Below are 115,047 nucleotides of genomic sequence, written 5' to 3' on the forward strand. Positions count from 1 at the left end.
ACGAGCCTCGTCTTCGTCATGTTGGTTGTGATGGAGCTTCTCAATACACCGGCTCCCGATATCGTCTACAAGGCCTTCTGAACGCAGCAGCCTCCAATCGTTCCAGCGAATCGATCATGTTACATACTGACGAGGGACGCGATCGCGTCGAATGATATTCTTAGGTTGTGCCTTGCTTCCATCACAGCCCCGCACAGCTCCTTTCAAACATGTCTCGATGGACGAGGTTCCCTGCGTTGCTTGCGAATAGTGTCGACACAGGTAGAGGTGGCATTGAGTACTGAACAACTAGCGCTAAAGCAAACCTTTTTCGCACGGATCCTTGCCAGGATCGGCGGAGGCCGAACCCCTGCCGCACTCTTCGATCAGGGACTCGTCAGCGGCGCCAACTTCATCACGAATGTCGTCCTGGCACGCGGCTTCGGTATCAGGGACTATGGCGTCTTCGCGCTTGCATGGGTTGCCGTGCTCTTCGCCAACAGCCTTCAATACGCTCTCATCATTACCCCCATGGTAAGTGTCGGGCCAAAGCAGGAGCCCGAGGAACGGCCCGGGTACTATGGCGCAGTCTTACTTCAGGAGTTCATCTTTGCGTTCTCTGCCGCATTGATCATGTTCATCTGCGTGAAGCTGTCGGTCCGCTTCTTCCCTCAGTGGGGAGTAGGTAATCTCGCTCTTCCCATCAGCGGAGCAACCCTCGCCTACCTGCTTCAGGAGTTCGTTCGCCGCTACTTCTTCTGTACCCGCCAGAGCAAGCTAGCGCTCATCACCGATGTGGTCAGCTATCTAACCCAGCTTCCTATCATCTATTGGATTGTGCACAGCCACTATGCGAGCCTCTCCAATGTGCTGTGGATCATCGCCGCCACATCCTTCACGGGCTTCATCACCTGCCTCAGATGGTTCGAGCCAGTCACCTTCGATCGGCTCACTTCCAAAAAAGTATTTCTCCGGCATTGGCGCATGTCTCGCTGGCTTGCACCCACCGCCTTCATGCAGTGGGGAGCGGGGAATCTCTTCCTCATGGCCGCCCCGGTCTACTACGGAGCCGCCGCCTCCGCAATCATCAGAGCTGCAAACAACATCGTAGGAGTGGCCCACGTCTGGTTCTTAGGTCTGGACAACGTCGTGCCGGCAGAGGCCTCGCGACAGATGCGCCTGGGTGGCGTCGATGCAATGCTCCGCTACATCAAACGAGTAGTCGTCCTCTGGGGGGGCGTCACCCTGACCTTTGTCACCATCGTCGCCTGTTTCCCCACCCTATGGCTCAAATTGGCATACGGCCAAAAATACTCCTCCGACGGTTCAGTGCTTCGTCTCTACGCGCTCCTTTATATCTTCATCTTTATCGCGGGTCCGCTGCGAGCTGCACTACAGGCGCTTGAATACACTGCACCCATCTTCTGGGCCTATCCCGCCTTGATCGCCTTCTCGGTCGCATTGGCCGGCCCCTTCGCTCGCAACCTCGGTCTCAACGGCGTCATGCTCGGCATGTGTGCCACTCAGTTTGTCTTTCAAACCTTCATCGGCGTTGCGCTCTGGTTTCGAGTCCGTAAGGTCCGACATGACATATCGTTGCAGAATATCGGTCCCTAAAGCCCAGAGAGTCCTCACCAAAAAACCTGTCGAAAACGGAGCATCTCTCTCACCGCTTTGTTTGTCCTAACTTAAAGCAGATCGTGTTCTCCGGCTTTCAATCATGCGGAGGCAACTCGTCGCTAACTCAAGAGGGGTTGATCATGAGAAGACTTTGTCAGTTCGTACTGCTGCTATCGTCTCTTCCAGCGGGGGCCGCAACCTACACCGTCACCTCACCCCATCTCACCATGCACGCGGGGGACCCGCTGCCTCCCCTGATCTTCAACATCTCGGCCTACTCCGGAAGCTATGCAAGCCACTTCAAAGGATCGCCAGAGCTAAGCACCGCCGCGACCTCACACTCTCGCCCCGGTAGCTACCCCATCGTCATCAAGCAGGGCTCCATGGCCTCCGTCGACGGCAACGAACTGAAATTTGTAGACGGTGTGCTCGACGTCATCCCGGCAGATGACATCGGCGCCAGGCTCACCAACGGAATCTCTTATCCTCCAGGATTCTTCAGCGGCCCGGGTGACTACGCGCTGCTCAACGTCACCAACAATCCAACAGCAAATCTAGTAGGCGACTGCGTGACCGACAACGCCGCCAACTTCGCCAAGCTGCTAAGTCAAAACGGCAAGCGCATCCCCACCACCAGAAACGGAGGAGGCGTCCCACTCAATCTGTACTTCCCGCCCGGCTGCTACGCCACCAGCCAGCCGCTCACAATCTACGGCAGCTTCTGGCATCTCTGGGGAGCAGGCCCGCAACAATCCATCATCAAGCTTCTCCCCAACTCGCCGGCCTTCAACACAGGCTCGCCCACGCAGTTCTTCAGCCCGCAGAGCGCAGGTGGAAATGAAAACTTCTCCGAGTACCTCTTTAATCTAGGCTTCGAGATAGGCGCTGGGAATCCGAACGCAGTCCCCGTCACCACGGTACAAAACAACTCAGGAGTCTTTCGCAACGTACAGATCTGGGCCGACGACTCCAACTGTCCCTATGCGATGAACTTTCGTCGCGGCTTTCCCGGTCCTGCCTTCTTCAAGAACATCGCTATCTACGGATGCCAGAATGCCATCTCCAGCAATCAATCCGAATACAACGCCACCTTCGAAGGACTCACCACAGAAGGTCAGACTTCGACAGCCATAAATCTTCAAGCCTTCAAAATGAGCATCCGTCACTGGCTCAACGACAACCCTTCCACCGCTCTTGCCGCCGCTGGATCCACCACCGCAAACGTCTCCGTTCTCGATTCAAAGTTCGTAAACGGCTCCTCGTCGACGCCGGGAATCACTGTGGCGTCAGGCAGCTCTGTCTACATCAAAAACCTCGCCTCCGCTGGCTACAATCCCACTGAAAGCGATTCAGGCTCAGGCTCGCCAGTCGCCCGCAACGGCAACATATCTCAGGCATGGACCGGCAATCCGCAAAGCGTCTTCAACTCGACGCAATCCCCGGATTCTCTCCATATTCCAGTCAACGAAACTCCAACGCCCTCCGACCCACCCGTCAACACCTGGACAAAACTCGGAGACGATGTCACAGCGTGGCCCGCGCAAATCGCAGGCTCCAGATCAACGACTGTTTACAGCGCTCCCGGTGTCTACACCACCTCTGGAACGACAAACATCACAGTGCCTGACACAGTCAACCACCTTCAATTCTTTCAATCGAAGTTCCAGAACGGAAAGCCGCAGATAATCCTCACCATCGCAGGAAAATCCACCACTCCTTTGATCCTCGATGGCTGCCCTTATGAGTCCTGCCAGGTCGTCCACACCAGCGCCAGGCCCGTCGTCATTCTCGATTCCACTCTCACCAGCTACACCTCCAGCATTGGCGCCGGCGATCTCTACATCGAGGACGACGAACTCAACTACCTCAACACCGGCTTCCCAACCTTCTACCCGTCACAGCACCTATGGGCCAGACAACTCGACCTCGAGCAATCCCAGAACCAGAAGTTCCTCTGCCAAGGCTGCACTCTATGGATGCTCGGCTACAAAACAGAACAAGCATCGCCATCCATCGTCCTCACGAACAAGGCGCAGGCTGAGGTCTTCGGCTTTTTCTTCTATCAAAACAGGGGACCGCTCCAACCCATCAGCGCAAACATCTACCTCACAGACTCCAGCCTCTTCGCAACCGGATGGACCAAGGTAGACGTTCCGGGTCGCGGCCAGCCAAACTGGGTCATCGAAAATCAGAGTGGAAGATCCTCAACCTTCGCCACGCACGACACCATAACCTCTCAGCAACTCAACGTCTTCTACTCTTATGGAGGAGACACTCCCACCCGAGCGAAGCTTCGTGCCGTCGGCCCACCCGCACGAAATCCAAACCAGAAATAGAGCGTTCACTATCGTCGCCTGCACTCAAATGCACAAGCCCCACGCGATCCCTGGCAACATCGCAATGCAACAAACCTAAGTCAAGCCAGCCAGATGTTCGCCCAGACGAAGTGCCAGCGCCACGATCGTCAACGTCGGATTCGCATGACCTCCGGTAGGGAACACCGAACTCCCGGCAACATACAAATTCTCGACTCCGTGGACCTTGCAACTCTCATCGACCACGCCATGCTCCCGAGAGGTTGCCATTCGAGTGGTCCCGATATGATGCGCCGCAGAGTTGAACTGCTCAAATCGACGTCTCACGTAATCTGCTAACTCCCCTTCGTCGAAGATAAGCTCTCCCGCTCCCGCAGCGCGGTATCGCTCCACGAAGATTCGGTGCGCCTCCACCACAGTCCGTATGTCTTGCGCTGTAAACGCAAGGTCGACCACCGCCCGCGGCACGCCATGTTCATCGAACTGATCAGGAGATAAAGTAATCCGGCTATCGCGATTCGGTACCTGCTCCCCCTGATAGTAAAGTCCTAGATACTTCGACTTCACCGACGGCAGTACCGACGGCAGCCTCCGGTCCTTTGCTGCCCGCGCACGCCCCAGCTTCACCAGCCGGGGAAGCGACGCCAGTCCATCTGACGCAACAATCGCAAGATGCTGGCGAACATCAGGCGCCAGTGCTTTCAACTTGGATCGTCTCTTCGAAAATCCATGCGCGCGCATCACCGCGAGCGCAGCCTTCGCCACAAACACTGCGGAAAAAATTGCATCGCGATGACCGTGGGCAGCGTTCGTCCTGTCGAGAAAGAAGACAATATTGTTGATCCGCAGTCGCGCCTGCGCCTCTTCCGAGATTGTCCATCGTCGCCGGCAATAGACGCCATCGCTATCACGCTCGTAGTCATATTTGATCGCCTGCCGGTTCACGGGAGCAAGCGAGGTATACGTCCCATGAGGATGAGCCTGATAGAAACGCCCAACCAGGTCGCGTTCATTCCCAACTCCTGCAGGATGAAACCCGCTCCTGGATGAGAGAAGAATTCGAGCATTTTCAATCCCGCCCGTCGCAAGCACGAACGTCTTCGCACGAACTTCGAATCTCTTTCCCTGGGAGATTGCCCGCACGAGATCGATCCTGTCCTTGCGATCTGTCGAAACAAACTCCAGCGCGTGCGTATTCAGAACGACGCGGACGTTCGCCGCATCGGACAGAACCGCCTGAAACTCCTTTGCGAAATCTATCGGCGGGCTCCATCGCTCCAGGTGCCAGTCCTCCAGGTCTTCGTTCTTCATTCCGGGAATAATCTCCCCACTCTCAGCCGGGAAGACCTCGCGGCTGTCGAAGTCATACCGCCCAGCGCGACAAAGCGTTAGAGCTCTACGATAAAAAGGTTCCATCTCTTCATAAGAGAAAGGCCAGCCACTCTCAGTGATCCAATCCCGCGCCTTGAAATCAAGCGGATCGAAGGGGATGCACCGACCTCCCCATGCAGAAGATGCCCCGCCAAACACGCGCCGCCGATTCTCTTCAAGACTCTCGTGCGAGCCTGGCCTAGCGATAACGCCGCGGTTCAAATCCTGATCTGAGGCGGACTCCCGGTTCGCCCCGCCGCCCACCAGTAGCAGGATACTCACCTTCTTCTTGAGTAACTCCAGCGCAACGCTAATCGCCGCCGGGCCGCCGCCGACAATACATACATCCGATTCGAGCATCTCCCCGGAAGGGTTGCCGGTGAGAATCATGCAAACGCCTCCTTCATCTCCGCGAACATCCCTCGCATCTCCTCTCCATACTCCAGGGCCTTCAAGTTCTCAACCAAATGACCAGCCGAAAGGGTTCCCACAAGAACAGTGCTCACACCCCTCTGGGCTGCGGCATAAGCAATCAGCAACTGCGGCGTAGCAATCGTCCCAACTCCATGTCGTTCGCGCATCGAGTTCCATTCACCCGCACGCTCCTTCAACAGCGTCTGCGGCTTCAACACCTCATTGGCAACAAGCCGTACCTGTCCCTCCGCGCACAACTCTCCGATCGTCCCCGCATTCGACGAACACAACGACACGGGCGTCTCCACAATCATCACCTGTCCCGAAGCGAGGCCCTGCCGTATCACCTCGGGGTCGCTGGTGGATACTCCGGTCAAGCGACTCATCCCCTTCGTTCGTATCGCCTCCAGCGCGGCCCAACTCTCATCCGTAGGCTCGCCAGCGACAGCCGCGTGCAACAAAAAAGCGTCGACGTGATCTGTCCCCAACCTCTTCAAACTCCGTTCGACACAGCGCACCAAATAAGCCTTCGAAAAATCCCTCCCCGGCGACACCTTCTGCTTCAACTTTTTTCCAATCTGGTTCAGCGGAGAGAGCGCCGCAGGTAAAGCAACATGCGCAAATCCGGCCTTCGTGATGAGAAAGCAATCGTCGCGCCGCCGCTCCTTAAGGGCCGTCCCAATTACGCGCTCACTGTCTCCGGAGCCATACGTATCAGCCGTATCGATGACCCTGATGTCATGATCGATCGCCGCATGGATCAACGCAACCGCCTGACGACGGGTGAGCGACGAGCCCAGTGATGCCAACCGGCCCGTACCGAGACCCATCCGCGAGATAGGAGTCGCAACTTTCATCGGTCTCTCCGCTTCATAAATCTCACTCTTCCAAACAATGGATGCCTATTCTGATGCTCTCGACCATATCGATAAAGCAACAAATGCATGTTGTTCAAGCAACAAGGAATTAATTCGAACCCACCTGTGCGGCCGCCTCCAGAGCAGCAATATCGCTGGCGGTATACGTATGGCGAATCTGTTCGTCATTACGTGCCAGCAGCACATTGGAGTGGTAAAGCCCGCTGCCCTGCGTCCCTGGAACGAAAGGAAACCGAAGCGGACGGTCCCAAACCTGCCGGGTCCGCATTCCCGCTCGCAACGCATTCACATGCAGCCACACATCATCCGCCTTCGGACAGAGCCGCACAAACTCAGATCCCGCAAGCTTCAATCTCCGTAGCAGCGACGGAGGATAGATGCAGCCTGAGACTCCCGTCGCAAAATGGAGAAAGCTTGGCTCGGTCGTTCTGCATCTTCCCCAGGTCACGTAGGGAGCGATCGCCCCCTTCTCAAGCCTCACCCGATGAGCTCGATAGCAGTTCACCGACCCAGGGTCTTCGCGATTCGCTCGCACCAGGCCCTTTAGCCACCACTCGTTGTAGAGTAGGTCATCATCCGCCGTCACAAGCGCCGATTCAAACGTATCGGTCGACAACAGATACGGATAATACTTGGTGTGTGGCCCGAAGTTTTCACTCCGGCAGATCTCGAGACCCCGATCAACCAACCTCTGCAAACCAGCCGTTCGATTCGCAAACGCCTCTTCACTATCCACCCACAAGATCATCCTCGACGGAAGCACAGATCCCGCAGCGATCGACTCCAAAACCAGATGAACCGTACGCAGGCGATCCCCGTAAGTGGTCACCGAAACCACCGGTCCCCCCGGCGCCGTCACCGAAGCCTTCGAGCGTTCGTTGCGAAGACGCAGCCGCGTCAGGTGAAACTTCGTAAGCTTGGTCTCATGCCTCAGGAAAAAAAGCCACGTCTCAACAGACCTTGTAGACAAGCCAGCCCTCGCGGTGCGGAGTGCCAATGAGAATCTCCCAGTACATCGTGAAGTAGAACTTGGCGATTGGTTCGCGCGTCTCGAGAGCTCTCGCTGTGTTCGGCCAAAAGGAGAAGATCTCGATCGCGTCTACGTTGAGTCTCTATGGCAAGCCGCCCTGTGTCAACGTTTCCCGACGGGCAACCATTATGGTGCTACTTCGCATCTCCTGCCGAAATTTCTTTGTAGAGAAGCTCGGCAGCCGCGGCCCGCATGGGCCAGGTACTCGTGCGTGCAAACTCCCAACCCGCACGTGACATTGCATTCTTCTGCTCGACACTCATCGAAGCAAATCGGTCGATCGCCAATGCCAGCGCACACACCACCTGCGCAGGAGTGGTAACAGGAACCTTGATGCCGGCATCGTCAGGGACAACATCTCGCGCCCCATGCAGGTCCAGAGTAATCACAGGTAGTCCGAGCGCCATCGCCTCCAGCAGTTGCACACCCGAGGTCTCGCGCAGACTCGTAAACAGCAGCGCATCATGTTCCTGATAAGCTGCGCGCACCTCATCCCAACTCAGACGCCTTCCTGCCCAGGAGACACGGCCCGTCAACCCCCGCTCAGCAATCATCTGTCTCACCTCGGCCTCGGCCATACCGTTCCCGACGATCGTCAGCATCCAGTCGTGCGTCACCTTCGTCAGCGCATCGAGCGCCATCGGAAGCGCCTTGCGCGGCAGCATCCTCCCCACCCAGATCAAGCGAACAGCAGAGCTGCCCTGGAAACTTCGCGGCCCCGGCGCCAGGTAGTCGACCCCGACTCCATTGTCGAACTGTAGTTGCACGTCCGGCCTGCCCATCTCTCGTATCAGTTTCAGCGTGTCATCGTTTGCAGCCAGCACCCTGCTCATCTTCGCAAGCCAGCGTCTGTGAAACGGAGAGTAGGGAAGCGCTCTCGTCAAAAGCGTCCGGCGCTCCTCCGACCGTCTGCTGGGTCCGAAGTATTCGAGCATGCCCGGCGGAGCCGTCTGTCCTCCGCCCACAGGCCCAAACACAGTAGGCACGCCCAAACGCCACAACTGCGTCGGCACATGGATACTCGTGTAGGTCACGTGATGCACCACATCGAACCGTTGCTGTCGATTGAGCTCCTTCGCCACTCCCACCGCGAGCATCTGCCAAAGGGCATAGTGAATCCCGCTCCCCGGTTTGAATAGCTTGATCGGTACCGTCACATAGCCAAAGCTCACGTTCGACTTGGGATGATCGCGCTGGTACGCCTCGATCTCCTCCCGTCCCTCACCGCGCGTCAGCACCGTAACCTTGATCCCACGCTCCGCGAGGTGCATCGCCCAATTCCATCCGTTTCCAGGCTCCGAACCAGAGTCCGGCAAGCACGCATAAGCCGAAAGCAAAACATTCATCCGGGAGCTCACCATCTCACCTTATAAATTCTTTTTCACATTCTTCGCAGCAATCACTACTTCCATGGCAACAAACGATCGTTCAAGTCCCGCAAAGATAGTCTACAGACATAAGAAATTAGAGGCACTTAGCTACCTTAGCGATCGTGGCATGCGTTCCGTCACTGGCCACGCGCCTGTCACGTTTTGCCGATGCTATACTTTCGTACTATTGTGACCTGCAACTAAATATGCAAGTATTTGCATATGAGAATATGCCCTCCCCCTCCCCGTAACGCTGGGATTTCTCTGCTCAGCGAAGTTTTCCGGTGCCGCGCCCTCCTGCGCACATCCATCAGCGTCCTCAGCCTGCTCTGTATTCTCATCATGGTGGGTTGCTCCGGCCAAACCATCCCTATCACCGAGGGCGGCACAGCCGCGCCGCAACCCCTCTCCCTGTCCGGCGCTACTCTCAGTGGGACACTCACATTTCCCACTGGCTTCATGACCTCCGTCAAATCCTACGGAGCGGTCGGCGATGGAGTAACCGACGACACCGCAGCCATTCAGAGCGCTCTCTCCGACGGCCGATCCAATGCCGCCGGGGACTACAACGGCCTCCCCAAAGCGCTCTACTTCCCACCCGGCACCTATCTTGTCAGCAACACGCTGCAATGGAACGGATGCTGTGTCACGCTGCAAGGCTCCGGCTCTTCGAGCAGCATCATTCGTCTCGCCCCCAGCTCCAGCGGCTTCAACAACTCCTCCGCTCCCAAGCCCCTCATCCAAACCCCGAAAGGGAACCAGTCCTTCCGTCAGAGCATCTGGGACCTCGGCTTCTCCGTTGGCTCCGGCAACTCAGGCGCAACAGCGCTCAGTTATGTCTCCAACAATGTCGGTTCCATCCACGATGTTTTGATCAAGAGTGAAGACGGAACCGGTCACGCGGGCATTGATCTCACCAGGCAATGGGCCGGCCCCATGATGATCCGCAACACCGAGGTGCAAGGCTTCGACGTAGGCATCGACCTCAAGAATGCCGAGTACAGCATAACCATGGAAGGCATCACCCTCCAGAACCAAAACATCGCCGGCATTCGCAACAGCAATCAAGCCATCAGCGTTCGCGGCCTCACCAGCACCAACAAGGTTCCCGCTCTCACCAACGCCGGCGGCTTCGTAATCCTGCTCGACGGCAGCCTCTCTGGCGGAGTCGATACGGTCCCCGCCATTCAGACCAACAGCAACCTCTTCCTGAGAAATGTCTCCTCCTCCGGTTACGAGGCGACCCTGCAGGACTCAAGCACCTCCACTCCTACCCTCACCAAGGGAACCATCTCGCATCTCCTCGTAGGCACCCCAAGCACACTCACCGGAACCATCAACACCATCGGTCTGAATCTGTCCGTTCAGGAGACACCCTCCTTCACCAGCTCAAGCCTCACCGATTGGGCCGTCTTCACCCCCAAGTGGTACGGCGATACCTCAGGCCTCCAGGCCGTACTCAACAGCGGCAAGCACACCGTCTACTTTCCCTTCGGCCAGTACTTCTCCTCCAACGAGACCGACGTCACCGTTCCTGACACCGTCGACCGCATCGTAGGTTTTTCCTCCGTCGTCAACCTCGGTTCGGGAACCAACGGCGGCGGCATTCGATTCGTCGTCACCAGCAACGCCACCCAGCCGCTCATCATTGAGCAGTTCGGCTACGGTATCAAGATCGATCATCGTGGCAGCCGTCCCATCGTTCTCAAGGACGCCCACATCAACAACTACGCAGCCTACGCTGGTGCCGGCAAACTCTTCCTCGAAGACATCGGCATCTCCGGCCTGACCGTCCAGAAGGGCCAGCAGGTCTGGGCACGCCAGCTTGACAATGAACTGAACGGAACCAAAATCTCAAACCTCGGGGCCTCGCTCTGGATCTTCGGTCTCAAGACAGAAGCCGCCGGCACCGTCATCAACACCACCTCAGGCGGAAAGACAGAGCTCCTCGGCTCCCTCATCTATCCATCCACCTCTGTTCCAACCTCGCAGGCAGCCTTCATCTCCACCGACGCGCAGGTGTCGTACATGTACAAGGAGTCGGTCTACTGCTCAGGCTGTGGATACGCGATCCAGGTGCAGGAGACACGTTCCGGTGTGACAAAATCCATCACCTCACCCAACAGCAATCCATTTCGAATGCCGCTCTTCATCGGTTACAAATAGGAGAGTCCAAGGGAGTGCTGTCGAGCTGCACGTCAGGTCGACAGCCTCCAACGACTTTCGTATACTCGAGCCATCAACAGTGCCAACAACTCAGGGGAGTCCTTCAAAGCGCTCTATCCCATGGAGCATACGACTCTCAGCAACCCGCAACACCACGGACTTGAACGTCAATTTCTTCGTCAAGGAGCGATCATGATCTCTGCCGATCCGCCAAGAGTCAACATCCTTGGTGTCGGAATCAGTGCACTCTCCATGAAAAGCGCACTGGAACATAGCGAGTCCTTTTTGAACAGTGGCCAATCCGGGTACATCTGCGTCACAGGAGTCCACGGCATCATCGAAGCACAATCAGATGAAGCCTTCCGAACCATCCTCAACAAATCTTTTCTCTCAACCCCCGACGGCATGCCCACCGTCTGGCTCGGCCACCTCCACGGCTTCAAGCACATGACCCGCGTCTACGGTCCGGACTTCATGCTGAATCTGTGCGAGCTCTCCGTCCAGCGCGGCTACCGTCACTTCCTCTACGGAGGCAGAACCGGCATCGCCGAAGAGCTGGGCGCCGAACTCACCCGCCGCTATCCCGGCCTTCAGATCGTAGGCACCTACACGCCGCCCTTCCGTCCGCTCAATGCCGAAGAGGAGGAAGATCTGCGCGCTCAACTGACCGCGTCACAGGCTGACATCCTCTGGTGCGGCCTTAGCACACCCAAGCAGGAGCGCTTCATGGCCGCATACAACGGACGCCTGCCGGTAAAGCTGATGGTCGGTGTCGGCGCAGCGTTCGACCTCCTCAGTGGCAACCTCGCCGAAGCTCCCGACTGGATGAAGCAGTCCGGCCTCCAGTGGCTCTACCGGCTCATCAAAGAGCCGAAGCGTCTGTGGCGTCGATACCTCATCAACAATCCAAGATTCATCTGGCTAAGCTTTCTGCAACTATCCCGCCTCAAACGCTTCTCCGTATAGAGAAAAAGAGCAAACACTCGCCTCACGCCGAAAGTGTTACGTGCAATCAAGCCGTGTTGCGTGCAATCAAGCCCATCTACTCCGTACGGAGCGCTGTCATCGGCTCAATATTTGCAGCCCGCCGAGCAGGAATAAATCCTGCAACCGTAGCCGATCCCAGCAGCACGGCCACCGCAATCAACAGACTCACCGGATCATACGAGCGCACGCCATACAGTTGATCGGCCATCGCCCTCGCTCCAAAGATCGCAATGGGCACTCCAATCACCAGCCCCAGCCCAGCCTGCACAAACGCACTCCGCATCACCATTCGTACCACATCTCCGCGGTCTGCTCCCAGCGCCATGCGCAGCCCAATCTCGCTCGTTCTTCGCGCCACCTGGTACGACGTGATTCCATAGAGACCCACCGAAGCGAGCACCAGCGCAAGCCCACCGAACAACATCGTCAGCCTCGCAATCAGCCGCTCCTGCGTAAAGTTGTCGGCTATCTGGTAGTCCAGCGAGTGCAGGTCAAGCACCGTCAGATCAGGATTGATATTAGCCAGTGTTCGTCTCACCGTTGCATCAAGATTTTGTGGCGCGCTCTTAAAAAAGAGAGTCACCGAGTTGATATAGAGCCCGCGTCCCTCAGCCATCGTTTCATTCGGATCCGTCAGCCCCGTCATTGTCTGCGTCAGCGGACGAAAATACATCGTCCTCATCTCGTCGCGCGGATTCTGATACTTGGCATCGGCCACAATGCCCACAATCTCGAACGAAGTCGAGAATTTCTGTTCGAAGACTCCGAAGTGTCTCCCGATGGGATCTTCCTTCGGAAAAAACTTCTTCACAAACGCCTGGTTCACCACAGCGACCAGCTGCGACGTCGCCGTATCCTGATCCGTAAATCCGCGTCCACGCACCACCGGCTGTCCCACCGTCTCAAAAAAGTGGTTGCTCACCCGATCCCACGAAGAGTTGTTATGGTCATTCGGTCCAGGCGCCGGACGCCCATCAACAAACACACCCTCGCCCCAGTTATTCCCCTCAAGTGTGCTGTAAAGCGCCAGCCCAACGCTCTGCACTCCCGGCAGCGATCCAAGCTGCTGCTCCAGAGTCTGGTAAAAAGCCGCTAGCTTCTCCGGCGTATACCCCGCGCCCGCCGGGTCGAGATGCAGAACATATCGGTTTGCCGTCTGAATCCCAAAGCTCTGATGCTCCATATTCCGCAGGCTCTTCGTCAGCAGCCCCGCGCCCACCAGCAGCACCAGCGACAGCGCCGCCTGAAACACAATCAACGATCTCTGCGGCAGCGACGCCCGATCTCGCGTCGAGCGGTTCGCGCCCCGCAACGCCTCCGCCGGATCGGAGTGCGACGTAATCCACGCCGGCACCACTCCAAACACCACTCCCGTCAGCAGCGACAGCAAAAACGCAAACCCCAGCACCGCCAGCGAAGGGCTCGCCGCAATCGGCAGTTGCGGCGAGTCAGGAAACGCAAGCGCCAGAATCATTCGCGTCCCCGCATAAGCCACCGCCAGTCCAGCCAGCCCACCCGCGCACCCCAGTAGCAGACTCTCCGTCAACATCTGCCGTATCAATCTGCTTCGCGCCGCACCCAGCGCCATCCGCACCGATGTATCAGCCCTCCGCGTCGTTCCTCGCGCCAGCAGCAGGTTCGCCACATTCGCGCACGCCACCAGCAGCACCAGCCCCGAGATCGTCATCAGCAGATAAAGTCCCTTGCCCGTCTCCTTCTGCAGGTTCTGAATCCCCGCGCCACCCGGCACGATCACCAAATGCTGCTTCGGAATAATCGTCGACCCACCATTGCGAGAGTAGTTAGGCTGCGCTGCAAGAAACTGCCTCAAGCTCCCCGACATCTTGTCCTGCAACGCGGTGATGCTGACTCCCGGCTTCAGCCTCCCTACGGCATAGAGCCAGTTGCTATCCGGCACATGCAGAATCGAATTCTTTCCCTCGATCGCAGGCTCCATCGCCAGCGGAATCCACAACGCCGGTGGATTGCTCCTGATCCGATCCCCAAAGAATCCCGCCGGAGCGATCCCCACTAGCGTCGCCGGCTGACCCTGCAGATAAAACGTCGACCCCACCACCTTCGGATCGCTGCCATAGTCCGACTGCCACGCCTGATAACTCATCACCACCGCCGGAGCCGCACCCGGCGTATCGTCCGCATCCGTCAGCACACGTCCCGCAAACGGCCCAATCCCAAACGTTGTAAAAAAGTTTCCCGAAACATACTGCGCCCGTTCAGACTTTGCCGGCTCCGAGCCTCGCCGCGTCGTCTTCTGCTCTCCGCCAGACTGCATCGCCGCAAGTCGTTCAAACTCCGGCGTCGTCTCCTGAAGATGCTTATACAACTCGTAAGAGAAAAGATCGAAGTCCCCGTTGTCATTAATAAAGCCTCCATTGACGCAGCAATCATCCTGGTCGCCCACGCGAAACAGAGTCTTGGGATCCGCCACCGGCAACGACTTCATCAGGATCGCGTGCACCAGCGTAAAGATCGCCGTATTTGCCCCAATTCCCAACGCAATCGTAAGCACAACCGTGATGGCAAAGCCCGGCGACTTGTAGAACTGACGCAGCGCAACCCAGATATCCTGCATGAACCCTCCAGCTTGTGTCTGTCAGGCACTTACGCTTGCAGTGCGAACTTGGTTCCAAAAAAATAGACTTGCCCCCTCAACAACGTCACTCCGACCCGACCCTGAGCGAAGTCGAAGGGGAAGCGGAGGAACCCGCTTTTCCTCAACCCGGGCACAAACCACCGGCATCAGCGAACCAGCTCGCCCATCATCCCGTATCCTAGTTAAGACCATGAGTTCCGAGCACAATAACCCCCGCAATCCAATCCGCATCGGCAGCCGAGGCTCTCAACTCGCCCTCTGGCAAGCCAACCACATCCTCTACGCCCTCCGCGACGCCGGCTACCACGTCGAGCTCGAGATCATCCGCACCACCGGCGACCGCATGCAGCAACCCGGCTTCGTCCCCCCGCCGAACCTCGACGGCAAAGGCATCTTCATCAAAGAAATCGAAGAGGCGCTCGAAGAAGGCCGCATCGACCTCGCCGTCCACAGCCTGAAAGATCTCCCGACAAAACTAGCCCCTCAATTCACCCTCGCCGCAATCCCCAAACGTGCCGACGCCCGTGACGTCTGGGTCTGCGAGCCTTACTGGGCGCTTCACACCCTCCCCACCGGAGGCCGCATCGGCACCACCAGCCCCCGCCGCCGCGCACAAATCCTCGCCCTCCGCCCCGACGTCACCTTCGTCGAAGTCCGCGGCAACATCGACACCCGCCTCAAGAAGCTCGCCGATGGAAAGTGCGACGCCCTCGTCCTCGCCGCCGCCGGCCTCGACCGCCTCAAGCGAACCGAATCCGTCCACCAGCGCTTCTCCCCCTGCGAGCTCTGTCCCGCTCCCGGCCAAGGTGCGCTCGCCCTCGAAACCCGCAGCCCCGAACACGCCATCGACGAAGCCCGCGACGCCTACATCCGCAACGCCATCGCCTTCCTCGAGCATTCCTACACCCGCTTCGCCATCGACGCCGAGCGCACCACACTCGACGCCCTCGGCGGCGGCTGCTCCCTCCCCATCGGCGCTCACTGCTTCCACGAAGAAGGGAAGTGGAAGATGGTCGCCCAGGTCGTCTCCCCCGACGGCGAATCCATGGTCCAGGTCGAAACCGAAGCCGCTCCCGACACCAATCCCATCACCCTCGGCCTCCGCGTCGCCGACGACCTCAAATCCAAAGGCGCCCTCAACCTCCTCAACCCAGTACTCTCCGCCGACTGACGTTGTAAGATAATCCTGCCTCAAGGGTCCCGGGCCACACGTCTCCGCGTTTGTTCTTCATGGAAACGACGATGCCAGAGGAAACTGATAAGCCCGAAAAGCTAAGGCCGCGATTCTATCTTCTCGCCGCGCTCCTCCTGGCTTTTTTCGCCGGGCTGTGGTGGCTGCTGTTCAAGGTAGCCTTTCACCTCGTCCCCACCGAGATTCACTGGAACGATATCTACCTCAGCTGGGTCGAAAAGCGAGGCCCGCGCTTCGTCGTTTACCACGCCATCGTATTTTTTATCCTGCCGATAGCCGCGGTTCTCTTCCTCGTCTACAGAAGGACTCACGCATTCCAGAAGTCCCGCGAGCGATCCCTCTACTGGCTCTATCTCACCATCGCCGCATTGACCGGCCTCCTGGTCAGCCTGCTCTGCTGGTACTTGATCTTTCGTCATTCCTTCGCAGGCCACTTCGCCGCTCATCCCTTCTACTACAACGTCCTCGCGCGCTCGATCCTTTGCACCGGACTTCTCCTCGTAGGCTTCTTTCTCTACCTGTTCAAAAAATATCTAAAGATCTTTTACGGCCTGTCTCAAATCGTTATCGCAATTCTGTCGAGTCTCACCCTGCTTGAAGAATCCGACCTCAACCACATGCCCGCGCTCGATCTAAGCAAGGTCGGGCTCTTCGCATTCGTCGCATTTACCTTCCTGCTCAGCAAAGGTGTCAGCGATGTTGTAGAAGGAGTGAAGGAGTGGATCGACAAGACCCCCGCTTCGCCGCAACCCACCGAGCCTGTATCTGCAAGCCCCGCAGCAGTTGAATAGCAAGGGGAGACCGGTCCTCCGATCTCCCCTTGTTTCCCTCTGTCCTTCCGTTACTGCGCCGGTGCAATACCCGGCAGCACAGCCGTTCCTTCGTGCTGCACTGCGTTCAACAGATTGATATTCAGCCCGAGCAACTGCAGAATCGTCGGAGCCACCTGTGCCGTCGCAATCGGAACCGACACCGACACCTTCGCAAATCCAGGGTTCGATACCAGCAGCATCACGTTGGTATCGTCATGCCCAAAGCCGCCATGCTCCGCCAGCTTTTTTGCGCTTCCTGTATACGTCACTCCAATGTTCGGAGTTACGATGATGTCCGGAGCGCGCGGATCCAGACCCGCTCCAAGACCCGGCTTGTTGTAGTTCAGCGCCACCGACGGCCCATAGTAGATCTGCCCCAGCCCGATCGCGGCCTTGTTCTCCTCAAGCGTGCTCACCGCCGCCGTCACATCCGCGCCACTCTTCAGCCACAGCAGCGAGACGTCATCTTCCGTCGGCCCGATTCCACCGCCCAGCGGCGACTCAGAAGCCGGCAGCATCGCCGCCAGCAACGTCGCTGGGGTCGTGCCATTGCTCGTCTTGCCCGGCGTCGCTTTATAGAGATTCGGATCGATCGGAGACTGGCCATGCTTCGCCGTAACAATAATGACAGTGTCCTCCAGATTGCCCGTATCTTTCAGCGCAGTCACCATCTGCCCAATCGAGGCGTCCACATACTCGATCTCCTTCAGCAACTCCTGCGTGGGCACTCCCTCTCCATTCGTGTAGCCTCCGCTGGCAACATTCGCCTCGATCAGCTTCTGCCCGACACTCACCGCCTGGAAGTTCATGCCAAACAACGCAGGAACCTGGGCCGCGGCGCCGTTATGCGTCTTGCCGGCAATCTCGTTCAAGATCGCATTCACCTTCAACGTGTCATAGCACTGAATGTTGTCAAAGCTGTTGGTCCACGCCGTCAGATCGGCAGCCGTGTCACGGACCGTCGCACACGAAGCTCCCTCAGGCGTCTTCACTCCCGGCAACCCAATCACATTCGAATTAATCTCCGGTGCGTAGAAGTCGTCCAGGAAAGGTCCGCCCGGTCCACCCACCGACGAATAAGCAGGATGCTTATCCGACCATGCCGTATAACCTCCAGCTTGATGGATCACCCCAAAGACGGTATTGGTGCGAATAAAGTTCCACGGAAACACCGGCGCACAGCCCGCCGCAGGATTGCGAACCAGCTTCTGCGGATCGATCGAAGCAAGGCCGCCATCCGTCAGTCCCGCTCCCGGCGCGCCGCCGTTCACCTTCGTCTGGTCGATATCGATTCCTTCTTCATACTCGGTCGTCGTACCCGTCGGCGCTGCGCCCGCTGTGCACGGTCCGGCTAGATTCCCGTTGCCCGTAGTCTTCGCCGGAGCGTCCAGCGACCGGTCGTACGCCACATCGTAATAAACGCCCATCGTCCGCGGAGTAGCGCCCGTCACCAGCGTCATCATCCCCGGAAACGAATCGGATGGCCGCGTCGTCGAAGCTGCCGTGTAGGTGGTCCCCCGATGGCTGAGGTTGGCAAGATTCGGGCAGTAAGGTTCACCGCCGTTCACGCCGCTGATTCCGTTCGAGCAGTTGTAAAAGTCCACCGCATGCATCCCGTCGATGCTCAGCAGAAGCACATGCTTAATCGCATTCGGGTCCTGCCCGATCCCATTCGTTGAAAAACTTGCCAGGGCAACGGCAGTAGTGGCTGCCGCAATCGAAATCTTTTTCATAACGAACCTCCGCACTCTTGATAGCAGAGGCCAGCCAGCGATACGTTACCTCAAAATGAATTCACAAGGGCCACTCGATCACGTCAACAAACCTTGCAATAAGATCCATAACCTTAAGTTATTCTTAGTAAAACCCGTGTCAATCCTGAAGAAAACCTTAAAAACCTCTCCTCAGAAAACAAACTAAAATCGTCTCCTGTGCCTCCACTCACCCACAAACGAATCCTCATCACTCGAACCCGCCACCAGGCCTCCGAACTCGCAACGCAACTCGAATCCCTCGGCGCGATCACCATCCTGATCCCCACCATCGAGATCGTCCCGCCCACCTCCTTCGCCGCCCTCGACGCCGCCCTCACCTGCCTCCGCACCTACGACTGGCTCCTCTTCACCAGTGCCAACGCCGTCGAAGCCTTCCATCGCCGAGCTCAGTTCCTCCACCTCACCCAACTTCCCAAACACATCGCCGTCATCGGCCCCGCCACCCTTCGCGCCGCCAACGCCATCGGCCTCACCGTCGACCTGGTCCCTCCGCAATACATCGCCGAATCACTAGCCGAAGCTCTCCTCCCCGAAGCTCCCGGCAGATCCTTCCTCCTCCCCCGCGCCGCCGAAGCCCGCGACACACTCCCCGAGACCCTCACCGCCGCCGGAGCCACCGTCACCATCGCCGAAGCCTACCGCAACGAGACACCACCCGATTCCATCCCCGCGCTTCAACATCTCTTCAGCGCACCAGAGAACTATCCCGACGCCATCACCTTCACCAGCGCCTCCACCGCCACCAACCTCTTCGCTCTCCTCGAAGCCGCCAACCTAGCCCTCTCGCCCGGGATCACCCTCGCCTCCATCGGCCCAATCACCAGCCAAACCCTCCGCGCCCTCGGCCACGAGCCCACCGTAGAAGCCGCCGAACCCACCATCCGAGCACTCGTCCACGCTCTCGCCACCTACTGGAGCTAACTACATCAACGGCAGCAGCATCGTCAGCGCGGCTCCTGCCACCTGGTCCAAAGTGCCTGTCCCGTTGATGCCGCCGTAGTACACCCCATCGCCGCGAAAGATTCTGCCACTGTCGTCGATATAGCCCAGGTACACGCCATCGCTGCGCAGAATATTACGACCCTTGGCGTACCCGATCATCACGCCATCGCCACGAAAAGTAGACCCATTCGCAATGTAGCCCAGAGACACACCGTCCCCACGGCAGATTGAGCTGCCGTCCACATACCCCAGATAAACACCATCACTGCGATAAAGATGAAAGTCGGCCACAACTTTCTCCCGCGCGGCGGTGCTCAGTTCCTATCCGCGCCATCAACGCAAATAGCGTACTGCATCGCAGCCGAACCGTTGCTGGAATTCTTACGGTTAGTGTGAAGTCCACGTCTTATCGGAAGAGTTACAAAGCCTCTCCAGCGTACAGTCCACACACCGCGGCTTCCGCGCCACACAAACCTGCCGCCCATGATGAATCAGCTCATGCGAAAATGCGATCCACCGATCCTGCGGAAGTATCTTCATCAAATCCCGCTCAACCTTCTCAGGCGCGGTCTCTTTGGTCAACTCCAGCCGCCGCGACAGCCGCATAACATGCGTATCCACAACAACTCCCACCGCAATGTTGAACCACGACCCCAACACCACATTCCCAGTCTTCCGAGCCACCCCCGGGAGCATAAGAATCTCTTCCATCGTCTGTGGCACCTTTCCCCCAAACTCCTCCACCACCACCCGCGCCGCACCCTGAATCGACTTCGCCTTATTGCGAAAGAATCCAGTCGTCCGAATCAGCTCCTCAAGCTCCGGCAGGGAGGCAGCCGCCATCGCCTTCGGGGTAGGAAACGCCTTGAACAGCGCCGGAGTCACCAGATTCACCCGAACATCCGTACACTGCGCCGACAGAATCGTAGCCACCGTCAGCTCCCATGCATTCTTATGATTCAGAGCACACACTACGCCGGGATAGGTCTTCTGCAGAGCATCAAGAATCGCCGCAACCCGCTCCGGGGAAGTCGGATTGACCGTACTTCCAGCTTTCTTCTTAGCCGAAGCCGGTTCCGTCTTAGCGATCGCGCGTGCCTTCGCTCCAACCACGGCTTTACTCTTTGCTGCAGTCCGAACCACCGTAGTCTTCGCCATGCGTTTAGCCCAGACGATCCAGCATCTCCGCCGCAGGCACCCGCACGCAGCTGAAGATCGGTGTGTCCTCCAGCGTATACAAGCTGATCTCCGTCTCCCGAAGCTGCTGCACCAGGTCCAGAAAGTCCTCCGGGAAGTTCGTCTCGAACGCCACCACAAACTCCTGGTCGTCGATCCCAAATGAATACGTCGTATTCAGCTTCACCCGCGGATACATCAGCCCAATCCGAATATGCTCATCCATCAACCGCTTCCGCTCCGCAGCCGACAGCAGATACCACGGCCGCGTCTTCCAGAACGGATAGATAAAGATGTACTTCTGACCACCCGGACGAATCGCTCCACGCCCTTCGCCCTCGCTCTCATCCGGCCGGTCAATCTGATACTGCGACCGCTTCGTCATCGCCAGAAAGTTATGCGGCGAGTTCAGATACCCACCCAGCGGCGTCCGCATCAACTCGCTGCGCATCTGGTTCAGCTCATCCACGCCATACCCAATCGACCACACGCACATATCCACATCGCCGCGGGTCCCAATCGTCGAGTACGTCAGCGACACAAACTCCCCCGGCTTATTCCATCGCGACAGCACCTCGGCAAACGCAGCCTTATGCGCAGCCTTCTCTTCCGCCGGCAGTCTCCGCCACTCCGGCATCACCTTGTAGAAGCTGAAACAAACAATCTGCCGCTTCACCGCCGGCTTCGAGGGGTCATGCGGAGCCGCCTGTGGCTGAGAACCCGCCCCATAGCTGCTCGCCGGCCGTTCCGACTGCGCCGTGCCAGTTGGTGTCGATTGTGTAACTTCTGCGTTCGGAGCAATAACGACGTTTGACATAAACTTCTCCCTCTATAACCCTTTAGATTCGTCATCTCGACCGGAGCCGCGCGGTTTTATCGCGCGGCGTAGTGGAGAGACCCCCGTATTTCGCCTTTGTTTTTGCTTGTTCTCTTATCTCGGCGCCATCCTTCAATGCTAGCGCATCCGGAGCGTTCCCCTCCCGTATACTGCACCTGCATGTCAGAAAAAATCATCGCACTCCTCATCGGCGCCATCGCCGCCGGCGGCTACGCCAGCGTCATCCTCCTCATGGCGATCCAGTCCGCCTGCATCCCCATCCCATCTGAAGTCATCATGCCGCTCGCCGGGTACGCTCTCGCCCACACCCAGCTCCAGCTCATCATCCTCGCCACGGTCGCATCGCTGGCCTCGAACCTCGGCTCCATCCCCGCCTACTGGGTCGGTGCAAAGGGCGGTCGCCCCATGGTCGAACGCTACGGCAGCATGATGCTCCTAAGCCGCCGCGACCTCGACCTCGTCGATCACTTCTTCTCCAAATACGGCTCCATCACCGTACTCATTGGACGCATGCTTCCCATCGTCCGAACCTTCATCGCCTTCCCCGCCGGCGTCGCAAAGATGAACCAGCTCCGCTTCCACCTCTACACCTTCATCGGCTCCTGGCCCTGGTGCTACGCCCTCGCCTGGGTCGGCATGAAGCTAGGCGCAAGCTGGAACACCAACCCCCAGTTCAAAGCCATCTTCCACCGCTTCCACCTCGCCGTAGAAGTCGTCATCATCGTCGGCTTCATATGGTTCGTAGTCTCCCACTGGAAGAACCGCATCCGCACAGAAGCCGCCTAGCTCTTTCATTCGCTGACTCTCGCCCAAGCCAAACTCGCGAACGATCCCATCACAAAGATCGACACGATCACGCAAGTTCCTACAATGTCGCTGCTCCTCCATTGCCTCCCTGAGCCATCGCTCACCAGGTAGGATTCTCTTGGTATAGCCAGCACTACATTGCCAATCGCACAAACCCCATAAACGATAACCGGCATCCTCCAATACCTCCGGCTAAGCTCCCCTTGCACCTCCGCTGTCCCGCGCAGGTAAAGTGCGAAGAGCTGATAAACCACATACACCGTCAGGTACCATCCAAAATAATTGCTCACTGGCACTCCAAAGTAGGCGCCGCCATCCTTCCACACCCAGGCCCGATCGATATCTGCCCAAACCGGATCCATCGCAAAATCCCACGCCACCATAAGAAAGCTGGCGACCACCGGTAGAGCGATCCAGCGCCTGACTCCAAGCCGGTCATCCGCCGAATTCAGGATCAACAGCGCCATCATCCAAGAGACATAGCCCATCCCCACATAGGCCAACACCAGCAAAACCGGAAGCTGAAAGAACTTCGGCCCCATCACATCGGTGAAGTAGTAGTGGCCAAAAGGAAAACCCGTACGCAAGCTCAAGCTCTCGAAGACAAACCCTACTCCAAGCGACAACCCCACAAAGACGAGCATTCCCCGAAGCCGATACGCTTTGACTCCATGAATCAAAGCGAACGCCGCCAGTGGAACCACGTGCAGAAGCACAATCGTCAATGTGGGAACTCTGCCTGCCTCAAGCTGAAGCAGCCTGCCAACCGCATAGAACAACAAAAGAAGCCAGCAAACCACATGGCTGGATCTATCACTCAGCATGGCAAGATCATAGGCTAGGAGCAGAGCCTACTGCATCCGCACCGAAGCCGTAGCCAGTGCGTATCTGCAGTCCGCGATTGGCCAGCCGCTTCACGGAATGATGAATATCGCTAAACCTGCCACGACTCAGCGAACGACATGATCTACAGTTAAACGTGACCTCTCGGAGAGCTAACCATGAGCCGCGTCCTGGTCATCGGAAGTGATACCCAAGTCGCCCAAAGTATCGGCGATGCACTCTCACTCGCCAGTATCCCCAGCGATTATGCGTCTGGCCGCGCCGACGCTCTGCACCGCCTGCGCATGCGATCCTTCAGTGTCGTCATCACCCGCGCCGACAGCTCCGTCGAAGAAGACCTGGCTCTGCTCGACGAGATGCGCAACATCCGTCCAGGTGTAAAGTGCATCCTTCTCGCCCGCCAAAGCACGCCGGAAGACGTCATCGCCGCCCTGCGAGCACACGTGTTCGCCTGCTTTACGCCCCCCTTTGATGTACACGCGATCGCGAGCCTGGCTGGCGATACAACCTCCGACAGCCGGTGGCAGCAGGACATCCACGTTCTCTCCGCTCGTCCCGGCTGGGTCTCCGTTCGTGTCAGTTGCCGCCTCATCACCGCCGAGCGCCTCCTCACCTTCGCCAAAGAGTTCACCAACCTTCTACCCGACACTGCACACCTCGACCTGATGCAGGCGCTCAGAGAGATCCTGCTCAACGCCATGGAGCATGGCGCCGCCTTCAATCCCGAACAGGTCGTCGAGGTCACCGCCATTCGCACCGCACGGTCGATAGTCTTTTACGTACGCGACCCCGGCGCAGGCTTCCGTCACTCCTCTCTCAGCCACGCCGCCATCGCAAACCCTCCACAGGATCCCACCGCCCATATCCGTAAGCGCGAACAAGATGGAATGCGCCCCGGCGGCTACGGCCTCCTCCTCGCAAACGGCACAGTCGACGAGCTGATCTACAGCGAAATCGGCAACGAAGTCCTGCTCATCAAATACCTGGAAAAGCCTCCGGCATAGAAACCGTATTCCCACGGCTCTGGCTTCCGTCACAGTTGCGCAAACATAGTTGCAAGCAAACATCGCCCCGCCGATGATCGAACAGAGCCTCCCCCATTTGCGCCCCTCCTCCACCGTAAGCGATACTAAAGAGTCCGCATTACACGGAATATCGCACGACAGAAGGGTACCGCCAAGAATGTCTACACCCCCAGCCGCTAAGCCAGCATCCGCTGCGCAAGACGCGGCCAGCATCAAGCCTGCCACTGGAAAACTAGGCGTCATGATTCCCGGCATGGGAGCCGTCGCCACCACCCTCATCGCCGGCGTGGAAGCCATTCGCCGCGGCTTCGCTAAACCCATCGGCTCCACCTCGCAGATGGCTACCATCCGCCTCGGCAAACGCACCGACAATCGCAGCCCCCTCATCAAGAACTTCGTTCCCATCGCCGACCTCAACGACATCGTCTTCACCGGCTGGGACATCTTCGGCGGCAACCTCTACGACGCCGCCAAGACCGCACAGGTCCTCGACCGCGACCAGCTCGAACAGATGCGTCCCTTCCTCGAATCAATCGAGCCGATGCCTGCCGTCTTCGACCAGCACTATGTCAAGCGCCTCACCGGCCAGAAGATCAAGACCGGCAAAAACAAGTGCGACCTCGCCAACCAGATCCGCAACGACATCGCCGAGTTCAAAACCAGGACCGATCGCCAGGTCATGATCTGGTGCGGCTCCACCGAGATATACCTCGAGCAGACCGCCGTACACCAGACCCTCGAAGCCTTCGAGAAGGGCCTCGTCGATAACGACCCCGGCATCTCGCCCTCCATGCTCTACGCCTGGGCCGCGCTCAAGGAAGGCATCCCCTTCGCCAACGGCGCTCCAAACCTTACCGTCGACATCCCCGCACTGCAGGAGCTTTCCAAGAAGATGAACGCTCCCATCTGCGGCAAGGACTTCAAGACCGGCCAGACCTTCATCAAGACCGTTCTTGCTCCCGCCTTCAAGGTCCGCAACCTCGGCGTCGCCGGCTGGTACTCCACCAACATCCTCGGCAACCGCGACGGCGAAGTTCTCGATGACCCCGACTCCTTCAAGACCAAAGAAGTCTCGAAGCTCGGTGTCCTCGAGCACATCTTCCAGCCCGAGTTGCACCCCGATCTCTACAAGGACCTCTACCACAAGGTCCGCATCAACTACTACCCACCCCGCGGCGACAACAAAGAGGGCTGGGACAACATCGACATCTTCGGCTGGCTCGGCTATCCCATGCAGCTCAAGGTAGACTTCCTCTGCCGCGACTCCATCCTCGCCGCCCCACTCGCGCTCGACCTGATCCTCTTCATGGACCTCGCCGCTCGCACCCCATCCCTGCGTGGCCTCGGCATTCAGGAGTGGCTCAGCTTCTACTTCAAGGATCCCGACTCCGCACCCGGCGTCTACCCAGAGCACGATCTCTTCATCCAGCACATCAAGTTGAAGAACACCCTCCGTCACATCATGGGCGAAGACCTCATCACCCACCTCGGCCTCGACTACTACGGCGACTAGCCAAAGTCGATCACAAATCCTGGAACACCAAAAAAGCAGCCGAGACGGAGCAGATCGTCACGGCTGTTTTTTCGCTATCGTAAGCTCTACTGTCGCGAGTCTTTACCCTCGCATTTGCTTCTGGCGGTTTTTTCTTCCCAACGAGGAAATCAATCGTCATTTCGACCGAAGCAGCGCACAGTTTCATCGTGCGTTGCGCAGAGGAGAAACCCCCTCATTTGTCTTTGCGTTTGCCTTTGCCGTTATATTTGCTTGTCTGCATCAAATCTCCGCAACACCTCTACTCCGCCACCTCCATCATCTTGGCCCAAAGCACCTTCGTCCCCGCATCCGTCTTAGCGGAGACCGGCAAAATCTCCTCCACCTCATGCGCTTTTTTCAAAGCCGCAACTGACTTCGCCAACTGATTATTCGAGAGCTTATCTGCCTTCGTCCCCACCACCAGATACGGCCGCTGCGTCTGCTTGAAATATGTAATCAACTGAGTATCATTCTCCTGCGGCGGAATATTCGTATCCACCAGGCAGATGCATAGCGCCAGCGTCTCCCGCTCCGCAAGATAAGGCTCAATAAAACTCGGCCACTCCGCCGAGATCGACTTCGAGATCTTCGCATACCCATACCCCGGCAGGTCCGCGAAGATCAACGTCGGCCTCACCTTCATCTTCTCGCCCGCACCCTCATGCAGCGCAAAAAAATTGATCGCCCGCGTCCGTCCCGGCGTCGACGACACCTTCGCCTCCCGCGAACCAAGCAGGGAGTTGATCAACGAGGACTTGCCCACATTCGATCGCCCCAGAAACGCAACCTCAGGCGCGCCGAAGGTCTTCGCCTCAGAAGGGAAGTGCGCGACGTCAGTCGCAGACAATAAAAAAACAGGATTCAGTCGCATCTCTCAAGTCTACCGTCATGCCGTCGTGTGCCCGGCAAATCGTCACCGCATAAAAAAGCACCTGCCCCGAACAGGGAACAGGTGCTCGATCCATCATAGAATCCCGACTTTATTCCGTAGGAGCGGCATCCGCGGCAGCGGCCCTCGATCGAGCCGTGACCGTCACCGGAGCCGTCAGGTGAAAGGTCACCGTGGACTCAGACGGAATCACGACGTCCTTATTCCCCGTGAAGGCCGCGCCAGCCGTTCCAGCGCCAGCTCCCAGGAGTCCACCCAGCAGAGCGCCCTTGCCGCCGCCGGCCAGTCCTCCAATCAGTGCGCCGCCGCCAGCGCCGCCGCCAATAAAGCCAGCCGACCGCTTACCCTTCCCGGCCTGGTCCTTCTCATACGAGTTCGTGCTCACAGAGGTACCCGAGATCTGGGTCACCGCGATGCCCAGCGCACCTGATCCCTTGAATCGGCCGCGTCCCTTTGCCGCCACGACCGTGCCGACAACACGCGCCCCGCGTGGGAAGACCGTTCCCCCCCCCGCGGTCCTTACCGGAGCCGCCAGCACGCCGGTAAATCCATCGCCAACGCTGTTCTTGCTAGCGCTAAGCTGCTCGGTCACCGTCACCGTTACCGCAGTGCCTGCCGGAGCGGTCAACCTCACCGGAGCAGGTGGCGGCGGAGGTGGCAGTGGAGCCGCTGCTGCCACCGGAGTTGGCGGCGGTGGCGGAGGCACCGCAGGAACCGAAGTCGCAGGCGAGACCGCAGGCGTAGCCGGCGCCGCACTCGACGAAGTCGGAGTGGCAGGCGTCCCATCAGGATTCAGGGCTTGTGTGGGAGCAGGAGTAGCAGCAGGAGCCGGAGCAGGCGCTGAACTTTTGCATCCGCCCAGCAGTAAGGTGGTTGAAAGAGCTATGCTTGCTGCAAGATACATCGGTTTCACGCGCATGGTCGTCTCCAATAGCGAAAGATCTGATGGAAGCAGGCTACTCGAATAGATTAGCTTTCTTTCGCGAAAGTTGTCCGAAATTCCTCGAGCGAGAAAGAGTAGAACCGGCTTTTTTCTCAACACAAGTAGCCAAGACTTACGGTAGACATCGAGCCGCCAGGCCAATCATATTCGCACCCTCAAGAAACGCTCCGCATCCCGAAGACTGCAAATAGTTGCATATGCCGGGAGTTTGTTCTGGTCAATCTGTTAACGCATGACCTACAAATGACCCAAAAGTGTCACGAGTTATTTAGCACCAGAATGGCCAACCTCGGGTATGCTCCATCATGAGATGTTGAAAGATTTTCAGTCGTCCTGTAACTGTCCTCCCCCTCAGGGGCCCTCCGACCCGTAGAGGCTCCGTTATCGAAGGAAGTTCCAGATGTTATAGATCTTTTTGGTATTGACCTGGCAGTTTGCACTAATGCATTAATTCTGACAGTCCGATATTTTCCCCCAAGCCTGTCTCACTCTTGATTCTCACGCTTTTGATTTCATGTTGTCTCTGGTCAGCACAACCATTACCTTGAACAGCAAACCGCACCACCACCTTTCGGAGGGAACACCCATGATTGGCAACTCTTTCGCCCGGCTGACGGGCTCAAAGCGAAATCTGCTCGCGCTGATGGCATCGAGCGCGGTCTTCACCGCCGGCTGTTCGAATATGGCGACGACGGCGCCTTCCATCGTAAGCAACGCCAGCTCTCCAGCCGCACTCGGTGGAAAGATCCACGGTGGAAATCAGCCAGTCGTGGGCGCTACGGTCAAGCTGTATTACGCAGGCCAGAGATCGGGCTTTCCTTTCACCCTTGGCGCCACAACCACCACCGACGCCGCAGGGTCCTTCGCCTTCACCAAAGATCCAATCCCAGGCAATCCCGTGGATAATGGTTCCACCAGCACCTTCTCCTGCCCAACCAGCGTCGGAATCTCACCGCTGGTCTACGTCATCTCCACGGGCGGAAACACTCAGAACAACGGCGACACGACTCAAAGCAACGCTGCCGCAGAGTTCATCTCCGTCTTCGGTACCTGCAACTCGCTTAACGGATCCACCAACATCGACATGACCGAAGTGACGACCGTGGCCACAATGGCGGCCTATCAAGGATTCTTCGATCCAACCACGGAGAGCATCTCCGCTGACGGGACGACGCAGCAGACCGCAATCATCACGGCCATCCCCAATACGATCGCTCTTCTCGCCAATCTAGCTACAGGCGCCTCCGTCACCTCAACCACGTTGAGCGCATCCAGCACAGGGAACATCAATCCAGCGGTCACGATCACAGCTACTCCCGAGCCCGGCAAAGTCAACCTGCTCGCAAACATTCTCTCGGCCTGCATCAATACCGCAACGGCCTCTTCGACAGCCTGCACGTCGCTCTTTGCGGCTGCAACTCCACCGAACTCCGCCTATACGTCTAACTTCCAGCACGGGACTCTCCCCGCTCCAACCGATACTCTCCTGGCGATCTACTACCTCCTCACGAATCCTACGAGTACAAGTGGCGGCACCTCGAATATCGGTACTCTCTTCGGCCTCGCGGGCGGAGTCAGCGGTCCCTATCAACCCGCTCTCGCTACCCAGCCTACGGACTGGACCATTGCGGTCAGCTTCACCAGCACCAGTACCTGCGGCTCGACCTCGGGCGGCAGCGGTGGCTTCATCAGCTCGCCCATCGACATCAATATCGACGCGGCGGACAACGTATGGATCGCCAACTCCCAGGCAGGTTCGGGCAACCTCTCCGAGATCTCGAGCGGTGGCGTACCCACCACTTGCGTCCTTCTCGGCAGCGGCGGCTCGCAGGGCGGCGCTACGGTCGACTCGGCAGGTAATATCTGGTTCGGCTCCGGCACCAGTCTCTACCGATACAACAATGGCACCACCCTTGCCTTCCCAACCACGGTATCTCCCATCGGAGTTACGGCGGATGGAGTTGGAAATGTGTACTTCACCGCGGTCGCCGGATCCGTCGGCTCACTCTATCGGATCGCAGGCGCTGCCAGCGCCGGGGCGGCAGTCGCTCCAGTTCAGATCTCCAGCAACGTTGGCACCAACCCGGTTCGCCTCATGCCGGACTTCCAGGGAAAGGCTCTTCAGGGCAACATCTTCGTCTCCACCGGAACAACTTCGGTGGCCGAGGTCTCGCCCAGTGTTGCAACTGGTAACCTGAACGGATTTGTGACCACCCCCATCAATACCTCCGGCAACTCCTATGGTCTCGCCCTCGGACCTCAGAACAACCTCTTCGTCTCGGCGATCGACAGTGGCGTCATCACCGGGCTGAGCGCAACCAGCGGCTACACCGCGCCTATCAACGGGGGATACCCCTACGTGACGCCGGCAACCATTGGTGTCGCCACACCAACCGCAATCGCAGTCGATGGCCGTCTCAACGTATGGATTCCTAACAATGCCAACGGTACAGGCACCGGTAGCGTCAGCGAACTCGGAAGCGCAAACACGGCGACCGGGCTCTCACCCTCCACCGGCTTCCAGAAATCCTCGTCCTTCCTGACCTCCGGACGCGCCTCAGTGGTCGACCAGGCCGGCAACGTCTGGGTTGCAGGAGACGGAGCAAACTTCATCACCGAGATCGTCGGTGGAGGCGTTCCCATCTTCCAGCCCTACGCGCTCGGTTTGAAGAACGGCCGCTTCCAGGCCATCCCCTAACCCAATGCGGAACAAACCATCAGAAGACCCCGGATGCACTCGTCCGGGGTCTTCTGCATGGATAACCCACGGTAAATATGACTTAGATTGCAACCAACCCAGCTACAATATCCTCCTCGCAGAGTACGTTGACCAGCCTTCATGGGTAAGCAGAGCCTCCCTCACCCTCTCCGCACCAGAATCGTTCCCATCAGGATCGCACTCGCCCTCCTGCTCTGCGTCCTCTCCCCCTCGAGCCTTCCCGCCCAAACCACATCCGTCTCCGCGCTAACGGTCCCGCTCGTCCTCCCCTCCGCTATCGTCTTCGATTCAGCCGGCAACCTCTACTTCGCCGAAACTGGAAACCACGTCATCCGCAAGGTCGACACCAGCGGCAACCTCACGACCATCGCCGGCACCGGCACGCAGGGCTTCTCCGGCGACACAGGCCCCGCCATCTCCGCCACCCTTGACTCTCCGCAGGGCCTGGCTCTCGACCCGGCAAACAACCTCTACCTGGCCGACACCCACAACCACCGCATCCGCAGACTCAATCTCACCACCGGCCTCATCACCACCATCGCCGGCAGCACCCCTGGCTACTCCGGCGACGGCGCCCCCGCCCTCTCCGCCCAACTCAACCTCCCCACCGCGCTCGCCATCGACGCCTCCGGCAACCTCTACCTCGCCGACACCGCGAATCACCGCATCCGCCGCATCGATGCCACCACCGGCCTCATCACCACCATCGCCGGCACTGGCACTCAAGGCTACACCGGCGACGGCGCTCTTGCCCTCTCCGCCGCCATCGACTCGCCCACGGGCATCGCCATCGACGCCTCCAACAACCTCTACCTCGCCGACACCCACAACCACCGCATCCGCAAGATCACCTCCAGCACCGGCCTCATCACCACCATCGCCGGCACGGGCCTGCCCGGCTTCTCCGGCGACACCGCCCCGGCCTCCGCCGCAACCCTCGCACTCCCTCACGGCCTCACCGTCGACGCCGTCGGCAACCTCTACCTCTCCGACACCGCGAACCACCGCATCCGCCGCATCGACGCCACCACCGGCCTCATCACCACCGTCGTCGGCGACGGCACCCAGGCCTTCGCCGGCGACAACGGCCCTCCAACAGCCGCCTCCCTCGACAGCCCAACTGCAACATCCCTCTCTCCAGCCAGCAGCCTCACCCTCTCCGACACCGGCAATCAGCGCATCCGTCAGGTCGAGACCCAGCCCGCAGGCGGCACCATCACCACCATCGCGGGCCTAGGTTCAACCACACCCACAGCACTCACCCTCACCGCACCCTCCGCCATCGCCTACGGCACCGGACAGCTCACAGCCAACCTCGCCTCCAGCCAAGCAACAAACCCAGCCACAGGCAGCATCACTTTTCTAGCAACCACCACCGCTGCCACAAAGACCCTGGGCATCGCGCCGCTCCTCTCCAACACCGCAACCTTCTCAACTACCACCTTGCCCGCGGGCGCCTACAGCCTCACCGCAATCTACTCCGGCGATCAGACTCATCCCTCCACCCAGAGTCCCCCCCTGGCCCTCACCATCACCCCACAGCAACTCACCGCCACCATCGCTCCCATCTTCGTCCTCTACGGTCAGCCAATTCCGAACCTCCCCGGCACTCTAACCGGCGTCCTCCCTCAGGATGCCGCAAGCCTCACCGCCACCTTCACCACCACTGCCACAACAGGCTCGCCCGCTGGAACCTATCCCATCACGCCCCGGCTCACCGGCCCGGCAGCAGGGAACTACAGGGTCGCCGCACCCTCCACCTCCCTCACCATTACCCCGGCCGGTACCGTCATCACGCTCAGCAACCTCGTAGCTACCGGAACCACGGGGACCACCGGATCAACCCTCACCCTCACCGTCCACGTCGCCAGCACCACCACCGGCACGCCAACCGGCTCGGTCACCCTGCTCGATGGCAACAGCCCACTCTTCACCACTCCACTCTCCTCCTCGGGCGACGCAGTCTTCCTCACCAGCCTCCTCGCCCAGGGCTCTCACACCTTCACCGCCGTCTATGACGGCAGCATCAACTTCACTCCCAGCGTCTCCGCTCCGCGCCTGATCACCGTCGGGACCGGACCTCCCGTCACACCGGACTTCGCTCTCGCCGCCACCGGCAGCACCACGCAGACCATCCTCTCCGGCTCCAGTGCCAGCTTCACCTTCGCCGTTCAGACGCAGAACAATCTCTCCAGCCCCATTACCCTCGCCGCCAGCGGCCTGCCAAATCTCGCCACCGCCTCCTTCAACCCCGCCACCCTGCCACCCGGCGCGACACCCAACTCCTTCACCATGACGATCGCAACACCAACGACCGTCGCAGCGAGCAGCCCCTCAACCCACGGCCTCTACCAATCCTTCCTCGCAGGACTCTTTCTCCTCTGTCCCCTCGCAGGCGCGGCTCTACGCAGACGCAAGCACACGACAGCAACCAGACTCCTTCTCCTGGCCATCGCCAGCGTCACCCTCACCCTAGCCACCGGCTGCGGAGCCCGCATCAACGCCGACCCTCAGCTAACCTCACCCGCAAAGAGCTACACCATCACGGTCACCGGCACCGCCACCTCCCCAACCGGAAGCCCCCTGCAACACTCCGCCACCGTAACTCTCACGCTCAATCCCGCCAGCTAGATCCCGCCCGATTCCGACCAACGGGAGGACAAGCGAACCCACCCAGCCCGGAAAAGGTATACAAGTCACGAAGTGACCGCGCCACGCGTAGTGGGCCCGTCCGGCAGGACATAAAAGCTACCCAGGCCCCAGCAGCCGCAGAATAAAAAACACCACCACCCCAGCAAAGAACACCAGCGCCATCCGCAACCCCGGCTCCCGATTCACCTCCGGCACCAGATCCGTCGCCGCGACATAGATCGTCACCCCAGCCGACAGCGGCAGCCCCACCCGCACCCAGCTAGGCTCGAGGTTAATCACGAGCACCCCCAGCACCGTCATTGCCCCCAGAAACAAAGCCGAGTTCAATGCCGCAGCCGCCCCCCGGCCACCCGCCAGCATCACGCTCGCCATCGTAAAGCCTTCAGGAATCTTGTGCAGAAACACCGCGAAGAACAAAATCCATCCCAGCCAATGCGACAGCACAAACCCCGACCCAATCGCCACCCCGTCAAAAAAAGTATGCATCGCCAACCCCAGCAGAACCGAGTAGCTGGTCTTCGCCGAAAGAAACTCGTGGTGGTGCGTCTCCTCCCCAAAGTGAAAGTGAGGCACCAGCGAATGCTCCAGCAGATGTACCCCGCAGTACCCAGCCAGAATCAGCAGCGGAGCAAACCGAGCATTCACCCGCAGCCCCTCCGGAATCATCTCCAGCACCGCCGCCGCCAGCATAAAACCCGCACCCAGCGCGACGAAGTAGCGCAGAGCCCGCGCCGAAGGCGACTGCCGCACCAGCAAAAATCCACCCAGAAAATCAGCCAGTCCCGCCACCAGCCCCAGCGTCAGGCTCAACCACAGCGCCGACACCGCTAGCTCCTCCGGCCGATCTTCAGCGCATCGCCATCTATCCCAAATAAAGTCGCCGCATCCAATCGCAGCCGACCAACCACGCAGATCTTCATGTTCTTACGATTCTACCGTCTCCTATTGCGACTCACGAGACAGCACAAACACCACACCCAACCCGCAGAAAAAGACGAACCCCTCCAGCCGCTCCGACAAAACATGCAGCCGCTCAAAGTCCACTCGCCCCGCATTCCCCACCGGAGCCGTCTCCACGGCCCCACCCGCCAGCGCCCGGTCCACCTCCATCGCCGGCAGTATCTTGAACTGCGAATAAAACGTCCCCGCCATCATCAGCCCGGCAAGAATCATCTCAATCGCAAACTCCGTCCTCGCCGCCACCCCGGCCCGCAGCCACAACAGCCCGGTCGCAACATAAAAGACCGCGCCCCCCACCAACCCGATCCAGTGCAGCACCCGCAGCGTTCCGCCCACCACCATTCCCGCTTCGTGCGCGCTCGGCAGACTATGAAAGGCCACCGGCGCCACCACAAAGGCAAAAAATCCAAGCCCGCCAACCCACGCCACCATCGCAAACAACCGCAGAGCCCGCAACAAAATCTGCATCCTAGATTTGGTCCCCTCGAATCACTAGATGTGGTCCCTTCCAATCAACCGTTGAATCCGTTCCTTCATCGGAGGATGCGTCGAAAAAAGACTCCCAATTCCCCCGCTCCCCAGCAGAGGCGCAACAATAAACAGATGTGCGTTCGAAGGTGAAGCCTGCATCGGAATCCTCTTCGAATAATCCTCCAGCTTCTGCAGCGCCCGCGCCAGCGCATACGGATTGCCCGTCGCCGCCGCCCCCGTAGCATCGGCCTCAAACTCCCGCGTCCGCGAGATCCAGAGCTGAATCAGCGAAGCCGCAATCGGAGCAACGATAATCATCAGCAGACCCTGCAGGCCGCCGCCGCGTCTGTCGCCTCCACGACCGCCGCCGCCGCCAAACAGCGAAGCGTAGTAGCCCATCCGCGCCACCATCGTAATCGCCCCCGCCAGCGTTGCAGCAATCGAGCTCGTCAGAATATCCCGATTCCGCACATGCCCCAGCTCATGCGCCAGCACACCCTCCAACTCCTCATCATCCAGCAGCTGCAGAATCCCATGCGTCACCGCCACCGAAGCATGCTGCGGATTCCTCCCCGTAGCAAAAGCATTCGGAGACTCCGTCGGCAGCACATAGATCTTCGGCATCGGCAGGCCCTGCTTCGCCGTCAGCCTCTCCACCGCCGCATACGCCCGCGGCAGTTGCTCCCGCGTCACCGGCTGCGCGTTGTACATCCGCAACGCTATCCGGTCCGAGAAGAAGTACGTCCCAAAGTTGAACGCAACCGATAGGACGAACGCGAGCACCATGCCGTTTCGCCCACCAAAGCGATCCCCAATGAAGAGCAAAAACAGCGTCAGCAAAACCAACAACAACGTCGACTTGAACGTATTCATCGTCAGCACCTCAAACTACAGGCCCCGCCACATTAGACGTCTCTACACTCCGTTCATCTGCCTGCCCCCCGCGAGCCAGCGCCCGTCGCAGCACCACCTCAAGCGCAGCCTTCTGCTCAACATACTCGCTCTCGGTTAACTTCCCTTGCAATCTATCGGTCTCCAGCGAGAATAACTCTTCCTTCATCGCAGCAAGCAGGGAACCAGGCGCCGCCGCCAGCGAACCCGCCCCACCCACACCAGCCGTCGCACTCACCGCCGCAGCAGGCCCATTCTTCAACATCACCCCCGCACCCACCGCCAGCACCAGCCCAAGCCCACCCAGAATCCACCCCTTGTACTTAGCCCAAGGATCGTTCGTCCCCTCAGGATCAAGCGGAGTGCCCAGCCCTCCACCCGGTCGCGTATCGCTCGCCGCCGCACTCGTCGCACCACCCGCACCAGTCTGTCCCGAAGCACCCTCTGCCGCTCCACCCTCACCCGCCGCTGCAGCAGCCCCCGTATCCCGCGGCATCTGCCCCGTCCCCGAGATCGTAAAGTCCAGCGTCTGCGAAGGAGCCACACCCCGCGCCACATAAGTCTGCGCCGTAGTCTCCTCAGTCACCGCCGTATAAGGTGCAGAAGGCCCCGGCTTGAACGTCATGCTCTTCGGCATCATCACCGCGATCGTGTCCGTCGGCATCATCACCCGCGGCGAAAACTTCAGGCTCCCGCCATACGGCAGCTTGTACGTAATCTGAAACCGCGTCTCCCCCGGCCGAATCGGAAAGATAAACGCATAGTGATTCGGCTCGCCCAGCGGCACCGGCGACGCCTGCACCGGCATCCCACCCGGCGCGAGCGCAGCCGACCCCTCCACCACCGCACCCTCCGGCAGATAAAACTCAAACGGCCTGTCGCTAAACTGCGTCAATGGAGGACTCGACTCATTCTTCACAAAGAAATTCTCCACCACATGCAGCGACTTCCCGCTCTCATCGGTCTGCAGCCGCATCACATCGGCCTCGCTGCTCACACCCTTCACCTTCGCCGCAGCGTTATACACATCCACCTCAACCGACTGCGTTCCCGGAGGCGCCGGCCGAAAGTAGTTCGCCTTATCATGCGTCACCCGCACCAGATGAATAGCCTGGCTCTCGTTCGCTGGCACATCCAACGTAAAGCGGCCCTTCGCGTCCGTCTTGGTCCGCGTCGCCTCCTGCATGCCCTGCTGCAGACGAATCAACACCACGTCATCGCCAGCCGCAGGCTTGTTGGTCGTCTTATTTGTAACCGTGCCGGTAATTGAATCAGCAAAAGCCAAACTGGAAGACGCCGCCACCATCGCAGCAGCCACAACAAAACGTCGAAGGAAAAGAGGAAAAAATCTCACCCTACAAGTTTACGTCAAACCAGCCCCGCCTTGATGCTGCGCTCTTTTCCCGTCCCCACCAAACCTCGCTGCTGCCGGTGTTCTTACCTGCCATACAAAAGCGTCGACAGGTGCTGTCGTTCTTTCCCACGACCCAAAAGCGACTTCGGGTGCCGCCGTTTTCCGCCGCATCCAAAAACATCGTCATCTCGACCGAAGCGGCGCAGTCTCATCGCGCTGCGAAGTGGAGAGATCCCCGCATTTGCTTTTGCCTTGTCGTTGTTCGTTCTTCTTCTTACCTTGCCGCATCCACCCTAAGCCCGACTCCGCCGCCCAAAATCCCCACGAGCCTCCAGCCCGTCCATCTCCGCAATCACCCGCGCCGCCTCATCTTCAAGCCCCGCCCGCTGCTCCGCGTAGTCCTGCTCCGGATACTTCCCAGCCAGATACTCAAAATTCAGATCCCGCAGATTCTCATAGATCACATCCTTCCGCTCCCGCAGATAATCCACCCGCGTCTTATCCGCTTGAACAAAAGGATTCCTCTCCGGCCAGAAGATGAACCCAAACAGCGCCAGCGTCAGCACCACACCCGCAATCATGCCCATCTCAGTACTCCGTCTCCCGCCGAATCCGTTCGCGCACAGCATCGCCACCCGTCGCAAGCCCAGCCGCACTCACAGCTCGACGTTGCGCCGATCGCGCCGACCACATCTTCACCAGAAATCCCGTCCCAATCGTCGCCAGCAGAAACACCGCCATCGGCGCGATCCACGCCACATTATCGAATCCCCCACGAATCGGCGCCGCCAGCACCGTCGCCCCATACTTCGTCTCGAACCAGTTGAAGATCGAAGTATCCGTTCCCCCCGCATCGATCCCAGAGTGCAACTCGCTAATCATCACTGGAGAAACAGGGCACCCGACATGGTTGCACTCCAGCAACACCTGCCCGCATCCGCAGGTGCAGATCATCTCATGACCCATCTTCTCGAAGCGCGAACCAGGCGTAGCCCCCAGCATCACCACCGCCAGCAAACAAACCATCCCCGCACCAGCAAAGCGTCGAAAGCGACCAACGGGAGCCGCAACCGAAGGGGTAGACAAACCACGAAGTGGTCGCACTCCGCGCAGGAGGCCCGTCCGGCAGGACAGTCTTGCAGCAAACTCAAACATGATGAACCTCAGCCTCAACCACCGGCGCCTCCACAGCAACCCGCGCAGCAGTCCGAGCAAGGTTAGGCACCAGCGCCAGGAACGTCCCCCCCACCACAATCAAAACCCCAATCCAGATCCAGTTCATCAGCGGATTCAGAAACACCTTGATAATCGGCCGATCCGTATCAGGATTCTTCCCCTCATAGATCACATACAGATCGCTCGCGAGCGTAGAGTGCAGCGCCACCATCGTCGACGAAGTCTGACTCGCAATGTAAAACCGCTTCTCCGGAGCAAGCTGCGTAATCTTCTTCCCCCCGCGGAAGACATCCATCAACGCATACTCCGTGTCGTAGTTCCGGTTGCTGTCCTGCGTATAGCTCTTGCACACTAGCCGGTACGGCCCCAGCTTCAACGTATCGCCAAAGCCCATCTCCTGCTCATGCGACTGGTTGAACGCCCCGCCAGCAATCCCGATAAACATCACCACGATGCCGAAGTGCACAATATAGCCGCCATAGCGCCGCGTATTCCGCCGCACCAGCAGCACAGTAGAAGCCACCAGGTTCTTACCCGTCTGCGTCGCCACCACATTCGCCCCACGCAGAAACTCCGCCCCAATCGCCGTAATCACACCAGCCGCCAGCGTAAATGTCACCAGCGAAAACAGCGTAGCCTGCCAATCATCCCCAGCCTGCCACGGCCTCACGCCCACACCCAGCAACACCACCAGCGCCACACCCATCGCGATAGAAGGCAGAATAAAATTTCTGCGAATCGACCGCAGCGAAGTCGAACGCCACGCCAGCAGCGGCCCAATCCCCGTCAGAAACAGCAGAAACAATCCAATCGGCAGATTCACGCGGTTATAAAACGGAGCACCCATCGTGACCTTCGTGCCCTGCACATACTCGCTCAATACAGGAAACAACGTCCCCCAAAGCACCGTAAAGCAAGCCGCCAGCAGAATCAGATTGTTGAACAGAAAACTAGACTCGCGGCTCACCAGCGACTCCAGCCTGTTCTCCGACTTCAAATGATCCCGCTGCTTGAAGAACGTAAACAAGCACACCGCAAACACAATCAGGATGAACCCATAGAACCAGTCCCCAATCGAGCTCTGCGCAAACGCATGCACCGAACTTACAATCCCCGACCGCGTCAGCAGCGTCCCCAAAATCGTCAGCATAAACGTCGAGAAGATCAGCCACACATTCCAGCTCTTCATCATCCCGCGCTTCTCCTGCATCATCACCGAGTGCAGAAACGCCGTCCCCGTCAGCCACGGCATCAGGCTCGCGTTCTCCACCGGATCCCAGCCCCAGTACCCACCCCACCCCAGCACGCTATAAGCCCAGTGCGCTCCAAGAAAGATCCCGCACGTCAAAAACAGCCACGTCACCATCGTCCAGCGCCGCGTGATATGAATCCACTTCTCCCCCGGATACCGCATCATCAGCGCACCCAGCGCAAACGCAAACGGCACCGAGAACCCCACATATCCCAGGTACAGCATCGGAGGATGAATCACCATCTCCGGATACTGCAGCAGCGGATTCAACCCAAACCCATCCGTCGCCACCGGGCCCGGCTGAATCGCAAACGGCGGAGCCGCAAAGTTCAGCAGCAGCAAAAAGAACACCTGAATCCCCGCCAGAATCGTCGAAGCAAACGCCGACAGCCGCACATCCACCTTGTGCCGCATCCGCAACACAAACCCGTAAGCCGACAGCAGCCACGCCCACAGCAGTAGCGAGCCCTCCTGCCCCGACCACAGCGCAGAGAACTTGTAAGCCGTATTCAAATCACGATTCGTATGGTGCAGAATGTACGAGACCGAATAGTCGTTAGTAAACGAAGCCCACACCAGCGCAAATGCCGCACAACTCAGAGCAACAAAACTCGAGATCCCCGCCCGTCGCGCCGTCTCACCCAGCCGCCCCGCGCCGCCATCGACGCCCGCCGCCATCCCGCGCGTACGCCACAGCGCAACCCCACCCATTACCAGCGTATAGGCGCTCAATGCCAGAGCCAGCAGCAACGTAAAACTACCAAACTCCGGCATAGGATGCAGTCGCATGAATTCCTCTGCCTTATTCTCTCAAGCGCAGAGCGTATCAGCAATCAACCAATGGATGGACGCATCGTTTACCGGACAACTTTACCGTCGCAAGCGTCGTTACGAGAAACAGGCAGAGTCGTTACTGCGGCAACACGCCGGAGTCGCGTCTTCCATCCCGAACCAGGCCATGAACCGTCGCCAGCAGATGATCCGGCAGCAGCGGTTTCATCCGAAACGTCACGTTCAGCCCCTCGTACTCCTCTTCCGCCTCCTGCAGCCCGCTGATCACCAGCACCGGCACCACAGGATTCGTCTTGCGCAATGCCCGAACAAAATCCGCACCCGTCATCCCCGGCATCAGGTGGTCTGTAATCACCAACCCGATCTCCGCGGGAAACTCGCCCCCCTGAATCTGTTCCAGCGCCCGCGATGGATTCAGAGCCGCAATCACAAAGTACCCCGCCCGCTTCAAAATCGTCTGTCGGGTTGCAGCCTGTACGGCATTATCATCGATAAGAAGAAGGGTGGCCGGCATTCGAGAGATGGTCTGTTCCAAGGGAGAGTTCACCAATAAATCCAATTCAGAACCTCTTTCAAGAAATCTGTGTTGTGGTGTAACCAAAGGTGATCCGACCAATTCCACAATCTCTGGGATGCACCCTCTCCATCAAACGTTGGTACAAGATGCCCGTCTTTTGGAAAAAAATAGCTAACCATACGACATTTTGTCCTTGCGTCTGGCCATAATCTCCCAAAACCAGACTCCAACACCTACAAAATTTGGAAGACAGTATCAAAACAATTTACAGTTGGCCCCAGTACCATCCAACTTCCCGCACCGAAACTGCGCCGAATAGCAGAAGAACAGCGACAGAACGGAAGCAGAACAACAAGGGTTACCGTGAATCTCTCCATCATCGACTGGCTCATTATGCTGGTCTACTTCGTCTTCGTTCTGGGCATCGGCTTCGCCCTCAAGCGCTACATGCGCACCTCAAATGACTTCTTCCTCGCCGGCCGCTCCATTCCCGCCTGGGTTTGCGGACTCGCCTTCATCTCCGCCAACCTCGGCGCCCAGGAGGTCATCGGCATGGGTGCCTCCGGCGCCAAGTACGGCATCATCACCAGCCACTTCTACTGGATCGGCGCCATCCCCGCGATGGTCTTCGTCGGCATCTTCATGATGCCCTTCTACTACGGCTCCAAAGCCCGCTCGGTGCCGGAATACCTCCGCATGCGCTTCGACGAGAAGACCCGCGCCGTCAACGCCTTCTCCTTCGCCATCATGACCGTGCTCTCCTCCGGCATCTCCATGTACGCCATGGCGCTTTTGATCCAGACCCTCGGCCTCTTCCACGGCATCATCCCCGACGCCTACATCTTTCACCTCTCAGTCTTCCTATCGGCAATTATTGTGCTGGGCTATATCTTTCTCGGCGGACTCACCAGCGCCATCTACAACGAGGTCCTCCAGTTCTTCCTCATCGTCGCCGGCTTTGCCCCTTTGGTCTGGATCGGCCTCCGCAACGTAGGCGGCTGGCAGGGAATCAAGCACACCCTCCCCGCCACCATGACCCACTCCTGGCGCGGCATGGCTCACGCGTCCACCAACACCCTCGGCGTCGAGTGGGTCGGTCTCGCCATGGGCCTTGGTTTCGTTCTCTCCTTCGGCTACTGGTGCACCGACTTCCTCGTCATCCAGCGCGCCATGGCCGCCGACTCCGAGGTCTCCGCCCGCCGCGTCCCCTTGATCGCCGCCATCCCCAAGATGTTCTTCCCCTTCCTGGTCATCCTCCCGGGGCTCATCGCCGTCACCGTCACCAGCCACATGGCCGGAGCAGGCCAGACCACACCCGTCGTCACCCAGTCCCTCACCGTCACCCACCACGGCGTCCAAGGCACCGAGCCCGCCCTCTACACCCCACCCCTCGACGACCAGCACCCCCACGGCATCATCCCCGAAAAGACCGACCCCGTCAGTGGCCAGCCCGTCCTCGACAACCACGGCAACCCCGTCTACAACTACGACCTAGCCATCCCCGTCATGCTCCTGCATTTCTTCCCAACCGGAATCCTCGGCCTCGGCCTGACCGCCCTCCTTGCCAGCTTCATGTCCGGCATGGCCGGCAACGTCACCGCCTTCAACACCGTCTGGACCTACGACATCTATCAGGCCTACATCAACAAAAAGGGAACCGACGCCCACTACCTCTGGATGGGCCGCATGGCCACCATCGGAGGCGTCGCCCTCTCCATCGGCGCTGCCTACCTCGTCACCAACTTCAACAACATCATGGACGCGCTCCAGCTCGTCTTCTCCATCGTCAACGCCCCCCTCTTCGCCACCTTCCTCCTAGGCATGTTCTGGAAGCGCACCACCGGCCACGGCGCCTTCACAGGACTGCTCGCCGGCACCGGCACAGCTCTGGTCCACCACGGCCTCACCCTGCCCGCCGACGCATCGCCCGGCATCCACGGCGGCTGGATCGCCATCCTCCACCACTACCCCAGCGACATGGCGCAGAACTTCTGGACCGCCATCTTCGCCTTCACCATCAACCTGCTCGTCACCATCGCCGTTTCGCTCGCCACCAAGCCCCGCCCTGAGGTCGAACTCGTAGGCCTCGTCTACTCCCTAACCCCCAAACCCATCGACACCCACCTGAGCTGGTATCAGAAGCCCGCCACCCTCGGCATCGTCGTCCTCGCCATGCTCATCGTCCTAAACCTAGTCTTCGCCTAACCCGCTATCTGCTGCTGTCTGTTCTTCCGCTGCTGTTGCTTGTTCTTTTGCTCTGCTGTTGCTTGTTCTTTTGTTGTCATCCCGTAGGGATCTGCTGTTGTTTTTCTACTATCTTTCGCATCATCTCCGGCCCAGAGCCGGAGGATCTTGCTTTTGCTTTTCTTGTTGTCATCCCGCAGGGGATCTGCGTTTGCACTCGCCGAAACAGCAAGCAGCCATCACCCTCAACCATTCTGCAGATGGAAGACGGTGACGACGCAAGGTCTTTCAGGCCGCTGATCTATCTAGGTACCGTCTCCTGATACACGGGCCTCTGAAAACGAAAGAAGCGACAGTCGCACCGATCACATCGGAACGGATACAGAAAGATCAGGCTAAGGACTTTATCAAGTGGATGACGATGGGACCGTCTCACTTCACCTTGACTTACACATTCAGGACACTTCGGCATCATGGTCTTGCTCCTGGGGAGGCGCAAAGAATAGTCCCACACCGCAGGGTGTAACGGACCACCACCTTTGTGGGATTGACTCCAAATCCCTGCTCCACTTCAGTGCATAATGAAACCAACAACAGCAAAGGACACCTCTTGGGACTAGACATCCGCATCCCCCTCGGCCTCATCTTCCTGCTCATCGGCGGCCTCATGAGCGTCTACGGCCTCCTCACCCGCCACAGCGCCGACATCTACGAGAAATCCATGGGCATCAACCTCAACCTAACCTGGGGCCTCCTCATGTTCCTCTTCGGAGCCATCATGTACTTCGTAGGCCGCCGCCAAAAATGGCAGGACGACCCAGTCAACCCCCGCCCCTGGGAAAAACCCACCACCCCCCGCCACTAATGCACATTGAATATCAACTTACCCCGAAAGACTTCTATCAGGCTGCAAGCCTCTCGCAACGAAAGAAATTCGCGCGCTATGCCCTCTACATCTTTCCTGCCGTGGGCCTCTACTTCATCTTTGCTGGGTTACGAACAGCCTTTGCCTATGATGACTTTTCAGGTGTGCCGTCTCTTGGAATATCGGGCTGCTTGCTCGTGTTGTTCCCGTTGTTACCCAATCTGCTGTGGCGCCTTCAATCACGCAAGAATCCACTGCTGAAGGGTATTTGGAAGATCGATATCAACGAAGACTCCATTGAAGTTGCAGCCCCTAACATAGATTCGAAATACGCATGGTCAGCCTACTCATCGTTCACAGAAGATAAACATACTTTTCTCTTGCGTCAGCAAGGCACCGCACTCTTTATTCCAATCCCAAAGGGCGAACTCTCCGCACTTCAAATCGACGAACTCCGCACTATCCTACAAAATCACCTCCCGCACAAATAACCCTCCCTAAACCATCCACACCCTCCCCGCTTGCGATAATCAATCCATTAGTCCTCACCGGCGTCATAGAAAAAATCTATACCCGTATGCCCGCCCGGACACGTTACCCTTGAATCCATGGGTCAGACCTCCACCATAGCCACCCCACTCCCCGCATCCTCTCCCTCCCGGACCCTCCTCCGCGTCCTCGCCGCCGCCAGCTTCTGCCATCTCCTCAACGACATGGTGCAGTCCCTCCTCCCCTCCATCTACCCCATCCTCAAAAGCTCCTTCCATCTCAACTTCACCCAGATCGGCATCCTCACCCTCACCTTCCAGATCACCGCCTCGCTCCTTCAGCCCGTCATCGGCCATCTGGGAGACCGCACTCCCCGCCCCTTCGCTCTGCCCATCGGCATGACCTTCACCCTCGCCGGCTTGCTCCTCCTTGCCGTGGCACCCACCTTCGGATGGCTCATCTTTGCGGCCTCCCTCGTCGGCATCGGCTCCGCCATCTTTCATCCCGAGTCCTCCCGCATCGCGCGCATGGCATCGGGCGGTCGTCACGGCTTCGCGCAGTCCTTCTTCCAGGTCGGCGGAAACGCCGGCTCCGCCATCGGCCCACTCCTCGCAGCCTTCATCGTCCTGCCTCGCGGACAGATCGGCATGGCCTGGTTCGCCATCCCCGCCCTCCTCGCCATCTGCATCCTCATCTGGGTCGGCCGCTGGTATCGCACCACCCACACCAACGCCGCAGCCAACAAGCGCCAAGAAGCCACGCCCCACACCCATCTCTCCCGCGGCAAAGTCATCGGAGCCATCGCGGTCCTCATCGCACTCATCTTCTCCAAGTACTTCTACCTCGCCAGCCTCACCAGCTACTACACCTTCTACCTCATCAACCGCTTCCAGGTCTCCGTCCGCACCTCGCAGGAGCTGCTCTTCCTCTTCCTCGCCGCAGTCGCCGCCGGAACCCTCATCGGCGGACCCATAGGCGATCGCTACGGTCGCAAGTACGTTATCTGGGTCAGCATCCTCGGCGTCCTGCCCTTCACCCTCATCCTGCCCCACGCCAATCTATTGTGGACCGCCCTCCTCAGCGTCATCATCGGCTTCGTCCTCGCCTCCGCCTTCTCCGCCATCCTCGTCTACGCACAAGAGCTCGTCCCCGGCCGTGTCGGCATGATCTCCGGCCTCTTCTTCGGCTTCGCCTTCGGCATGGGAGGCATCGGCGCCGCCGTTCTCGGCAAAGTAGCCGACGCCACCAGCATCACCCACGTCTATCAGCTCTGCGCGTACCTGCCCGCCATCGGCCTCCTCACCTGGCTCCTTCCAAATCTGGAGCCAGCCAGAAAGCGCAAGTAAAGGCACCTCCCCACAAATGACCCTCCCTAAACCATCCACACCTCGCCCCTTGCGATAATCAATCCATGAAGCGCCGCGAGATCAAGCAGTACGAGTTCGTCCGCAAGATCGGCACAGGCGGCAGCGGCGTCGTCTACCTCGCCAACGACACCCTCCTCCAGCGCCCCGTCGTGCTCAAACTCCTCAAGCGCGGCAACCTCACCATCGAGCAGATGCGCGCCACCCAACTCCGCGAAGCCCGCCTCGCCTCCGCCATCGACCACCCCAACGTCTGCGCCATCTACGACGTCGGCGAAGCCCCCGAAGAGAACGGCAGCGGGGAAGAAGCCTACATCGTCATGCAATACATCCCCGGCAAATCCCTCGACAAGCTCATCGCCGAAGGCCCCGCCAGCCTCCAGCTCGTCCTCTCCGCCGGCATCCAGACCGCCGACGGCCTCTCCGCCGCCCACAATCTCGGCATCTTCCACCGCGACCTCAAACCCGCCAACGTCATGCTCACCGACGGCGGCCTCATCAAAATCCTCGACTTCGGCCTTGCCCGCCGCCTCCGCCCCGACCAGACCGAGTTCGACCCCGGCGGCCCCGTCAACAAACGCACCCCCGTTGCGGGAGCCACCTACACAGCACGCGGCGGCACCATCGCCTACATGGCGCCCGAGCAGTTCGTCACCGGCCAGTCCAGCGTCCAGTCCGACATCTTCGCCCTCGGCCTCATCCTCTACGAGCTCGCCACCGGCCGCCACCCCTTCCACCGACCCGACGCCCCCGAGTTCCAGTCCATCCGCGCCATCCAGTTCGCCGACCCGCCCTCCATCCGCGACATCGCCCCCGACCTCCCCGTCGAGCTCGAGTCCGTCATCCTCCGCTGCCTCGAAAAGCAACCCTCCGCCCGCTTCGGCTCCGCAGCCGAGGTCCGCGACGCCCTCAAGACCATCATGCGAGCCATGCAACTCGACTCCGTCCTCCTTCCCGGCGACAACATCTCCCTCCGCCCCAATCAGGGCCGCCTCCCCCTCGACACCCCCGACGAAGAAAAACGCACCACCGGCATCCTCTCCATGCTCGCCGAGCGCTTCCGCGAGTCCGGCACCTCCTCCACCAGCAACCAGAACAGCATCGTCGTCCTCCCCTTCGTCAACTTCGGCCCAGCCGACGTAGCCCCCCTCTACGGCTACGCCCTCGCCGACGCCATCGCCACCCGCCTCACCCGCATGTCCACCCTCGTCGTCCGCCCCTCCAGCTCCTTCATGAACATCCCCACCCAGCAGCTCGACCCCCTCAGCATCGGAAAAAAGCTCCTCGTCAACTACGTCCTCGCCGGCAACTTCCTCCGCTCGGACAAAGGCTTCGACCTCAACTGGCAGCTCCTCGACGTCCCCAACCAAAGCGTCCGCGCCGGCGGCTCCATCAACGTAGCCTCCTTTGACCTCGTCTCCGTCCAGGCCGAGATCTGCAACGAAGTCTTCAGCACCCTCCAGGGCTTCGGCGACCTCGCCCCTCACGAGACCAATCGCTCCGGCACACCACCCGCGCGCTCTCTCAACCAGGCCCTCTCCGAGCAGTACCTCCAGGCCCGCGCCGTCCTCTCCTCCTTTATGACCCGCACCGGCAGCCGCGACGACCTCAACCGCGCCTGCGAGCTCTTCACCTCAGTGGTCAGTCAGGATGAAAAATACTCGCCCGCCTGGTCCGGCCTTGGCGTCACCCATCTTCAGTACGTTCGCCACGGCCTCGGCGGCCAGATGCACGTCCTCGAAGCCCGCCGCGCCTTCGACAAGGCCCTCCAGCTAGACCCCGGCTCCGTCGAAGCCAACCTCTACCGCGTCTATATGCTCCTCTCGCGCGGTGAAAAAGAGTCTGCGCGCCACGGCATCGAAAACCTTCTCCAGACCGCCGGCAACGACTGGAACGTCCGCCTCGTCGCCGGCCAGACCCTCCGCATCGATGGCATGTACGACGAGGCCCTCGAGCAGTTCAACGCCTCGCTCCGCATGAACCCCTCGAACGCCGCCATGATCTACAACCATCGCGCCCGCGTCTACCAGTATCAAAACCAGATGGAGCTGGCCGCCGACGAAATAGAAAAAGGCCTGACCCTCGAACCGCGTCAGCCTCTCCTTAGGATCTCCCTCGGCTACCAGCAGATGCGCACCGGCGATCTTCCCAAAGCCATCGAGACGCTCGAAAAAGTCATCCGCGACGACACCTCTCTCCGCATCGTCTTCCCCACCATCGCCCTCTGCTACGTCCAGCTCGGCGAACGCCAAAAGGCCGCCACCTTCATCGTCGACGAAACTCTCTCCGCCGCCGAAGCCGACAGCGAGATGGCCTACCGCCTCGCCACCTACTTCGCGTTAGAAGGCGACGAGTCCGAAGCCCTCCATTGGCTGCGCCGAGCCATCTACTTAGGCAACGAAAACTATCCCTGGTTCAGCAAAAACCCAGCCTGGCGCAAACTAAGCGGCCACGCCGACTTCGAGCGAATCCTCGAAGACCTCAAAAAAAGCTATCGTCGCAACCAGAAAAACTGGAAGCGCCTCCTGGCCCAGGTCAGCAACTAGCAGGCGCAGATCAAAGGCGCCGAAGGCGCGTCAGCCTGCGATGGCAGATCGCGCCGTGCGCGCAGCACGCCCTTGCTTTTGTCCTTGTAACCAAATCAAAGCGAAACGCTCTAACAGGCAGCCAAAAGCGGCTCAACGGCGGGAGCGGTAAGGCAGGATTTGCAACACTGCCGGTCCTGGCACCTCGTCGTCTCGACCGAAGTCCCGCAGTTGTATCGCGCGACGCAGCGGAGAGATCCCTGTATTTCGTCTCGACTCAACCGTCAACAGTTAGTTGAACCAGTGCGCAGCCACACTAGAGCATCCTTACAGACATGAACCCCGCAGCCTTTGCCTTCGTCTTATTCGTGTTTCTATTTCGTCTCGCAACCCTAACCATCTCGATACGCCACGAGCGAGGCCTGCGAAAAGACGGCGCCATCGAATACGGCGCACTCAACTCCAAGATTCTCACCGTCGCCTACACCAGCTATCTCATCGCTGCGGCTATCGAAGGAGCGATCCGCAACGCCCCCTTCGACATCATCTCTGCCATCGGATTCATACTCTACGGCATCAGCTTCATCGCCATCCTCGCGGTCATCCGCCTTCTCGGCCGCTTCTGGACTGTCAAACTCCTCATCGCCCGGGATCACTCCCTCGTGCTTCATCCGTTCTTGCGTCTGATCCGGCACCCCAACTACTTTTTGAACGCAATTCCGGAACTGGTAGGTGTCGCCCTCGTGCTTCACGCCTATGACACGCTCGTAGTCGGTCTGCCTGTTGTTCTCATCCTGTTCGCGAACCGCATTCGTCAAGAGGAGCGCGCCATGAAAGCAACCTTCGCAGCCTACTAAACCGCTTCTCTTGTTCCCTCATGATTCGTCATCTCGACCGAAGTCGCGCAGTCGTATCGCGCAACGCAGTGGAGAGAGACCCCGCATTTCGTCTTTACCTCCAAGACCGCCAACCACCGCATATCAACGCGGACCTGACAGCTCGCTGTCACCACCTGTCACACCAACAAAGAAAAGAGCTCCGTCAGGAGCCCTTCCCATAGCAAACCCAAACCCAGTAGGCAGAGAAGCCTCCTCTACTGCGCCACTCCACACCGCATCCGAGCTGCTCACCACAGCGACCCTCTGGACGCAACGATCCTGCCCGAAGTCGGTTTCTACAAACGAGCTGAACCCACTACCCCTTGGTCGGTACTGGAGCCGCTTTTACCGTTGAGCCCGCAGGTGCAACCAAAGCGGCTTTGGCTACGGTCACACCCAGATAGCCATCGACCGTCGCTACCGGGATCCCGAGGTTCGAAGCAATCTGAGAGAGCGCCTGTCCCTGCTGCTTCAGCTGGTGAACCTGCGCAGCCTGCGATAGTTTAACCGTGTCGCCGATTGCCGAAACGGGCCTATGAACGACCTCCGTCGGGGTCGATTCAGCGGGAGAGGGAGGAGCAACGGTCGATTGAGACGATAAAGAGCCAGAGATGGAAACAGCCATAGGATGTCCTTTCTTACACAAACAGTAAGATCGGCAGGCCAGTTGAAGAACATCTCTTTGTGTCAGATTGTGTCAGACCGTGTCGCAAAACGACACAACACTCCCAGCACCGCAAGTATCGATGACCAGTCGCTACAAGAGCGGTATCAGTACAACGGTTAGTTGCAACCGAAGCTACTGAGTAGCCCCCACCGCACTAACCCCACCAGTATTCAAGCTGCTCACCGGCGAACCACTCAGCGGAGTCAAGATCATAGGCGTAGTCAGACTAAACACCAGCAGCTCATCCTTAGGCAGCGTAGCCTGACGATCCTGTTTCAGCCACATCACCGTGCTTACTCCCGCACCGATTCCCGCGCCGACCACAGCTCCAACGCCGCCGCCAATCATCGCGCCCGACACCGCACCCGCACCAGTCACGCCGCCCACGATCGCCAGCGTCTCCTTCGCATGATCCTTCCGCTTCAACGTCCCTTCGCGATCCACGTTGAACTCACTCTTGCCAGTATCGATCAACTGCGCATGAATGATGTAGTGCGTCCCATCCGGCAGAGTAACGTTGCTGGTCTCCAGGTGCATCATCGCCGCACCCGTAATCCGCCGTCCGCCGCGAACCTCCGTCACTCGCCCCTCAAGAACCGAACCAACGGGAATGATCACTCGTCCATTCCTCTCGATAGCCTCCGTAACGGTCGCCGAAAATCTGCTGCCCTCAACCGTCTTATCCGTAGCCAGCGTCTCTTTGATCTGCGTCTTCAGCAGAGTCCCTTCCCGCAGCGTCCCATTACGCTCCGGCACACTCGTCACAACCATCGCATCCGGATCATCAGCCGAAGGTTCAGCCGACATCATGCTCGAACCCGCGACCGCCGAGCCCCCGTAGGGAACATAGGGCCCATACGTCACTGCAGGCGACGCAGGCACAACCGCGGGTACATCAGCACTCGGCTTCGCTGTAGGCTGCACCGCATCGTCTGTACTCGAGATCACAGCAGAGTCAGGATGAGAGACTCCCGTCATAGCGCTTTGAGAGAACGCGGGCACAGCGGCAAGAACGAGAGCGGCGGTAGTGATGTGCATCTTCATGGCGATACCTCGGTGAAAATTCTCGGTGAAAAATTCTTAGACCCAACCAGAGCACTGAACTCTTCAGCGCTCGTATCACTCCAAAGAATAAAACTCCCAACGCTTCTAGGGAACAAATTCCTTACCCCGGAATCGACCCTGCTAATAAGCCCTTCAACGTCTCATTCCGTCGTGCAGATTCATTGGACGTTGCGGCATCCCCCGCGTCTCCTTTGCTAAAATCCGACAGGTGAGCCCATCCGACCAAAAGCTTGTCGAGTCCATCACCCTCGCAGGTGGCAGCGCCCTCCCGGTCGACCGTCGCCCAAAGTTAAACGAACGCTTGAACCACCGCGTCGTAGCCCAACATTCCGCATTACCTACCAACAGGAGCAACATGACCGAGATCGTCTCTATCCACGCACGCGAAATTCTGGACTCCCGCGGTAATCCCACCGTCGAGGCCGATGTCCTCCTCGACAGCGGAGCCAAAGGCCGCGCAGCCGTTCCCAGCGGAGCCTCCACCGGCGAGCACGAAGCCGTAGAACTCCGCGACGGAGACAAAGAGCACTACCTCGGCAAAGGCGTCCTCCAGGCCGTAGAAAACGTTGAAACCATCCTCGGTCCCGAACTCACCGGCATGGACGCCAGCAACCAACGCCTCATCGACGCGACCATGATCAACATCGACGGCACCGAGAACAAATCCAAACTCGGCGCCAACGCCATCCTCGCAGTCTCCATGGCGGTCGCTCGCGCAAGCGCCGAAGCCCTCAAACTCCCCCTCTACCGCTACCTCGGCGGAGTCAACGCCTGCCTCCTCCCCACGCCCATGATGAACATTCTCAACGGTGGCTCGCACGCCGACTCCAACGTCGACTTCCAGGAGTTCATGGTCATGCCCACCGGTGCCGAGACATTCTCCGACGCCCTCCGCTGGGGCACCGAAGTCTTCCATACCCTCAAAGGCGTCCTCAAAAAGAAGGGCTACAACACCGCCGTAGGCGACGAAGGCGGATTCGCCCCCTCGCTCAAATCCAACGACGAAGCCCTCGACCTCATCCTCGAAGCCATCCAGCTAGCCGGTTACACTCCAGGCGAAGACATCTCCATCGCCCTCGACCCCGCCTCCAGCGAGTTTTTTGATAAAGAGACAGCCAAGTACGTCTTCAAGAAATCCGACAAGCGCAGTCTCTCCTCCGAAGAGATGACCGCCTTCTGGGAGAACTGGGTCAACAAGTACCCCATCATCTCCATCGAAGACGGCCTTGCCGAAGACGACTGGGCAGGCTGGGCGCACCTCACCAAAGTCCTCGGCGACAAGGTCCAGCTCGTAGGCGACGACCTCTTCGTCACCAATACCCAGCGCCTTCAGCAGGGAATTGAACAAAAAGTCGCCAACTCCATCCTCATCAAGGTCAACCAGATCGGCACGGTCACCGAGACCCTCGAAGCCATCGAGCTCGCTCGTCGCTTCGGCTACACCAGCATCATCTCCCACCGCAGCGGCGAGACCGAAGACACCTTCATCGCCGATCTCGCCGTAGGCACCGGCGCCGGCCAGATCAAAACCGGCAGTGCCTCGCGCACCGACCGCATCGCCAAGTACAACCAGCTCCTCCGCATCGAAGAAGAGCTAGGCCAATCCGCCGAATTCCTCGGCATAGAATCCGTCAACTTCGGCGAATAACCGCACTATCCTGCCGGACGGGCCGCCTGCGCGGCGCGCGGTCACTTCGTGACTTGTGTACCCCTTCGGTTGGCGCTCCCGTTGGTCGCGATGGAAGAGGATTCCGACCAACGGGAGGACCGGCGCAGCATGTTGTAGCGAGACAAGGTATACCCATCACGAAGTGATCGCCCCGCGCGCAGCGGGCCCGTTCGGCAGGACACAAGCATCCAACCGAAATGCGCCTAACCGAACAAGACCATCTCTTCGTCCTAACCGGAGCCGGCATCTCCGCCGAGAGCGGCCTCGCCACCTTCCGCGGCTCCGGCGGCCTCTGGAACGGCTATCGCGTCGAGCAGGTCGCCACCCCCGAAGCCTGGGCCGCCGACCCCGCCCTCGTCTGGAACTTCTACTCCCAGCGCCGCCGCAACGCTTCCACCGCCCAGCCCAACGCGGCGCACCTCGCCCTGGCCCAAATCGAGCACCAACTAGGAGACCGCTTCTACCTCTGCACCCAAAACGTCGACGAGCTCCACGAGCGCGCCGGCTCCCAGCGCATCCACCACATGCACGGCAACCTCTTCCAATCCCGCTGCACCCGCTGCAACCAGCCCTTCCCCGACACCGCCCTCTACGAGACCGCCGCCACCCTCCCCATCTGCACCCAGTGCAGCGCCCCCATCCGCCCGCACATCGTCTGGTTCGGAGAGATCCCACTCGACATGGACGCCATCTACGACAAACTCAACCGGGCAACCGTCCTCCTTGTAGTAGGCACCTCCGGCTCCGTCTATCCCGCCGCCGGGCTCGTCCATATCGCCAACCAGCAGCGCACCCATACCATCTACATCGGCCCCGAAGCACCACTCAACCACGAAGCCTTCGACGAGATCCTCCTCGGCACCGCCACCGAACTCCTCCCCTCCCTGGTCCCCTAGAAAGGCGCCGAAGGCGCGTCAGCCTCGATGGCAGATCGCGCCCCGCGCGCAGCGGGCCCGTCCGGCAGGACAAAGCCGCATCCCAAAAAAATCTTGTCAAGCCCCCAACCACCCCAAACCCGCGCCAACAAAGGAGATTCGCGTGGCGTATACACCCCACCCAATCCGCTAAAATAGAAGAAGAAGCAAAAGGGAGCCCGGCGCAAGCCGGGTTCTTCTATTTAAATTAAACCCGAAACCATACCAAGGACACCACAAGGTCCAGACCTATGCCGTTTCTTTCGAAGACTTTGCACACTTTTCACCCAGTGGGGGAGGGAACACAATGCACCACGCAATCACGCACCAGCTAGTCACCAACCCAAACAACATCCAACCCAAGCGCTACCAATGCCGCCACATCTTCACCGACGGCCATCGCTGCGGCAGCCCATGCCTCCGCGGCGAAGAGCTCTGCTACTACCACCACACCACCCGCAAGCCCGTCACCGGAGCCCGCCGCCGCTCCCGCCGCTCCGCCTTCGATCTGCCCCTGCCCGAGGACCGCTCCGCCATCCAATCCTCCATCGGCCAGGTCCTCCAGCGCATAGCCTCCAACGACCTCGACTTCCGCCGCGCCGGACTCCTGCTCTACGGCCTCCAGATCGCAAGCCTCAACCTGCCCCGCGAATCCTCACCCACACCCGCAGCCGACACCGTCGAAGAGCTCATCCTCGACCCCACCTTAGGTCCGCTAGCTCCACGCTCCGAGGCCGGACAGACCAACTCCCGTCGCAGCCCAGTCGCCGCTCTCCTCGAACAACTCCTCGAAAAGGACTCGGCCGACGCTCTCGAACAGCGCGAAGCCGCCGCGATCTCCGAAGCCTCCGCTGAACCCCCCACGCACCTCGTTCTCCCCGCCGTTCACGCCACCGTCAGCCATCGTGCGCCAAAAACCCGTGCGTCCAAACATTTCCATCAACTTGATGCGTCATTTCGACCGAAGCCGCGCGGTCTTATCGCGCGGCGCAGTGGAGAAACCCCCGCATCTCGCTCTCTCCCTGGCAGGAGTCTTCCAGTTCGCAGCAGCAGCGAAAATGATCTAAACAACCGAATCCCTTCCATGCCTCACCAGCGCAAGCGCAGTCAGATCCTCGTCCTCCTGCCCATGTCCAAAGGGATTCAGCCTGCTGTACCAGGGAACCTGTTTGAACTCCTCAGCCGCCTTCAACGCCGCCCGGCAAAGCTCCGTCGCCGACTGCGTCGCAAACCCGGGCGCCGCATCCTGCATAAGCGGAATCAAACGCTCCACGCCAAAGTGCGTCCGTCCATGCCGCGTCTCCATCACGCCCTTAGTCACCAGCAGCAGCTTCGCCCCCGGCTCAAACGCCTGCATCGAAGGCTCATGCGTCAGGTGCGTAAACAAACCCAGCGGCACCGAGGCGCTCGTCAGAATTCGTGCGCCCTCCGGATCATGAAACACAGCCGTCAGCCCACCCGCGTTCACATACGCAAGAATGCCCAGCGCAAGATCGTAGCAACCCAGAAACGTAGGCGCAAAACGAACCCCCTTCGCAGCCCGAATCAACTCGTGGTTTACCGCCTGCGCCAGCTGGGCCGTAGCATCCATCACGTTCGTGCCCGCCGGCCCCAGCAGCTCCGCAGCGCTCCCGCGAAAGATCTTCTGAACCTCGGCCGCAATCGGTTGCGTCGCCTCCTTGGTCCCGGCAATATCCGTCAGCAGAAAGATCACATGCGTGCCCAGGTCCACCGCATCGAAGAAGTCTCCACCCGTCCGCACCGAGTGATACTCCGCGTGCAGATCAACACCCTGCAGCCCCGGCAGCTCCATTCGCCGCGGACTTCGGTCCGTCGCTGCCAAATCCGGTTGAGACGACTTCATCGCATATCCACCCAACTAAACGTCTCCGCGATTGTAACCCCGAGCGTTACCCACAAGCCTACCGAAAGAAGTCAGCAAAAGAATATCCGAAGACTCGTCCGCGAAGAGAAGACTCGTCCGCGAAGATTCTCCGCGAATCAACATCCATGCTTTGTTGATATCCTGACCACGAGCCTCGAACCCACAACCATCCGCGAGAGACAAAGCCCATCATGCCCAAAGCACCAGTAGTCCTCACCATCCTCGACGGATGGGGTTACCGCGCCGAGACCCACGGCAACGCCATCGCCCAGGCCCGCAAGCCCACCTACGACGCACTCCTCCGCAACTACCCCAACACCCTCCTCCGCGCCAGCGAACACTTCGTCGGCCTCCCCGACGGCCAGATGGGCAACAGCGAAGTCGGCCACCTCAACCTCGGCGCAGGCCGCATCGTCCACATGGACATGACCCGCATCGACACCGCCATCCTCGACGGAACCCTCTACACCGACCCCACTCTCGTCCGCGCCTACGAACTCGCAGCCCAGAAGGGAAGAGCACTCCACCTCCTCGGCCTCCTCTCCGACGGCGGCGTTCACTCCCACCAACGCCACCTCGACGCCCTCATCCGCATGGCCGCCCAGCACAAGCTCACCCGCGTCTACATCCACGCCTTCATGGACGGCCGCGACACCATGCCCACCAGCGGCCTCGGCTACCTCGAACTACTCCAGCAAACCCTCCGCGAAGCCGGCACCGGCCACATCGCCTCCGTCAGCGGCCGCTACTACGCCATGGACCGCGACTGCCGCTGGGAGAAGGAGCACCAGGCCTTCGACGCCCTCGTCACCGGCCACCCCGAAGGGGGCACCTACGCCGACCCCCTCCTCCGAATTAAAGCCCTCTACAACAACGGCATCACCGACGAGTTCATACCACCCTTCACCTGCACCAACTCCGACGGCAACCCAATCGCCCTCATCCGCGACGAAGACGTCGTCATCAACTTCAACTACCGCGCCGATCGTGTCCGTCAGATCACCCGCGTCCTCACCCGCAAGTCCGGCCTCACCGCAGACCCCGTAGGCAGCCAGGGCCACCAACTCCCCAAAGCCGTCGAACTCGACGCCGAGATCCCCCTCGACCTCATCCCCGCCAACCTCCACTACGTCTGCATGACCCAGTACGACAAAAACTTCAAACTCCCCATCGTCATCCCCGCCGAATCGATGGACAACCTCCTCGCCAACCTCATGTCCCAGGCCAACCTCCGCAATCTCCGCGTCGCCGAGACGGAAAAGTACGCCCACGTCACCTACTTCTTCAACGGCGGCATCGAAAAGCCCTTCCCCGGCGAAGACCGCGCCCTCATCGACTCACAAAAGGTAGCCACGTACGACCTCGCCCCCGAGATGTCCGCCGCAGGCATCGCCGACGCCGTCGTAAAAGCCGTCAACGACACCGCCTTCGACGTCATCATCGTCAACTTCGCCAACGCCGACATGGTCGGCCACTCCGGCATGATGGAGCCCACCATCCGCGCCGTCGAAACCGTAGACACGCAACTAGGCCGCATCTATCAAGCCATCAAACAGCGCGGTGGCTCGCTTCTCGTCACCGCCGACCACGGAAACGCTGAGATGCTCATCGACCCCACCACCGGCGGCCCCCACACCGCCCACACCACCAACCCCGTCCCCTTCCTCTACATCACCGAAGAAGGCAACAAGCCAACCCTCCGCGAAGGCGGCAGCCTGCGCGACATCTCCCCTACCATCCTGTCGTTGCTAAACGTAGACCAACCCAACCAAATGACCGGCGGCAACCTCCGCACAAAACCCAATAACGAATAAGAATTTTCATCCGACCAAAGGGAGGACCAGCATCCTTCCCCAACCACAACTAGGTACACAAGTCACGAAGTGACCGCCTCCCGCGCAGGGAGCCCGTCCGGCAGGAGATAGTGCGAAGCGCCAGAGAGGTGTTTAAGCGAAGTTAGTAACCGTCCCATCCACTTTCTTCGTAAACGAATGAATCAGCCGCCCCTTCTCATCCAGATGCCTTAGCGTAAGCATCTCCGGAGTCACCTCCAGATCGCTGAACCCATAAACCCGCGCCGCATAAGGCCCACGCTGAGCCTCATCAATCACCAGCGGATACAAGTCCGCCCCACCGCCACCAGACAAAACAAACGAAGTAGGATGCCCCTCAAACTCCAGGTGCTGCATATCGTGGTCATGCCCGGCCAGATACATATGAGCCTTATGCTTCCGCAGCAGCGGCTCCCAGTCCCGAACCAGCACCTTATGATCCCCATGCGGCCCATTCGAAAAGATCGGATGGTGCCCCATCACCACCAGAAACGGAGTACTCCGAGGCTTCTCCAACTCGGCTGCCAGCCAAGCCAACTGCTCCGCCTGCTGCGCTGGAGTCAACGTAAAGTTCACGCCCTTCGTCGGTAATCCACTCGCGAACGGCATATTGCTATCCAGCGCAATCACCGTCATCAAAGGCTTCTTCACCGGAAACTCAAAGCTGTACCAGAGCGAAGGCATCGTCCACCGCGTCCCGCCCGCCTTCGCATACTCCAGCTCCGCTGCCACCTTGTTTAGCGGCATCGTCTGGTAGTCATGGTTTCCCGCAATCGCATACGCCGGGCAATCGAACACGTTCTTCGGATACATCTCCTCGAACTGCCTCTGCCACCGCGGGTCCTTCATACCTCCCGGCAGCGGCCCATACCAGTTATCACCCAACATCAGCAGCCCCTCGGTCTTGAACCCCTGCTCCCGCACATACGCCTGCATCGCAGCGGCCACGCGGCTCTGAGCCTGGAAGTCCTCATAACCCCAATCCCCCACCATCAACAACCGCGACCCACCAGGGGACCCCGCAGGCTTCGAACCAGCAAAAGAAGGCAGACCGCCAAGCCCGGCTAACGCACTAAAAGCAAAACTCTGTCGGAGAAAGCCGCGGCGGGACAGCGCGTTATTCAAAGTCATGCTGCTTTTATAACACCGCCTTGTTACACAGTGTTGACGAGGCATTCAGCGATTCTTAATCTTGGGAAGCGATCGAAAAAGACAAGTCCACACAAGCAGCCCATCTCAGCTCCACGCAGCTAAAACTCGCGCCGCCCCTCCATCGCTCGCGTCATCGTCACCTCATCGGCGTATTCGATATCGCTTCCCGCCGGCACTCCCGTCGCGATCCGCGTCACCTTCACGTCGCCCTTCGCCTTGCGCAACTCCAGCGCAAGATATCCAGCAGTCGCCTCGCCCTCGGTAGTTGGCGAAGTTGCGAGGATCACCTCATCCACCTCCAACAGACGAGTCAGCAGGTTCGCAATCCGCAACTGCTCCGGCCCCACCCCGCCAATCGGCGAGAGCGTCCCATGCAGCACGTGATACACCCCGTGATAACTCCGCGTCTTCTCAATCGTCGCAATGTTGGTCGGCTCTTCCACCACACAAACCACCCGCTGGTTCCGCACCGGATTCGTGCAATATCCACAAGGATCGACGTCGGTAATGTTGTTGCACACCGAACAAAGCCGCAGATGCAGCTTCAGCTCCCTGATCGCCGTCGACAACGCCTCAGCATCCTCCGCAGAGGATCGCAGAACATGAAACGCCAATCGCTGTGCGCTCTTGCTCCCAATTCCAGGCAGCTTCCTCAACTCCTCAATCAGCCGCGACATCGGCTCCGCAAAACGACTCGGCGCTGCATGGAAAGAACCAGCCACTTAGCCCAACCCCGGCAGATCCGGTAGGCCCAGCCCACCCATCATCCCAGCCACGCTCGACTTCATCGCCTCATCCGCCCGCCGCCCCGCCTCATTCACTGCCGCGGCAATCAGATCCTCCAGCAACTCCAGATCGCTCGCCGAACTTCCCATCGCAGTCTGCTCAATCTTCACCCGAAGGACTTCCTTCTTTCCATTCATCCGCACCGTCACCACCCCGCCGCCGCTCGAAGCCTCCACCACCGTCGCAGCGAGCTTCTTCTCCATCTGCTCCTGCATCAGCTTCGCCTGCCCCATCATCTCTTTCATCTTGCCCAGATCAGAAAAATCCATCCTCACCCCCAACGCTGCTATCAGTGGCTAATCGTTATCCCGCAGATCGATCACATTCCGAACCTCAGCATTGAACAACGTCTGCGCCCTCTGCACAATTGGATGCTCCAAAGCCTTTGCCTGGACGCTTCCACTCTTCGCCGCCCTCGGCTTTTTTGCACTGTCGGCACTCTTCACTCCCGGCAGCAGCACCAGCTTCAACGCACCAGCGCCCGCATCTCGCAGCGCTGACTTTACCAGCTTCTCTGCCTCCGCATTGATCACCATCGGCAGCATCGTCTTTGAAAGCTCCGTCTGCACGCGAATCTCGTTCTCCGTCACGGTCCACTCTGCATCCGCCAGAGCATCCGCCGGCGTCGCCTGATTCTTCGCGACTAACAAAGCATCAACAGCCACCCTCTGCAGCTCCTCCCCAGAGTGTAACGAAGTTGGTTGCATATCAGAGCTGCTCGCACTCCCGGCAGTCTCCGGCCTCTCAGCCGCCGCTTCAATACGCTTTACAACCACATCCCCAATCGAATCGTCAGTGAGCACCATCTCCGCACGAGTCGCCACGGGAGCCGGCCTCGCTTCCGCAGCAGGCACAGACATCGCCGCCGCGATCGGCACAACGGGAGCAGCTACCGGCACAATCGCAATCGGCGCAGCCGCTACCGCCTTCTCATCAAACCGATTTCTACTCTGGTCTTTTTCAAAGGGAGAAAATGCCGGTCTGGCACTCGCCACCGTTGCGCTCGTCTCCAACACCCGTGCCGTCGCTGCTCCACTCACCGGACTCCTGGAAGGCGCCGAAGCCGTGCTCACCGTCCTCGCCGTCGCCACACCAGGGCCAGGCCGCGAGCCGCCGCCAACAGGGAACTGACTCAACACCTCTTCAATCGGTAACAGCCGCCGCAGATGCACCAGCTTCAGCAATCCCAGCTCGAAGTGAAACCGCTGCTCTTGCCGATACCCCAGCTCATCAAACGTCCTCAGCATCACCTGCAAAAATCGCGTCAGCTCCTCTTCGCTGAACAATGCAGCCGACCGCCCCGCGCGCCGTTGCTCATCGGCCGAGATCTGCAGCAACTCTCCCGCAACCCCATCCGCACCGGCCCCATCCACGCCGATACCCGCAATCTTCGCAATCACCGCATTCCGCAGATACCTGACAAACTGCCGCGCCAGCTGCGCCGGAGAGTTTCCCGCATCCAGCAACTGGTTCGCAACCGTAATCACCTCCGCGCTGCGATTCCCATCCACGGCCTCGAGTATCCGTTCAAACACCGCATTCGGAACCGTCCCCATCAGCTGCCGAATCTGTCCCGCATCCAGCCGCGGCCGCCCATCTTCCACCGGCGCGCTCGCAATCGCCTGGTCCATAATCGACAGGGCATCACGCATCGACCCATCGCCAGCCTCAGCCAGCAGGCTCAGCGCAGACTCATCTGCATCCACGCCCTCCCGCTCTGCAATGCCGCGCAGCTCGCCGAGAATGTCCACCAGCTTCACCGCATGAAAGCTGAAGTGCTGACACCGAGACCGCACCGTCTGCGGAATATCCTCCGGCTGTGTCGTCGCCATCATAAAAACGATATGATCCGGCGGCTCCTCCAACGTCTTCAGCAGAGCATTGAAGGCAGCATCCGTAATCTGGTGAGCCTCATCCAGAATGTAAATCTTGTACTTATCCCGAGCCGGCCGATACCGCGCAGCATCCCGCAGCTCGCGAATCTCATCGATCCCGCGATTGGTCGCTGCGTCGATCTCAATCACATCGACCGCATTGCCAGCTCTAATCTCCGTGCAGCTCTCGCAGACCTCGCAGGGCTCTGCCGTAGGCCGCACCGCCGACCCAATCGCATTCCGGCAGTTCAGCGCCATCGCCAGAATGCGCGCAATGGTTGTCTTTCCAATGCCGCGATGTCCGCTGAAGATATATCCATGCGCGATGCGACCCTGCGTCAGCGCGTTCATCAGCGTCACAGTCACGTGGTCCTGTCCCGCAACATCTGCGAAACGCTGGGGCCGGTATTTCCTAGCAAGTACCTGATAGGCCATATAGAAAAGGTAGGGAAGTCACAACTGTCGCGACCGGTCCGCAGCCTCTATTGTATCGCCCATCGCCAGCCCACTTATCCTTTGCAACAAATGGCGCCGAAGGCGCGTCAGCCTCTTGTGGCAGATCGCGCCGTGCGCGCAGCCCGCCTCTAGTTTTTTTGTAGTTTCTAGCGCCCAGCCTTAGCCAAAGCCCGAGCCTTCCGCGCCCGCCGCTTCACCTCAGCCTCGCTGAACATCGTCCCCCGGCACTTCGTCGCTCCGCAGTAGCAGTTTTGCTCATCATCGTCGCTGTCGTAGAGGTTGTACTCATAGGTCAGCTCCTCCCCGGCGGCGATATCCCGAATCGCAACCACAAACACGCGACCATCGACATTCTCCGACTCGCAGTTCGGATCGCACGAGTGATTGATAAACATAGCCGTTCCAAATCCGTCGATCACCAATCCATTCTCCCCACAGCTGAACAGGTAGGTGATATCCCGGTCCTGGTATCTATCGTCCGCCTCGTCTTTGGTAAACCGAGGCCCGTCATACTCGCAGACCCGTCTCCCCTTCTTTATCGCCCGCGTTGTATAGCAGCCCGCTGCATGAATCGACGAAGAACGAATAATCAGTCCATCAACCATAGTCAAAGAAGTTCCATCAAATAAAATAATAAAAATAAAACGGTTAAAATAGTGGCAGGCAAACAGCCCAGGTGAGCTGACTATAACAAACCGCCTCGCAACACCGTCCAAGTACTAAACGAGAGCTCTGCACCCTATGGCAAGCGGTCCTAAAATTCGCGCATTGCTCGCTGCGTTCCTCGTCTCAGCAGCCTGCCACGCACAGACCACGCCTGCGCAAAATCCACCCCCACCATGCCCTGCCCCAGGCCAGACCACATCCCAACCAGCCACGCCATGCTCCCCGGCAAAGAAGCCCTCAGTCGCCGAGCAGTTTCCCTTTCCCGGCAGCTCCACGAAGCCTTCCACCTCTCAAACACCTCCGCCCGACTCCCCCCCGGACTCCCCAAGCTCCACCACAACACCATCCTCAGCTGCAGAGGAACATCCCTTCCCCACAACGCCCGCCCCCAGGCTTCCAGGCGACGACTCCAGCAGCAGTAGCAGCTCCGACTCCGGCAACGCAGACCCCGACGCCGTTCCCGACACAGACCTGCCGAAACCGGGCACCGAAGGCAGCTCCGTGCACCGCAAGCTCCCCAAGGTCAAGCGCGTTCAGACCGACGACGAGCGCGTTGACGAAGACCTCAAAGTCGCAAAGTTCTACATGCACGACGACAACCTTCCCGGCGCCTATCTTCGCGCCCAGGACGCCGTCAAAATCCAGCCCGACTACTCAGCCGCTCACTACGCCCTCGCTGAGATCGCACAGAAGATGAAGAAGAAAGACGAAGCCATCGCCGAGTTCCAGACTTACCTGAAGCTCGATCCCGATGGCGAAAACGCGAAACAAGCCCATAAGGCGTTGGATCAACTAAAGTAGTCGTCCGTCCGTAGGCCCCGGTCTTACCACCGCCCGTACTCCCGCAGAGGAACACTAGCCCCCACGCCCGTCACCGGTGTAACGTGATTCTGCTTATGAACTCAACCCTCCATCGCCTCCAGCGCGAGATCGCCTTCTCCCTCGACGGACTCAACGCCCTTCAAACGCAGCTCCAGCCACCCTCGCGCCCTCACAAGTGGACCATCCAGCAGATCATGGAGCATCTCCTCCTCAGCTACTCCGGCACAGAGCTGGCTCTCAACGCCCGCCTCGCCAAGCGAGCCCCCACCCGCGCAAAGCCCAGCATCCCCCAGCATCTCGGCCAATATACTCTCATTCGTCTCGGCTACTTCCCGCACGGCCGCAAAGCCCCGCCCATGGTTACGCCAGCTCCGACGGCTCATCTTCTCTGCGGTGAAGAGCTCACCGCCGCCGCCGCCGAACATCTGGCTAACCTCGATCTGCTCTGCGCCGAAGCCGAAGAACTCTTCGGGACCACCTGCAAGTTTGCCAGCCACGCAGTCCTCGGCCCGCTCAACGTCAATCAATGGCGAAAGTTCCAGCTCATTCACGGCGAGCATCACCTCAAGCAAATCCTCGCCATCCGCAAAGCCCACAGTCTTTCGCCCATCGAGCAACCAACCCACCAGGCATAGGGAAAAATCCCGATCCAAACGATGTCGTTCCCAAGAGCCTGATCCCAGATCGGCTAAACCGGCGAACCGGTGGCCTACTCCTCCAACCGGCCTGCCGTAGCCTCAGCCGTCTCTTCTTCCAGATCGTCCTCGACCCGCAGATAACGACGCATATACCGAAGCGGCTCTTCGGCGGCCGCCATCTCCTTCAGGTGATACAGCCACGCATCCTCCCGCGCGCTCCGTCGGGTATACCCCTTGCGCTGCACCGTTCCAATCGACCCATCCTTCATCCTGCGGGTAAACGACTGCATCGGAACCTGGAAGGTCATCAGCTCTCCCGGCTTCCAGAACGTCGACGCAAACTCATGCGAGAACAGCAGGGCATAATAACGACGCTCCGCCGCCAGCATCTCCACCGCATGCCGCGCGCTCTGCCACGGCAAACCAAGCTTCCCCACATACCATCTACGAAACTCGAACCCGTTGGTGCGCGCCTGCCCGACCAGTAACTGAAGCAACTCAACCCGTGTCATAAGCCCGTTCCACTTCGAAGAAGAATACCGGCGCCTTCGCCAGTTCCGGTGCCCAAAGGGTACAGTCTGCCGTGTTGTGCGTCCAACTCCGTGTACGCTATCAGAGAAGTTTTCTCAGAATCAGAGTCTGCATCCCAAGCTGCCAACCTCAAACGCTTCGCCGCCCACGCCCGGAGAAGAACCATAAAACGCTGCGTCAAGACTCTTAGCCTCCTCCTCGCCCTCACGCTGGCAGCTCCAACCCACTCGCAGTCCTATAACCCTGCCGCCCACACCGACCCCGTCAACCTCACCCCCCAGGTTCGCGATGCCTTCGCGCACTTCTACGACCTCGACTACGAAGGCGCTCTCTCCCGCTTCGAGGCCGTTCAGCGCGCCAACCCACAAAGCGTCATCGCCACCGGCAACATCCTGCTCACCCTAGTCTTCCGCGAGCTCTACCGACAGGATCTGCTCGACACCACCTACTACGCCCACGACTCCTTCCTTACCTCCAAACGCAACGTCCCCGTCCCCCCACCCATCCGCGACCGCATCGAATCTCTCACCAACTCCGCCGTAGCCCTCGCCGACCAGCAGATCAAAGCCAATCCCAACGATGCCAACGCCTACTTCGCCCGCGGATACGCCCGCGGCATGCACGCCGCCTTCATCACGCTCGTCGATCACAGCTATGTCGCCGCAGCCCGTCAGGGCCTGGCCTCGCGCAACGACAGCGAAGCCACCCTCAAGATTGACCCCGACTACGCCGACGCCAAGATGGCCATGGGCATCCAGCAGTTTGCCGTCGCCAGCCTTCCCCGCCTGGTCCGCATGCTCGTAGGCATCGCAGGCGTAGGAGGCAACAAAGAAAAAGGCCTCGACCTCCTCCGCGAGTCCGCCGCCCACGGCATCGTCACGCCCATCGAGTCCCGCACCGCGCTCTCGCTCTTCCTGCGTCACGACGCCCGCTACGCCGAAGCCATCGTCGTCCAGAAGGGCCTCGCCGACCAGTATCCTCGCGACTATCTCTTCCGCCTCGAGGTCGCCAACCTCACCAAGGACTCCGGCAATGGACCCGGAGCCATCGCCCTCTACAATGCCATCCTCGACGACGCGAAAAAAACCGGCTACTTCATCGAACCCCGCCTCCACATGACCTACTTCGGCCTCGCCGACACCCAGCGTGGCCAGAACCAGATCGCCGAAGCTGCCCAGAACTACCTCAAGGCCGCCGCTCAACCAACTTGCAGCGATTGGATTCGCCGCCGCGCCCAACTCAACGCCGGCGAGATGTTCGACCTCCTCCACCAACGCGACGAAGCCACCAAACAGTACGAGCTAGCCTCCGCCGGAGGCGGCGACCAATCCCAATCCGACGCAGCCCACCGCTACCTGAAGACCCCCTTCACCGGCAAGTAAATCCAACCCCAACCCACAAACTGAACCGCTAACCGTCGGGACAAACTGAACTAACAGCACAATCTTTGCGTATTCAACCTCGAGAGCATATGGCAAAATAGAAGCTCTCGGAGACACTTATGTTCTGCTCCCACTGTGGCAATCAAGTCGATCCCTCCTCCCGCTTCTGTCCGGCCTGCGGAGCCCCTGCTGCCTCTGCCGCCGCTCCTCCGATGGGCTACTACCCAGCCACCACACAACTCACGCGCCCGCGCACTAACCGCATGATCGCAGGCGTCTGCGCAGGCTTCGCCATTCACTACGGGTGGGACCTCAACCTCGTCCGCGTCCTCACCGCGCTCATGATCGTCCTCACCGGCGTCGGCGCCATCGCCTACATCGCAGCCTGGGTCATCATCCCCGAAGCCCCCTACGCGCTTCCCGCAAAGAGCATCTGAGTTTGTCAAAAAAGATAGCCCCCACTCCGCCTCCAATCGAGGCCAATCCACGCCCCTTCGCCTACCGCAATCGCCTCCTCCACTGCGACGGAGCCGACCTCGCCGCGCTAGCCGCCGAACACGGCACACCGCTTTACGTCTACTCGGCCCGGCAGATCTCCCACCGCCTCCAGCTCTTCAAAGACGCCTTCGCCCCCCGCCCCCACACCATCTGCTACGCCGTCAAAGCGAACTCCTCGCTCGCCATCCTGCGTCTCCTCGCCAAACAGGGAGCAGGCTTCGACATCGTCTCCGGCGGCGAACTCGAGCGCGTCCGCAAAGCTCATAAGCCAGCCCTCAAAAAAGTAGTCTTCTCCGGCGTAGGCAAACAAACATGGGAGATCGACGCCGCCCTCGAAGCCGACATCCTCCTCTTCAACGTAGAGTCCGAAGCCGAACTCCATCTCCTCGCCGCCCGCGCCGAAGCCCTCGGCAAAGTCGCCCGCTTCGCCCTTCGCGTCAACCCCGACGTCTTCGCCGAAACCCACCCCTACATCTCCACCGGCCTCAACGAGCACAAGTTCGGCATCGACATCAAAGCCGCCCGAGCCATCTACCGCAAAGCCGCAAAGTCCAGGTGGCTCGACCCCGCCGGCGTCTCCGTCCACATCGGCTCGCAGATCCGCAAAGTAGATCCCTTCGCCGCAGCCCTCACCCGCGTCACCAGCCTCATCGCCGACCTGCGCCGCGACGGCCACAACATCCGCTACGTCGACGCAGGCGGCGGCCTAGGCATCGACTACGGCCCACGCGCCTCAACTTCAGCCGCATTCGATCCGGCAAAACAAGTAGCCAAATACGCCGCCGCTCTCACCAAAGGTCTCGGCACCGAACCCGCCCATCTCCTCCTCGAGCCCGGTCGCTTCATCATCGCGCAGGCAGGCGCTCTCCTCACCCGCGTCCTCTACGTAAAAAAGAACGGCACAAAGACCTTCGTCATCACCGACGCCGGCATGAACGACCTCATCCGCCCCGCTCTCTACCACGCCCACCACGAGATCATCCCCATCAAACAGCCAGCAGGGAAGTCAACCCTCACGGCCGACATCGTAGGCCCCGTCTGCGAGTCCGGAGACTTCTTCGCCCGCGACCGCATCCTGCCTCCAGTCAAACCGAACGACCTCATCCTTCTCCTTGACGCCGGAGCCTACGGCATGTCCCAGACCTCTAACTACAACTCCCGCCCCCGCCCAGCCGAACTTCTCATCGAAGGAGACATCACCCGCATCATCCGCCGCCGCGAAACCATGCGCGACCTGCTGGCCCCCGAGATCCTCTAAGCCCCACTCATGCGCACATTAGAAAGGCCGCCCGAAGGCGACCTCTCCGTTCTGACACTTGCTATTTACAGCAAGTGCCGCCATCACAACACGCTGGGTCTCCGCAGCACGCGTTAACGGTTGCGGCGGAAGCCGACAGAGACAAGAGCATAACTGCTGCAAAGACCAACGATAGGACTTTGATTTTCATAAAATCTCCTTTAGGTTTTGGGCAAAAGAAACGGCACGACCATAGATAAGAACGGGCCGTGAAATGCGCGCCAGTCTAGAGAATCTCTCTAAATTCGCAGATCGTCCTTAAGCTGAAAAACGGTCGGATGATAGCGCAAGCCTTGAGTAAGCTCGTGTAGAGCTACGTGGAGTTGAAGGGCCGGCCTGGTGAGGTAAACAAACTCAGAGCGTGGTGTGAAACGGACTTCCTCCGATTTGCTCTCTTGCTTTTCCGCGTATGTGACGGGCGCCCCACACGCCGGACAAGATACAGGCGCGTTGTTCACTGGTAGTGGGCAGCAAGGAGAGTGGTCCGGCTGACATAGCGGAAACTTTGCAGAGAGATGCTCGGCAAAGGATGCGCTCGTGATCCAAAGGCATGCCAGGAGAAGCGCAAACATTCGACGAAGATGCCTACTCGGACTCACAGATTAACTGTACCCCATTCTTTCGTTGCTCGCATGTTCTTGGGCAGCCCTATGATGGCGCTCCCAAGGCAAGGAAACGATCTTTCGGAATTGCTTTTTTTGCTCTTACCATCCACTCCTCATCTCGACGCAATAATCGATTGCCGCACCGCAGCCAGTGGCGCCTTCGCGTCAAACACCACCCCATTATTCGGACCGGCGCTCACGCCCAACTCTTTCCACAGTGCCGAAAGGTCCACCGGCACCGGCTTTTCACTCCACTTCGCATACATATTGGTCAAAACAGTAGTCCCCGTAGCCCGATCCCCAATCTGCAACACACGCGACAGCGGCCAGTCCTTATCGATCCCGCCCCCGCTCTCCACCACCGCACGCAACGCATCCTTCAGCCCCTTCCGGTCATTCGTCTCACGCCGAATCGACACATCCGCCATCAAACAGAACATAGCCCCACCCCAGTACGTCCGTCCCCATGTCTGTGTCTCATTCAACCCGCGATCACCGCGCTCCGGCTCGCCGTTATGCATCTCGTGCAAAAACTCCGCCCACACCCTTTCCTCGGTCAACCTGCCCGTCCCCGCACGCGCAATCGGTTCGATGTACGTCGCCAGCCCCTCCTCCATCCAATGCTGATCGTCCGGAAGATCCGGCAACGCAGTATGCACAAGCTCATGCGTCATCACCCAGTCATCCTTCAGGTCGTCTTTCGTCGCATGCTGCGCGAGCCGAATCCGCGTCACAGCAGGGAAGCCGCCCATCCCGCCCCACGTAGTCCCGTGAATCGAATCGGAGTCGCCTGCAATCGGTTCAATCACCACCCGAGCCCGCGCTACCGGAAACCTGCCGTAGTACACCGCAACCGAATGCGCCGAAGCCTGCACCCACGAGATAACGTCCGAGTGCGACAGATCAAGACCTCCCGCCGCAAAGTCGACCTGAATCGTGCCCCCGCCCTCCACAAAGCTCTGCGAAGCAACGATCTGCTCCCCTCTCCAGTGTCGGCCTTGCGCACAACCCACACAGCAAGGCCAGAGAAGCGTCAGGCACGCGAACATCAGCACAGTAGTCCGTCCCCACAAACATCTCATTCCAACCTCGAACCGGACTCTGCCCGATCGCCCAATCTCCTAATAGGACTCGCCCGCAGCCGAAACAGTTACACCACCCGGCAACAGGCGCTTGATCTCCCCAACATGCTAAAATCGCAAGGTCGCGCAAGCCCGCAACCGATCGTAGGCACACGCAAAATCAACACCGAGGTAGTCCATGTCCGGCCACTCAAAATGGGCGACAATTAAGCATAAAAAGGGCGCAACAGACGCCAAACGCGGCAAGATCTTCACCCGCCTCATCAAGGAAATCACCATCGCCGCCAAGACCGGCGGAGGAGATCCCGACGGCAATCCCCGCCTTCGTGGCGCTATCGCCGCTGCTAAAGCCGAGAACATGCCCGCCGACAACATCAAGCGCGCCATCCAGCGCGGTACCGGTGAACTCGAAGGCGTTAGCTATGAAGAGATCACCTACGAGGGCTACGGCCCCGGCGGCGTAGCCGTCATCGTCGACGTCCTCACCGATAATAAAAACCGCGCCGTAAGCGAGATCCGCCACGCCTTCTCAAAGAACGGTGGAAACTTGGGCGAATCCAACTCCGTCTCATGGATGTTCAGCAAGAAGGGCGTCGTCACCATCGCCAAATCAGCCGCAGGCGAAGACAAACTCACCGAGATCGTCCTCGACGCAGGTGCCGAAGACCTCTCCGACGAAGGCGAAAACTGGGAGGTCCTCACCGACCCTAAAGACTTCGAGGCTGTCACCGAAGCCCTCAAGGCCGCAAAGATCACCCCCGAACACGCCGAGGTCACCAAGATCGCCTCAACCTATACCAAACTGGAAGGCACACAAGCCAACGCCATGATCCGCCTCCTCGAGACCATCGAAGACCTGGACGACACGCAAAACGTCTACTCCAACTTCGACTTCGACGAAGCTGCAGTCGCCAACGCCAGCCATTGATCGAAAACGGCAGCTAAGCCCCAAACGGCCGCCGTGCACCGGCGGCCTTCTTCTGCAAGCGGCCTTCCTCTGCAACCAACCTCGGAGACCTAAGTGATCAAGCAACTCGCACGCCTTGGAGCGACCGCCCTCTGGACCCTCGCCCTCCTGCTCGCAGTCACCCGACCCTCCTCCGCCCAGGCAATCGTCAGCAACGAGAACAATCCCTTTCTCGATCCCAAAGGCCACCAGCCCCTCGAGATCGGAGCCATCGTGCAAGGCGGTTTCGGCCTCACCGAAAACCGCAACGACTTCAAGTTCATCATGGCAGGAGTTCACGCCGGCAAGGTCCTCACCGGCAACATGGGCCACGGCCCCCTGCGCGGCAACTTCGAGTACGCCGTCGAAGCCTTCCCCTTCTGGCAGTCATACACGCCGAAGTTCGAGCGCCCCTTCTGCACCAACCCACCCGGAACCCCGGCCCAGTGCACGCCCTTCTACACGGTCGGCGGCACCTTCACCGGAGCCTCCGTCACCCCGATCATCCTCCGTTGGAACGTCCTCGGCACCAAGAGATTCTCCTTCTGGGGGCAGGCAGCAGGCGGTCTCGTCTGGACAAACCACAAGTACCCAGCCTTCGGCGGACCACCCTACAACTCCCAGAACGACGGCAAGTACGCCGACGCCAGCGTCTTCAACTTCACCCCGCAGGGCGGCGTCGGCCTCCACTACTTCCTCCGTGCCCGCCGCTCCATCGACTTCAGCGCCAACGGCGTCCACATCTCCAGCGCCTCCCTCGGAGACCGCAACCCCGGCGTCAACGCCAGCGTCCAGTTCTCCCTTGGCTACACCTGGTGGAAGTAAGCAGGGAGCAGGGTGCAGGGCTTAGGGTGTAGAAAATCGAAATGTCTCTCTCAACTCGAAATCGCAACCGTCCAGGCAGATCTGCCCAAGCCCTATGCCCTAACCCCTGAGCCCCGCCTTTATGAACCCAGAAGCCATCATCGAGTGCGTCCCCAACTTCTCTGAAGGCACCGACGCCGCCAAGGTCGAGCAGATCGTCGCCGCCACCGAGGTCGAAGGCGTGCGCCTGCTCGACTGGTCCCTCGACACCGCTCACAACCGCTCCGTCGTCACCCTCGCCGGCTCGCCCACCGGCATCGTCGAAGCCGCCGTCCGCGCCGCTGGCAAAGCCGCCGAGCTCATCAACCTCACCACCCAGAACGGCGTCCACCCCCGCATCGGCGCCGCAGACGTCATCCCCTTCATCCCCGTGAGCGGAGCCTCCCTAGCCGACTGCGCCGTCCTCGCCCGCCAGGCTGGCCTCCTCATCTGGCGCCGCTACGGCGTCCCCGTCTACTTCTACGGAGCCGCCGCCGCCCGCCCCGACCGCGTCCTCCTCGAAGACGTCCGCCGCGGCCAGTTCGAGGGCCTCCGCGACGCCGCCCTCCGCGACGCCACCCGCCGCCCCGACATCGGCGGCCCCGAGCTCCACGCCACCGCCGGAGCCTCCGCAGTAGGTGCCCGCAGCTTCCTCATCGCCTACAACATCCACCTCCAGCAGCCCGACATCGCCGCCGCCCGCGCCATCGCCCGCGACATCCGCGCCGCCAACGGCGGCCTCCACGGCGTCAAAGCCATCGGCGTCCTCGCCAACGGCCGCGCCCAGGTCAGCATGAACGTCACCGACTTCCGCATCACCCCCATGCACCACGTCCACGCCACCGTCCAGCATCTAGCCCAACGCCACGGCGTCCTTATCGAAGACGCCGAGCTCATCGGCCTCATTCCCCAGGCCGCCTATGAGCCCGATTCCGATTGGGTACGTCAAATCACTGGCTTCGATCCCGACGGCAAGGTGCTCGAGCGCAGACTCCACGCCCCCATCGCGTGGCCGCAGCATTAGAGCCGCCAAAGCCACCCCATCTAACACGAAAGTAGCAAGCTTGCTAACAGAAACCTCACCCATACAGTCTTGCAACCAGCGCGTATTCACGGAACAATGGTGGTATTGCAGCTACACTGCCAGTAGCTCAAGGAGTAAAGGAAACAAATGAACACAGCCAAACGCAACCTCTTCACCACCGCCGTCGTCATTGCAACCATGACAGCGACCATGATGGCCCCCAACTTCGCCTCCGCCGCCCAGCTCTCCAGCGACGCCAAGTCCGCCACCCCCAAGGAAGTTCAGCAGCTCATCGTCGTCGACTATCGCGCCATGCAGAACTCCCCCGCCGCCATGGACCTCAAAGACCGCGTCCTCCCGCCTGAGCTCAAGCGCCTCGAGACCGCCCTCAAGAGCTCCGGCCTCAAAGTCGACCAGGATGCCGACGTCCTCGCCTTCGCCGCCTTCCGCGACCAGAAGGGTGACGGAACCCGCATCGTAGGCATCGCCCAGGGCCAGTTCCACACCCGCGAGGTCATGGCCAACTTCACGAAGAACAAGGTCAAGCCCACCATGATCCGCAACAACAGCGTCTATCCCATGGGCGCCAACGGCATGAGCGTCGTCTTCCTTAACCAGACCACCATGGTCTTCGGCGACAAGGACGCCGTCAGGGAAGCGATGGACGCCCGCGACGGCATCACCTCCAACTTCCTCTCCAACGGCGACATGGTCAACGAGATGAACGTCGTTGACACCAAAGCCGTCTGGAGCCTGCTCGACGCCAAGGGCACCCAGACCATGATGAAGAGCGTCCTCGGCGACGCCGCACAACTCGCCGACTACGACACCGTCAAGAACCGCATGAAGAGCAGCCGCTACACCATGGACTTCCAGAACGGCGTCAAGTTCGATATGGCTGTCGTCATGTCCGACACCATCACCGCGGCAACCGCAGCCACTCTCATGAAGGGGGTTTCCATCCTGAAGAAAAACTCCGGCACCCCGCTCGAGAAATCCGCTCTCGATCAGACCACCATCGACTCCAACGCCGGCACCCTGACCGTCGACTACTCCTCCTCCGACAGTCAGTTCGCCAGCCTCCTCACCTCGCCACTCTTTCAGTCAGTAGTCAAATAAGTTCGCCAACCAAGAAGCAACAAAGTCTGACCCTCCCTTTACCGCGGAGGGTCAGTTCTCTTAAAGAACTTTCAGAGAGAGAGCGATGCCCGGGTGCCCCATCCTTGGCGCCTCTTGCGAAGGATGGGAGGCGACACTTCTAGCCCGGCAATAGCCGTCTCCCCCTCCGAAACTAAGGAATCAGCCGCCGATTCAACTCCGTTCGCCAGTTAGCCGGGTCCGGGCCCGCCTCCATGCCGGTAAGGTACCGCTCCCACAGATCCTCCGCCGACTCATACCCATTCTTTGCGATCCACGCATCGAACTCCCCCCATCCCGCCCCAAGGCCCGAGTAGTCTCCGTGGTAGACCGTCCTCACCAGCTTCATCGCAGGCCACGTTCCAGCCTGCACCCGGCCCGAAGCCGCAATCGGTGCAGCAACCGGCACGCAGATCTCGAAATCAAAGGTGTCCTTCGGCTTCCTCAGGTGGTGAGTAAACCACGGCCCCGCCTCGGCAATCCCTTGTGCGGCGATCGCAGCCTTTACCTCGTTCAACCCAGGAATCATGACCTTTCTTATCTCCGAAGCCGGAACCATCAGTGGAAGAAAAGCCATGGGCAGTGCAACAGTCTCGACCATCTGCGGCGTATCGATCATCACATCTCCTTTTGATTCTGTGTGCCAATTCCGAAGCAACAGAGCAGACTTTTTCAAGTCGTCATCCTGAACGGAGTGAAGGATCCCGACGCTTTCTACCTACCATTCCCTTCGAACCTTTCAGCCCAAACATTCCAACCTTTGCCGTTCTGCACCCAGCCTCCCCTCCCCAAAACAGACCAAACGTATCAAATCGGCTGCAGATCAAACGCCGGCCGCAGACTGCCATCCATGTAAAACGGCACCGACGTATGCGAATGTGTGATCCGCCACTGACCAGCCTCCCGCTTCAGATGAAGCGTCGAACGCATCCAGAAGCTGACCAGTCGCGCCGCCGCCTTCGAGGTGGCCTTCATGTGCATGAAGCCATGACAGAACGCAACATCGCCGCTGACCGTCACCTCAAAATCGCGCGCTTCCACCTCCACCGGCCCCTCCCAGGAATCAAACCACGCCTGCTTCTCGCTGAGATTGATTCCACGATGTGAGAGCGGCGGAGCCAGATTGTAGTCGGCCACATCCGCCGCAAACAGTGCCGCAAATCCGGATGCATCTTTGTCATGATTTGTCTTTCCGAGTTGATCGATCACCGCCAGAACTTCAGCCTGATCCTTCGAAACATCGGTCTTCATTGCTGCTGTCGCCATCGTGGTTCTCCTCTCTAATTGCCTGTCCGTATCAAGCCTTTGCTGTCATCCTGAGCGAAGCGAAGGATCCCGACGAACCCATCCTGCCCAAACCGCTCGTCCCTTTCCGCCTATCCTCTTCACGCCGTTGTCTGTTCTTCTTCCTTGCAAAAATGCTGCTGCCTCTGAACGTAGTTAGCTTCAGAGCACTAGCGAATCGGCACCCACACCTCGACATCGCCCTCTCCGACCTCCGGATCAAAGCTCTCGCCATAGCGCTCGAAGAAACCCGGCGCCCCCGGCGTCCCCAGCGCAAACGAGTATTGGGACCGCGGCAGCCACTCGTGCTCAATCGCGCGGCAGGTCTCCGAAAGCTTCGAAACATGGCCCTTGTGCGTGAACACCGCATATCGTTCTACGGGCATCGTCACCACGCTGAACCCGTCAGGCAGTCCCTCCGCACTTCGTACCTCGACGGCCGCCATGTAGCCAAAACCCTCCGACGAAGGGAAACAAACCCCATAAGCCACCCTGCCAACCTGTCCTGGGATCTTGCCCAGGTAAGCAGCAAACCGCTGCCACAGCGCCGGAATCTCCCGCATCGTCGCCATCGTGTACTCACCACGGAATCCAGCCAGCAACATCGGCCTTCCATCTTTAAACCGCGGAGCTTCCAACCCCTCAGAAACTGTCTTAACTCCCTGCTGTGGAACCTCTGTCATGAAGAGCTCTCCTGGAATCGGATTGAGAAACAACATCTCAATATACCGGTGCAGGTGATCGATGCAGGCGGCTGCAATCTCGGAGCCGCCTTGGGCCTTGGCAAGAATGAACGCTCCCTGCACCGTCGCCTGCGTGTAGAGCGCCAGACTCTGCGCAGTCCACTCCGCAACGATGCCGTACTTTTGCATTGCCTCCGCGATGTCCGCCTCCACGGTCGCAGCATGCCCGCTGATGCTCCTGTTGCACGCCTCCCGTATCGGAGGATTCGTGTCGTAGATCTCCTGCACCATCGTTCCCACCAGGCAGGTAAAGTCAGGCAAAGTTCGTCCTTGCAGAATCGCCTTGCGGAAGTCCACATACGCAAGAACACGATCCAGCGGATCGGAAAGCTCGCGGTAGGGAGCAGACGCAAAGAACGCGCCGGTAAACTCGCTCCAGTGATCCGCCGCAGCCGTAGCCAGCTCTTCTTTGCTCTTGAAGTGGTGGAAGAAGCTTCCTTTGGTGAGGCCAGCCTCTTCGCAGACATCCTCAATGCGCGTAGCCGTGTATTCATGCCAACCCCAAGGTATAGGCACGGAAGCAGGATTGGTGATGTTTATGGCGGTTTGATCATCGGACTGGGTATTTTTGTCGGAATCGGATTTGAGTGTTGGGCCGTCGCCTCCTTTTGTATGAGAGGTAACAGTTGGTGCGGCTGGGTTCTGGTTGCGATCAGTACTCTTGTTTTGGGTGTGACTATCGCCAGTGTTGTTATTGGTTGTTTTCCCAGTAGCTGGCACAAATGCTTGTGTGACCAACAGGACCATAGCGAACAAAGAGAACCAATTCATAAGGGTGGGGAAAAGGTAGCACAAGCTAAAATAGAGAAAAATTTAGAATGTATAGTGCTAAGACCGCGATCATTTGCGGGGGTATCCCTATGACCGAAAAACCTTCAGAGGAATTTGTAAAGTTCGATAAGGCAATGGAGAAAATTATGTCCGTGTCCAAAGAAGAACTAGACAGGCGCATTGCTGAAGCCAAGAAAGCTAAAACTGGCAAACGGTATCCGAAAGAGAAGGTAAAACCTTAGAAGGGTACTTCTGTTTTGCCTGTTAGTTGCTTGTAGGTGAGACGTTTGCCGAAGGTCTTCTCCACACAGGTGCCGAAGCGGAGGCCGTCATGACCTTTGCGATTGTTGTAGCGGAATACCTGTTCGTCAACATAGGCATTCAGGTGGAAGGGTTCAACCGCAACATAGGTTCCTGCTAGTCCACGCTTAAGCAACGCCCAGAAGTTTTCTATGCCTTGAGTGTGGACACGTCCGTTGACGTATTGGTTAATGTGATTCACCGTCTTGTGGGTGAAGTTTTTCATCTTATCCAAACCTTCATAACCGTGGTGACCATCGGTGAATACATGAGCGTTGAACCCAACGTTCTTTAGAATTTCGCCCTGTAGAACTTCGCGTCGTGCATGGGGAATAACCTTAGCGCGGATCTGGCGAGTTTCGCGGTTGAGCATTCCCATGACAATTGTTTTCTTCTCTTCCTGCCGACGTTCGCTCAGGTGCTTGTTCTTGGCCTTACCGCCCACGTAGGTTTCATCTACTTCAATAGGGTTCTGCCAGTGACCACCAAACGTGTTCTTAGGCTCATCTCTCATAGCAAGACGAATCCTGTGGAGCATGAACCATGCAGACTTCTGAGTTACGCCGATGCTTCTGGAGATCTCATAGCTGGATACACCATTCTTGCAATTGGTGACCATCCACGTTGCAGTGAGCCACTTGTCTAGGCCGATAGCTGAATCCTCGTAGACACTGCCAACCTTGACGGAGAACTGAGATTTTGGGTGGCGGGTCTTGCACTGCCATACACGGCGGCTGGCCATATACTTCACTTCTTTGGAGCCGCAATTCGGACAAACAACTCCATCTTTCCACCGTTTGGAAACGAGGTAAGCTACACAATTATCAGGGTTTGAGAAGTAGACGATTGCTTGCTGGAGTGTCTTTAGCGTTTCCATAAATTAAAGGTACGCTCAGAAGTCTGCTGAGTCAAGTATATTATCCCTCGTAAATCATTGATAATAATAGACTTACTCGCGTGTAATAGGGGGGAGTACCCCCTCCTAAAATGCCAGTACAACCCCGAACACATTCCCCTGGAACGAATACTTCCGGCTGAATTTGGTCCCAAACTTAGCCTGATAACCCTCAAGCCCATTGCGAGTGACGGCAGGAGTCGAGATCGTGCAGTTGGAGTCCGGTGAGGCAAGCTTGCTCTTCCAGCCGCCGGCGATCATATTGCAAAGCTCCCCGATCGCATCGTCCACCATCGGGTCGTGCGGCTCTGACGGTGTTCCCAGCAACGCCTCAGCAGTCACCGACGCGGTAGCCTGACTCGCATACAACAGGCACTCGCCGTCCACGGCACCGGTAAATTGAATCCTCGCCACGATCCGCCCCTCCACCGTGTCGACCTCGCCCTCCAAAGGGTCGCAGCTTCTCTCCAGCATCGTCTCAAAAACCTCTGCGACAGCCGAATCCAGCCGAGTCACTGCCTCATCCTGCGTATTTGACACAATCGTCCTCTTCCCGCTCCAGGTTTATATTCCGGAATAACTCAAGCAACTCTCAACGAACAAAGCTCCAACCGATGCAACTGACAAAGCCCCAACTGACTTCAACGAACGAAGCTCCAGCCGAAAGGTCCAAACGACAACGAGCAACAACAGAACCGCTTACGCCGCACGCAACAGAGGAAGCACCCGCGCCTTCACCTGCTCGGCCGTGAACGGCTTGCAGATGTAGCCTTGCGCGCCCGCAGCGATCGCCCGCAGCACGAAGCTCTCATTGCCCTCCGTCGTAATCATCACCACAGGAACGCCCAGCGCGAGATTCTCCTGCTTCCGAGCCTCCAGAAACTGCAGCCCATCCATCACCGGCATATTGATGTCACTCAGGATCAACGCCAACCCACCCGAACCTTGGTTGTCACGAAGAGTCTGCAGCGCCTCCTCCCCATTCGAAGCCTGTAACACCTCGCTGAGTTCGAGGCCCGCCTGCCGCAACGCCCGTTCGATTACCTTCCTCATCACAGCCGAATCATCAATAATTAGAGCTCGCACCGACCCTCCCAGCACATCTTCTGGTCTAACTGCTGTATCGGCAGATCAACAGCAACCTTGAATGAACGCCCTTAGCGCTTTCTAACCATCTCCTCCCCAACTTCGGCCACCGAACTGCATAAGCTCGTGGCATGGACAGCGGACTCTACGCAGCATATACAGGACTCTTGGCACGCACGCAGGCGCTCGACACAGCGGCCAACAATCTGGCCAACGCGGGAACCTCCGGCTTTCGTGCCCAACGCGATTACTTCAGTGGAGTTCTCGCGGGCGGCATCGACCAGGATCCCGAGACAGCATCGCAGGTCGGCCAATCCGTAAACGGGTTCGGAGTCTTAGGTGGAAACCGGCTCGATCTCGGACAGGGAGAGCTGAAAGCCACCGGCAATCCGCTGGACTTGGCCTTGGAAGGCCAGGGCTTCTTCGCCATCCAGACCTCAAACGGTATCCGCTACACAAGAGATGGAGCTTTCTCCCGCTCCCCCAAGGGGGTGCTCCAGACAAGCCAGGCAGAGCCAGTGCTCGACGCCAATCTCAAGCCCATCACCATCCCCACGGGCAACATCTACGTATCGCCCGACGGCAGCATCTCGGTTTCTACAGCAGACGGCAGCGCAATTGTAGGCAAAGTTGGCGCGTTCGATTTTTCAGATAAATCAGTTCTTTCCGCGGAAGGCTCAAATCGCTTTTCCGCGAATGGGACAAAGCCCACAGCTGCAAATGTCTTGGTAGAACAGGGCTCGGTAGAAGGAGCTAATGAAGATGCCGTCCACGGCACGATGCAACTGGTGTTAGTGCAACGACAGGCCGAGATGATGCAAAAAGCATTGAGTGTTTTTAATAACGATTTCGACAAAACGGCGTCAGAAGACCTTCCTCGAGTTTGACGAAAAAGCCCGTATTTTTAGAGTTCTCTACAAAACAAGGAGCTTGAAATGATTCGTGCCTTATATACAGCCGCAAGTGGAATGAGCGCTCAGCAGACAAATCTGGACACTATTGCAAATAACCTAGCGAACTCAGGGACTGCGGGTTTCAGACAGCGTCAGGTGCAATTTGAGGACATGATCTATCAAAACCTGGTTACACCTGGATCCGCCGAGACACAGCAAACCCTTTCAGCCGGTTTGCAGGTTGGTCTTGGCACCAAGACAGCAGCAAGCGAAGTAATTATGACGCAGGGAGATCCAAATAATACAGGTAACCCATACGATCTCGAGATTCAAGGCGCGGGATTTTTTCAGGTCTCCCTTCCCGACGGAACCATAGCTTATACACGCGCTGGGAACTTTCATTTGAATAGTCAGGGCACGATTGTGACTACAGCTGGGGATACGATCCTGCCTGCAATCACAATTCCGTCTAACGCTACTAATGTTGTGATCTCTCAATATGGCGTTGTAACTGCAACTCTTCCCGGACAGACAAATGCTGCGCAGCTTGGCACCATTCAGCTCGCAACTTTCCCTAATACTGGCGGCCTGAGTTCCATCGGAAGCAATTTGTTGCAACAGACAGCATCCTCCGGCAACCCCATTACGGACACTCCTGGAGGGACCAGCGGCATAGGAACACTCCAGCAAGGTTATCTCGAGAATTCGAACGTTGATGTCGTCGCAGAGTTCGTACAAATGATTCTGGCGCAACGTGCCTACGAGAGTAACTCCAAAGTCATACATGTCGCCGACGACATGTACTCACAAATAAACGGTCTCGTTCGGTAGGATGCTATGTTCGATAGCTTTTCAATATTTAAAACGGTTGGCAGAAATTTCTTTCTCTTGCTACACGGAATATGTTTTGCCAATACAGCACTTGCAGTCTGCTACAGAACGCCGGCGGATGCGATCGCCGCGAAGATCGAGACGTCGTCGTATTCAATATCGGTGGGCGGTGGTTATCGGGTGTCGAAGGTTCAGTCGGACCCGGTATTGAATCAAAGCTGGGCGATGATTATTCCTTGTGATCATCCAGGATGGCCAGCGGTTGCGCTTCCATTGCGTAATTCAATCTTGTCGGCACAACTTAAAGTGCAGGTAGGTGCAACGAAGACCTCGGCTCCTGTCGTAGTTCGTGCCGGCGATATCGTTCGCCTCTGGAAGCAAGAAAGCTCCTTGCGGATTGAAGTCGCTGGTACCTCGGAAGGGAATGGCGGATTGGGAGATCTCGTAAAAGTCAGGCTACTAAGTAGAAACACAGACGACCAGTCGATAACGGAACAATTCTTCGGTGTCGTTCGAGGGCCGTTTGATGTGGAGATGAAACCATGAGAAAGACCCTAAAGATAATCTCATTTTTTAGCCCTATCCAAAAACGTGCGTATAACGAGGTTCATATCTCGACAGGGCAGCCCTGTTGGATGCTGTTTGATAATAAGATTTCGAGCTATTTCTCAGGAATAATCGCTCCCTTATTGGTATTGCTTTTAAGCCTCCCCTCGCTGCATGCGCAGACCGAAGCGATTCACAGGTTGATTGAGCCACGGCCTAATGTGGCTGCGGCGTCCTTGTCCTCTTATCTAGAGAGAGTGCGGGCGGAGAACTCCAACATCCAGCCTGCGCCAGGATCTATCTGGACGGACAATGGAAGGCTCACTCGCATTAACACGGATGTGCGGGCTATGCGGCCACATGATCTGATTTCGGTGGTGGTCTCCGAGAACCTCGCAGCGTCGACGGACGGCACGGTGAAGAACTCGCGAGCGTCCAATGCCAGCTCCTCCATCTCGGGTCTAATTGGTACTCTCCGAGCGGGTAACGCGCTGCAGAATTTGATCAATCAAACCTCCACGTCAGGACTTAACGCGCAAGGAACAAGTGCAACTAATTCGAGCCTGAGTACTACGTTTGGGGGGCAAGTGATAGAGGTTCTTTCAAATGGGATGCTTGTGATTGAGGCAGCTCGACAGGTGGAGTTTAGTCAGCAGACGCAGACGATTATTTTGAGAGGACTGGTCCGTCCTGAGGATATCTCTCAACAAAATCAAGTTCTATCAACAGCTATCTCTAGTCTAGAGCTTGAAGTACGTGGAAAGGGAATTATCAACGATTACACCCATCGCCAGAATGTCCTTGTTCGTCTTCTACAAAAAGTGTTGATTTTTTAGTGAGGAATTCCATGCATGTTGACAATAAGCCGAAAAAATTGGAGTTAGGGAGAAACCTCATAAGACTCCCGATATCCTTTGCATGTCTATCAATTCTTTTTACTGCTTCAGCTGCGTGTGCTCTTTCTTCAGATACTGAATCAAGGCAGGCACGCGTCAAAGATATCGCTTCCATCGAAGGTATTCGTGACAATCAATTGGTTGGATACGGCATAGTTGTCGGTCTACAAGGTACCGGCGACAGTCAGCAGACAACCTTTCCTGCACAAACCTTAGCGTCGACGCTGCTCCGTATGGGAGTCAGCGTACCTGCATCAGCGATTAGAGTACAAAATCTTGCCGCGGTCTTTGTTTCGGCTACGTTGCCACCCTTCGCTCGTCCAGGTACCAAGCTGGATATTACGGTATCTTCGGCAGGCGATGCGAGAAGCCTCGAAGGAGGATTGCTTCTAATGACTCCTCTCTATGGTTCGGATGGAAAAATATATGCACAAGCGCAAGGACCACTGGTAGTAGGGGGATATTCGATCAACGTTAATGGGAATGTAAAACAATACAATCATCCCAACACTGCAAGAGTACCTTTCGGGGCGATGGTAGAACGTGGCGTGCCGCTGGATTTGGAAGGAAAAAAGCAATTCTCAATATTGTTGAATGATGCTGATTTTCGTAGCGCAGAAGGGGTGGCGCTTGCGATCAATCACACGTTAGGACGACCTGCTGCACATGTTCTCGATAGTCGGAGAATTGATCTGTTTGTGGCCGTTGGTGAAGAGGTTCCAGCCCTATTGGCTCAGGTTGAGTCAATAGAAGTACCTGTCTTTCCTCGCGCAAAGGTGGTTGTCAACGAGCGCACGGGAACGGTAGTTATCGGCGGAACAGTCGTTTTGCAGCCGGTGTCTATTCTTCATGGTGGATTAGCCGTCAACGTGGTTAGCGAATTTCAGGTATCACAACCAGGTGCATTTTCTTCAGGTGGCACAACGCAGGTCGTGCAGCAGACAAGAGTCGACGCTCAAGATAAGCCGGTCAACCGAATTGAGCTAAAGCAGGGAGCTACTGTGGATGACCTGGTTCGAAGCCTCCAGACGATAGGGGCCTCAGCACGGGATGTTATCTCGATCCTTCAGGCGATGAAGTCTGCAGGAGCATTGGAAGCGGAGATTGAAGTCCTATGAAAATTGATTCAGATCTTTCAATCCCAACAGCTTCCGACGTTCAAAGGCAAAAACAAGCCAAGTTGGTGGATGCCGCACAGCAATTTGAAGCGACGATGTTACAGGAACTACTAAAGCCAATGCAGCATGGGCAAAGTAGTTGGGGAGATGAGGAGAAGAATGACGACTCTGCTTCCGACACGATGAGCAGCTTCGGGACGGAGTCTATTGCAAAAGCCATATCGAAGGGTGGCGGCTTCGGGATCGCTCGAAGCGTAGTCAAGCAGGTCACTCAAGAGCATCAAAGACACTCAGAAAGAATACCTCCGGGTACTAAAGTTTGCGGATTGGATGCCGATCTAGTCATGTAGACGGAGGCTCATCATGAGCTATACAAGTGGAATCGGCAGCCAACAGACAACCAACACGATCACTCCATCTGAGGCGCAGCCAGTCGTAACCGTGAATGAGTCCGGGACCGTGGCCTATAAATCTGAAGCACTTAGCGCAACTGTAGGGCACGGCGATGAAACAGCTTTGAGTTCAACAGGGGGTCTCGTATTTCAGTCTCTAGGAGCTTCAGATGCGAGAACTGCGAAGGTTTCATCCTTGCAGGAAGCGATCGCCGCTGGAACGTACACAGTGTCGTCGTCGGACGTGGCAGACAAAATCATACAGTCCCTACTGGAATAACGATGACGATTGATCAAACCGTGGCTGACGCACTCGATGAGACGATTACTGCTCTCACCATTCTGGATCTGAATAGACTGCAAACCCTGGAAGAGCGGATCTCAGCGCTTGCGAAATACAGCATCGCATGCAGCAGGGGCAGTCTTAGTTCAATTTTGGCAAAGAAGCATCTGCTTGAACTCATTCTTAAAAATTGTGAGTTGAATCTGGCTACACTTCACCGCCTGCACAGGAGAGACACGAGAGACCAATGGGCACACTAACGTCATTATTGAATATAGCCAGCGAGGCTTTACTGGCCGATCAGGCTGCCCTGAACGCGACCGCCAACAACGTTGCGAATCAACTCACTCCTGGCTACACGCGCGAGGTCGTAAGCTTCCAGTCAGGGGATTCAGTCTCTCTTAGCGGGCAGGCCCAAAGCTCAGGCGTCACCGCTACCGTTTCGTCGCAGAGGGATCGCGTTCTCGAACAACGAGTACAGCAGCAAACACAGACCACGGCGCAGAGCGCAGCGCTTCAAGCTGCTTTGCAGCAGGTTGAAAACATATTCGGATTGACCTCGGCTTCGACGGGGTCGGGAGTCGTAGCGTCGTCTCAACTTGGCACTGCGATCAACGGATTCTTTAGCTCTTTGTCTGCCCTGGAGGCTAATCCGTCTGATACAGCAACGAGACAGAAAGTACTGACTGCTGCTACCGCGTTAGCCGGCGCATTCAACAGCGCATCGAGTCAGCTATCGAAGATCTCCACCAGTCTTAATCAGCAAGTCAGCGGTGATGTCAGCCAAATAAACTCGCTCACCTCTTCGATAGCCTCACTTAATTCCAAGATCGCAAGCACCAGCCCGAATGGGGATGCCGGCAGTCTTGAAGATCAGCGGCAAGAGGATATTGATCAACTGTCTCAACTCGTTGGGTTGGACCAAATTTCAACTTCACAGAACGGCATTTCTCTGACAACCAGCGGCGGAGCAGTTTTGGTTAGCGGTGATCAGTCCTTTCAAGTGAGCACGACACAGGTAGCGGGCAACACAGACGTCCTGGCAGGGGACCCTCCTCAGGACGTGACTTCAAACCTCAGCGGCGGAGACCTGGGTGGAGCGTTGCAAGCGAGGGATCAGTATTTGCCGACTTATTCCGCGGCGTTAGATAACTTAGCTTTTTCCCTTGGAACTGCAGTCAATCAGCAGAACGAGCTGGGAGTTGACAGTAGCGGAAACCCAGGGCTGGCGATCTTCAGCCTGCCGGGCAGTGCGACTGGTTCTGCTGCAACGATCGCGGTTTCTGCAACCTCTCCTGGGGCTGTAGCGGCTGCCTCTGCCGGAGAGGGATCGTCAGGCAACGGCAACGCTACTACTCTTGCCGATCTTTCCACGACTAATGTGGTTGGGACCCAGACGGCCACAGGTTTCCTCGCTTCGTTCCTCGATCAGGTTGGCAGCGATGCTTCGAGTGTGACCACGGAGAATGCAACGCAGCAGACTACGCTCACTCAACTAACGACGCATCGCAATTCGCTTTCGAGTGTATCTTCCGACGAAGAAGCATCGAATCTAACGCAATATCAGCGCTCCTATCAAGCGGCGTCTCAGGTGTTCTCGATTGTTGACACCCTGATGGCAAGCGCAATCAATCTTGGTGAACAAACCACAGTGGCCTAAGAACACAGCACTCTTCGACCTAACTCACTACCAATCAGGAGCGCATCTTGCGAGTAGATCCGACTTATCTCAGCAGCCTGACCGGGGCACTCAACCAGTCCAGTTCCACGATCAACAACCTGACCTCCGAGCTATCAAGCGGATTGAGCATCCAATCGCTTCAGGACAATCCGGTTGCTGTCGCGCAGAGCGCCCTCTTGGCCAGTCAGATCGAACAGGCGGACACGTTTGTTCAATCAGCTACGGGGTTGGGATCGAGGCTGCAGGTTGCCGACTCGACCTTGGGCGACGTGGTGACTCAGATCAATCAGGCGCTCTCGCTCGCGGTGCAAGGCAACAACGGCACACAGAACGCATCTAACAACGCCAGCGTCGCTCAAGCGCTCAGCGGGATTCTCACTGAAGTGGTCTCGTTGGCGAATACCAATTATCAAGGGCAATATCTCTTCAGCGGTAGCCAAGGGTCTGTCCAGCCTTTTACGCTCAATGCCGCCGCCATTCCACCGACAGCTACCTACGCCGGCGACACCAATGTGCAAACTGTCGAAGTGCCAGGCGGACAAAAGCTTCCAATCAATCTGCCGGGCTCCTCTGTCTTCGGTTCGGGGACTACTGGGATTGTGGGCGCTCTGAGTCAATTGATCGGCGACATCTCGAGTGGCGCCTCGACCGCGAGCATCACGACCGATACGGCTGGGCTCACCACCGCTCTTGGTCAGCTGTCCGGTCAGCGGCAAATACTCGACAGCTCTTTGAGCCGACTCAACTCCGCCAGTACCTTTGCGCAGACCAGTGAAAGTCAGCTTGTGGTAGCGCAGGGCACTCTGGTTTCAGCGAATCCTGAGCAGGTGGCAACGCAGCTTTCGGCTGCCGAAACTCAACACCAGGCGCTGCTCAGCGTCATCAGTAGCCTGGGAAACCAGGAGGACCTCTTTCAGCGCATGAGATAAGTGGACTTCGGCACTACGTCCCGCTGCACCATGTTCCCTGGCCGCGTAGGCGGGACGTTTGGAGTTATCTTGTTCAGGAGCTGGACTTTGTGTATTACCCCTCCTCCCTGTACCCGTCAATTGGTAAAGTATCTGTTTTCAGGCGTTTACGGCCTATTTAGAGTGCAAAGTGTTCATTATAAATGGCTTACTTGTAAAGTATTCAATCCAGGCAACTTGCCGGCTTAAACGCGTCGTAGACATAAAGAAGCCCCGATTCGTGTCGGGGCTTCCTCACAATGTCTCCTGATTAAGTATAGCTGATTGGGTATGACCAATACGCCAGGCGTATGTGACTGTGCAGACTGGAGTTGGGAGGTTCTGGGGGTTGACAGAAGTTGCGGGGATTAGCGGCTTGCCTGCGATTGCTCTAGAGTTGTGCTCGTTTTCGTCTGAGTTTAAAAGAAGTGTTATGGTCGCGAAGGCTGGAGGAGAACGGGCAACGGCAGATCACCCTTCGGGGATGACAACAAAAAGAACAGACAACCCGACAGAGTATCTCTGAGGGACCGAAGATCTTTGGGGAAGTGCCTATACTTTAGTTTGAGGACTCCTATGGGGGAAGAGATCAGATTTCTCTGGAACGCGACGCGCGGTAACAGATTGAGGCCGTGGCGAAGCGCGTATCTGCGATGGAGACTCGAGACCTATTCGGGCCAACGTGCGGATACCGTGCGCGCTCTCGATTTCTGGAACCTGTTCTGGAAAGAAAAGAGACAACTGTTTCGATTTCTTCGCTGGACGCGAGAGATCAAAAGCTACACCGAATCCAAGAACAAATAGAAAACAGAAGACAGCAATTTCTTTTGAAGATTCCTTGGCTTCAAAGTGCGACTTTTACTTTTATTTGACAACCCATGCGAGCAAAGTCCATCGATGTATCCGATATGATTGAGTTATGAGCGAGTGGATCAAGCTGAAGGCAAAAGATGGCCATGAGTTGAGTGCGTATGTGGTGCGGCCCATTGGAGAAGCGGTTGGAGTTCTGATTCTTGTGCAGGAGATCTTTGGCGTCAACGCCCATATCCGCAGCGTGGCGGATGGGTACGCTAAAGATGGGTTTCTGGTGGTTGCGCCTGCGATCTTCGACCGGTTCGAGCCTGGCGTAAATCTGACGTACCAGCCCGAGGATATGAAGCGGGCCTATAACTTCTATGGCATGTTGAAGCCTGAGCCGACGCTGATGGACGTGGCTGCGGCATATGAGTGGGCGAAGCAGGCTGGCAAGAAAATTGGTGTTGTCGGCTACTGTTACGGCGGGTTGACGAGCTGGCTGGTGGCTACGCGTGGCAAGAACTATGGGATGCAGCCTTCGTGCTGCGTTGGCTACTATTCGGGCGGGATTGGGTCGGTGGCAAAGGAAGAACCGAGCTGTCCGGTGATGTTGCACTTTGGAGCGAATGATAGCCACATTGGGAAGGATCAGGTGGATGCGGTTCGGTCGGCCCATCCTGAGGTGGAGATCTTCGTCTACGAGGGAGCGGGGCACGCCTTTAACCGTGATGCCGATCCGAGCAGCTATCACGCTGCCTCGGCCAAGCTGGCCCGGGAACGGTCGCTGGAGTTTTTGAAGACACATATCGCTTAAAGTTCCCTGAAAATCGTTAGCATCGCTGGCGGCCCTCGATTGCCCGGTTTCGCCAGCGGTGCTATCCTTATTGGGACACTAAGAGTGAATTAGAAAGAAGATTAGGAGTAGAAACAGCTGTGTTGGCATCCGCTAAAAAGACAGACATTATTGAGAAGTTCCGCACGCACGACTCAGATACCGGGAGTCCAGAGGTTCAGATCGCTATTTTGAGCGAGCGTATTGGCGAGTTGACGGAACACTTCAAGGCACACAAAAAGGATCATGGATCGCGTCGCGGTCTTCTGATGCTTGTGAGCAAGCGTCGCCGTTTGCTTGATTACCTTAAGAAGTGTGACGCGGACCGTTATCGCGAGGTCATCGGCAAACTCGGAATCCGCAAGTAACCGCACCATCCCCGGAGAAACCGTTCAAACTATGGGAGCATACACGGCCCGTTCTCAATCGGCTGGCAACTTCGTGCAAGGTCCAGTAAGACCTTGTCGCCGGGGTTGCTGACGATGGGACGCCGCGGTAGTGTATCCATGGTCTTCGACTCACGCGGATGTTGGTCCATGAATAACTTCATGAACAACCTATTCCAGCGCAGCTTGCTGGCGGCCTACTAGTCGCCAGCGTCGAGCTGCGCTTTTTCGCGCCCGATCAAAGGATGTCGCGATTCAAGCTTATTAATTCGATAGAAGACGAGAGAAGAGAGGCAACATGAAACAGGATGTGACAGTTGAGCTTGCCGGCGGCAAGCAAATTAAATTCGAGACCGGACGCATGGCGAAACAAGCCCCCGGAGCGGCCCTTACTTCAAGCGGCGATAACGTAGTTCTGGCGACGGCAACCGCCTCACCCGATCCCAAAGAGGGGATCGATTTTTTCCCGCTCACCGTCGAATACCGCGAATTTACCTATGCGGGTGGCCGTATTCCTGGTGGGTTTATTAAGCGCGAAGGCCGTCCAAGTGAGAAGGAAATTCTGACGAGCCGTCAAATCGACCGCCCTATTCGTCCGCTGTTCCCCGAGGCGTTTCGCAATGAGACCCAGGTTGTTGCCTTCGTCTACTCTGCGGATAAAGAGAATGATCCTGATGTGCTTGGCATCAATGGTGCCAGTTGCGCGTTGGCGTTGAGCGATATTCCTTTTCACGGGCCGGTTGGTGCGGTGCGAATCGGTCTGATCGACGATCAGTTTGTTGTGAATCCTACTTACGCTGAACGGGCGCAGAGCAAGCTGAACATCATGGTCGTCGGAACGAAAGACGGCATCGTGATGATCGAGTCTGGCGCAAAGGAGGTCGCTGAAAACCGTGTGGTGGATGCGATTGAGTTTGCCCATGAGCAGATCAAGAAGATCTGTGCGGCGATTGAAGATCTCGTTGCTCGCGCGGGCAAGACCAAGCGCACCGTCGGCGAGGTGGAAGTCGATCACGCGTATCTGAATGAGCTGACGGCAAAGGTTGGTTCGCAGTTGAAAGACGCTCTCGATACCCTGAAGCATCCGAAGTTCGAAAGCTATGCGCTGGTCAAGACGATCAAGGATGAGCTGAAGAAGGATCTGCCCGAGGGCGATGCCGCCGCTGCGAAGAAGCTCAGCAAATACTACGAGCTTTTGCGCGAGAAGATCTTCCGCGACCAGGTTTTGCACGATCGGATTCGTCCGGATCATCGGGCCTTCGATAAGATTCGCGATTTGAGCATCGAGGTTGGCGTGCTTCCGCGGGTACACGGCTCGGCTCTGTTTACGCGTGGTGAGACGCAGGCGCTGGTGAGTGCAACCCTCGGTACTACGGACGACGCTCAGCGGCTTGAGAGCTATGAGGGAGAGCAGAAGCGCCGCTTTATGCTGCACTATAACTTCCCGCCGTTCTCGGTTGGCGAGGTGGGCCGTATGACTGGCGTGGGGCGGCGAGAGATCGGGCATGGTGCGTTGGCTTCGCGTGCGATTGAAGCTGTGCTGCCAGCTGAGGATGAGTCGCCGTATACGCTGCGTGTCGTCTCGGACATCTTGGAATCGAATGGGTCGTCGTCGATGGCTACGGTTTGCGGTGCTTCGCTTGCGCTGATGCAAGCCGGTATTGCGATCAAGGGATCGGTCGCAGGCGTTGCGATGGGCCTGGTGAAGGAAGGCGATAACTACGCCATCCTGACGGATATCGCCGGTGCTGAAGATCACTATGGCGATATGGACTTCAAGGTTGCGGGTACGCGTAACGGAATCACCGCTCTGCAGATGGACATCAAGATCATGGGGATCACTCCGCAGATTATGCGGGAGGCTCTGGAGCAGGCGCGGAAGGGTCGGCTGTTTCTGCTCGATACCATGGATGCGGTGATCTCGGGTGCGAGCCAGGAGAAGTCGCAGTTCGCTCCGCGCATTCATACGCTGCAGATTCCTACGGATAAGATTCGCGATCTGATTGGGCCGGGAGGCAAGGTGATTCGCGGCATCATTGATGCTACGGGCGTGAAGATCGATGTGGACGATACTGGGCGCGTCAATGTGGCGTCGAGCGATGCGGATGGTCTTGCACGCGCGATTCAGATGATCAGCGATCTGACTGCTGTGCCTGAGATTGGGAAGACCTATCTTGGGAAGGTGGTTCGTCTTGCGGAGTTTGGCGCGTTTGTCGAGATCTTTCCTGGAACCGATGGGCTGCTTCATGTCTCCGAAATCGCGGAACATCGCGTGAAGGAGGTGAAGGATGAACTTCGCGAAGGAGATCAGATTCTGGTGAAGGTTCTGGCGATTGAAGGGAACCGGATCAAACTTTCGAGGAAGGCTGTGTTGCGGGAGCAGCGCGCCAAACTTGGTCTTCCAGAGCCTGGTCAGATTGGTACGGATGGAGGCAGTGTCGCGGCCGGTGCAGCCGGGGGACAGGGTCGTCAGGACGCTGTTGTCGGTGATGCGGATGGGAGTGACGATGAGGGTGAGGACTTTGACGAGGATGGTGACGAGTCGACGGAAGAGCCTAACTTCAACCGTGCGGAGGGCGCTGTTCCGGTCCAGGCGGGCGGCGGAGCACCGGGCGCGAACGGACCTGGTGGTCAGAGACGGCCTGGTGGCGGAAGGCGTCGTCGCGGCGGTCGTCGACCGGGCTCTGGTTCGGGTTCGGGGTCGGGTGCGCCTTCGGGCGGCGGCGGCAATCGGTAAGGTTGCATAACGGACAGAAAGACCGCGCACTTCGCGCGGTCTTTCTGTCTGTGTAGTGAGTTCGAGGGAGTGAGTTGCGAGGTGAGTTGAGAGGATGAGACGCGCGGTGTGGCTTGCTTTTGCGGCGGTCTGTGTCTTGTCGGCTACGTCGTGGGTTGTTCCTCGTACGGAGGGGCTGCCTGCGCTTGAGTTGCAGGGGCTTCGTTATGGGGTGATTGGGCTGGTTGCGTTTTTGTCTGGGCGGGGCCGGGTTAGGTTTGGGAGGGTTGGGCTGCGGATGGCGGCGGCTGGGGTGGGGTTCTTTGGTATGCCAATGGTGATTGGGGAGTGGGCGCGGGTTGGTGTGCCGGAGATCAGCAGGTCGGCTTTGTTTGCCATGGTTCCGGTTGTGGTGGTGATGGCGGTTGCGGTGGGGGATGAGGAGCGTGGGGTTCGGCGGTTTCTGGTTCCGGCTCTGATGGGACTGGGTGGACTGCTGTTGCTGCTGCCGCTCGAGTTCTCGGGATCGCTTCGCGGACGGGTGATGCAGGGTGCGGTGTGCCTTGCAGTGGTGGGGGTTGGGTTGTCGAGTGTGTGGCTGTATCGCCTGTTGCGGGGGATGGCTTTGGCGGAGGCGCTTGCGGTTGTTTGTCTCAGCAACGCTTTGTTTCTACTGGTTTGTAGTGCGGTTCGGGGGGAGTTCGTCTGGAGATTGAGCGGGCTGGCTTCGGTGGTGTCGCTTTCGTCGCTGGTTGATGTTGCGGAGGTTATTTTGCTGGTGTGGTTGCTTCGAGAGATGATGCCGGTGCGGTTTGCTGCCCGGTACCTGGTGATTCCGCTGCTGACTTTGCTGGAGAGTTATGCGCTGACGCGGCCTGAGCTGACGGTGAGAGTGGTCAGCGGGGTGGTGCTGCTTACGGCTGGTGCGGGGATGCTTCTGACTTTCAAGTTGGGCGAGGAAGAGACGATGCTGTCTCTTCGTTGATACTTTTCTGTGTAGACATCTGCGCGGTACACTTTGGTCAATGGCTGCTTCCATGTACATTGTGGTCGAGGGCGAAGACCCGGGCTTCGACATCTTTGTAAACGGGCGATCGCTGGCGCGGCATGAGGATGCGCTGGAGCGACTGGCTCTCCGGCTTGGGGTTCGACCGCTGATTGAGTTCTTTTCGGCGGATGAGAATTCGATGTCGCTTCTGATCGAAGAGGGCGCGGGGAACCAGGAGCTGTTGCGTCGACTGCCCCCGCCACAGTGGTACTCTCCCGCAGATGGGCTGAAGACGGTGCATGCGTTGTTAAGAACCCTGGAGACTGATCCGCAACAGCTCGGAACCGAGGGGGAACAGGTGCTCTCAGAGTTGCTGGAGTATGCCCACGTGCTCGAAAAGACGATGGACAGGAAGATGCGGTGGCATCTGGCGGTTAGCTGGCGGTAACTCGACACGTGCCTGCAGTGTGAAGGAGCTGGAGCCTTGCTCGTTGATGGGAGCTAGTCACATTTGCCATGACCGCCCTGAACAGCGAAGCTCCAGCAAATCTTCACGAAATTACTGCTTCGAGGTACTACCAGCCACCGCTTGCTCAATAAGTGAAGCAACCGCGTCGGGCCGTGAGACGTAGACCGAGTGGCTTCCCTTGACCTCGACGACCTTTGAACCGGCTCGTTTCGACATGGCTCGCTGAGCGTCAGGCGGGATCATCCGATCATCTGTGGTAACGAGATACCAACTGGGCTTCGTCTTCCAAGCGGCCTCGGTGACGACGCCATTCAAAGCCTCGAGTCCCCACGGGACCTGCGAGTTCGCCATGAACTCTGCCATCTCAGGCTTTACGTCACCGGCAAACGATGCTGGAAACTTTTCCCGGTCGAGAAGCAGGAAGCCGTCCTGCGGCGGCAGAATCGGGGGGACCGGTGCACCCGGAGGAGGGTTCTTGATCAGAGAGCTGACAGCTTCGCCATTGTCCGGGGCGAATGCGGCGATATAAACAAGCCCGGCAACCTTGGGGTCGGATCCCGCCTGGCTGCTGATCGCCCCACCGTAGGAATGACCAACGAGAATAACGGGACCATTCAATGCGGCGATAGCCCTCTTCGTGACCGCGACATCATCCGCAAGAGATATTGTGGGATTCTGAACGACCGTGACGGTATATCCCTTCTTCTTGAGGATGTTGTAGACGCCTTCCCATCCAGAGCCGTCTACGAATCCACCATGGACGAGCACAACGGAACCCTTGATATGGGAGTTGGGATCTTCAAGAACTCCTCGGGAATGCGGAGGAGTTCGCTCTTTCGCTTTGCACTGATGGCAGTGTTCCCGGATCAGGGGGCTGCGATCAACAGCGCACCGACGCGGTGGTCCTCTCTCAGCTAGCAGAGATTAATCTCACTGACAAAGGACTATCCCCATCAGTTGATTATCGACAAGCAGCTTGCGAAGGTTGGCGTCGTTTGCAGACGCGAACAAACCGTGAAGCTGCTGGAGACGCAGATTGCACTAGTGGAGGCTCAGGAAGGTATCGCCGTCATCCCTTCGTTTGGCATGCTCGCCTGCCGTAACCGCAAGGTCACCACGAGCGCGCTGATTGACCCAGTGGTCAGCCTTGACTTTTATCAAATTAGCAACCGCGGCAGCCGTTTGTCAGAGGACGCTAAAGAGTTCAGCCGGTTCTTGAAGACGTACATTGCCAACTGGGCAGGCAGTTCGAACGTTCCATAGCATTCTTCAAGAGTTCTAGTGGCGGGTTTCGGAGGAGGCGGTGGTGTGGGTGGTCTGGTCGCCTTCGCCTAGTTTGCGATGGAAGAGGTCGAAGACGAGGCCGTAGAGGTTGTAGGCAAGTTCGGGGTCGTAGCGGATGCCCTCGTCACGCATGAAGGCGTGGGCCCCGTTGACCTCGTGCCAGCTGAACTTCTTTTCGAGTTGGTTGAGGCGGGCGAGGACGGCCATGCGGCCTTCGAGAGGGATGTGCGGGTCCTGACGGCCCCAGATCATGAGGAGCTCGCCATGGATGTCGGCGGCGCGCTGGAGGGAGTCGTCTCCGCTTTTGCTGAGGGAGCCTTTGTGGATGTCGGTGGCGTAGAAGCAAGCGGTGGCTAGGACGTCGGGGTTCATGGCGGCGCGGAAGGCGAGGTGGCCGCCGATGCAGATGCCCATGGCTCCGAGACGACCGGTGCAGTCGGGGCGGGACTTGAGGTGATCGAGTGCGGCGCGGGCGTCGGCGTCGTAGCTGGAGCGCTCTTTGGTGGTCTTAAGCGCGTTGCCGCGGTCGGAGCCGGCCTGATCGTAGGCGAGGATGGTGCCGGCGGGTTCGAACTCGTGGTAGATCTCGGGGCAGGCGACGATGTAGCCGTGGCCGGCTAGCATGGCGGCGGTGCGGCGGATGGGCGCGGTGATCTGAAAGATCTCGGAGTAGAAGACGATGCCGGGGTAACGACCGGGGGCGGCGGGGCGCACGATGTGGGTCCGCATGGGGCCGGTGGGTGTGTCGAGTGTGACGTACTCGTCGTTGACGATGATCATTTTTCTTTTCGCCTCGAATCTCGGATGAGGGATGACTCGCTTGTGAGTTTGCCCCGGTGTCTATCTTATTCTGGTTGAGAGTGGTGTGGCTTATGCTGAGTCATGAGGTGAGGGATGTACATTCCACGTGCGAATGAAGAGAGGCGTGTGCCGGTGCTGCACTCGCTGATGAGGGCGGAGCCGCTGGCGGCACTGGTGACTTTGAGTTCGTCTGGGCTGGTGGCTTCTCATATTCCGATGGTGCTTGAGGAGGACGGTTCGCCGCTGGGCGTGCTGAGGGGCCACGTTTCGCGGGCGAATTCGCAGTGGCGCGATTTGGACACTTCGGTTGAGGCGCTGGCGATCTTCTCTGGCCCGCAGCACTACATCTCGCCGACGTGGTATCCGGGGAAGGTGGAGCATGGGAGAGAGGTGCCGACGTGGAACTATGTTGTGGTTCACGCGTACGGATCGCTGAAGGTGATGGAGGACAAGGGCTGGATGAGAGCACACCTTGAGAGGCTGACGAATGAGAACGAAGCCGGGACAGCGATGCCGTGGCGGGTGAGCGATGCGCCGGAGGAGTTTATAGAGACGATGATGAAGGGGATTGTGGGGCTGGAGCTGCCGATCGGCCGCCTGGAGGGGAAGTGGAAGGTCAGTCAGAATCGCACGATGCGGGATCGAGAGGGAGTGCTGGAAGGACTGAGCAAGGAGGGTACGCCGGAGAGCCAAATGATGAAGAGGCTAGTTGAAGGCGCTATGTAGTGACGGCTTAGCCAAGGAGGAAGCGGAGGGGGCGGTCGGCGGCTTTGCTGATGCCTATGCGTGGGGTGGTTTGGATATCGGTGGGATGGTGGCCGTCGTCGAGGATCTGGATGGCGGAGGTGGGTGAGGTTACGTCGAGGCCATTGGAGTTGTTTCGGGTGATGTCGAGAGCCTGACAGAGGCGGCCAGGGCCTCCGGTGAGGAGTTTGGGTTTTGTGTTGTGGGGAAGGCCGCGGAGATCGGCCATGGTTTCGAGGCCGTCGATTGGATCGAGGGCTCGGATGAGGACTCCTCCGGCTTCGCCGGGAAGATGCGAGGCGACGTTGAGGCAGTAGTACATGCCATAGATGAAGTAGACATATACGTGTCCGGATGGACCGAAGAGTATTGCGTTGCTGGGAGTGAGACCGCGGGCTGCGTGGGATGCCGGGTCGATGAGGCCGAGGTAGGCTTCGACTTCGGTGATGCGGGCGGTGAGGCGCTCGCCTTGCAGGTCGCGGATGAGGAGCTTGCCGAGGAGGGCTCGGGCTACGATTTCGGGGGATCGGGTGTAGAAGAGTCGTGGGAGGAGTTTAGAGGGGGGACGGGTATGCGGGGGGCTGTTCATATTTTTGAGTGTTGAGATTTTGACGCTTTCATCCTATATCCCCACCGTCCGCAAGCCGCACATTGATGGTTACCCAAATTTTGCGCAGGCTAGATAGAAACCAATAGGTGGGCTGCCCGCCAACCCCACCCAAGCTTTGTGGTAAGCCACCCGCCGGACTGCAATACGCCGCTGCTGTGAGACCACTACTCACATAACGTTACGTCGAGCTGACCCGACGTGGAGTGATTTCTATCGATTCCAAGTCGCTCTCTGTAAGAGGGGATGCTACACCTTCGAGGCCGAGGGTCGACATCTGCTTATAAATTTCATCTTGAGGTACACCAAGTGTGACGGCAGTAGCGAAAACGAGTGCCGAGGCATGGTCTAGCATCACACCAGCATCTAATAATGCATTGTCGTATCGAATTTTGACGAGTCCGTCTTCGTGCACAATCTGGTGTCTGAAACGATCGAAACGCCTTAACAGAGATTCACCGGGTTGCAGCAATTGATGGTGTATTGCTCTCGCTTCGTCTGTGAATGCGGCGAAAAGCAGCTCGTTCTTTTTGATCAGGCTCTCTTTGCCAAATCTGTGGATGAAGCCGTCTGCCGCTTTGTCGAAGGCACTTGCCCTATCCATAGTGATCGCTTGCTGGAGCGAGTATTCCTTAGTTGCTGCCTTAAGGATTCGAGATTCCCAATGTGCGGTGTTGAGTAAAACAAAACTGCTCAAAAGTTTCGTCAGCACCCCGTCTAAAAGGCTGTGCACGAGTACGACCGTTCCGGCTTCGACGGTGGCTTGTAATTGTGCTCCCCACTTCTGGCTGAAATAATGGTTTACTCGCGGGTCAGTCCGCTCGCCACGTTGCTCGATTAGGCTCTGGCGGATCGCTTGCAAACCGGGATCCACCGCGTTCCTGAGGTGCCCGATTCGCCATCCGTAAGACCAGATCGTGGATGTGAGTATGGCTAGATTCGCGGTAACTACCAGTTGCAGCAGGTCCGTCTGCGCATTCGTTGGTGTCGCGGTGTGGAGATAGACGTTCGATACAGTCAGCTGATTCATTAGTTGCCCATATGCCCCAACAAACCCTAATCTTCACCCTTCCGTTTATCCATCGCAAGCTTACAGTGCATTGGCGTATCTGCTGGAACAAATGTTCTTCTAACTGAAGAGGAACTCTTTGGTGCGGAGTTCTTTTACGGTGTCGCGGAGCTTGGCGGCTTTTTCGAATTCGAATTTCTTGGCGGCTTCGCGCATGTCGGATTCTAGTTTGCCTATGTAGACGTCGAGCTCTTGTTGAGTGGAGAAGTCGGGCATGCCTTCGGCTTCGTCGGTGAGGTCGGCGTAGTCGGCTTTGAGGATGCCGGCCAGGCCCATTTCTATTGGGCGGATGATGCTGGCGGGAGTGATGCCGTTTTCTTCGTTGTAGGCGACTTGTTTTTCGCGGCGGCGGTCGGTTTCGTTGATGGCGCGCTGCATGGAGTCAGTCATCTTATCCGCATAAAGAATTGCACGGCCTTCGACGTGGCGGGCGGCGCGGCCGATGGTTTGGATAAGAGAGCCCTGGGAGCGGAGGAAGCCTTCTTTGTCGGCGTCTAAGATTGCTACCAACGAGACCTCGGGGAGATCGAGGCCTTCGCGCAGAAGGTTGATGCCGATGAGGACGTCATACTCGCCTTTGCGGAGGTCGCGGAGAAGCTTGATGCGCTCGAGGGTTTCGATCTCGGAGTGCATGTAGCGGCAGCGGACGCCGACTTCGGTGTAGTAGCTGGCGAGGTCTTCGGACATGCGCTTGGTGAGGGTGGTGACCAGGACGCGCTGATTCTTTGCAGTGCGGTCGCGAATCTCGGCGAGAAGATCGTCGATCTGGCCTTTGATAGGGCGGATCTCGACCTGAGGATCAATGAGGCCGGTGGGGCGGATGATCTGTTCGACGACCACGCCGGCGGATTTTGTCAGCTCGTAGGCGCCGGGGGTGGCGGATACGTAGATGATTTGGCCGGTGCGGGACTCGAACTCTTCGAAGCGGAGGGGGCGGTTGTCCATCGCCGACGGAAGCCTGAATCCATAGTCGACGAGATTTTGTTTACGGCTGCGGTCGCCGTGCCACATGCCGTGGAGCTGTGGGACGGTGACGTGGGACTCGTCGATGAAGAGCAGATAGTCCTGCGGGAAGTAGTCGAGGAGCGTGGGCGGCGGTTCGCCGGGGAGACGCGCGGAGAAGTGGCGGGAGTAGTTTTCGATGCCGTGGCAGAAGCCCACGGACTTGATCATCTCGAGATCGAAGCGGGTTCGCTGGTGAATGCGCTGGGACTCGACGAGACGGCCCTGATTTTCGAGCTCCTTCTCCCACCACTCCATCTCTTCAAGGATGGAGTTCACCGCGGTGGCCTTGCGCTCAGGTTGAACGACATAGTGGGACTTGGGGTAGATGGGGAGGCGGGAGTACTTCTGCCGGACCGTGCCGAAGAGGGGATCGATCTGGGAGAGTGAATCTATTTCGTCGCCAAAGAGCTCTATACGGTAGGCATTCTCGTCGTAGGTGGGATAGACCTCGATGATGTCGCCGCGGACGCGAAAGGTGCCGCGGCGGAAGTCGACGTCGTTGCGCTCGTAGAGGATCTCGACGAGGCGGCGGGTGATGTCTTCGCGCTTAATCTTCTGGCCTTTTTCGAGGAGCATCAACATGCCGTAATAGGCTTCGGGCGAGCCGAGGCCGTAGATGCAGGAGACGGAGGAGACGATGATGGCGTCGCGACGCTCGAAGAGGCTGCGGGTGGCGGCGAGACGAAGTTTATCTAATTCTTCATTGATGGTTGATTCTTTTTCAATGAAGAGATCACCGGCGGGGATGTAGGCTTCGGGTTGGTAGTAGTCGTAGTAGGAGACGAAGTACTCGACGGCGTTGTTGGGGAAGAAGGTTTTGAACTCGTGGTAGAGCTGGGCGGCGAGGGTTTTGTTGTGAGCGAGGATGAGGGCGGGGCGCTGGAGCTCTTCGATGACCTTGGCCATGGTGAAGGTTTTGCCGGAGCCGGTGACGCCGAGGAGGACTTGATCTTTTTCGCCGGCGTGGATGCCGGAGATGAGCTCGGAGATGGCGCGGGGCTGGTCGCCCTGGGGCTTGTAGGTGGTCGAGAGCTGGAAGTCCATCTTTGTAGGATAGTTTATTTAGAGGGCAGGTTGTGATGACGAAAACAAGAACAAAAGCAAAAGCGAAATACGGGGTCTCTCCACTACGGCAGCAAGTGCGCCGCCTACGGTCGAGATGACGAATTTTTCTCTGGATGAGTTTTTTATGGGAGGGTGCGATGAGTGTGGGAATTGAGTTGTGGCTGGTGCGTCATGGGGAGACGGAGTGGAGTTTGAGTGGGGCGCATACGAGCCGGACGGATATTCCGTTGACCGACCATGGGCGGAAGCGGGCGGAGGAGTTGCGGGATTATCTGAAGGGGACGAAGTTCGATGCTGTGTTTGAGAGCCCGATGCAGAGAGCGCGGGAGACGTGTGCGATTGCCGGGCTTGGAGATCGGGCTGTGGTGGAGAACGGGTTGAAGGAGTGGGACTACGGCGTGTACGAAGGGAAGACGACCAAGGAGATTCAGGCGGAGATTCCTGGGTGGTCGGTGTGGAAGAACGAGATTATCGGCGGCGAGACGGTAGAGCATGTTGGGGAGCGTGCGGATGGAGTGATTGCTCGAGCGCTGGCGGCTGCTCCGCAGGGCGGAAAGGTGGCGCTGTTTGCGCACGCTCATATCCTGCGGATTCTGGCGGCGCGGTGGATCGGATTGCCTGCCACGGGCGGGAGTTCGCTGGCGTTGGGGACAGGAAGCGTCAGTGTGATGGGGTGGGAACGGGAGACGCGGGTGATCTCAAGTTGGAATCGCGGATTTGAGTAGAGGCTAGAAGTTCTTGATGTGCTGGGGTTGTAGTCCTACTCCTACGAAGCGGGCTGGGAGATTTTGGAAGCCCGGGAGGCTGGTGAGGATTCGCAGGGCGAGCGGTGGGTGAATGGGGCCCGGGTTGCGGAGAACTTTGTTGAGGATGCGGTGGGCGAAGACCTGCACGCGCTGGGTGTTACGAACTGCGCTTTCGCGATAGTGTTGCACCTGGGCGAGATTGTGCGGGCTGAGGGTGTTTGAGAGCAGCGCTTCGCTGAGAATGTTGGCGGTGGCGACGGCGTCCTGGATGGCGATGTTGATGCCGATGCCTCCGACGGGGGACATGGCGTGGGCGGCGTCGCCTATGCAGAGGAGGCCGGGCGAGGACCACTCGATGAGGCGGTTGACCTGAATGGTGAGCAGCTTGACCTTGTCCCAGGAGTCGATCTCGGCGGTGCGGCCAGCAAGGAAGGGGACGACGCGCTCGATGCTTTGTTGAAAGGCGGGAATGTCTTCCTGCTGGATGGCGGGAAAGGTTCCTTTGGCGATGATGTAGCCGACCTGGAAGTAGTCGTTGCGGTTGATGAGGATGATGAGGCGGCCGTAGTTGATGTAACCGAGCGCGTTCTCGGGATCGGAGGGCTGGCGGGCGATCTTGAGCCAGAGGACGTCAACGGGGACGCCGACGTCCTGGAGTGTGAGGTGGCCGGCGTCGCGGGAGATGGCGTGGCGGCCGTCGCAGCCGACGGTGAGGGTGGCGGGGATTTCGACCGGGCCTTCGGGTGTGTTGGCGCGGACGCCGGCGGTGACACCGTTTTGTTGGATAAGGCCGGTGGCCTCCCAGCCCATGCGCAGGGTGAAGGCGGGAAGATGGCTGGCTTCGCTTGAGAGGAAGTCGAGGAAGTCCCACTGCGGCATGAGGGCGATGAACTTGCAGTGGGTGGGGACGTGGGCGAAGTTCGCTATGGGGAAGCGCTCGCCGCCGATGATGGCGGAGAGTGCTGCGACCTGAGAGTGCGGGATGGTGAGGAACTTTTCGAGGAGGCCGAGTTCGTAGAGGAGGTCAAGCGTGGAGGGATGGATGGTGTCTCCGCGGAAGTCGCGGAAGAAGTCTTCGTGCTTTTCGAGGACTGTGACCTTGATGCCGGCGCGGGCGAGGAGAAAGCCCAGCATGATGCCTGCGGGACCGCCTCCGATGATGCAGCAGGTGGTGGCGAGCGGGTTGGGAGCGACGGCCATGGGTGGTGATGAGGGTAGCAAGCCGCGGGGAGAGCGTCAAAAAGATTTACTGCGGATTTGCGAGCATGAAGGTGAGCCAGTCGGCGGGGGTGTGGGCGAGGTGGTCGGGTGGTGCGTCTTCGAGGGAGTGGGGTTTGAGGCCGAAGGTGCAGCCGATGCTGCGGGCGCCGCAGTTGCGGGCGGTGAGGACGTCGATGTCGGTGTCGCCTACCATGATGGTCTCGGCGGGAGTGATGGCGTGGCCGGCGAGGGTGGAGGCTTCGGCGATGAGGGCTTCGAGGCCATGGGGGTCGGGTTTTTTGGTGTGGAAGCTGTTGCCGCCGTAGTTCTGGAAGAAGAACGGTGAGAGACCGAAGTGGGTGCAGATGTCGCGGGAGGGATGGACGGGTTTGTTGGTGAGGACGGCCATGAGGGTTTGGGGGTGTGTGGCGCGGATGGTTTGGAGAGCTTCGAGGACGCCGGGGTAGACGTAGGTGTAGTCGAGTTTGTGGATGCGGTAGTAGTCGAGGAAGAATGTGAGCGCTTGAGTTACATATTGCTCGTCGGAGATGTCGCCTTCAGGGTCGCCGATGGCGCGGCGGACGAGCATGGAGACTCCGTCGCCGATGTAACCGGAGATGACGGCTTCGGGGAGTGTGGGTTTGCCGAGGTGGGCGAGGGTGGCGTTGACGGAGTTGCAGAGATCGACGCGGGAGTCGATGAGGGTGCCGTCGAGATCGAAGACGATGAGGCGGGGAGGGGATGCGAGCGGCATGGTTTAAGGGTAATAGAAAAAAGACGGTGGCTGCGGTTAGTTCCGCGGCCACCGTTTCTCTTCTTTAGGGGAGGACTATTTGATGGAGATGTCGCCTGAGCCGGTGCCGATGCGGAGGGTGGGGCCGCCGCCGCCTACGACCGCGCTGACGTGATGGCGGTTGAGGCTGCCCTGCATGGTCATGGGCTGAGCGACGCTGATGTTTCCAGAGCCGGTGTCGGCGTCGAGGTTAAAGTGGGCGCTGCCGACAGTGAGGCCAACGCTGCCGCTGCCGGTGGAGAGCTTCCAGTCGCTGGTGGGCTGGCCTTCGACGGTGATGTCGCCGGAGCCCGTGCTGGCTTTGAGGGCTCCATTGAGGCCGCGGAGCTGGATGCTTCCTGAGCCGGTTTCGGCCTTAACGTCGCCTGGTCCGGTCTGCTGAAGTTCGATGTCGCCGGAGCCGGTGCCGAGAGTGGTCATCCCCTGGACGCCGTGGACCCGGACGCTGCCGGAGCCGCTCTGCGCTTTGACGGCGGCGCCTACGTCCTGAATCTCAATATCGCCGGAGCCGGTGGTGGAGTTGATGGTGGAGGCGCGGGGGAGAGAGATGTCGTAGTCGATGGAGATGTTGCGGTAGAGGTCGTTGTTGTGGCGCTCGCCGATGGTGACGTCGTTGCCGCTCTGGACGATGGGCGGATTGGCGATGATCTGCTGGATGCGGCTGTCGGTGTCGGAGCCACCGCTCATCCAGCCGTGGCTGGAGTGGAGATGGGCGACGATGTGGATCTGATCTCCGGAGCCGGGATGGAGGCGGATCTGGCCGGAGCCGGTAGAGACGGAGACGTTGGGAGAGCTGCCAGCGCTGAGGGTGCGCTCGAAGTTGCCGTCGGCGGCGAAGGCTGTGGCTGCGGCGAGGGTAAGCATTGCGGCGGTGGAGGTGAAGACTGTCATCTTCATGGGCGTTCCTTTTTTTCGACTTTTCGACTCTGGGTACTGCGGTTTAGATGTTAGCTCGTCGGGTGAAGGTTGCGATCTTTGCCCGCTCGGTTGGCGGACTTTCTTGTTGCCACTGGCCTTGCAGGTTATTGCTGAAGGATGACGGTGTCGCCGGGGTTTAGGCCGGCGAGGATCTCGGTTTTGGTGCCGTTGGAGATGCCGGCCTTGATGTCGATCTTTCTGCGGCCAGTCTTTTGCTTGGGGTCGGGAACTTCGACGGAGGCGTTGCGATCTTTGTCGTAGAGGACAGCCTGCTCGGGTACGGTCAGGACGTTTTTGTGCTCTTCGAGGAGGATCTCGGCGTTCGCGGTCATGTTGGCTTTGAGCTCGCCGCCGGGGTTGTCGATGGAGACGCGGACCTCGAAGGTGGTGACGTTATCCTTCTCTACGCCGAGGGGCGCGATCTTGGTGACTTTGCCGAGAAAGGTCTTGTCCTTGAAGGACTCGACCTTGATGCGGGCGGCCTGGCCCATGTACACCTTGCCGATGTCGGACTCGTCGACTTTGCCCTGCACGTATACCTGGTTGGTGTCGCCGATGGTCATGACGAGGGTGGCGGTGGAGCCGAGGACGAGGATGGAGCTGACGGCGTCGCCGATCTCGACGTCGCGGGAGAGGATGGTGCCTTCCATGGGCGAAATGATGGTGGTGTATCCGAGCTGCTCTTCCAGCTGCTTGAGGGAGGCTTTATTCTGAGCGACCTGGGCCTGGGCCTGGCGGAGCTTGGAGGAGTCGACCGAGATTTGAGAGACGGCCTTGTCGCGGGTGTTGGCGGCAGAGAGGTACTTCTGCTGGGCGTCGTCGAGGGCCTGCTGCGAGACCACACCCTCTTTGGACATCTGGAGGTTGCGATCGTAGGTGTGCTTGTACATGGGCAGGTCGGGCGCTTCGGCGTTGACCCTGTCGTATTGGATGGAGGCTTCAGCGGCGCGCGCATTTGATTCGGCGGCGGCGAGCTGGGCCTTTTGTGCGGCTACCTGATCGAGGATCTCCTGCTGGTCGAGCTGGGCGAGAACCTGGCCCTGATGGACGTGAGCGTTGATGTCGGTGTCGAGGCGAGTGACGATGCCCGAGGCTTTGGATTTGACCTCGACTTTAGTGATGGGCTGGACCTTGCCGGTGGCGACGACGGAGCGGGCGATGTCTCCGCGCTCTACCTTGGCTAGTTGCGAGGGCTCAAACTTTGTGGTGTTGCCGTGAGCGGCTGCGACCACGCCGAGAACGATGGCTAAGACCAGGACGCTGAGGCCGACCCAAAGCCAGGTTTTTCGTTTGTTTTTACGTTGCGTAGCCAATTGCTTGCTCCCGTTTTTGCTGGTGATATGAGTCTTCGGAGTGTGGTTACGCAGGAATGCGCTCCGCGGTTCCGTCGACTACAAAAAAGTTTACGTGACGGCGTGGCGATGTTGCAGAGTCGACGTTTAGACGGGGGAGGTGGGAGGGAGAAAGCAGTGGGGCAGGCGGGTGACTGTGAATTTATGCGTACTTTCGGAGAACCCCGAGGACCTTGCCCTGAATGCTGACATTCGCGGCCGGAGCGTAGATGGGAGACATTTCGGTGTTGGAGGGTTGAAGGCGGATCATGCTGCCCTCGCGGTAAAAGCGTTTAAGGGTTGCATCGGAGCCGTCGATCAGAGCGACGATGATCTCGCCTTCGCGGGCGGTGCGGGTGCGCTCGACCAGAACGTAATCGCCGGAGACGATGTGCTCGTCGCGCATGGAGTCGCCTCGTACTTCAAGGGCAAAGACCTCGCGGTTGCCGATGATGTCTGAGAGGGAGATGCTTTCGGCGCTCTCGATCGCTTCGACGGGCTTGCCGGCGGCGATGCGGCCCAGCAGAGGGAGACGGTCGGAGCCTTTTTTCCCGCTGCGTGCGGGAAGGACGTCGATGGAGCGGCTGCGGTTGTGCGCGCGCTGGAGGAGGCCTTTGTTCTGAAGGTTGGTGATGTGTTTGTGGACGGTGGCGAGGGAGCTGAGACCCAGGCCGCTGGCGATCTCCTCGTAGGAGGGCGAGTAGCCGTTCTTCTGGGTGAAGCCGGAAAGGAAGTCGATGACCTCTTTTTGTCGCCGTGTAATTGCCATGCGGATGATTGTAGCGAATAAAAAGCGAATTGCAAGGGGATCTTTCGAGTTTCTTTTCTCGAGTGTGCTTCGCGGGACACTTGCGGTTGGTAAGAGCGGACGCGGGGATATGCTGATTCGATGAAAACTTCGAAGAAGCTGGTTCGTATCTTTGGTTTGGTGGTGACCTTGATGCTGGCTGTATCTGTGGGGCGGGCGGAGGAGGCGCAGAAGATTGCGGAGTTGGGAAGCTGCGCTTTGGAGAGTGGAAAGGTGGTGTTGGATTGCAGGGTGGGGTACCGCACTTATGGCAGGTTGAACGCTGATGGGTCGAATGTGGTGGTGATGCCTTCGTGGCTGAATGGACGGAGCGACGACCTGGCTCCTCTCTTTGGGACGGAAGAGACTGGGCATCGGCTGGTGGATACGTCGCGGTTCTTCGGGGTGGCGTTCGATGCGTTTGGGGATGGGGTTTCTTCGTCGCCATCGAATAGCAGGCGGCAGCATGGGCCGAAGTTTCCGGAGTTCACGATGGAGGATATGGTGCGGGCGCAGTACCGCGTGTTGACCGAGGTGTTGCATGTGCGGCATCTCCACGCGGCGGTGGGGCTGTCGATGGGCGGAGAGCAGGTGTTTGCCTGGGCGGTGCTGTTTCCGAAGTTTGTGGATCTTGCGGTGCCGATCGTGGGGACGCCGCAGGTGACGAGCTTTGATCTGCTGTCGAAGCAGATCGTGATCGATGCGATTGAGTCGGACCCTGCGTACATGCATGGGCGGTATGTGACGGAGCCGCAGTTGAAGCTGGCGAATGCGATCGGGACGATGATTGTGAGTGCACCGCAGTATCGAAATGCCGAGGTGCCGAGGACGCAGTTTGCAGAGTGGCTGAAGATGGTGGAGTCGCCGCAACGACAGGACGCGAATGACAGGGTGTGGCAGGCGAAGGCGATTATGCATCACGATGTGTTGCATGGAAGAACGATCGACGAGGTTGCGCGGGGAGTGTCGGTGAAGTTTCTGGTGATTGTGGCGGCGGAGGATCGCATGGTGACTCCGCAGCCTGCGCTGGAGTGGGCGAAGGCCGTGGGGGCGGAGACGTATGTTTCCGCAGGAAGCTGCGCGCACTTGATCATGAACTGCGATGCCGAGGCTGTGTCGTCGCGGGTGGAGCGGTTTTTGGCGAGGTAGTGCTAGATTCCCGTTTTGAAATTGTCCCCACAAAAAGATCGCGAAGAACTCTTGTCAGGATGAGCCGGATGCACCAAGGTAATAACACGCCACCGAAACGGTAATGCAATTTCGGTTGGAAGGGATGACCTGAACATCTTGAGTGTGCCTTGGGAGACGAAATGCGAGTTCTGATTGTGGAAGATGATGCAGCGTTGGGTTTGTTTCTCCAGAAGGGTTTGAAGCTGGAGGGACACCAGGTGGATTGGGTGGGTGATGGCGAGGCCGGATTGCGGCATGCGGAAGAACATCGTCCGGACTTGATCGTGCTGGACCTGAGTCTTCCGCGAAAAGATGGGACCGAAGTGCTGGCGGAGATGAGCGGGCGCTTTGATGAGACCTCGGTGCTGGTGCTGACTGGACGCAGTTCGGTGGAAGAGCGGATCAAATGTTTGAACCTTGGCGCAGATGATTGCCTGCTGAAGCCGTTCAGCTTTCATGAGCTGACGGCGCGCTGCCGGGCGCTGCTGCGGCGGCGAGAGCAGTTTGCGGATCCGGTGCTGCGACATGGCGACGTGGAGCTGAACCGGATGGAGCGCAAGGTAATGCGGAACGGTCAGCTGGTGGATCTGACGGTGAAGGAGATCCACTCTTCGGCGGTGCTGAGGCTGAGGGCGTCGCTTGCGAGTTTGCGGCCGGGAGACTCTGCCGGGATTGTGAAGGCTAAAGCTTCGAAGCGCAAGGCTGGAACACGTTGACGCTCTGATCGAGTTGTTGTGTGAGATCTCTAACCAAAGAAAGGAATGCATGGGAAAGCAGCTTGGGCAGGGAGATATCGATGCACTGTTCGCGGCAGCCGGGGCGAATGCTTCGGCGCAACCTGAAGGTGCTGAAGCCGAAGTGCCGCTGGAACAATATGACTTCAGCAGCGCGGGGCAGATCAGCAACGATCAGATGCGAGCGATCAGTTCGGTGAACGATCTGTTTGCGAGGAACCTGATGCACACCCTGGGGGCGTGGTTGAGGACTCCGTTCAAGATGAAACTGGTCGCGGGGGAGCAGCTTCCCTTCAGTGAGTTTCTGGAACGACTCTCTTCTCCGAACTACATTTGTTCGATTCGGCTGGAGCCACTGGGAGCGGTGGGGTTGCTGGAGTTGGAGCTTGCGCTGGCATCGCCGATCGTGGATGTTCTGCTGGGTGGGGTAGGACGGGCGTGGCCCGCGCGAGAGTTGACCGATATTGAAGATGCGATTCTGACGTCTGTGGTGCAGATGACGGTGCAGGAGCTTAACCTGGCATGGCAGTCGGTCGGGTTGGAGTTCGTCTTCGAGAAGAGAGAGTCGGAGGCGGCGGTGGCGCGGATGTTGACCTCCGGAGAAAGAACGCTGTGCGTGAGCTTCGAGGCGCGGATGCCTGAGGCTCAGGGCGCGATGAATATCTGCCTGCCGGCGGTTGTCCTGAATGCGATTCTGCGGCGGTTGATCTCCGAGGGGGATCGTCCCAAGAGGCGATCCAAGGAGGCGCAGGCAAGGGTGCGCCAACTGATGGGCGAGGTAAAGTTCGGCGCTGCTCTGCAGTTTCCCTCGATGAGGCTTCGTGCGAGTGAGTTGGCGGCGCTGGAGCCGGGGATGGTCCTGCGTCTCCCGTTGGCGAAGCACGCTATCTCCGAGTTGCGGGTTGGTGGCTTGCAGTTGGGAAGAGCGCATCCGGTGAGGACCGGCGAACATCGTGGGGCTCAGCTGGAGGGCGAGATCGAGAGTGAAGACCTAAGCGGCGTTTTGGAGACTCAGAGCGCGGCCGAGACGATGAGTGTGAACTAGGAGAGGAACGGGACATGGAGAAGGTGACGGGTTCGGATGAGATTGCTGGGATTGGGCTTGGGAATAATCCCGGGATTGATCCGAGGATTGGGTTGTTGTGTGACATTGAGCTGGATGCGACGCTGCAGTTCGGTTCGCGTGAGATGCCGTTGCGAGAGGTGCTGGAGCTTGGACCAGGGGACGTGGTGGAACTGGATCGTCATGTCTCCGAACCGGTGGACCTTGTTGTGGGAGACAGAATCGTGGCTCGGGGCGAGGTGGTTGTCGTCAGCGGCAACTTCGCGCTGCGCATCACGGAAGTGGCTACGCCGCAGTTGAGACTGGAGAGTATTCGATGCCTTTTCTAACGAAGAAGACGGGAGCGATGAAGGTGAGCGCGCTGATGCCGAGTGCCTTGCGGGTAGGGAACGGGGTAGCCTGGCAGGAGGATGAGTACAGGCCGTCGAATGAGCTTGCGGGGTTTGAAGGGTATGGCCTCCCGGCTTCTGCGGGGAAGACGCCGCAGCGGAGGATGTGCGGGAACTCCGAGTGTGAGAGCGGTTGGACGATGCCCTGGCGAAATCGGCGCAGACCGATCTTCGAAGGACAGTGGGGATGTAGCGGACGGTGCGTGCTCGCGATGGTGCATGCGGCAGTGCGCCGCGAGTTGCGAGACGGAGGAGCGTCGGCAGATTTGTCTCCACATCGGCATCGAGTTCCGCTTGGCCTGCTGATGCTGGCGCAGGGATGGATTACTCATCCGCAGCTTCAGAAGGCGTTGGCGGCGCAAAGAGAGAACGGGAGTGGGAAGATCGGTGAATGGCTTCTGAGCGAGTGCGGCGTGGAGGCTGAGCAGATTACCCGCGGATTGAGCATGCAGTGGGGGTGCCCGGTGCTGACGACCGAGGGATTCTCTCCGGAGGCGATGGCTCTGGTAATGCCCAGGGTATTCGTTGAAAAGTTCGGCCTGCTGCCGTTGAGAGTTGCGGGATCACGAATCCTGTATATCGGTTTTGCGGATCATCTGGATGCGTCCTCCGCGCTGGCGATGGAACAGATGACGGGATTGAAAGTTGAGAGTGGAGTTGTGGAGGGGGCTCAGTTCGAAGCGGCTCGAAGCAGGCTACTTGCGTGCGAAGGAGTGGAGGCAAAGCTGGAGACAGCCGCGGATAAGGATTCGATGGCCGCGCGGATCACTGCGGTGTTAGAACAGAAACAACCGGTGGCGACTCGCCTGGTTCGACTTCACCAGGATTATTGGTTGAGGATGTGGCTGGAGAGCGGCACGGTGGGGAGAGCAGGTAATCTTCCGGTGTCACATGAGGACGTGAAAGACTACGTCTTTACCATCAGAGTTCAATAGCAACCTGGATCCAATAGCAGCGACATATGAGGATTTCGTTGAAAGAAAAGAGGGCCGATTGGTCCTCTTTTTTGTGTGAGCGAATGTCTTATCGCTGCATGAAACCTGAGGTCGGCGACACATCGGAGACCGTCATTGCAGGAATGCCGGTGCTTTTGGAGCTTTGCTCGGGGCCGAGACCCAGCTTGATGATGGCTCGGGAGTCGGGGATCAACTTTGTCTGCCAGCCGTTATCTGCCTGAAACTTCTGCATCGCCGTCTGTGTCTGAGAGTCCCAGTGGCCTGATGCCTCGCCGGAGAGGTAGCCGGACTTGATCAGCGAGGCCTGGATCTGGGTTGCTCGCGCATCATCGATAGTTCGCTGTCCCACTGGCTTCGCGGATTTTGAGTGTTTACTCGACACTCTGGGCGAGGTTGGGCCACGACGCGAGTGCGTGAACGCGAGGCATGGCATTGCGGTTGCCAGAAGCAACGTCGAGGTTAGAAATGCTCTGCCGAACTGCATAGTTAGTACATCACCTTGGGATAAATATCGGTAAGTGAATACCGAGACTGTCGTCGATGCTGAGAGTAGGGTACCCCGATAGTAATGTGTATTGCAAGAAAAAGGTTGACTATTGGAAATACATCTTTCGGTGGGTTGTTTGTGGAGTTCTCGAACCATGGAAGAAGGATGGAAGAAGGAGTGAGGCTGAGGTCGATCAGGATCACTCCTTCTTCTGTCGGGTTCGATGGGAGGAATGCTATGGCAGCGTCCCGCCTACGTAGGAGTTGAGGTTTTTCTGGATGGGGGACTGAATCACAAAGACGACGTCGTCCTTGGACTTGAGGGTGGAGACGATTGCGCGATAGCTGGTCTCATCTGTGACTGGTTTGCGATTGATTGCGGTGATGATCGTTCCTTTGCCCAGGCCAATCTCGTCTGCGAAGGAGCCGGGGCGGACGTTGGTGACGATGACGCCACCCTTGATCCCCACCTTGGCTGACAAGGAGGCCGGGATCGCCGAGACGGTAATGCCGAGCTTGCCTTCTCCCGCGTCGGTCTCCTGTGGGGTAGAGGTGTCGTCTGGCTGGCCGGTGATATCCGCGTATGTTTTGGCGCGATCTCCGATGACTACATTTGCGGTGTTCTGTTTGCCGTCGCGGAGGTAGCCGAGTTTTACAGTCGAGCCGACATGGCGGGCTGAGATGTCGTTGACCAGATCGTCGCCGTCTTTGATATTGCGACCATCGATCGAGACGATGACGTCGCCTGCCTGAATGCCGGCCTTGGCCGCACCACCGTTGGGTGTGACTACGCCGACGATGACACCGCTCGAGAAGCCATACACGCGGTTGACGGCAGAGGACTGGGCCACCTGGAACTGGATGCCGATGGAGCCGCGAACGACCTTATGTTCGGGTCCGATGAGCATGTTGTAGACGCTTGCGATGATGTTGGCGGGCATTGCGAATCCGACACCTTGAGAGCCCATGGACTGGGTGTAGATGGCGGTGTTCATACCGACGACCTGACCGGCCATGTCGACGAGCGGGCCGCCAGAGTTACCGGGATTGATGGCGGCGTCGGTCTGGATGAAGCGCTGGAACTGGGTTTGGGAGACGCCGTTGGGGCTGGGCTCGTCGATGCTGCGATTCTTAGCAGAGATGATTCCGGCGGTGACTGTCTTTGAGAGGGCGAAGGGGCTGCCGATTGCGAGGACCCAGTCGCCGACCTGTGCGCCGTCGGAGTTGCCGAGCTTGACGGTGGGGAGCGGCTCTTTGGTGTCGATCTTGATGACGGCGATGTCGGTGTCTTTGTCGACGCCGATCACGGTGGCGGCACGGCCTTCGTCCCCGGGACCGCCGTCAGGGTCGGTGGAGAGCTTCACGTAGATCTTGTCGGCTTTGTCGACGACGTGGTTGTTGGTGATGATGTAGCCGCGAGGATCAACGATGAAGCCGGAACCGAGCGCGCGGCGTTCGCCAGCAGCACCGCCATCGCTATCGTCGCCACCCTGGCCACCACCGAAGAAACGGTTGAAGAAGTCCTGCATATCGCCTGGGGACTGCTGGCTGTCGTCGTCGCCGTTGGGGTCGCTTGGCTGGGGCAGACGCTGGCCGCCACGTTTACGCTTGTTCGATGAGGGCTTGGGGAGCTCTTCGGTATTGATATTGACGACGGCGGGTCCGACTTGCTTGACGATCTGGGAGAAGCCGTTGGAAAGCGCAACTGGAGAGGGAATGACGAGAGGCTTTGCGTCGGTAGAGTTGACCTCAGACTGCTCTTTGCCGCTGACATTGCGCGTGAGGATGGAACCGGCGAGTATGCCGACCGACAATGTGGCAAGAAGGGTGAACGTCGTGGTGAGGCGATGGGTGCGAATGCGTTCGAGCAGCGTGGAGGATGTGTTCTTCGGTGTGTCCATTAGTAGGTCTTGACCTCAATGTTATGCGTTGCTGTGTGCCGGAGAGTGTGCGCGGCGTGAAGTTTAAGTATAGTCGCTGCGGTGTATTGTGCTTTGGCCTGAGGTGAGGTCAGCTTCACAATCAGATTAGACGCAAGAAGAAGACGAAAGTCTGCGTGAACCTTAGGAGGGGTAGGTAGGGATTGGAGCTTCCGAGGGAAAAAGTTCGATGAAGGCTATTCCTGAGAGGATGAGCGCGGCTCCCAAGAGGGACCGGTGGCCTAGATGTTCGTGCAGGACGAGGAATGAGGTGAGGCAGGCGAAGACGGGCTCGAGGGTAAGGAGGATCGCCGTGTGGGTGGGGGGCAGATGCTGCTGGGCCCAGCTTTGGATGGTGAAGGCTGCGGCTGTGGCAAGGAGGCTGGTGATAGCGAGTGCTGTGACTAATCGAGGCGTGAGGGTGAGATGAGGCCTTCCGCCTAAGGGCAGCGTGACGGCCATGAGAAGTGCAGCAGCTCCGATCTGGAGAGTGGCGAGCTGTGCGGTTGGGACCCTGCGGGAGGTGTGAGCCAACGATAGGAGATGGGCGGCGAAGGCTATGGAGCAGCCCAGAGTGAGTAGATCTCCTGCGCCGATGCTGCTCGAGAGATTCCGCCAGGATGTTCCGGCGGGCGTTGTGAGCAGGAGAAGGCCGGAGAAGGCGAGGATGGCTCCGATGGCAGTGGTCCAGCGCGGCGGTGGTGTCCCTTGCGGGCGAATCGCAGCGATGAGGGTGAAGAGTGGGACGAAGACGACCACGAGGCCGGTGATCAGGGCGGACTTCGCCGCGGTGGTGCGGGCCAGACCGGTGGTTTGGAACTGGTATCCGGCGGCCAGGAAGAGGCCGACGATGAGGCCGGATACGATGCTTTGGCGGTTGATGATGCGGAGTTGACGATGGTTCACGATGGCTAAGGCGAGGAAGGCAAGAGCCATTCTGAGCAGGTTGAAGAGCAGCGGCGAGATGTCGTGGAGCGCATCTTTTACTAAAACGAAGGTGGCCCCCCAGATGATGACGACCGCGAGGAGTAAGAGGTGGGCCAGGGTGGTCGGGCTTGGTCGGTGGGGCAACTAGTTGGTCGCTCCGGCGTTGGGTTTCGGTGATTGTGAGTAGACGGTTTCGCCGTTCACGATGGTGCGAAGGACCTTGGTGCGGAGGAGTTGTTGTGGGGTTGCGGTGGTGATGTCGCGGTCGAGAACGATGAAGTCGGCGAGGTAGCCGGGCTCGAGGCGGCCCTTCTGGTGTTCGCGAAACTCGGCGAAGGCGGAGGCCTGGGTGTAGGCGTAGATGGCTTCGTTGAGAGAGATTTTCTCTTGTGGCTGGAAGGTCTGGGTTCCGGCTTCGTTCTGGCGGGTGATGGCGGCGTAGAGTCCGCGGAAGGGATTGATGGACTCCACTGGGTAGTCAGTGCCGAAGGCGAGGGTGACGTTGTGGTCGAGGAAGCTCTTCCAGGCGTAGGCGTACTTGGCGCGCTCGGGGCCGAGTCGGTCGGTGGCCCACTTCATGTCGGTGAGGAGGTGGGAGGGTTGCATGGAGGCGATGACCCCCTCGCTCGAGAAGCGGTCGAAGTCTTCTGGAAGCAGGACTTGGGCGTGTTCTACGCGGAAGCGGAGGGCGGCGGGGGTCGGGTCGGGTGGAGGTGGGGTGGTGACGATGTGGGCGTCGGTGGTGTTGGGGTTGGCGGGTGGCGGGGCGAGGGTGGCTACCTGGTCGGCGGCTCCGAAGGTGTTGAGTGCCATGGCGTTGGCGCGGTCGCCGATGGCGTGGAAGCCGAGCTGGAAGCCCGCGGCGGCGCGCTCGGAGGCCATCTGGGTGAGCTTGCTCTGGTCGTAGCGGGGGAGGCCGGAGTTGTTGGGGTCGTCGGAGTAGGGCTCGTCGAGGGCTGCGGTGCGGGAGCCGAGGGAGCCGTCCATGAAGCCCTTGAGCATGGTGAGGTGGAGGAGCGGGTCGTCGGGGGAGTGGCTGGCGCGGCGCTCCTTGAGGATCTCGAGGGGCTTGTCGAAGGGGAGCCACTCGGCGAAGCGGAGGTGGAGCTGGAGAGCGTCTTCTAGCTCTTCGAGGGTGAGGAAGTCTTCCCAGTCGGAGTAGTCCTGGACGCTGGTGACGCCGTGGGCGAGGGCGTCGTTGATAGCGAGGTTGAGGGCTTTGGTTCGCTCTTCGGGGCCGGGCTGGGGGATTTTGCTGAAGACGAGGTTGGTTGCGGCGGATTCGCGGAGGATGCCGGTGGGAGGGCCCGAGGGATCGCGGTCGGGCCGATCAATCTTTGCGCCGGGGGGGGTGGGGGTCTCGTCGGTGATGCCGGCGGCGGCGAGGGCGGCGGAGTTGGCGAGGGCGATGTGGCCGTCGACCCGCTCGAGGATGCAGGGGTGGCCGGCGGTGATGGGGTCGATGTCCTCGCGGGTGGGGAGTTTGGCTCCAGGCCAGAGGGTGTGGTCCCAGCCGCCGCCCTGGAGCCAGGTTCCGGGTTGGGCTTTTGCGACGTAGACGCGGATGCGTTGCTGCATCTCGGCGAGGGATTTGACTCCGTCGAGGTTGATGGAGAGTTGCTGGCGGCCGGCGGAGGCCATGTGGGTATGGGCGTCGTTGAAGCCGGGCATCGCGAAGGCGTGGTGCAGGTCGATGATGCGGGTCTTCGGGGCTTTCAGCGTGAGGATCTCGGCGTCGGTGCCGGCGGCTACGATCTTTCCTTTGGCGATGGCCAGGGCCTGGACCTTTGCGGGGGTGGGGGAGGGGTCGTTCGGGCGGAGGTGGGCGCCGGTGAGGATGTTTCCGTGGAGGTAGATGGTGTCGGGCGGGGGGTTCTGCGCCGGGGCGAGGGTGGTGAGGAGGAGAGTTGCGGTCAGGGTGAAGGGCTTCACGTGTGGAGTGTACCGCGGAGTGGGGTAGAGTTGGTGGTTTCGGGTCGGACTTTTGTTGCTTGTCCCCTCCCCTCCCCCCTCGGGGTATCTTGCAGGGAAGTCTATTTGAATCATCGGCTTGCAGGGAGTGGCTATCGCTAAAATGCAGAAAGTAAAACAGTTGTTCGCAAAATACTTGTTTTGTTTACATTGCGGGTGATACTTCGTCTGGAGGTGCAGGTTTTGGCCTTACGCGGCCTTGTGACTTGAGATCTGGATTTGCTGGTTATCTCTATTATAGCGGCTGGAGCATAACTGATACGCCAAGCGAAAGTCCGCGGCTGGCGCGGGTTTTATGCGATTCGGGGCTTGACAGGGTTTGTGCGCGGAACATGGGTTACTTGCGCCAAACTCAAAATTCGTGTGATAGAACTTTGTTGAGTTCGGTCCGTCGCTCTCTAGACCGCCATTGCCGAAAGCGGACACATGAACGGAAGCGCGTTCATCGGGACTAATCCTCGCCTCTAAGCAGGAGTTCAATGAGTGCACTGGCCTGTTATCACCAATTGAGACAGCGAAATCGAAGGTAGAGTGTCGATAGTTCGTCTCTTATGCGCCGTAAGCGATGAAATATACCGGCCAATGCGGGATCCTCTTCGCTACCTCATCTTTCTGTACTCCGCTTTCGCCTGTTGCAAGATGGGGATATCAGGGTCCGCGTCGTTCCACAGTGTAAGGAAATCCTCATAGGCCGCCTTGGCTTTGGGGAGGTTACCCTGTAACACATAAGCGCGGCCGAGGCCAAGATGGGCAAGCGCACCGATGGGTTGGTTCAGGACGAGACCGCGATGGTCGAGGATCTTCTGGAACTCGGCGGCAGCTTCGCTACCCCGACGGGCAGCCAGATAGGCTTCGCCACGCACAAAGACCGGAAACATCGCGCTCCAATCCAGATCAATGGCTCTCGTCCCCCCAAGGTCATAGGGCGCGGCAATCCCAAGAACTTGAATGGCGCCAGAAGCATCTCCTTTGTTGAGCGCAAGCCTTCCGCGGACGCTCGGCAGATAGTTGAACTGCACAATTGTGTCTTCCGGAAACCTTTTGTCCAGATCGTCGGCCAGCGCCTTCGCTCGCGCGTCATCCTTGGTATAGGCAAACACGAGCGCAGCAAAATACTGCAGATCGCGGCCGCTCGAGAGCTTCAATGCCAAAGTGGCGCGTCGCCGCGCTTCGCCGGTGTTGCCGAACCAGACTTCTCTGAGTGCGGAGGTAGCAGAGTAGAGTGCGGGCGCGTCCTTCTCTCCAACGCGTTGGGCGCGGTCGATCGCGCGGTGACTCAGCTCGCGGGCGACTTTAAGGCGCCCTGAATAGGCGGCAGTATCGCCTTCCATACTCAACATCTGGTGCTCCCACTTCGGTAGAGACTCCACTTTTGCGGCGTGTTGGACCATCGCCGCCGTATCGTTCTGCGCGAATGCCAGGAAATACATGACGGCATCGATGTAGGACGTATGTAAAGTGCGTTGAAGAGCCTGCTCGTAGGTAGCATTCGCCTCATCGAAGCGATTTAGAGCGGTGGAGGCACGTATACGGAAAGCGTAGGCGAGGGCAAAGTCAGGACGCAGACGAACTCCCTCGGTGGATTCTTCGAGTGCTCTCTCATACTGTCCAACGACCGGCAAGATTGCCGCTCCCAGGTAGACGTGCGGCAGCTCTGAACGGGGATAATCCTGGATCCAAAGATCACAGGCTTCTATGGCCTTTGGGATGTTGCCGGTTACTCCTTTATGGTAGGTTGCGGTAATCCAATACTTCTCCGCCTCACTGGCCCGGTCGCGCAGTTGATAGGCCTTTGTGCGGTAGTCCACTGAGAGGCTGGGTTGATCCCCAGTGGTTGCCTGGACGCCTAG

The 115,047-nt window shown here is 58.7% G+C and carries 108 protein-coding genes (2 of these 108 only partly in view); 55 read left to right on the forward strand and 53 right to left on the reverse strand.

Annotated elements, in window-relative coordinates:
- The 3 genes from HDF10_RS15635 to HDF10_RS15645 form a co-directional block, all read left to right on the forward strand.
- Positions 1 to 81: the 3' end of an MBOAT family O-acyltransferase gene (locus HDF10_RS15635; RefSeq protein WP_183814940.1), read on the forward strand. It extends 1,359 nt beyond the left edge of the window; the window shows 81 of its 1,440 coding nt (coding positions 1,360-1,440); its start codon lies beyond the left edge, outside the window; the stop codon is at positions 79 to 81.
- A 192-nt stretch (positions 82 to 273) separates the two neighbouring features.
- The gene (locus HDF10_RS15640; RefSeq protein WP_183814942.1) at positions 274 to 1,596 is read left to right on the forward strand and encodes a lipopolysaccharide biosynthesis protein; all 1,323 of its coding nucleotides are present in this window, start codon (positions 274 to 276) and stop codon (positions 1,594 to 1,596) included.
- Positions 1,597 to 1,739: 143 nt separating this feature from the next.
- Positions 1,740 to 3,935: a glycosyl hydrolase family 28-related protein gene (locus tag HDF10_RS15645; protein ID WP_183814944.1), complete on the forward strand. Its 2,196-nt coding sequence runs from the start codon at positions 1,740 to 1,742 to the stop codon at positions 3,933 to 3,935.
- 75 nt (positions 3,936 to 4,010) lie between these two features.
- On the opposite strand, the gene HDF10_RS15650 is transcribed toward HDF10_RS15645, so the two are convergent.
- The 4 genes from HDF10_RS15650 to HDF10_RS15665 all read right to left on the reverse strand — a co-directional run bounded on the left by HDF10_RS15650 (position 4,011) and on the right by HDF10_RS15665 (position 8,968).
- On the reverse strand, positions 4,011 to 5,675 hold the full coding sequence (locus HDF10_RS15650; RefSeq protein WP_183814946.1) for a GMC oxidoreductase: 1,665 nt from the start codon (positions 5,673 to 5,675) through the stop codon (positions 4,011 to 4,013).
- Positions 5,672 to 6,556: an aldo/keto reductase gene (locus HDF10_RS15655; protein WP_183814948.1), complete on the reverse strand. Its 885-nt coding sequence runs from the start codon at positions 6,554 to 6,556 to the stop codon at positions 5,672 to 5,674. Before HDF10_RS15655 ends, HDF10_RS15650 begins: the two co-directional genes overlap by 4 nt.
- Before the next feature lie 109 nt (positions 6,557 to 6,665).
- Positions 6,666 to 7,547, reverse strand: coding sequence for a glycosyltransferase (locus HDF10_RS15660; RefSeq protein ID WP_183814950.1), 882 nt, complete (start codon positions 7,545 to 7,547; stop codon positions 6,666 to 6,668).
- 194 nt (positions 7,548 to 7,741) lie between these two features.
- Positions 7,742 to 8,968, reverse strand: a complete 1,227-nt coding sequence (locus HDF10_RS15665) for a glycosyltransferase family 4 protein (RefSeq protein WP_183814952.1) — start codon at positions 8,966 to 8,968, stop codon at positions 7,742 to 7,744.
- 231 nt (positions 8,969 to 9,199) lie between these two features.
- Here HDF10_RS15665 and HDF10_RS15670 point away from each other — a divergent pair, with 231 nt between their 5' ends.
- Both HDF10_RS15670 and HDF10_RS15675 read left to right on the forward strand, forming a co-directional pair.
- Positions 9,200 to 11,143, forward strand: coding sequence for a glycoside hydrolase family 55 protein (locus HDF10_RS15670; protein WP_221271782.1), 1,944 nt, complete (start codon positions 9,200 to 9,202; stop codon positions 11,141 to 11,143).
- Between the two features lie 192 nt (positions 11,144 to 11,335).
- Entirely contained in the window at positions 11,336 to 12,109 is a 774-nt protein-coding gene (locus HDF10_RS15675) for a WecB/TagA/CpsF family glycosyltransferase (RefSeq protein WP_183814956.1), read from the forward strand.
- 76 nt (positions 12,110 to 12,185) lie between these two features.
- Here the strand turns inward: HDF10_RS15675 and HDF10_RS15680 are convergent, their stop codons facing one another.
- Positions 12,186 to 14,723, reverse strand: a complete 2,538-nt coding sequence (locus tag HDF10_RS15680; RefSeq protein WP_183814958.1) for an ABC transporter permease — start codon at positions 14,721 to 14,723, stop codon at positions 12,186 to 12,188.
- 211 nt (positions 14,724 to 14,934) lie between these two features.
- Between HDF10_RS15680 and hemC the strand changes: the two genes are divergently transcribed.
- Both hemC and HDF10_RS15690 read left to right on the forward strand, forming a co-directional pair.
- Entirely contained in the window at positions 14,935 to 15,915 is a 981-nt protein-coding gene (gene hemC / locus HDF10_RS15685) for a hydroxymethylbilane synthase (protein ID WP_183814960.1), read from the forward strand.
- A 71-nt stretch (positions 15,916 to 15,986) separates the two neighbouring features.
- Complete coding sequence (locus HDF10_RS15690) at positions 15,987 to 16,727, forward strand: hypothetical protein (RefSeq protein WP_183814962.1); 741 nt, start codon at positions 15,987 to 15,989, stop codon at positions 16,725 to 16,727.
- 50 nt (positions 16,728 to 16,777) lie between these two features.
- Here HDF10_RS15690 and HDF10_RS15695 read toward each other — a convergent pair whose 3' ends face one another.
- On the reverse strand, positions 16,778 to 18,481 hold the full coding sequence (locus tag HDF10_RS15695; protein ID WP_183814969.1) for an alkaline phosphatase family protein: 1,704 nt from the start codon (positions 18,479 to 18,481) through the stop codon (positions 16,778 to 16,780).
- 198 nt (positions 18,482 to 18,679) lie between these two features.
- On the opposite strand from HDF10_RS15695, the gene HDF10_RS15700 reads away from it, so the two are divergent.
- A complete protein-coding gene (locus HDF10_RS15700) occupies positions 18,680 to 19,444 on the forward strand; it encodes a uroporphyrinogen-III synthase (RefSeq protein WP_183814971.1) in 765 nt (254 codons plus the stop codon).
- Here the strand turns inward: HDF10_RS15700 and HDF10_RS15705 are convergent, their stop codons facing one another.
- The 3 genes from HDF10_RS15705 to HDF10_RS15715 form a co-directional block, all read right to left on the reverse strand.
- Positions 19,445 to 19,756 carry a hypothetical protein gene (locus HDF10_RS15705; protein WP_183814973.1) on the reverse strand — a complete coding sequence of 104 codons (312 nt, stop codon included), beginning with the start codon at positions 19,754 to 19,756 and terminating at the stop codon, positions 19,445 to 19,447.
- Positions 19,757 to 19,852: 96 nt separating this feature from the next.
- Positions 19,853 to 20,623, reverse strand: coding sequence for an endonuclease III (gene nth, locus HDF10_RS15710; RefSeq protein WP_183814975.1), 771 nt, complete (start codon positions 20,621 to 20,623; stop codon positions 19,853 to 19,855).
- 4 nt (positions 20,624 to 20,627) lie between these two features.
- Positions 20,628 to 21,458 (reverse strand): chlorite dismutase family protein, encoded by an 831-nt coding sequence (locus HDF10_RS15715; protein ID WP_183814977.1) that lies wholly within the window; start codon positions 21,456 to 21,458, stop codon positions 20,628 to 20,630.
- 180 nt (positions 21,459 to 21,638) lie between these two features.
- Between HDF10_RS15715 and HDF10_RS15720 the strand changes: the two genes are divergently transcribed.
- Complete coding sequence (locus tag HDF10_RS15720) at positions 21,639 to 22,265, forward strand: DedA family protein (protein WP_183814979.1); 627 nt, start codon at positions 21,639 to 21,641, stop codon at positions 22,263 to 22,265.
- A gap of 5 nt (positions 22,266 to 22,270) precedes the next feature.
- Here the strand turns inward: HDF10_RS15720 and HDF10_RS15725 are convergent, their stop codons facing one another.
- The gene (locus HDF10_RS15725) at positions 22,271 to 23,110 is read right to left on the reverse strand and encodes a carotenoid biosynthesis protein (protein ID WP_183814981.1); all 840 of its coding nucleotides are present in this window, start codon (positions 23,108 to 23,110) and stop codon (positions 22,271 to 22,273) included.
- 177 nt (positions 23,111 to 23,287) lie between these two features.
- Between HDF10_RS15725 and HDF10_RS15730 the strand changes: the two genes are divergently transcribed.
- Both HDF10_RS15730 and HDF10_RS15735 read left to right on the forward strand, forming a co-directional pair.
- On the forward strand, positions 23,288 to 24,133 hold the full coding sequence (locus HDF10_RS15730) for an ATP-binding response regulator (protein WP_183814983.1): 846 nt from the start codon (positions 23,288 to 23,290) through the stop codon (positions 24,131 to 24,133).
- Positions 24,134 to 24,311: 178 nt separating this feature from the next.
- Positions 24,312 to 25,667: an inositol-3-phosphate synthase gene (locus tag HDF10_RS15735; RefSeq protein WP_183814985.1), complete on the forward strand. Its 1,356-nt coding sequence runs from the start codon at positions 24,312 to 24,314 to the stop codon at positions 25,665 to 25,667.
- 280 nt (positions 25,668 to 25,947) lie between these two features.
- On the opposite strand, the gene yihA is transcribed toward HDF10_RS15735, so the two are convergent.
- Complete coding sequence (gene yihA / locus HDF10_RS15740) at positions 25,948 to 26,559, reverse strand: ribosome biogenesis GTP-binding protein YihA/YsxC (RefSeq protein ID WP_183814987.1); 612 nt, start codon at positions 26,557 to 26,559, stop codon at positions 25,948 to 25,950.
- Between the two features lie 109 nt (positions 26,560 to 26,668).
- A complete protein-coding gene (locus HDF10_RS15745; protein ID WP_260177925.1) occupies positions 26,669 to 27,496 on the reverse strand; it encodes a hypothetical protein in 828 nt (275 codons plus the stop codon).
- Between the two features lie 610 nt (positions 27,497 to 28,106).
- On the opposite strand from HDF10_RS15745, the gene HDF10_RS15750 reads away from it, so the two are divergent.
- Positions 28,107 to 30,218, forward strand: a complete 2,112-nt coding sequence (locus HDF10_RS15750) for a hypothetical protein (RefSeq protein WP_183814988.1) — start codon at positions 28,107 to 28,109, stop codon at positions 30,216 to 30,218.
- Between the two features lie 141 nt (positions 30,219 to 30,359).
- Positions 30,360 to 32,870, forward strand: a complete 2,511-nt coding sequence (locus HDF10_RS15755; protein WP_183814990.1) for an NHL domain-containing protein — start codon at positions 30,360 to 30,362, stop codon at positions 32,868 to 32,870.
- A 117-nt stretch (positions 32,871 to 32,987) separates the two neighbouring features.
- Here the strand turns inward: HDF10_RS15755 and HDF10_RS15760 are convergent, their stop codons facing one another.
- The 8 genes from HDF10_RS15760 to HDF10_RS15795 form a co-directional block, all read right to left on the reverse strand.
- On the reverse strand, positions 32,988 to 33,716 hold the full coding sequence (locus HDF10_RS15760; protein WP_183814998.1) for a ZIP family metal transporter: 729 nt from the start codon (positions 33,714 to 33,716) through the stop codon (positions 32,988 to 32,990).
- 117 nt (positions 33,717 to 33,833) lie between these two features.
- Positions 33,834 to 34,319 (reverse strand): DUF4149 domain-containing protein, encoded by a 486-nt coding sequence (locus tag HDF10_RS15765; protein WP_183815000.1) that lies wholly within the window; start codon positions 34,317 to 34,319, stop codon positions 33,834 to 33,836.
- 24 nt (positions 34,320 to 34,343) lie between these two features.
- Positions 34,344 to 35,195, reverse strand: a complete 852-nt coding sequence (locus HDF10_RS15770; protein ID WP_183760561.1) for a zinc metalloprotease HtpX — start codon at positions 35,193 to 35,195, stop codon at positions 34,344 to 34,346.
- Positions 35,196 to 35,205: 10 nt separating this feature from the next.
- The gene (locus tag HDF10_RS15775) at positions 35,206 to 36,498 is read right to left on the reverse strand and encodes a carboxypeptidase-like regulatory domain-containing protein (protein WP_260177926.1); all 1,293 of its coding nucleotides are present in this window, start codon (positions 36,496 to 36,498) and stop codon (positions 35,206 to 35,208) included.
- A 362-nt stretch (positions 36,499 to 36,860) separates the two neighbouring features.
- Entirely contained in the window at positions 36,861 to 37,154 is a 294-nt protein-coding gene (locus HDF10_RS15780; protein ID WP_183815004.1) for a hypothetical protein, read from the reverse strand.
- A gap of 1 nt (position 37,155) precedes the next feature.
- On the reverse strand, positions 37,156 to 37,722 hold the full coding sequence (locus tag HDF10_RS15785) for a cytochrome c-type biogenesis protein CcmH (RefSeq protein WP_260177927.1): 567 nt from the start codon (positions 37,720 to 37,722) through the stop codon (positions 37,156 to 37,158).
- The gene (locus HDF10_RS15790) at positions 37,715 to 39,784 is read right to left on the reverse strand and encodes a heme lyase CcmF/NrfE family subunit (RefSeq protein ID WP_260177928.1); all 2,070 of its coding nucleotides are present in this window, start codon (positions 39,782 to 39,784) and stop codon (positions 37,715 to 37,717) included. Before HDF10_RS15790 ends, HDF10_RS15785 begins: the two co-directional genes overlap by 8 nt.
- Positions 39,785 to 39,905: 121 nt before the next feature.
- Complete coding sequence (locus HDF10_RS15795; protein WP_311732783.1) at positions 39,906 to 40,334, reverse strand: response regulator; 429 nt, start codon at positions 40,332 to 40,334, stop codon at positions 39,906 to 39,908.
- Positions 40,335 to 40,667: 333 nt separating this feature from the next.
- Here HDF10_RS15795 and HDF10_RS15800 point away from each other — a divergent pair, with 333 nt between their 5' ends.
- The 6 genes from HDF10_RS15800 (at position 40,668) to HDF10_RS15825 (ending at position 48,588) form a co-directional block, all read left to right on the forward strand.
- Complete coding sequence (locus tag HDF10_RS15800; RefSeq protein WP_183815006.1) at positions 40,668 to 42,509, forward strand: sodium:solute symporter family protein; 1,842 nt, start codon at positions 40,668 to 40,670, stop codon at positions 42,507 to 42,509.
- A 589-nt stretch (positions 42,510 to 43,098) separates the two neighbouring features.
- Positions 43,099 to 43,353, forward strand: a complete 255-nt coding sequence (locus HDF10_RS15805) for a hypothetical protein (protein WP_183815007.1) — start codon at positions 43,099 to 43,101, stop codon at positions 43,351 to 43,353.
- Complete coding sequence (locus HDF10_RS15810; protein WP_183815009.1) at positions 43,353 to 43,844, forward strand: YcxB family protein; 492 nt, start codon at positions 43,353 to 43,355, stop codon at positions 43,842 to 43,844. Before HDF10_RS15805 ends, HDF10_RS15810 begins: the two co-directional genes overlap by 1 nt.
- Positions 43,845 to 43,961: 117 nt before the next feature.
- Positions 43,962 to 45,188, forward strand: coding sequence for an MFS transporter (locus tag HDF10_RS15815; RefSeq protein ID WP_183815011.1), 1,227 nt, complete (start codon positions 43,962 to 43,964; stop codon positions 45,186 to 45,188).
- Positions 45,189 to 45,253: 65 nt separating this feature from the next.
- Positions 45,254 to 47,752 (forward strand): serine/threonine-protein kinase, encoded by a 2,499-nt coding sequence (locus HDF10_RS15820; RefSeq protein WP_183815012.1) that lies wholly within the window; start codon positions 45,254 to 45,256, stop codon positions 47,750 to 47,752.
- 314 nt (positions 47,753 to 48,066) lie between these two features.
- Positions 48,067 to 48,588, forward strand: coding sequence for an isoprenylcysteine carboxylmethyltransferase family protein (locus tag HDF10_RS15825; protein ID WP_183815014.1), 522 nt, complete (start codon positions 48,067 to 48,069; stop codon positions 48,586 to 48,588).
- Positions 48,589 to 48,925: 337 nt separating this feature from the next.
- On the opposite strand, the gene HDF10_RS15830 is transcribed toward HDF10_RS15825, so the two are convergent.
- Positions 48,926 to 49,234, reverse strand: a complete 309-nt coding sequence (locus HDF10_RS15830; protein WP_183815016.1) for a hypothetical protein — start codon at positions 49,232 to 49,234, stop codon at positions 48,926 to 48,928.
- A 174-nt stretch (positions 49,235 to 49,408) separates the two neighbouring features.
- Positions 49,409 to 50,320, reverse strand: a complete 912-nt coding sequence (locus HDF10_RS15835) for a hypothetical protein (protein ID WP_183815018.1) — start codon at positions 50,318 to 50,320, stop codon at positions 49,409 to 49,411.
- A gap of 376 nt (positions 50,321 to 50,696) precedes the next feature.
- Between HDF10_RS15835 and eno the strand changes: the two genes are divergently transcribed.
- Complete coding sequence (gene eno, locus HDF10_RS15840) at positions 50,697 to 51,989, forward strand: phosphopyruvate hydratase (protein WP_183815020.1); 1,293 nt, start codon at positions 50,697 to 50,699, stop codon at positions 51,987 to 51,989.
- 218 nt (positions 51,990 to 52,207) lie between these two features.
- On the forward strand, positions 52,208 to 52,906 hold the full coding sequence (locus HDF10_RS15845) for an SIR2 family NAD-dependent protein deacylase (protein ID WP_183815022.1): 699 nt from the start codon (positions 52,208 to 52,210) through the stop codon (positions 52,904 to 52,906).
- Positions 52,907 to 53,255: 349 nt separating this feature from the next.
- Here HDF10_RS15845 and HDF10_RS15850 read toward each other — a convergent pair whose 3' ends face one another.
- The 3 genes from HDF10_RS15850 to HDF10_RS15860 all read right to left on the reverse strand — a co-directional run bounded on the left by HDF10_RS15850 (position 53,256) and on the right by HDF10_RS15860 (position 54,788).
- Positions 53,256 to 53,465, reverse strand: coding sequence for a hypothetical protein (locus tag HDF10_RS15850; protein ID WP_183815023.1), 210 nt, complete (start codon positions 53,463 to 53,465; stop codon positions 53,256 to 53,258).
- A 174-nt stretch (positions 53,466 to 53,639) separates the two neighbouring features.
- On the reverse strand, positions 53,640 to 53,858 hold the full coding sequence (locus HDF10_RS15855; protein ID WP_183815025.1) for a hypothetical protein: 219 nt from the start codon (positions 53,856 to 53,858) through the stop codon (positions 53,640 to 53,642).
- A gap of 129 nt (positions 53,859 to 53,987) precedes the next feature.
- Entirely contained in the window at positions 53,988 to 54,788 is an 801-nt protein-coding gene (locus HDF10_RS15860) for a PP2C family protein-serine/threonine phosphatase (RefSeq protein WP_183815027.1), read from the reverse strand.
- A 212-nt stretch (positions 54,789 to 55,000) separates the two neighbouring features.
- Between HDF10_RS15860 and gpmI the strand changes: the two genes are divergently transcribed.
- Complete coding sequence (gene gpmI / locus HDF10_RS15865) at positions 55,001 to 56,623, forward strand: 2,3-bisphosphoglycerate-independent phosphoglycerate mutase (protein WP_183815029.1); 1,623 nt, start codon at positions 55,001 to 55,003, stop codon at positions 56,621 to 56,623.
- Positions 56,624 to 56,755: 132 nt separating this feature from the next.
- On the opposite strand, the gene HDF10_RS15870 is transcribed toward gpmI, so the two are convergent.
- The 5 genes from HDF10_RS15870 to HDF10_RS15890 form a co-directional block, all read right to left on the reverse strand.
- Positions 56,756 to 57,772 (reverse strand): metallophosphoesterase, encoded by a 1,017-nt coding sequence (locus HDF10_RS15870; protein WP_183815031.1) that lies wholly within the window; start codon positions 57,770 to 57,772, stop codon positions 56,756 to 56,758.
- 119 nt (positions 57,773 to 57,891) lie between these two features.
- The gene (recR, locus tag HDF10_RS15875) at positions 57,892 to 58,470 is read right to left on the reverse strand and encodes a recombination mediator RecR (protein WP_183763072.1); all 579 of its coding nucleotides are present in this window, start codon (positions 58,468 to 58,470) and stop codon (positions 57,892 to 57,894) included.
- A gap of 45 nt (positions 58,471 to 58,515) precedes the next feature.
- A complete protein-coding gene (locus tag HDF10_RS15880; protein ID WP_183815033.1) occupies positions 58,516 to 58,848 on the reverse strand; it encodes a YbaB/EbfC family nucleoid-associated protein in 333 nt (110 codons plus the stop codon).
- Between the two features lie 27 nt (positions 58,849 to 58,875).
- The gene (dnaX, locus tag HDF10_RS15885; protein WP_183815035.1) at positions 58,876 to 60,888 is read right to left on the reverse strand and encodes a DNA polymerase III subunit gamma/tau; all 2,013 of its coding nucleotides are present in this window, start codon (positions 60,886 to 60,888) and stop codon (positions 58,876 to 58,878) included.
- Positions 60,889 to 61,055: 167 nt separating this feature from the next.
- Positions 61,056 to 61,514, reverse strand: coding sequence for an SET domain-containing protein (locus tag HDF10_RS15890; protein ID WP_183815197.1), 459 nt, complete (start codon positions 61,512 to 61,514; stop codon positions 61,056 to 61,058).
- A 136-nt stretch (positions 61,515 to 61,650) separates the two neighbouring features.
- Between HDF10_RS15890 and HDF10_RS15895 the strand changes: the two genes are divergently transcribed.
- Complete coding sequence (locus tag HDF10_RS15895) at positions 61,651 to 62,376, forward strand: tetratricopeptide repeat protein (protein ID WP_183815037.1); 726 nt, start codon at positions 61,651 to 61,653, stop codon at positions 62,374 to 62,376.
- Positions 62,377 to 62,471: 95 nt separating this feature from the next.
- Positions 62,472 to 63,032 carry a DinB family protein gene (locus HDF10_RS15900; protein WP_183815039.1) on the forward strand — a complete coding sequence of 187 codons (561 nt, stop codon included), beginning with the start codon at positions 62,472 to 62,474 and terminating at the stop codon, positions 63,030 to 63,032.
- A gap of 74 nt (positions 63,033 to 63,106) precedes the next feature.
- Here HDF10_RS15900 and HDF10_RS15905 read toward each other — a convergent pair whose 3' ends face one another.
- Positions 63,107 to 63,547 (reverse strand): hypothetical protein, encoded by a 441-nt coding sequence (locus tag HDF10_RS15905; protein WP_183815041.1) that lies wholly within the window; start codon positions 63,545 to 63,547, stop codon positions 63,107 to 63,109.
- A gap of 90 nt (positions 63,548 to 63,637) precedes the next feature.
- Here HDF10_RS15905 and HDF10_RS15910 point away from each other — a divergent pair, with 90 nt between their 5' ends.
- The 3 genes from HDF10_RS15910 (at position 63,638) to lysA (ending at position 66,704) form a co-directional block, all read left to right on the forward strand.
- Positions 63,638 to 64,948, forward strand: coding sequence for a tetratricopeptide repeat protein (locus HDF10_RS15910; RefSeq protein ID WP_311732784.1), 1,311 nt, complete (start codon positions 63,638 to 63,640; stop codon positions 64,946 to 64,948).
- Positions 64,949 to 65,067: 119 nt separating this feature from the next.
- The gene (locus HDF10_RS15915) at positions 65,068 to 65,385 is read left to right on the forward strand and encodes a PspC domain-containing protein (protein WP_183815043.1); all 318 of its coding nucleotides are present in this window, start codon (positions 65,068 to 65,070) and stop codon (positions 65,383 to 65,385) included.
- A 2-nt stretch (positions 65,386 to 65,387) separates the two neighbouring features.
- Entirely contained in the window at positions 65,388 to 66,704 is a 1,317-nt protein-coding gene (gene lysA / locus HDF10_RS15920) for a diaminopimelate decarboxylase (protein ID WP_221271784.1), read from the forward strand.
- A 757-nt stretch (positions 66,705 to 67,461) separates the two neighbouring features.
- Here lysA and HDF10_RS15925 read toward each other — a convergent pair.
- Entirely contained in the window at positions 67,462 to 68,430 is a 969-nt protein-coding gene (locus tag HDF10_RS15925; protein ID WP_183815045.1) for a gluzincin family metallopeptidase, read from the reverse strand.
- A 178-nt stretch (positions 68,431 to 68,608) separates the two neighbouring features.
- On the opposite strand from HDF10_RS15925, the gene HDF10_RS15930 reads away from it, so the two are divergent.
- The 4 genes from HDF10_RS15930 (at position 68,609) to HDF10_RS15945 (ending at position 72,362) form a co-directional block, all read left to right on the forward strand.
- Positions 68,609 to 69,358, forward strand: coding sequence for a YebC/PmpR family DNA-binding transcriptional regulator (locus HDF10_RS15930; RefSeq protein WP_183815047.1), 750 nt, complete (start codon positions 68,609 to 68,611; stop codon positions 69,356 to 69,358).
- 93 nt (positions 69,359 to 69,451) lie between these two features.
- Positions 69,452 to 70,201, forward strand: a complete 750-nt coding sequence (locus HDF10_RS15935; RefSeq protein WP_311732785.1) for an acyloxyacyl hydrolase — start codon at positions 69,452 to 69,454, stop codon at positions 70,199 to 70,201.
- A gap of 121 nt (positions 70,202 to 70,322) precedes the next feature.
- The gene (gene ftcD, locus HDF10_RS15940; protein WP_183815049.1) at positions 70,323 to 71,243 is read left to right on the forward strand and encodes a glutamate formimidoyltransferase; all 921 of its coding nucleotides are present in this window, start codon (positions 70,323 to 70,325) and stop codon (positions 71,241 to 71,243) included.
- A gap of 147 nt (positions 71,244 to 71,390) precedes the next feature.
- Positions 71,391 to 72,362 (forward strand): hypothetical protein, encoded by a 972-nt coding sequence (locus HDF10_RS15945; RefSeq protein WP_183815051.1) that lies wholly within the window; start codon positions 71,391 to 71,393, stop codon positions 72,360 to 72,362.
- 172 nt (positions 72,363 to 72,534) lie between these two features.
- On the opposite strand, the gene HDF10_RS15950 is transcribed toward HDF10_RS15945, so the two are convergent.
- The 3 genes from HDF10_RS15950 to HDF10_RS15960 all read right to left on the reverse strand — a co-directional run bounded on the left by HDF10_RS15950 (position 72,535) and on the right by HDF10_RS15960 (position 74,923).
- Entirely contained in the window at positions 72,535 to 72,999 is a 465-nt protein-coding gene (locus tag HDF10_RS15950; protein ID WP_183815053.1) for a GyrI-like domain-containing protein, read from the reverse strand.
- Between the two features lie 188 nt (positions 73,000 to 73,187).
- Positions 73,188 to 73,646, reverse strand: coding sequence for a YybH family protein (locus HDF10_RS15955; protein WP_183815055.1), 459 nt, complete (start codon positions 73,644 to 73,646; stop codon positions 73,188 to 73,190).
- A 188-nt stretch (positions 73,647 to 73,834) separates the two neighbouring features.
- Positions 73,835 to 74,923 carry a GyrI-like domain-containing protein gene (locus tag HDF10_RS15960; RefSeq protein ID WP_221271786.1) on the reverse strand — a complete coding sequence of 363 codons (1,089 nt, stop codon included), beginning with the start codon at positions 74,921 to 74,923 and terminating at the stop codon, positions 73,835 to 73,837.
- Positions 74,924 to 75,267: 344 nt separating this feature from the next.
- Here HDF10_RS15960 and HDF10_RS15965 point away from each other — a divergent pair, with 344 nt between their 5' ends.
- The gene (locus tag HDF10_RS15965) at positions 75,268 to 75,420 is read left to right on the forward strand and encodes a hypothetical protein (RefSeq protein ID WP_183815059.1); all 153 of its coding nucleotides are present in this window, start codon (positions 75,268 to 75,270) and stop codon (positions 75,418 to 75,420) included.
- Here HDF10_RS15965 and HDF10_RS15970 read toward each other — a convergent pair.
- From HDF10_RS15970 to HDF10_RS15980, 3 genes are all read right to left on the reverse strand, one after another.
- On the reverse strand, positions 75,417 to 76,355 hold the full coding sequence (locus HDF10_RS15970; RefSeq protein WP_183815061.1) for an IS1595 family transposase: 939 nt from the start codon (positions 76,353 to 76,355) through the stop codon (positions 75,417 to 75,419). The genes HDF10_RS15965 and HDF10_RS15970 overlap by 4 nt on opposite strands.
- A gap of 105 nt (positions 76,356 to 76,460) precedes the next feature.
- Positions 76,461 to 76,913 (reverse strand): chemotaxis protein CheX, encoded by a 453-nt coding sequence (locus HDF10_RS15975; RefSeq protein WP_183815063.1) that lies wholly within the window; start codon positions 76,911 to 76,913, stop codon positions 76,461 to 76,463.
- A gap of 159 nt (positions 76,914 to 77,072) precedes the next feature.
- On the reverse strand, positions 77,073 to 77,459 hold the full coding sequence (locus HDF10_RS15980; protein ID WP_183815065.1) for a response regulator: 387 nt from the start codon (positions 77,457 to 77,459) through the stop codon (positions 77,073 to 77,075).
- 131 nt (positions 77,460 to 77,590) lie between these two features.
- Here HDF10_RS15980 and HDF10_RS15985 point away from each other — a divergent pair, with 131 nt between their 5' ends.
- The 15 genes from HDF10_RS15985 to HDF10_RS16055 all read left to right on the forward strand — a co-directional run bounded on the left by HDF10_RS15985 (position 77,591) and on the right by HDF10_RS16055 (position 91,211).
- A complete protein-coding gene (locus HDF10_RS15985) occupies positions 77,591 to 78,346 on the forward strand; it encodes a flagellar hook-basal body protein (RefSeq protein WP_183815067.1) in 756 nt (251 codons plus the stop codon).
- 48 nt (positions 78,347 to 78,394) lie between these two features.
- Complete coding sequence (gene flgG / locus HDF10_RS15990) at positions 78,395 to 79,183, forward strand: flagellar basal-body rod protein FlgG (RefSeq protein ID WP_183815069.1); 789 nt, start codon at positions 78,395 to 78,397, stop codon at positions 79,181 to 79,183.
- 6 nt (positions 79,184 to 79,189) lie between these two features.
- A complete protein-coding gene (locus HDF10_RS15995) occupies positions 79,190 to 79,729 on the forward strand; it encodes a flagella basal body P-ring formation protein FlgA (RefSeq protein WP_183815071.1) in 540 nt (179 codons plus the stop codon).
- Complete coding sequence (locus HDF10_RS16000) at positions 79,726 to 80,565, forward strand: flagellar basal body L-ring protein FlgH (protein ID WP_260177929.1); 840 nt, start codon at positions 79,726 to 79,728, stop codon at positions 80,563 to 80,565. Before HDF10_RS15995 ends, HDF10_RS16000 begins: the two co-directional genes overlap by 4 nt.
- 11 nt (positions 80,566 to 80,576) lie before the next feature.
- The gene (locus HDF10_RS16005) at positions 80,577 to 81,743 is read left to right on the forward strand and encodes a flagellar basal body P-ring protein FlgI (protein ID WP_260177930.1); all 1,167 of its coding nucleotides are present in this window, start codon (positions 80,577 to 80,579) and stop codon (positions 81,741 to 81,743) included.
- Positions 81,740 to 82,093: a hypothetical protein gene (locus tag HDF10_RS16010; protein ID WP_183815073.1), complete on the forward strand. Its 354-nt coding sequence runs from the start codon at positions 81,740 to 81,742 to the stop codon at positions 82,091 to 82,093. The genes HDF10_RS16005 and HDF10_RS16010 overlap by 4 nt, the downstream gene beginning before the upstream one ends.
- A gap of 13 nt (positions 82,094 to 82,106) precedes the next feature.
- The gene (flgM, locus tag HDF10_RS21465; RefSeq protein ID WP_183815075.1) at positions 82,107 to 82,415 is read left to right on the forward strand and encodes a flagellar biosynthesis anti-sigma factor FlgM; all 309 of its coding nucleotides are present in this window, start codon (positions 82,107 to 82,109) and stop codon (positions 82,413 to 82,415) included.
- Between the two features lie 2 nt (positions 82,416 to 82,417).
- Positions 82,418 to 82,678 carry a hypothetical protein gene (locus HDF10_RS16020; RefSeq protein WP_183815077.1) on the forward strand — a complete coding sequence of 87 codons (261 nt, stop codon included), beginning with the start codon at positions 82,418 to 82,420 and terminating at the stop codon, positions 82,676 to 82,678.
- Positions 82,666 to 84,078: a flagellar hook-associated protein FlgK gene (gene flgK / locus HDF10_RS16025; protein WP_183815079.1), complete on the forward strand. Its 1,413-nt coding sequence runs from the start codon at positions 82,666 to 82,668 to the stop codon at positions 84,076 to 84,078. Before HDF10_RS16020 ends, flgK begins: the two co-directional genes overlap by 13 nt.
- A gap of 47 nt (positions 84,079 to 84,125) precedes the next feature.
- On the forward strand, positions 84,126 to 85,028 hold the full coding sequence (flgL, locus tag HDF10_RS16030) for a flagellar hook-associated protein FlgL (protein ID WP_183815081.1): 903 nt from the start codon (positions 84,126 to 84,128) through the stop codon (positions 85,026 to 85,028).
- A gap of 937 nt (positions 85,029 to 85,965) precedes the next feature.
- On the forward strand, positions 85,966 to 86,655 hold the full coding sequence (locus tag HDF10_RS16035) for a dienelactone hydrolase family protein (protein WP_183815083.1): 690 nt from the start codon (positions 85,966 to 85,968) through the stop codon (positions 86,653 to 86,655).
- 119 nt (positions 86,656 to 86,774) lie between these two features.
- Positions 86,775 to 87,041: a 30S ribosomal protein S15 gene (gene rpsO / locus HDF10_RS16040; protein ID WP_158944128.1), complete on the forward strand. Its 267-nt coding sequence runs from the start codon at positions 86,775 to 86,777 to the stop codon at positions 87,039 to 87,041.
- A 316-nt stretch (positions 87,042 to 87,357) separates the two neighbouring features.
- Complete coding sequence (gene pnp, locus HDF10_RS16045) at positions 87,358 to 89,796, forward strand: polyribonucleotide nucleotidyltransferase (RefSeq protein ID WP_183815085.1); 2,439 nt, start codon at positions 87,358 to 87,360, stop codon at positions 89,794 to 89,796.
- A 106-nt stretch (positions 89,797 to 89,902) separates the two neighbouring features.
- Positions 89,903 to 90,760 (forward strand): hypothetical protein, encoded by an 858-nt coding sequence (locus HDF10_RS16050; RefSeq protein ID WP_183815087.1) that lies wholly within the window; start codon positions 89,903 to 89,905, stop codon positions 90,758 to 90,760.
- 52 nt (positions 90,761 to 90,812) lie between these two features.
- Positions 90,813 to 91,211: a hypothetical protein gene (locus tag HDF10_RS16055; protein ID WP_260177931.1), complete on the forward strand. Its 399-nt coding sequence runs from the start codon at positions 90,813 to 90,815 to the stop codon at positions 91,209 to 91,211.
- 111 nt (positions 91,212 to 91,322) lie between these two features.
- Here the strand turns inward: HDF10_RS16055 and HDF10_RS16060 are convergent, their stop codons facing one another.
- On the reverse strand, positions 91,323 to 92,000 hold the full coding sequence (locus HDF10_RS16060; protein WP_221271788.1) for an alpha/beta hydrolase: 678 nt from the start codon (positions 91,998 to 92,000) through the stop codon (positions 91,323 to 91,325).
- A gap of 165 nt (positions 92,001 to 92,165) precedes the next feature.
- On the opposite strand from HDF10_RS16060, the gene HDF10_RS16065 reads away from it, so the two are divergent.
- Positions 92,166 to 92,495, forward strand: a complete 330-nt coding sequence (locus HDF10_RS16065; protein WP_260177952.1) for a LysR substrate-binding domain-containing protein — start codon at positions 92,166 to 92,168, stop codon at positions 92,493 to 92,495.
- A gap of 15 nt (positions 92,496 to 92,510) precedes the next feature.
- On the opposite strand, the gene HDF10_RS16070 is transcribed toward HDF10_RS16065, so the two are convergent.
- Positions 92,511 to 93,296: a dienelactone hydrolase family protein gene (locus tag HDF10_RS16070; RefSeq protein ID WP_183815093.1), complete on the reverse strand. Its 786-nt coding sequence runs from the start codon at positions 93,294 to 93,296 to the stop codon at positions 92,511 to 92,513.
- A 114-nt stretch (positions 93,297 to 93,410) separates the two neighbouring features.
- Between HDF10_RS16070 and HDF10_RS16075 the strand changes: the two genes are divergently transcribed.
- Positions 93,411 to 94,043 (forward strand): FMN-binding negative transcriptional regulator, encoded by a 633-nt coding sequence (locus HDF10_RS16075; protein WP_183815095.1) that lies wholly within the window; start codon positions 93,411 to 93,413, stop codon positions 94,041 to 94,043.
- A gap of 7 nt (positions 94,044 to 94,050) precedes the next feature.
- Here the strand turns inward: HDF10_RS16075 and HDF10_RS16080 are convergent, their stop codons facing one another.
- The 3 genes from HDF10_RS16080 to uvrB form a co-directional block, all read right to left on the reverse strand.
- Positions 94,051 to 94,650 (reverse strand): DNA-3-methyladenine glycosylase, encoded by a 600-nt coding sequence (locus HDF10_RS16080; protein WP_183815097.1) that lies wholly within the window; start codon positions 94,648 to 94,650, stop codon positions 94,051 to 94,053.
- A gap of 199 nt (positions 94,651 to 94,849) precedes the next feature.
- Positions 94,850 to 95,698, reverse strand: coding sequence for a hypothetical protein (locus HDF10_RS16085; RefSeq protein WP_183815099.1), 849 nt, complete (start codon positions 95,696 to 95,698; stop codon positions 94,850 to 94,852).
- Between the two features lie 99 nt (positions 95,699 to 95,797).
- A complete protein-coding gene (gene uvrB, locus HDF10_RS16090; protein ID WP_183815101.1) occupies positions 95,798 to 97,786 on the reverse strand; it encodes an excinuclease ABC subunit UvrB in 1,989 nt (662 codons plus the stop codon).
- A gap of 158 nt (positions 97,787 to 97,944) precedes the next feature.
- On the opposite strand from uvrB, the gene HDF10_RS16095 reads away from it, so the two are divergent.
- Positions 97,945 to 98,532 carry a histidine phosphatase family protein gene (locus HDF10_RS16095; RefSeq protein ID WP_183815103.1) on the forward strand — a complete coding sequence of 196 codons (588 nt, stop codon included), beginning with the start codon at positions 97,945 to 97,947 and terminating at the stop codon, positions 98,530 to 98,532.
- A gap of 3 nt (positions 98,533 to 98,535) precedes the next feature.
- Here HDF10_RS16095 and HDF10_RS16100 read toward each other — a convergent pair whose 3' ends face one another.
- The 5 genes from HDF10_RS16100 to lexA all read right to left on the reverse strand — a co-directional run bounded on the left by HDF10_RS16100 (position 98,536) and on the right by lexA (position 103,564).
- Positions 98,536 to 99,753 carry an FAD-dependent oxidoreductase gene (locus HDF10_RS16100; protein ID WP_183815105.1) on the reverse strand — a complete coding sequence of 406 codons (1,218 nt, stop codon included), beginning with the start codon at positions 99,751 to 99,753 and terminating at the stop codon, positions 98,536 to 98,538.
- A gap of 46 nt (positions 99,754 to 99,799) precedes the next feature.
- Positions 99,800 to 100,507 carry an HAD family hydrolase gene (locus HDF10_RS16105; RefSeq protein ID WP_183815107.1) on the reverse strand — a complete coding sequence of 236 codons (708 nt, stop codon included), beginning with the start codon at positions 100,505 to 100,507 and terminating at the stop codon, positions 99,800 to 99,802.
- A 75-nt stretch (positions 100,508 to 100,582) separates the two neighbouring features.
- The gene (locus HDF10_RS16110; RefSeq protein ID WP_183815109.1) at positions 100,583 to 101,443 is read right to left on the reverse strand and encodes a DUF4097 family beta strand repeat-containing protein; all 861 of its coding nucleotides are present in this window, start codon (positions 101,441 to 101,443) and stop codon (positions 100,583 to 100,585) included.
- A 125-nt stretch (positions 101,444 to 101,568) separates the two neighbouring features.
- Positions 101,569 to 102,777, reverse strand: coding sequence for an efflux RND transporter periplasmic adaptor subunit (locus HDF10_RS16115; RefSeq protein ID WP_183815111.1), 1,209 nt, complete (start codon positions 102,775 to 102,777; stop codon positions 101,569 to 101,571).
- Between the two features lie 181 nt (positions 102,778 to 102,958).
- Complete coding sequence (gene lexA, locus HDF10_RS16120) at positions 102,959 to 103,564, reverse strand: transcriptional repressor LexA (RefSeq protein ID WP_183815113.1); 606 nt, start codon at positions 103,562 to 103,564, stop codon at positions 102,959 to 102,961.
- A gap of 120 nt (positions 103,565 to 103,684) precedes the next feature.
- On the opposite strand from lexA, the gene HDF10_RS16125 reads away from it, so the two are divergent.
- The 5 genes from HDF10_RS16125 to HDF10_RS16145 all read left to right on the forward strand — a co-directional run bounded on the left by HDF10_RS16125 (position 103,685) and on the right by HDF10_RS16145 (position 107,873).
- Positions 103,685 to 104,731, forward strand: a complete 1,047-nt coding sequence (locus HDF10_RS16125; protein ID WP_183815115.1) for an alpha/beta fold hydrolase — start codon at positions 103,685 to 103,687, stop codon at positions 104,729 to 104,731.
- 161 nt (positions 104,732 to 104,892) lie between these two features.
- Positions 104,893 to 105,468: a response regulator transcription factor gene (locus tag HDF10_RS16130; RefSeq protein ID WP_183815117.1), complete on the forward strand. Its 576-nt coding sequence runs from the start codon at positions 104,893 to 104,895 to the stop codon at positions 105,466 to 105,468.
- Between the two features lie 49 nt (positions 105,469 to 105,517).
- Positions 105,518 to 106,531: a flagellar motor switch protein FliM gene (locus tag HDF10_RS16135; protein ID WP_183815126.1), complete on the forward strand. Its 1,014-nt coding sequence runs from the start codon at positions 105,518 to 105,520 to the stop codon at positions 106,529 to 106,531.
- Positions 106,532 to 106,545: 14 nt separating this feature from the next.
- Positions 106,546 to 106,878, forward strand: a complete 333-nt coding sequence (locus HDF10_RS16140) for a FliM/FliN family flagellar motor switch protein (RefSeq protein WP_183815135.1) — start codon at positions 106,546 to 106,548, stop codon at positions 106,876 to 106,878.
- Complete coding sequence (locus tag HDF10_RS16145; RefSeq protein ID WP_183815137.1) at positions 106,866 to 107,873, forward strand: GspE/PulE/PilB domain-containing protein; 1,008 nt, start codon at positions 106,866 to 106,868, stop codon at positions 107,871 to 107,873. The genes HDF10_RS16140 and HDF10_RS16145 overlap by 13 nt, the downstream gene beginning before the upstream one ends.
- 88 nt (positions 107,874 to 107,961) lie before the next feature.
- Here the strand turns inward: HDF10_RS16145 and HDF10_RS16150 are convergent, their stop codons facing one another.
- The 5 genes from HDF10_RS16150 to HDF10_RS16170 form a co-directional block, all read right to left on the reverse strand.
- Positions 107,962 to 108,243, reverse strand: coding sequence for a peptidoglycan-binding domain-containing protein (locus tag HDF10_RS16150; RefSeq protein WP_311732786.1), 282 nt, complete (start codon positions 108,241 to 108,243; stop codon positions 107,962 to 107,964).
- 373 nt (positions 108,244 to 108,616) lie between these two features.
- On the reverse strand, positions 108,617 to 110,281 hold the full coding sequence (locus tag HDF10_RS16155; protein WP_183815141.1) for a trypsin-like peptidase domain-containing protein: 1,665 nt from the start codon (positions 110,279 to 110,281) through the stop codon (positions 108,617 to 108,619).
- Between the two features lie 162 nt (positions 110,282 to 110,443).
- Entirely contained in the window at positions 110,444 to 111,370 is a 927-nt protein-coding gene (locus HDF10_RS16160) for a DMT family transporter (RefSeq protein ID WP_183815143.1), read from the reverse strand.
- Complete coding sequence (locus HDF10_RS16165; protein WP_311732787.1) at positions 111,371 to 113,158, reverse strand: amidohydrolase; 1,788 nt, start codon at positions 113,156 to 113,158, stop codon at positions 111,371 to 111,373. It abuts the gene before it with no gap.
- Between the two features lie 638 nt (positions 113,159 to 113,796).
- On the reverse strand, positions 113,797 to 115,047 hold the 3' portion of the coding sequence (locus HDF10_RS16170) for a winged helix-turn-helix domain-containing protein (RefSeq protein ID WP_183815147.1). The gene runs 1,110 nt beyond the window's last position; 1,251 of the gene's 2,361 nt are visible here — the last part of the coding sequence; its start codon lies off the right edge, out of view; the stop codon is at positions 113,797 to 113,799.

Origin of the sequence: Tunturiibacter empetritectus, from assembly GCF_014201375.1 — a bacterium.
Lineage (GTDB): Bacteria > Acidobacteriota > Terriglobia > Terriglobales > Acidobacteriaceae > Edaphobacter > Edaphobacter lichenicola_D.

Bases quoted from the DNA above. Each gene is read 5' to 3' on its own strand.
- HDF10_RS15725 (WP_183814981.1), bottom strand. From the start codon at position 23,110: ATGCTGAGTGATAGATCCAGCCATGTGGTTTGCTGGCTTCTTTTGTTG.
- HDF10_RS15810 (WP_183815009.1), top strand. From the start codon at position 43,353: ATGCACATTGAATATCAACTTACCCCGAAAGACTTCTATCAGGCTGCA.
- HDF10_RS15995 (WP_183815071.1), top strand. From the start codon at position 79,190: ATGTTCGATAGCTTTTCAATATTTAAAACGGTTGGCAGAAATTTCTTT.
- dnaX (WP_183815035.1), bottom strand. From the start codon at position 60,888: ATGGCCTATCAGGTACTTGCTAGGAAATACCGGCCCCAGCGTTTCGCA.
- HDF10_RS15855 (WP_183815025.1), bottom strand. From the start codon at position 53,858: ATGTTTGGACGCACGGGTTTTTGGCGCACGATGGCTGACGGTGGCGTG.
- HDF10_RS16005 (WP_260177930.1), top strand. From the start codon at position 80,577: ATGCATGTTGACAATAAGCCGAAAAAATTGGAGTTAGGGAGAAACCTC.
- HDF10_RS15670 (WP_221271782.1), top strand. From the start codon at position 9,200: ATGAGAATATGCCCTCCCCCTCCCCGTAACGCTGGGATTTCTCTGCTC.
- HDF10_RS16105 (WP_183815107.1), bottom strand. From the start codon at position 100,507: ATGCCGCTCGCATCCCCTCCCCGCCTCATCGTCTTCGATCTCGACGGC.
- HDF10_RS15845 (WP_183815022.1), top strand. From the start codon at position 52,208: ATGCGCCTAACCGAACAAGACCATCTCTTCGTCCTAACCGGAGCCGGC.
- HDF10_RS16085 (WP_183815099.1), bottom strand. From the start codon at position 95,698: ATGAATCAGCTGACTGTATCGAACGTCTATCTCCACACCGCGACACCA.
- nth (WP_183814975.1), bottom strand. From the start codon at position 20,623: ATGGCGAAGACTACGGTGGTTCGGACTGCAGCAAAGAGTAAAGCCGTG.
- HDF10_RS15695 (WP_183814969.1), bottom strand. From the start codon at position 18,481: ATGAAAAAGATTTCGATTGCGGCAGCCACTACTGCCGTTGCCCTGGCA.
- HDF10_RS15745 (WP_260177925.1), bottom strand. From the start codon at position 27,496: ATGCGCGTGAAACCGATGTATCTTGCAGCAAGCATAGCTCTTTCAACC.
- HDF10_RS16070 (WP_183815093.1), bottom strand. From the start codon at position 93,296: ATGATCATCGTCAACGACGAGTACGTCACACTCGACACACCCACCGGC.
- HDF10_RS15880 (WP_183815033.1), bottom strand. From the start codon at position 58,848: ATGGATTTTTCTGATCTGGGCAAGATGAAAGAGATGATGGGGCAGGCG.
- HDF10_RS16125 (WP_183815115.1), top strand. From the start codon at position 103,685: ATGAAAACTTCGAAGAAGCTGGTTCGTATCTTTGGTTTGGTGGTGACC.
- HDF10_RS15780 (WP_183815004.1), bottom strand. From the start codon at position 37,154: ATGGGCATGATTGCGGGTGTGGTGCTGACGCTGGCGCTGTTTGGGTTC.
- HDF10_RS15915 (WP_183815043.1), top strand. From the start codon at position 65,068: ATGTTCTGCTCCCACTGTGGCAATCAAGTCGATCCCTCCTCCCGCTTC.
- ftcD (WP_183815049.1), top strand. From the start codon at position 70,323: ATGAACCCAGAAGCCATCATCGAGTGCGTCCCCAACTTCTCTGAAGGC.
- HDF10_RS15735 (WP_183814985.1), top strand. From the start codon at position 24,312: ATGTCTACACCCCCAGCCGCTAAGCCAGCATCCGCTGCGCAAGACGCG.
- yihA (WP_183814987.1), bottom strand. From the start codon at position 26,559: ATGCGACTGAATCCTGTTTTTTTATTGTCTGCGACTGACGTCGCGCAC.
- HDF10_RS16000 (WP_260177929.1), top strand. From the start codon at position 79,726: ATGAGAAAGACCCTAAAGATAATCTCATTTTTTAGCCCTATCCAAAAA.
- HDF10_RS16100 (WP_183815105.1), bottom strand. From the start codon at position 99,753: ATGGCCGTCGCTCCCAACCCGCTCGCCACCACCTGCTGCATCATCGGA.
- lexA (WP_183815113.1), bottom strand. From the start codon at position 103,564: ATGGCAATTACACGGCGACAAAAAGAGGTCATCGACTTCCTTTCCGGC.
- HDF10_RS15860 (WP_183815027.1), bottom strand. From the start codon at position 54,788: ATGAAGTCGTCTCAACCGGATTTGGCAGCGACGGACCGAAGTCCGCGG.
- HDF10_RS16080 (WP_183815097.1), bottom strand. From the start codon at position 94,650: ATGAACAGCCCCCCGCATACCCGTCCCCCCTCTAAACTCCTCCCACGA.
- HDF10_RS16135 (WP_183815126.1), top strand. From the start codon at position 105,518: ATGGGAAAGCAGCTTGGGCAGGGAGATATCGATGCACTGTTCGCGGCA.
- HDF10_RS15820 (WP_183815012.1), top strand. From the start codon at position 45,254: ATGAAGCGCCGCGAGATCAAGCAGTACGAGTTCGTCCGCAAGATCGGC.
- HDF10_RS15675 (WP_183814956.1), top strand. From the start codon at position 11,336: ATGATCTCTGCCGATCCGCCAAGAGTCAACATCCTTGGTGTCGGAATC.
- HDF10_RS15830 (WP_183815016.1), bottom strand. From the start codon at position 49,234: ATGGCTGTTTCCATCTCTGGCTCTTTATCGTCTCAATCGACCGTTGCT.
- HDF10_RS15655 (WP_183814948.1), bottom strand. From the start codon at position 6,556: ATGAAAGTTGCGACTCCTATCTCGCGGATGGGTCTCGGTACGGGCCGG.
- HDF10_RS15825 (WP_183815014.1), top strand. From the start codon at position 48,067: ATGAACCCCGCAGCCTTTGCCTTCGTCTTATTCGTGTTTCTATTTCGT.
- HDF10_RS15955 (WP_183815055.1), bottom strand. From the start codon at position 73,646: ATGGCGACAGCAGCAATGAAGACCGATGTTTCGAAGGATCAGGCTGAA.
- HDF10_RS15815 (WP_183815011.1), top strand. From the start codon at position 43,962: ATGGGTCAGACCTCCACCATAGCCACCCCACTCCCCGCATCCTCTCCC.
- uvrB (WP_183815101.1), bottom strand. From the start codon at position 97,786: ATGGACTTCCAGCTCTCGACCACCTACAAGCCCCAGGGCGACCAGCCC.
- HDF10_RS16055 (WP_260177931.1), top strand. From the start codon at position 90,813: ATGTACATTGTGGTCGAGGGCGAAGACCCGGGCTTCGACATCTTTGTA.
- HDF10_RS15870 (WP_183815031.1), bottom strand. From the start codon at position 57,772: ATGACTTTGAATAACGCGCTGTCCCGCCGCGGCTTTCTCCGACAGAGT.
- recR (WP_183763072.1), bottom strand. From the start codon at position 58,470: ATGTCGCGGCTGATTGAGGAGTTGAGGAAGCTGCCTGGAATTGGGAGC.
- HDF10_RS15785 (WP_260177927.1), bottom strand. From the start codon at position 37,722: ATGTTTGAGTTTGCTGCAAGACTGTCCTGCCGGACGGGCCTCCTGCGC.
- HDF10_RS15890 (WP_183815197.1), bottom strand. From the start codon at position 61,514: ATGGTTGATGGACTGATTATTCGTTCTTCGTCGATTCATGCAGCGGGC.
- flgG (WP_183815069.1), top strand. From the start codon at position 78,395: ATGATTCGTGCCTTATATACAGCCGCAAGTGGAATGAGCGCTCAGCAG.
- HDF10_RS15765 (WP_183815000.1), bottom strand. From the start codon at position 34,319: ATGCAGATTTTGTTGCGGGCTCTGCGGTTGTTTGCGATGGTGGCGTGG.
- HDF10_RS16155 (WP_183815141.1), bottom strand. From the start codon at position 110,281: ATGGACACACCGAAGAACACATCCTCCACGCTGCTCGAACGCATTCGC.
- flgM (WP_183815075.1), top strand. From the start codon at position 82,107: ATGAGCTATACAAGTGGAATCGGCAGCCAACAGACAACCAACACGATC.
- HDF10_RS15715 (WP_183814977.1), bottom strand. From the start codon at position 21,458: ATGTCAAACGTCGTTATTGCTCCGAACGCAGAAGTTACACAATCGACA.
- HDF10_RS15925 (WP_183815045.1), bottom strand. From the start codon at position 68,430: ATGAGATGTTTGTGGGGACGGACTACTGTGCTGATGTTCGCGTGCCTG.
- hemC (WP_183814960.1), top strand. From the start codon at position 14,935: ATGAGTTCCGAGCACAATAACCCCCGCAATCCAATCCGCATCGGCAGC.
- HDF10_RS15930 (WP_183815047.1), top strand. From the start codon at position 68,609: ATGTCCGGCCACTCAAAATGGGCGACAATTAAGCATAAAAAGGGCGCA.
- HDF10_RS16035 (WP_183815083.1), top strand. From the start codon at position 85,966: ATGAGCGAGTGGATCAAGCTGAAGGCAAAAGATGGCCATGAGTTGAGT.
- HDF10_RS15945 (WP_183815051.1), top strand. From the start codon at position 71,391: ATGAACACAGCCAAACGCAACCTCTTCACCACCGCCGTCGTCATTGCA.
- HDF10_RS16095 (WP_183815103.1), top strand. From the start codon at position 97,945: ATGAGTGTGGGAATTGAGTTGTGGCTGGTGCGTCATGGGGAGACGGAG.
- HDF10_RS15650 (WP_183814946.1), bottom strand. From the start codon at position 5,675: ATGATTCTCACCGGCAACCCTTCCGGGGAGATGCTCGAATCGGATGTA.
- HDF10_RS15755 (WP_183814990.1), top strand. From the start codon at position 30,360: ATGGGTAAGCAGAGCCTCCCTCACCCTCTCCGCACCAGAATCGTTCCC.
- pnp (WP_183815085.1), top strand. From the start codon at position 87,358: ATGAAACAGGATGTGACAGTTGAGCTTGCCGGCGGCAAGCAAATTAAA.
- HDF10_RS15720 (WP_183814979.1), top strand. From the start codon at position 21,639: ATGTCAGAAAAAATCATCGCACTCCTCATCGGCGCCATCGCCGCCGGC.
- HDF10_RS16140 (WP_183815135.1), top strand. From the start codon at position 106,546: ATGGAGAAGGTGACGGGTTCGGATGAGATTGCTGGGATTGGGCTTGGG.
- HDF10_RS15905 (WP_183815041.1), bottom strand. From the start codon at position 63,547: ATGACACGGGTTGAGTTGCTTCAGTTACTGGTCGGGCAGGCGCGCACC.
- HDF10_RS15835 (WP_183815018.1), bottom strand. From the start codon at position 50,320: ATGAAGATGCACATCACTACCGCCGCTCTCGTTCTTGCCGCTGTGCCC.
- HDF10_RS16010 (WP_183815073.1), top strand. From the start codon at position 81,740: ATGAAAATTGATTCAGATCTTTCAATCCCAACAGCTTCCGACGTTCAA.
- HDF10_RS15790 (WP_260177928.1), bottom strand. From the start codon at position 39,784: ATGCGACTGCATCCTATGCCGGAGTTTGGTAGTTTTACGTTGCTGCTG.
- HDF10_RS15950 (WP_183815053.1), bottom strand. From the start codon at position 72,999: ATGATCGATACGCCGCAGATGGTCGAGACTGTTGCACTGCCCATGGCT.
- HDF10_RS15970 (WP_183815061.1), bottom strand. From the start codon at position 76,355: ATGGAAACGCTAAAGACACTCCAGCAAGCAATCGTCTACTTCTCAAAC.
- HDF10_RS16110 (WP_183815109.1), bottom strand. From the start codon at position 101,443: ATGAAGATGACAGTCTTCACCTCCACCGCCGCAATGCTTACCCTCGCC.
- HDF10_RS15680 (WP_183814958.1), bottom strand. From the start codon at position 14,723: ATGCAGGATATCTGGGTTGCGCTGCGTCAGTTCTACAAGTCGCCGGGC.
- HDF10_RS16075 (WP_183815095.1), top strand. From the start codon at position 93,411: ATGTACATTCCACGTGCGAATGAAGAGAGGCGTGTGCCGGTGCTGCAC.
- HDF10_RS15645 (WP_183814944.1), top strand. From the start codon at position 1,740: ATGAGAAGACTTTGTCAGTTCGTACTGCTGCTATCGTCTCTTCCAGCG.
- HDF10_RS15895 (WP_183815037.1), top strand. From the start codon at position 61,651: ATGGCAAGCGGTCCTAAAATTCGCGCATTGCTCGCTGCGTTCCTCGTC.
- HDF10_RS15750 (WP_183814988.1), top strand. From the start codon at position 28,107: ATGATTGGCAACTCTTTCGCCCGGCTGACGGGCTCAAAGCGAAATCTG.
- HDF10_RS15985 (WP_183815067.1), top strand. From the start codon at position 77,591: ATGGACAGCGGACTCTACGCAGCATATACAGGACTCTTGGCACGCACG.
- HDF10_RS15965 (WP_183815059.1), top strand. From the start codon at position 75,268: ATGACCGAAAAACCTTCAGAGGAATTTGTAAAGTTCGATAAGGCAATG.
- flgK (WP_183815079.1), top strand. From the start codon at position 82,666: ATGGGCACACTAACGTCATTATTGAATATAGCCAGCGAGGCTTTACTG.
- HDF10_RS16020 (WP_183815077.1), top strand. From the start codon at position 82,418: ATGACGATTGATCAAACCGTGGCTGACGCACTCGATGAGACGATTACT.
- HDF10_RS15690 (WP_183814962.1), top strand. From the start codon at position 15,987: ATGCCAGAGGAAACTGATAAGCCCGAAAAGCTAAGGCCGCGATTCTAT.
- gpmI (WP_183815029.1), top strand. From the start codon at position 55,001: ATGCCCAAAGCACCAGTAGTCCTCACCATCCTCGACGGATGGGGTTAC.
- HDF10_RS16145 (WP_183815137.1), top strand. From the start codon at position 106,866: ATGCCTTTTCTAACGAAGAAGACGGGAGCGATGAAGGTGAGCGCGCTG.
- HDF10_RS15730 (WP_183814983.1), top strand. From the start codon at position 23,288: ATGAGCCGCGTCCTGGTCATCGGAAGTGATACCCAAGTCGCCCAAAGT.
- eno (WP_183815020.1), top strand. From the start codon at position 50,697: ATGACCGAGATCGTCTCTATCCACGCACGCGAAATTCTGGACTCCCGC.
- HDF10_RS16130 (WP_183815117.1), top strand. From the start codon at position 104,893: ATGCGAGTTCTGATTGTGGAAGATGATGCAGCGTTGGGTTTGTTTCTC.
- HDF10_RS15770 (WP_183760561.1), bottom strand. From the start codon at position 35,195: ATGAATACGTTCAAGTCGACGTTGTTGTTGGTTTTGCTGACGCTGTTT.
- HDF10_RS15665 (WP_183814952.1), bottom strand. From the start codon at position 8,968: ATGGTGAGCTCCCGGATGAATGTTTTGCTTTCGGCTTATGCGTGCTTG.
- HDF10_RS15900 (WP_183815039.1), top strand. From the start codon at position 62,472: ATGAACTCAACCCTCCATCGCCTCCAGCGCGAGATCGCCTTCTCCCTC.